Annotated in this window: 66 protein-coding genes, 1 tRNA gene and 1 pseudogene; 44 read left to right on the top strand and 24 right to left on the bottom strand. The window is 40.5% G+C overall.

The features are described from left to right. Positions 1-20: 20 nt before the first annotated feature. Both AC0L6R_RS09845 and AC0L6R_RS09840 read left to right on the top strand, forming a co-directional pair. The gene (locus AC0L6R_RS09845) at positions 21-443 is read left to right on the top strand and encodes a Gfo/Idh/MocA family protein (protein WP_473271020.1); all 423 of its coding nucleotides are present in this window, start codon (positions 21-23) and stop codon (positions 441-443) included. A gap of 53 nt (positions 444-496) precedes the next feature. After that, positions 497-1,351, top strand: coding sequence for a hypothetical protein (locus AC0L6R_RS09840; RefSeq protein ID WP_473271019.1), 855 nt, complete (start codon positions 497-499; stop codon positions 1,349-1,351). A 132-nt stretch (positions 1,352-1,483) separates the two neighbouring features. Here the strand turns inward: AC0L6R_RS09840 and AC0L6R_RS09835 are convergent, their stop codons facing one another. From AC0L6R_RS09835 to AC0L6R_RS09795, 9 genes are all read right to left on the bottom strand, one after another. Next, positions 1,484-2,779, bottom strand: a complete 1,296-nt coding sequence (locus tag AC0L6R_RS09835; RefSeq protein WP_473271018.1) for a M28 family peptidase — start codon at positions 2,777-2,779, stop codon at positions 1,484-1,486. A 176-nt stretch (positions 2,780-2,955) separates the two neighbouring features. Beyond that, on the bottom strand, positions 2,956-3,063 hold the full coding sequence (locus AC0L6R_RS09830) for a hypothetical protein (RefSeq protein WP_473271023.1): 108 nt from the start codon (positions 3,061-3,063) through the stop codon (positions 2,956-2,958). A gap of 91 nt (positions 3,064-3,154) precedes the next feature. Next, positions 3,155-3,349, bottom strand: a complete 195-nt coding sequence (locus AC0L6R_RS09825; RefSeq protein ID WP_473271017.1) for a hypothetical protein — start codon at positions 3,347-3,349, stop codon at positions 3,155-3,157. A 42-nt stretch (positions 3,350-3,391) separates the two neighbouring features. Continuing rightward, positions 3,392-3,940, bottom strand: a complete 549-nt coding sequence (locus tag AC0L6R_RS09820; protein ID WP_473271016.1) for an alpha/beta hydrolase — start codon at positions 3,938-3,940, stop codon at positions 3,392-3,394. 254 nt (positions 3,941-4,194) lie between these two features. Continuing rightward, positions 4,195-4,434 carry a hypothetical protein gene (locus AC0L6R_RS09815; RefSeq protein WP_473271015.1) on the bottom strand — a complete coding sequence of 80 codons (240 nt, stop codon included), beginning with the start codon at positions 4,432-4,434 and terminating at the stop codon, positions 4,195-4,197. Between the two features lie 202 nt (positions 4,435-4,636). Further along, positions 4,637-5,575 carry an FAD-dependent oxidoreductase gene (locus tag AC0L6R_RS09810; protein WP_473271014.1) on the bottom strand — a complete coding sequence of 313 codons (939 nt, stop codon included), beginning with the start codon at positions 5,573-5,575 and terminating at the stop codon, positions 4,637-4,639. A gap of 7 nt (positions 5,576-5,582) precedes the next feature. Beyond that, positions 5,583-7,373 carry a serine hydrolase gene (locus AC0L6R_RS09805; protein WP_473271013.1) on the bottom strand — a complete coding sequence of 597 codons (1,791 nt, stop codon included), beginning with the start codon at positions 7,371-7,373 and terminating at the stop codon, positions 5,583-5,585. A 377-nt stretch (positions 7,374-7,750) separates the two neighbouring features. After that, positions 7,751-8,431, bottom strand: a complete 681-nt coding sequence (locus AC0L6R_RS09800; RefSeq protein WP_473271012.1) for a response regulator transcription factor — start codon at positions 8,429-8,431, stop codon at positions 7,751-7,753. After that, positions 8,428-9,948: a sensor histidine kinase gene (locus tag AC0L6R_RS09795; RefSeq protein WP_473271011.1), complete on the bottom strand. Its 1,521-nt coding sequence runs from the start codon at positions 9,946-9,948 to the stop codon at positions 8,428-8,430. Before AC0L6R_RS09795 ends, AC0L6R_RS09800 begins: the two co-directional genes overlap by 4 nt. A gap of 114 nt (positions 9,949-10,062) precedes the next feature. Here AC0L6R_RS09795 and AC0L6R_RS09790 point away from each other — a divergent pair, with 114 nt between their 5' ends. Next, complete coding sequence (locus tag AC0L6R_RS09790; RefSeq protein ID WP_473271010.1) at positions 10,063-10,893, top strand: GLPGLI family protein; 831 nt, start codon at positions 10,063-10,065, stop codon at positions 10,891-10,893. Positions 10,894-10,913: 20 nt separating this feature from the next. Further along, a complete protein-coding gene (locus AC0L6R_RS09785) occupies positions 10,914-13,595 on the top strand; it encodes a carboxypeptidase-like regulatory domain-containing protein (protein ID WP_473271009.1) in 2,682 nt (893 codons plus the stop codon). A gap of 216 nt (positions 13,596-13,811) precedes the next feature. On the opposite strand, the gene AC0L6R_RS09780 is transcribed toward AC0L6R_RS09785, so the two are convergent. After that, positions 13,812-14,474 (bottom strand): YceI family protein, encoded by a 663-nt coding sequence (locus tag AC0L6R_RS09780; RefSeq protein WP_473271008.1) that lies wholly within the window; start codon positions 14,472-14,474, stop codon positions 13,812-13,814. 123 nt (positions 14,475-14,597) lie between these two features. On the opposite strand from AC0L6R_RS09780, the gene AC0L6R_RS09775 reads away from it, so the two are divergent. After that, the gene (locus AC0L6R_RS09775) at positions 14,598-15,368 is read left to right on the top strand and encodes a cupin domain-containing protein (RefSeq protein WP_473271007.1); all 771 of its coding nucleotides are present in this window, start codon (positions 14,598-14,600) and stop codon (positions 15,366-15,368) included. Between the two features lie 102 nt (positions 15,369-15,470). Here the strand turns inward: AC0L6R_RS09775 and AC0L6R_RS09770 are convergent, their stop codons facing one another. Beyond that, a complete protein-coding gene (locus tag AC0L6R_RS09770; RefSeq protein ID WP_473271006.1) occupies positions 15,471-15,815 on the bottom strand; it encodes a LytR/AlgR family response regulator transcription factor in 345 nt (114 codons plus the stop codon). A gap of 466 nt (positions 15,816-16,281) precedes the next feature. Beyond that, the gene (locus AC0L6R_RS09765; protein WP_473271005.1) at positions 16,282-17,022 is read right to left on the bottom strand and encodes a LytR/AlgR family response regulator transcription factor; all 741 of its coding nucleotides are present in this window, start codon (positions 17,020-17,022) and stop codon (positions 16,282-16,284) included. A gap of 87 nt (positions 17,023-17,109) precedes the next feature. Here AC0L6R_RS09765 and AC0L6R_RS09760 point away from each other — a divergent pair, with 87 nt between their 5' ends. From AC0L6R_RS09760 to AC0L6R_RS09695, 14 genes are all read left to right on the top strand, one after another. After that, the gene (locus tag AC0L6R_RS09760; protein WP_473271004.1) at positions 17,110-19,443 is read left to right on the top strand and encodes a sensor histidine kinase; all 2,334 of its coding nucleotides are present in this window, start codon (positions 17,110-17,112) and stop codon (positions 19,441-19,443) included. Between the two features lie 480 nt (positions 19,444-19,923). Then, positions 19,924-22,035, top strand: a complete 2,112-nt coding sequence (locus AC0L6R_RS09755) for a hypothetical protein (RefSeq protein WP_473271002.1) — start codon at positions 19,924-19,926, stop codon at positions 22,033-22,035. Between the two features lie 502 nt (positions 22,036-22,537). Next, positions 22,538-24,724, top strand: a complete 2,187-nt coding sequence (locus tag AC0L6R_RS09750; RefSeq protein WP_473271001.1) for a hypothetical protein — start codon at positions 22,538-22,540, stop codon at positions 24,722-24,724. Continuing rightward, positions 24,711-25,742: a hypothetical protein gene (locus AC0L6R_RS09745; protein ID WP_473270999.1), complete on the top strand. Its 1,032-nt coding sequence runs from the start codon at positions 24,711-24,713 to the stop codon at positions 25,740-25,742. The genes AC0L6R_RS09750 and AC0L6R_RS09745 overlap by 14 nt, the downstream gene beginning before the upstream one ends. Further along, on the top strand, positions 25,726-28,515 hold the full coding sequence (locus AC0L6R_RS09740; RefSeq protein WP_473270998.1) for a DUF7507 domain-containing protein: 2,790 nt from the start codon (positions 25,726-25,728) through the stop codon (positions 28,513-28,515). The genes AC0L6R_RS09745 and AC0L6R_RS09740 overlap by 17 nt, the downstream gene beginning before the upstream one ends. After that, entirely contained in the window at positions 28,496-28,717 is a 222-nt protein-coding gene (locus AC0L6R_RS09735; protein WP_473270997.1) for a hypothetical protein, read from the top strand. Before AC0L6R_RS09740 ends, AC0L6R_RS09735 begins: the two co-directional genes overlap by 20 nt. Continuing rightward, positions 28,707-29,603: an immunoglobulin domain-containing protein gene (locus AC0L6R_RS09730; protein WP_473270996.1), complete on the top strand. Its 897-nt coding sequence runs from the start codon at positions 28,707-28,709 to the stop codon at positions 29,601-29,603. The genes AC0L6R_RS09735 and AC0L6R_RS09730 overlap by 11 nt, the downstream gene beginning before the upstream one ends. A 113-nt stretch (positions 29,604-29,716) precedes the next feature. Next, on the top strand, positions 29,717-33,868 hold the full coding sequence (locus tag AC0L6R_RS09725; protein ID WP_473270995.1) for an Ig-like domain-containing protein: 4,152 nt from the start codon (positions 29,717-29,719) through the stop codon (positions 33,866-33,868). Further along, a complete protein-coding gene (locus AC0L6R_RS09720; protein WP_473270994.1) occupies positions 33,780-34,997 on the top strand; it encodes an Ig-like domain-containing protein in 1,218 nt (405 codons plus the stop codon). Before AC0L6R_RS09725 ends, AC0L6R_RS09720 begins: the two co-directional genes overlap by 89 nt. Continuing rightward, the gene (locus AC0L6R_RS09715) at positions 34,969-37,194 is read left to right on the top strand and encodes a COG1361 S-layer family protein (RefSeq protein WP_473270993.1); all 2,226 of its coding nucleotides are present in this window, start codon (positions 34,969-34,971) and stop codon (positions 37,192-37,194) included. Before AC0L6R_RS09720 ends, AC0L6R_RS09715 begins: the two co-directional genes overlap by 29 nt. Beyond that, entirely contained in the window at positions 37,166-40,075 is a 2,910-nt protein-coding gene (locus tag AC0L6R_RS09710; RefSeq protein ID WP_473270992.1) for a DUF7507 domain-containing protein, read from the top strand. The genes AC0L6R_RS09715 and AC0L6R_RS09710 overlap by 29 nt, the downstream gene beginning before the upstream one ends. Beyond that, positions 40,066-40,695: a T9SS type B sorting domain-containing protein gene (locus AC0L6R_RS09705; RefSeq protein WP_473270991.1), complete on the top strand. Its 630-nt coding sequence runs from the start codon at positions 40,066-40,068 to the stop codon at positions 40,693-40,695. Before AC0L6R_RS09710 ends, AC0L6R_RS09705 begins: the two co-directional genes overlap by 10 nt. Positions 40,696-40,700: 5 nt before the next feature. Continuing rightward, positions 40,701-41,672: a PorP/SprF family type IX secretion system membrane protein gene (locus AC0L6R_RS09700; protein WP_473270990.1), complete on the top strand. Its 972-nt coding sequence runs from the start codon at positions 40,701-40,703 to the stop codon at positions 41,670-41,672. A 14-nt stretch (positions 41,673-41,686) separates the two neighbouring features. Then, positions 41,687-43,642: an OmpA family protein gene (locus AC0L6R_RS09695; RefSeq protein WP_473270989.1), complete on the top strand. Its 1,956-nt coding sequence runs from the start codon at positions 41,687-41,689 to the stop codon at positions 43,640-43,642. Positions 43,643-43,808: 166 nt separating this feature from the next. Here AC0L6R_RS09695 and AC0L6R_RS09690 read toward each other — a convergent pair whose 3' ends face one another. After that, positions 43,809-44,279 carry a hypothetical protein gene (locus tag AC0L6R_RS09690; protein ID WP_473270988.1) on the bottom strand — a complete coding sequence of 157 codons (471 nt, stop codon included), beginning with the start codon at positions 44,277-44,279 and terminating at the stop codon, positions 43,809-43,811. 768 nt (positions 44,280-45,047) lie between these two features. On the opposite strand from AC0L6R_RS09690, the gene AC0L6R_RS09685 reads away from it, so the two are divergent. From AC0L6R_RS09685 to AC0L6R_RS09625, 13 genes are all read left to right on the top strand, one after another. Next, positions 45,048-45,695 carry a YHYH protein gene (locus tag AC0L6R_RS09685; RefSeq protein WP_473270987.1) on the top strand — a complete coding sequence of 216 codons (648 nt, stop codon included), beginning with the start codon at positions 45,048-45,050 and terminating at the stop codon, positions 45,693-45,695. A gap of 243 nt (positions 45,696-45,938) precedes the next feature. Beyond that, a complete protein-coding gene (locus AC0L6R_RS09680; protein WP_473270986.1) occupies positions 45,939-46,325 on the top strand; it encodes a toxin-antitoxin system YwqK family antitoxin in 387 nt (128 codons plus the stop codon). 110 nt (positions 46,326-46,435) lie between these two features. Then, positions 46,436-47,113 (top strand): SCO family protein, encoded by a 678-nt coding sequence (locus AC0L6R_RS09675; RefSeq protein WP_473270985.1) that lies wholly within the window; start codon positions 46,436-46,438, stop codon positions 47,111-47,113. Positions 47,114-47,137: 24 nt separating this feature from the next. Beyond that, on the top strand, positions 47,138-47,467 hold the full coding sequence (locus AC0L6R_RS09670; protein ID WP_473270984.1) for a hypothetical protein: 330 nt from the start codon (positions 47,138-47,140) through the stop codon (positions 47,465-47,467). A gap of 210 nt (positions 47,468-47,677) precedes the next feature. Further along, positions 47,678-48,259 carry a TetR/AcrR family transcriptional regulator gene (locus AC0L6R_RS09665; RefSeq protein ID WP_473270983.1) on the top strand — a complete coding sequence of 194 codons (582 nt, stop codon included), beginning with the start codon at positions 47,678-47,680 and terminating at the stop codon, positions 48,257-48,259. Positions 48,260-48,321: 62 nt separating this feature from the next. Further along, entirely contained in the window at positions 48,322-48,882 is a 561-nt protein-coding gene (locus AC0L6R_RS09660; protein WP_473270982.1) for a carboxymuconolactone decarboxylase family protein, read from the top strand. A 57-nt stretch (positions 48,883-48,939) separates the two neighbouring features. Next, positions 48,940-49,374, top strand: a complete 435-nt coding sequence (locus AC0L6R_RS09655; RefSeq protein ID WP_473270981.1) for a hypothetical protein — start codon at positions 48,940-48,942, stop codon at positions 49,372-49,374. Further along, positions 49,367-50,161 carry a haloacid dehalogenase type II gene (locus AC0L6R_RS09650; RefSeq protein ID WP_473270980.1) on the top strand — a complete coding sequence of 265 codons (795 nt, stop codon included), beginning with the start codon at positions 49,367-49,369 and terminating at the stop codon, positions 50,159-50,161. Before AC0L6R_RS09655 ends, AC0L6R_RS09650 begins: the two co-directional genes overlap by 8 nt. 39 nt (positions 50,162-50,200) lie before the next feature. Beyond that, entirely contained in the window at positions 50,201-50,803 is a 603-nt protein-coding gene (locus tag AC0L6R_RS09645) for an RNA polymerase sigma factor (protein ID WP_283414282.1), read from the top strand. A gap of 6 nt (positions 50,804-50,809) precedes the next feature. Then, on the top strand, positions 50,810-51,088 hold the full coding sequence (locus AC0L6R_RS09640; protein WP_283414283.1) for a hypothetical protein: 279 nt from the start codon (positions 50,810-50,812) through the stop codon (positions 51,086-51,088). After that, positions 51,081-51,551 carry a hypothetical protein gene (locus AC0L6R_RS09635; RefSeq protein WP_473270979.1) on the top strand — a complete coding sequence of 157 codons (471 nt, stop codon included), beginning with the start codon at positions 51,081-51,083 and terminating at the stop codon, positions 51,549-51,551. The genes AC0L6R_RS09640 and AC0L6R_RS09635 overlap by 8 nt, the downstream gene beginning before the upstream one ends. 710 nt (positions 51,552-52,261) lie before the next feature. Then, a complete protein-coding gene (locus tag AC0L6R_RS09630; protein WP_473270978.1) occupies positions 52,262-52,714 on the top strand; it encodes a hypothetical protein in 453 nt (150 codons plus the stop codon). A 31-nt stretch (positions 52,715-52,745) separates the two neighbouring features. Beyond that, positions 52,746-53,660: a CotH kinase family protein gene (locus AC0L6R_RS09625; RefSeq protein WP_473271022.1), complete on the top strand. Its 915-nt coding sequence runs from the start codon at positions 52,746-52,748 to the stop codon at positions 53,658-53,660. A 498-nt stretch (positions 53,661-54,158) separates the two neighbouring features. Here AC0L6R_RS09625 and AC0L6R_RS09620 read toward each other — a convergent pair. Beyond that, a tRNA-Ile gene (locus AC0L6R_RS09620) sits at positions 54,159-54,232 on the bottom strand. Between the two features lie 97 nt (positions 54,233-54,329). On the opposite strand from AC0L6R_RS09620, the gene AC0L6R_RS09615 reads away from it, so the two are divergent. Further along, the gene (locus tag AC0L6R_RS09615) at positions 54,330-54,827 is read left to right on the top strand and encodes an HAD family hydrolase (protein WP_473270977.1); all 498 of its coding nucleotides are present in this window, start codon (positions 54,330-54,332) and stop codon (positions 54,825-54,827) included. 123 nt (positions 54,828-54,950) lie between these two features. Continuing rightward, positions 54,951-56,060 carry a site-2 protease family protein gene (locus AC0L6R_RS09610; protein ID WP_473270975.1) on the top strand — a complete coding sequence of 370 codons (1,110 nt, stop codon included), beginning with the start codon at positions 54,951-54,953 and terminating at the stop codon, positions 56,058-56,060. A 25-nt stretch (positions 56,061-56,085) separates the two neighbouring features. Here AC0L6R_RS09610 and AC0L6R_RS09605 read toward each other — a convergent pair whose 3' ends face one another. The 6 genes from AC0L6R_RS09605 to AC0L6R_RS09580 form a co-directional block, all read right to left on the bottom strand. Continuing rightward, the gene (locus AC0L6R_RS09605; protein WP_283414290.1) at positions 56,086-56,382 is read right to left on the bottom strand and encodes a rhodanese-like domain-containing protein; all 297 of its coding nucleotides are present in this window, start codon (positions 56,380-56,382) and stop codon (positions 56,086-56,088) included. Positions 56,383-56,386: 4 nt separating this feature from the next. Further along, positions 56,387-58,195: a T9SS type A sorting domain-containing protein gene (locus tag AC0L6R_RS09600; RefSeq protein ID WP_473270974.1), complete on the bottom strand. Its 1,809-nt coding sequence runs from the start codon at positions 58,193-58,195 to the stop codon at positions 56,387-56,389. Between the two features lie 32 nt (positions 58,196-58,227). Further along, positions 58,228-58,968, bottom strand: coding sequence for a PASTA domain-containing protein (locus AC0L6R_RS09595; RefSeq protein ID WP_473270973.1), 741 nt, complete (start codon positions 58,966-58,968; stop codon positions 58,228-58,230). A gap of 249 nt (positions 58,969-59,217) precedes the next feature. Further along, on the bottom strand, positions 59,218-62,193 hold the full coding sequence (locus AC0L6R_RS09590) for a M43 family zinc metalloprotease (RefSeq protein ID WP_473270972.1): 2,976 nt from the start codon (positions 62,191-62,193) through the stop codon (positions 59,218-59,220). 11 nt (positions 62,194-62,204) lie between these two features. Beyond that, positions 62,205-62,453 carry a NifU family protein gene (locus tag AC0L6R_RS09585; protein WP_111613553.1) on the bottom strand — a complete coding sequence of 83 codons (249 nt, stop codon included), beginning with the start codon at positions 62,451-62,453 and terminating at the stop codon, positions 62,205-62,207. 5 nt (positions 62,454-62,458) lie between these two features. Further along, positions 62,459-63,553, bottom strand: coding sequence for an Mrp/NBP35 family ATP-binding protein (locus tag AC0L6R_RS09580; RefSeq protein ID WP_473270971.1), 1,095 nt, complete (start codon positions 63,551-63,553; stop codon positions 62,459-62,461). Positions 63,554-63,703: 150 nt separating this feature from the next. Between AC0L6R_RS09580 and dnaG the strand changes: the two genes are divergently transcribed. The 5 genes from dnaG to AC0L6R_RS09555 all read left to right on the top strand — a co-directional run bounded on the left by dnaG (position 63,704) and on the right by AC0L6R_RS09555 (position 70,517). Beyond that, entirely contained in the window at positions 63,704-65,641 is a 1,938-nt protein-coding gene (gene dnaG / locus AC0L6R_RS09575; protein ID WP_283414295.1) for a DNA primase, read from the top strand. Positions 65,642-65,726: 85 nt separating this feature from the next. Beyond that, positions 65,727-66,938, top strand: coding sequence for a bifunctional 3,4-dihydroxy-2-butanone-4-phosphate synthase/GTP cyclohydrolase II (locus AC0L6R_RS09570; protein WP_283414296.1), 1,212 nt, complete (start codon positions 65,727-65,729; stop codon positions 66,936-66,938). An 82-nt stretch (positions 66,939-67,020) separates the two neighbouring features. Further along, entirely contained in the window at positions 67,021-67,680 is a 660-nt protein-coding gene (locus AC0L6R_RS09565; protein ID WP_283414297.1) for a hypothetical protein, read from the top strand. After that, positions 67,681-68,466 carry a 5'/3'-nucleotidase SurE gene (gene surE / locus AC0L6R_RS09560; RefSeq protein ID WP_473270970.1) on the top strand — a complete coding sequence of 262 codons (786 nt, stop codon included), beginning with the start codon at positions 67,681-67,683 and terminating at the stop codon, positions 68,464-68,466. A 107-nt stretch (positions 68,467-68,573) separates the two neighbouring features. Further along, positions 68,574-70,517, top strand: a complete 1,944-nt coding sequence (locus AC0L6R_RS09555) for a tetratricopeptide repeat-containing sensor histidine kinase (protein ID WP_473270969.1) — start codon at positions 68,574-68,576, stop codon at positions 70,515-70,517. On the opposite strand, the gene AC0L6R_RS09550 is transcribed toward AC0L6R_RS09555, so the two are convergent. The 4 genes and pseudogenes from AC0L6R_RS09550 to AC0L6R_RS09535 all read right to left on the bottom strand — a co-directional run bounded on the left by AC0L6R_RS09550 (position 70,503) and on the right by AC0L6R_RS09535 (position 76,455). Beyond that, positions 70,503-71,375, bottom strand: coding sequence for a type 2 periplasmic-binding domain-containing protein (locus AC0L6R_RS09550; RefSeq protein WP_473270968.1), 873 nt, complete (start codon positions 71,373-71,375; stop codon positions 70,503-70,505). The genes AC0L6R_RS09555 and AC0L6R_RS09550 overlap by 15 nt on opposite strands. A gap of 76 nt (positions 71,376-71,451) precedes the next feature. After that, positions 71,452-72,727, bottom strand: a pseudogene (locus tag AC0L6R_RS09545) (MFS transporter). A gap of 64 nt (positions 72,728-72,791) precedes the next feature. Further along, complete coding sequence (locus tag AC0L6R_RS09540) at positions 72,792-75,239, bottom strand: glycoside hydrolase family 31 protein (RefSeq protein WP_473270967.1); 2,448 nt, start codon at positions 75,237-75,239, stop codon at positions 72,792-72,794. Between the two features lie 184 nt (positions 75,240-75,423). Continuing rightward, positions 75,424-76,455 carry a LacI family DNA-binding transcriptional regulator gene (locus AC0L6R_RS09535; protein ID WP_283414303.1) on the bottom strand — a complete coding sequence of 344 codons (1,032 nt, stop codon included), beginning with the start codon at positions 76,453-76,455 and terminating at the stop codon, positions 75,424-75,426. Positions 76,456-76,793: 338 nt separating this feature from the next. Between AC0L6R_RS09535 and AC0L6R_RS09530 the strand changes: the two genes are divergently transcribed. From AC0L6R_RS09530 to AC0L6R_RS09510, 5 genes are all read left to right on the top strand, one after another. Beyond that, positions 76,794-77,336, top strand: coding sequence for a SusE domain-containing protein (locus AC0L6R_RS09530; protein WP_473270966.1), 543 nt, complete (start codon positions 76,794-76,796; stop codon positions 77,334-77,336). Continuing rightward, positions 77,269-77,835 carry a cadherin repeat domain-containing protein gene (locus tag AC0L6R_RS09525; RefSeq protein ID WP_473270965.1) on the top strand — a complete coding sequence of 189 codons (567 nt, stop codon included), beginning with the start codon at positions 77,269-77,271 and terminating at the stop codon, positions 77,833-77,835. Before AC0L6R_RS09530 ends, AC0L6R_RS09525 begins: the two co-directional genes overlap by 68 nt. Before the next feature lie 84 nt (positions 77,836-77,919). Continuing rightward, entirely contained in the window at positions 77,920-80,721 is a 2,802-nt protein-coding gene (locus AC0L6R_RS09520) for an alpha-amylase family glycosyl hydrolase (protein ID WP_473270964.1), read from the top strand. 15 nt (positions 80,722-80,736) lie between these two features. Then, positions 80,737-81,798 carry a class II fructose-bisphosphate aldolase gene (fbaA, locus tag AC0L6R_RS09515; RefSeq protein ID WP_283414306.1) on the top strand — a complete coding sequence of 354 codons (1,062 nt, stop codon included), beginning with the start codon at positions 80,737-80,739 and terminating at the stop codon, positions 81,796-81,798. A gap of 61 nt (positions 81,799-81,859) precedes the next feature. Beyond that, positions 81,860-83,410, top strand: coding sequence for an alpha-amylase family glycosyl hydrolase (locus tag AC0L6R_RS09510; protein WP_377918556.1), 1,551 nt, complete (start codon positions 81,860-81,862; stop codon positions 83,408-83,410). The last annotated feature ends 32 nt before the right edge of the window (positions 83,411-83,442 follow it).

Raw genomic sequence — 83,442 nt, 5'->3', positions numbered from 1 at the left:
AACCTTAAAAACCGAATACAATGAGTAAAGAATCATCTAGAAGAACTTTCATCAAAAAATCTGCAATCGCGGGGACAGCAGCAATGGTATTACCTACCATTATCCCGGCATCAGCTTTTGGCGCGAATGACAGAATAAATGCTGCAGTACTGGGAATCAATGGCAGAGGCAAAAGCCACATCCAAGGCTTTATGGCTCAAAAAGATGTGGAAGTCACCACCCTGTGTGATCCAGATATGAACCTTCTGACTCCTGCTCAGAAAGCTTTCAAGGAAAAATACAGTAAGGATGTAGCGATTGAACAAGACCTGAGAAAGGTTTTTGACAACAAGGATATCGATGTAGTCAGCTTGGCCACACCTAATCACTGGCATGCTTTGGCTACTATTTGGGCCTGTCAAGCAGGCAAAGACGTTTATGTAGAGAGAACCAGGCTCGCATAATATCTCAGAAGGACGTAGAATGATAGAAGCGGCCGAAAAATACTGACCGAATCGTGCAACATGGAGTTCAGCTACGAAGCTCTCCGGCTGTGCAGGAAGCCATTCAGTTGATGCGTGATGGCTACATTGGTCGAGTGTATATGGCTCGGGGTCTAGTGTTTAGAATGCGTGGAGATATAGGAATTAAAGGACCTTCTCCTGTACCAGCTGGATTGGATTATGACTTATGGACTGGCCCGGCACCAAAGGCTCCTTTTACGCATGATCTGGTGCATTACAATTGGCACTGGCATTTTGATTATGGAAATGGAGATGTAGGCAACCAGGGTATCCACGAAACAGACCTATGCATGTGGGGCCTTGATGTAGGTTTTCCTACGAAGATCACCTCTATGGGAGGCAAATACCTGTGGAAGGACAGTAAGGAAACTCCGGAAGTTTTGACTTCTATCTATAACTATCCTGATGAGGATAAAATTATCCAGTTTGAAGTTCGCCCTTGGTACACCAATGCAGAGGACGGAGCCACCGTAGGTAATATATTCTACGGGGACAAAGGCTATTTGGTCGTAGATGGCTATGATAAGTACAAAACCTTCTTGGGCAATGATCGCACGCAGGCAAGTCTGGAGATGATGGGGGAGCTGCTGCGTTCCGGAATGGATAGAGGAGCAGGAGGAACTGATGTTCACTTTGCCAACTTCATTGAGGCTGTTCGCAAGCATGATAAATCTATCCTAAATGGACCGGTGGAAACCGCTCACTTATCTTCTGGCTTGGCACACTTAGGGAATATTTCTTACAGACTGGGAAGAGTGTTGGACTTTGATCCTAAATCCGAGAAGTTTGTCAACGATCCTGAAGCCGATGCGATGCTGACCCGTGAGTACGGGCCAGCTTGGTTTTGAGGTACCTGCTAAAGTTTAGATTTCTAATTATCAGCTAATAAAAAACCCTGTCAGAGATTGTTCTGACAGGGTTTCTTTTTGAATAGGTATTGGATTACTATTTCACTTGACTTTCGGTATTGAGGAGTAAATTTAGTCTAGCTTCTCTACCCTCGTAGGCGTGTCTTCTCCGCTGATAATGCTTTGACTGCTCAGCGCAATGGCTTTAATTACCTCGGTCATATTTTCCATATCCAGCGTCTCGAACTCATCACTTGCTTTGTGGTAATTAGGCTCATTGTTTGGTGCTTCTTCCATTTTGGAGGTGGAGATCGTATGTGCTGGAACACCTAAAGCAGCTAAGGTTCTGTTATCAGATCTGTAAAATAAGTTTTGCTTAGGGTAGGGATCTGGTTCGAAATGGAATTTAGAACCTTCCAGATTCTTTTGAAGTATCTCGCCCATAGAACTCTTTTCAAAACCAGTGATGTAAGCAGAATTTGGTCCCCACTTACTGTCGGTGCCAATCATCTCGATATTGAACATAGCGACAACTTTATCTGGATCAAGCTGCTGGCTGAAGTAAGTACTTCCAAATCCACCAGACTCTTCTGCGGTGAAGGCTACAAAAATTAAGGTTCGCTCATTGTCCTTAATTTTATTGAAGTATTTCCCTAGCATCATAACAGCTGTAGTTCCTGCCGCATCGTCATTTGCCCCGTTGTAAATACTGTCCTGATTTGCGTCCGGCCTTCCTATTCCAAGGTGATCGTAATGTGCTCCAAAGACAACGTATTCATCCTTTGAAGATTTGCCAGGTATCACACCGACGACGTTCTTAAGCTCCTGCTCAGTAATTTTATTGGTGATTTTAAGTGATACAGAACTTGGGTCAAGTGTTTCTGTCAGCACGAAAACCTGGGAATGTGCACTAGGGAATTTTGCCCTGCCTGCTATTCTTCCTAATCGAGCGTAGTTACTGGAATGCGAAGGATCTATTAGGACCAAGGCGTTCTTTTCACCTCTCAAGACAGGAAATACCAACTGATTGAAATCGGCATCTTTTGGTACTTTGACCACTTCTATGTCTGACAGAGAATTGATTTCTATAGTTGCAGACGTACTATTAACTACCAAGTTGCTAGGGCTCAAAGCTTCTTTGTCTAGCGTTCCACTCACCTCAGCTGGAGTGGCTTGAATCATAGAAAAGCGCTGCAAATAGGATTTGTTTTCACCGAAATACCCTAAGCCGCTTGCTTCAAACTCTGAGGCTATGAAATTCGCAGCCTTTTCCAATCCTGGAGAATAAATTCCTCTTCCTTCCATCTCATCCGAAGAAAGAATTTTTTCTACTCGTGCTACTTCTGATACTGAAATGATAGAGCCGATTTTCGGCGTACAGGAATTAAGGCCTATACAAATAATGAGGATAGCGAGCGTTTTTTTCATGGGGTAAAAGCTTAATTCTGAAATATAGAATAGCGTAAAGATTGTCTCTTTTTGCCAATAATAGGCATGGTTATTAAAAAAGAGCAGCCTACGTTTTGTTAAATGGTCACAACATTATGCGTTTGTGGGCAATTTGTTGGAAAGGCTTTAGAATGGGTTTTGTGATAGTAGCAGCTTCAATTCCGAAGTTGTTTTAATCGGTCTCTCGCATTTTGATTTTCAGGATATAATTCAAGGGATTTTTCAAAATTTTCAATTGCCTTTTCATTTTCCCCAACAAACAAATAGGCTTCACCTAAACTGTCAAAAAGGTTGGCAGATTCTGGATACAAATATGTCGCTAATAGGAAAATGTTTATTCCTTTTCTCGATGTCTCAGGGTTGAATAGAAGCTGTAGTCCTAGATTGAGCTGTAGGCTTTCCTTCCGGTAATTTCAACTTCAGGATAATCATTCCAGGAGTGAATTGGTACAAGTCAATCAGATTTTGATAGATGCTTGGCTGCAAGCCTAATTCGATTGAAATCCTGAAAGTAGAGAAAGCTTGGCCGCTCCGCTTGCTCGGATCCATAGCTTACGTAACTCTTCATGCATGTTGTTTACAGAAGGCGTGTTATTTATGAATTTCATAGCTCTGATCATCACCCTTTAAATAGGCGTCTAAAAACCGTAAAGTGTAATGAGAAACCCATTTGTAGGATTCCATGAGTTCGGGATCACTTTTGTCTTGCCTCTTATCTCGAGGTTGGAATAAGACCCCTAAGGTGCTAAAATAGGAATGCGAGAGGTTGTGGAATTTCAGGCTATAGGCATTGCTTTTAATCAGATCATCATAAAATTCAAACGTGTTATTTAAGCTTGGATCTATTTTTTCAGCCAGTAAAACTTCATCAGGTATGTTTTTCTGGGCCAAATGAATAAAGGGAACATCCACGTTTTCAAGATTGAGAAATGGCGATTGCTTTAAGGTTTCATATTGATACTTGATGCTTCTGCCATCTAGGCTTACTATAGCCTTGATTTGCTCATTTCTCATTTGAGCAAGTACATTGGACAAGCCTCCATAGCTAAATCCTATAGTGGCAATTTGGTCGAGATTCGCAGCGGGAACTTTTGCTACTTCAGCAAGTAGAAACTCGATATCCCGTGCTTGCGCTTCCATATCTTTCCCCGTCCCACCATCAAAATCTATTCTCTGCTCCCCGACTTGGACTAGAAATCACGATATAACCATGGCTTGCCAAATATTCGCAAAGCGCAAAATTCTCAATTGAAGATGCCTGATAGCTTGGCGCGTAGATTAGCACAGGGAAAGCTCCATTTGCTGAGGATAAGACAGAATGGGCAGTAGTAACTTCTTGGAGGTGAGCTCGATTTTCAGGAGTGTTGGGATAGTAAAACCAGTTTAGGATTTGCTCATCTGGGAGGTATTCGCCATTCCTCTTCTTCCTTTAGAACTTGCATGTAATCTAAAACTGTCAACGCTTCGGTTTCGGTAGGATGATCTGTGGAAGGATACCAAATGCTTACAGGGATCGGCCTAGGGATACTTCTGTTGTTCCAATCGTAAATTCTCTGGTAAGTTCGAGTGCTGTCAGCGGTAACATAGTGCCGGAATCCAACCGCTAAAGGCTCCATTTTCCAAATCAATTTCATCCAATGAAGTTTGCCCGAAACTGAGAGAGCCTTTAAAAATTAGTAAAAGAATGACTGTGTTCCATTTCATGGAGAAGTTATTAGAATTACATCTTAGGATTCAAAGTTGGCTATAATATACATATTTGAATTTCTATGGCATATGTGAAGGGAAGGTATAGCGATGTAGAATAGCTAGGAAAATTAATCCAGAGAAGTGAGATTATTTGCTCCCCTTAAGAATCCCGGCAAGCTCAAGTGCACATCCCCAAGCTACAGTAAAGCCAGCACCACCATGACCATAATTGTGAAATACATTAGCGCAGTGAGAGTCAAACTCAAAGCGAACAGCGCTTCTTCTTGGGCGTAAGCCTACAATAACTTCTAGTATCTCCGGACTCTGGGAAATACCTGATTCTGTTAGTCTATGTAAGATCAAATCGGTATCTGCAGGATCGATTGACTCATTCCAATCATTCTCATAATCTGTTCCGCCAATTACAGAATCCTCAGATCTATTAATGATATAGCTGAGTGCGCCTCTTTTGGTGGGATTGGCAAAGGAAGGAACATTCATCTTCTTACATCGAAGGATTTGTCCTCGCATGGGATGCAGATCTTTATCATTGCAGAGTGATTTTGCTCCCAAACCCGTGCAGTTGATCACCAAGGCATCCAGACCAGCCATTTCCTCCAACGAAGTAACTTCCCGATTTTCAAAAGAACCTCCATTGGCAATGAAACGCTCGAAAAGATGTGGCAAATAAAGTTGGGGTTCTGCCAAAGGAACTTCAGAAATAAATGCCATTTGCATTCCTTTTGGTAATTCCTCAGGTCTTGCTTTTCGGACTTTCCCGGCTGGAAGTTGTCTTGTCCAGTCAATATTACTTTCTGGTGTGTAAGCTGTGAGAAAAGGAATAAAAGCTACTCCATTTCCTTCCTGGATTTCACTTTTATAGCGCTCATAGGCTAAAGTCGCCCAATGGTTTGTCTTTTCTTTGGGATGGATTTCAAAAGGAAACCAGATTGCACCGACTTTGCTGGAAAGAGTTATATCAAATCGCTCTTTGGCGACAAGCCGAACCTGAAAACCTGCTTCCTGAAGTGAAATAGCAGAGGTTAAACCCACTATTCCAGAGCCAACCACAGTGACTGATTTCATTAATAGCTTATTTTTTGGAGGCAGGGAAAGTTCCGTTGGGTTGGATTAGCAGCATTTGTGATGTGTTATCCTTTTCTTCAAACCTAACTTTATATCCTGTCAAGCCTTTTACCATAAATTCATTTTCTCCGGTGGGAGTGAGTGTATATTCTGGTTGCCCAGGCACGAATAAGGTCAATTTATCCTCCTTCATAAATACTTTCAAATCAGTTCCTCCCAACGCATAGGTTCCCACATAAGACTCCAGCGTTTCGGTAGAAACTTTTGCTTCTGCTGGTGTACGCTTGAAAGTCAGGGGATCCAGTGTCGGCTCCAATTTCAAACTGGCAGCTTCTATATCTCCCAGATCGCTGGTTCGGAAATTGAAATTGAGGCCTCCACCTGAAGTCGTATCTACCTTATTGTCTTTGACCGTCAATGCCTCGAAAATATCGTAGTGAAGATGATTTAGATAAACTCTTTCTCGAACAAACTGAGCCCAAAGTGAATCATTTTTGTATTCAATAGTAAAAGTGCCATACCCTGGATGATTGTATTTTCCTGTGTATTCAACCAGGGTATGAGATGGAGCGGTATTGGGTACAGTGCTGGACTTTTTCTCTGCTTTTGCTTTCTCCTGTTGTTCTTTGATCTTATTTATTTTTTCTGAGTAATAGCTTACCCAGTCAGTTTTTTCCAATCCTAAAATTTCATCAGCAAGAGCATCTCGTACTAGCCCTGGCAAAGCAGATCCATTTTGATTAGTCAGGACTACGATGCCTAAGCTGTCAGTTGGGAAAAATGCCACATTGGCAGAAAAGCCATCGATGTTTCCTCCGTGTTCAAGCCTATAGTGGCCTTTGTAGGAAGAATTGAACCAGGCATAGCCGTAACTGTTCAGGTGCTGATCTGGGAATTTCTTATCGGCAATCCCACCACCGACTAGCATCAGGGGATTCACGGCTTTCGCTACATAGGCCTCTGGGAGCACTTGAGTGTCACCTAGTTTGCCTTTGTTTAGCCAAATCTTCAACCAATTCGACATCTCTTTAACACTACTATTGATACTTCCGGCTGGGCTGATAGCTGCTATATCGTAGTAAGGCATGGCTTTGTTTGTAGTGAAGTCTTCCAAACTGTAGCCTTTGGAGATATTATCTTGAGCTACCATTTCGCTTATGCTCACATTGGAGCTAGTCATGTTAAGTGGCTTGAAAAATCGCTCTCTGATATTGTCTTCCCAGCTTTTGCCAGTTAGCTTTTCCGTGATTAGACCTTGTGCCAAATACATGAAGTTGTTGTAGTACCATTGCTTGCGAATTCCAGTGAATGGTTCCTGATATTTCACTCTAGCCAAAAGACTGTCTTTGTCTGCGGTTGGAAATAAATACCATGATAGATCATGCCGAGGTAGACCAGTTCGGTGGCTGATCATGTCCAAAATAGTGACTTGGTTATTTAATTCTTCGTTGTAGAATTCCAGTTCTGGCAAATATTTCTTAGGACTGTCGGTGAATTTCAATCCTTTTTCTTCCTCCATTATTCCTAAAAGCGCAACGGTAAATGCTTTGGATGAGGAGCCAATAGCATAAAGTGTGTTTTCATCCGCTTCGATCTTGTTTTCCAGATCCCGATATCCAAAACCTTTAGAATAAATCACCTGATCACCTTGGACCACAGCTACTGAAAAGCCAACTGTTTGAGTAGCTTCCTGAAGTGCTTTTAGCTTGGTGTCAATTGTTGTGGTGTTTAGCTTTGTCTGCGCATAAGTCAGTGAACCCGTGATAAAAAAAAGTATCGCAATTAGTGTGCTTCGCATGATTACTTGAATAAAGGTGGTTTTACAACCTTAAACTCAAGATTTTTTCCCTTAAAATCTAAGTATTAATAGAGTTTTTTTAGAACTGGGCTTACCCAATTCTTACTCGCGTGGTGCAGAGGCGACTACTTGGGGCCTATTCCTTAAATCCCAAGCAGCCTTAGCCTCTGACTTTCCTCCACACAAAATCTTATTAGGGTTAAGATTCTCTTCGGGTTAATAACGAAGAATGGTGAGGGTAAATTCTCGTGGATTGTACTAATTAGCTTTAAAAGATGTTAAGCTTGAAGCGCCTATACTTCACCTAGGTTTGTGTCTCACAGACCTATATAATTCAGCTTAAATGGTCTGTGTGACACAGACCACGGTTATGGATGCTAGCAAACCAATTTATACCCAAATCCTCGCACATTTAGGATCTGGATTTGATCGTCATGCTGAAGTTTTTTCCGAAGCTTAGTGATAAAAACATCCATGCTTCGGGCGTTGAAAAAGTCGTCTGACCCCCAGATCTGAGTAAGAATCAAACTTCTGTCTGTGATCTGATTGGCGTTTTCCAGAAGAATTTTTAGGAGCTGAGATTCTCTTGCTGTGAGGTGGCATTCTTCCTCATTTAGCTTTAAAAGTTGTTTTGTTGGATGAAATTCATATTTCCCAAGACTTAGCCAATCCGATTGATTTTTTCGCAATTGCTGGCGGTCAAGCTGAGCTTTGATCCTCACAATCAGTTCTTCCATACTGAAGGGTTTGCGCACATAATCATTTGCACCTAATCCAAATCCTTTCAACACGTCTTCGGTTTGTGATTTTGAAGTCAAAAAGATAATTGGTGTATAAGGATCAGTTTTCCTGATTTGCTCGGCAAGGGTAAACCCATCTTTTTTTGGCATCATCACGTCGAGTACTAACACGTCTGGTTTGGAGTTTTGATAACTGTCCCAAGCTTGCTGTCCATCGGCACACAACGTGACTATGAAATCCCGGCTTTCCAGACTTTCTTGGATGATCATTCCTAGTGCCATCTCATCCTCCGCTAGTAGAATTCTGACTTTACTCATGGCCAAATCGTAATAAATGAGGTGCTTCTTTCAGAGGATTCCAATTCGATTTTTCCCTCATGTTTTTCAATGATTTTCTTCACATAATACAGGCCAATTCCAAATCCTTTCACGTCATGAAGATTTCCTTTAGGGATTCTGTAGAATTGTTCAAAAACTTTATCTCTTTGATCTGAACTTATATTTCCTCCATTATCCCAGATTCTAATTCTAGTGCTAGCTCCTTGATCCAATGTGATTCTCACTTCATCTCCCCCGTATTTGAGCGCATTATCCAATAGGTTTGAAAGTACATTTTCGAAGTGAAAAGGATCAACGAGAATAGGTGTGACATGCGAAGGCAATACTAACTCTATCTCTTTTTCTGGTTCCAAGGTCTGAAATTTCTGAACCAAGGACCTTAGCACAGCAAGTGGATCGATCTGCTCTTTTTGAAGTATAAATTGATCGGAATCCAAGGTGGCAGTTTCCAGTAGTTTCTCCACCATTAAGTTCAATTTGAGCATTTGGGATTTAGATATACCCAGATACTTTTTGGTCTTTTCAGGATTGTTTTCTGGGTTGAACTGCTCGATTCCTTCGATTGCTGAAAGTGTAGTCGCAATAGGGGTTTTGAATTCATGCGTGATATTTCCTATCAGGTCTTCCTTGATTTCTGCGATTTCCTTTTGGTTTTTGATGGTTTGGTAGAGGTAGTAAAATGCTGCTGAGATAATCAACAAGAAGATAATTGACATCATAATATCAACCATCCCTCGCTTAAGGACAGTTAGAGCGGTGTTTTCAAAATACATCTCCAGCTTTTGACCTCGAGGTAAGAAGGTGGATTTGGAAACTGTAGAAAAAGGCATTTCGGTCAGGGCAGGATAGTTGAAAGAACCTGCTATGGTGTCTTTTTCGTACTGAAGTAGCCCGTAATTTATGTTGATATCCCTGCGGTCTAATTCATCCTTCACCAGTGCACTTATTTTCTCAAAATCAAGAGAATCCCGAGTAATGGAGATAATGATCTGATTTGTGAGCATTTTGAGGTTTCGGATACTGTCGGCTGCATCCAGACCTCGGAATATATTTATGTTTTGGATTTTAGTAGGGTCGATGGTATTGAGTGTGTCGAAGTGTGTTTTAAAGGTTAGATTTTTGGTAGTATCAAATTCCCCGAACCAACTTACAGCAGAAGTGTCTCCAGCTTCTATTTTTTCCAGCGCCTTAATGAGGATTTTGCTTTCCCCAATTTTCTTAAAAAAGTCATTCCCTGTACTGTCAAACTCAGCATTTTCGGTGTTGCGAAGTTTGATCGTAGTGCTCTTGTTCTCGGTGAGCGTAATCACATCTGTTTTAGCCAAATCTGCAAAATATACCTCAAGTGCATTGTCCAAGCTCAGTTGAATTTCAGTAGTTAGTTGAGTTTCGTTTAACCTGAACTGAGTGACATTTCTATAGATCTGCACCCCTATGCTCACTACTAGAGTAAGGGCAATCATAATACCTATTCGCTTGAATTGTAGCTTTTTCACAGTGCTAAAGTAGAGGCTAGGAAATTTAGAAAATCGAATGTTAACACACGTTAACAGTGCTTAACTAAGTTGCAGAGGCAGTTTGTATTGGTTTGTAACAACAAATTTACAGCTATGAACATACGAATTCTATTTCTCGCATTTACCCTGATGGGCTCGATCTTTACCGCCACTGCCCAAGGTTTGACAGGAAGAGCATATTATAAAACTTCCTCCAGATTTAATATTTCCATGGATAGTACCAAAATGGCTCCCGATGTCATTGCGGATCTTCAGAAGCAATTAAAAAAGCAGATGGAACGTGAATACATCCTTACTTTTTCTCAAACTGAATCCAACTGGAAGCAGGTGGAGAGTCTAGGTGCAGGCCCAGCCACCGCATCTTCGGGAGGAGCCAGCATCGTGATCAATACGGGAAATCAGGATAGACTTCTCTATAAAAATGTGGCAGAGCAAAGCTACATTAAGGAAGAGGATTTGATGGGAAAGGGTTTCTTGGTTAAAGACAGCTTGAATACCTATGATTGGGAATTGACCGGTGAAAGCAAGCAGATTGGTGATTATACCTGCCAAAAAGCTACTTATTCGAGGATTGTAGAAAGTAAGACTTTTTCCATGGGGCAGGATGAGATGGAGCTTACAAAAGACACTGTAAATGTGACTGCCTGGTTTACCATGCAAATTCCCGTGAGTCATGGTCCAGATGATTTTTGGGGTTTGCCTGGGTTAATTCTTGAATTGCAAAATAGAGGGGTGACTTATATCGCTGAGCGAATAGTCTTGAATCCAACTGAAAAAGTGCAACTAGAAATCCCTAAAAAAGGACAACTGATCAGTAGTAAGGAATATCAGGCGCTTTCTGAAGAAAAGATGCAGGAGATGATGAAACGCTATTCCGGCAAGCCTGGAAACGGCAATGAAATGGTAATCAAAATCGGGAATTAATCGCTTACAAAAGTCTATCCATGTTATTTGCAAAGCGCTTTTTCGCAATAGGATTTTTTCTCCTGATTGCCTTACCTTCTTTTTCTCAAAATAAAAACCTGATCGGGCAAGTCCTGGACAGTATAAATCAGCCAATTGCCTACGCAAATGTGGTAGCTATCAATCAGAGTACGCAGAAGATCGGCGGATTTGCGATTACGAATGGCGAGGGTCGATTTAAGATAGGGCTGCCGCCTGGTTCGGAATATTTACTTCGAGTTTCCTTTGTAGGGTATAAGCAATTTGAACTGAAGATCAATGAATGGTCTGATCAGGAGCAGATAAAGGTTATTCTCAGTCAGGATGAAACTATGCTGGATCAAGTGGAGGTAGTGACTGAACTGCCCATCACGATGAAAGGAGACACGTTGACTTATAAGACTGATGCATTTACTACGGGGACGGAGCGGAAACTGAATGATGTATTAGAAAAGCTTCCAGGATTTGAGGTAGATGATAATGGAGAAGTGAAGGTCCAAGGGAAAAAGGTAGATAAAGTAATGGTGGATGGGAAGAATTTCTTTGATGGAGATACCAAGCTTGCCACCAAAAACCTTCCGGCAAATGCTGTTGATCGTGTTCAAGTGCTGAAGAATTTCAATGAGGTAGGCCCAGTTCGTGGGTTGGATAATGACGAGACTTTGGCGCTAAATATTCAATTAAAGGATGGGAAAAAGAACTTGGTTTTTGGGGACCTGACAGCTGGGCTCGGGCCTGAGGAGCGCTATTTGGGCCATGCGAATGCTTTTTACTATTCTCCAAAAGTGAATCTCAATCTGATTGCTGATGCAAATAACGTGGGAGAATTGGCTTTCACCCTTCAGGATTACTTTAGGTTCAGTGGAGGATTGGCTGGATTGGCGGGGAAGTCAGGTTCATCACTTAGTATGAGTTCGGACGATCTGGGAATACCAATGGCACAGCGAAATAATGCTTTGGAATTAAAAACTGACTTGGCTGCTGTGAATTTGAATTACACTCCAAATAAGAGATGGCGGCATTCGGGTTTCGTGATCGGTTCGGCTTCCAAGAATAAACTGGGGTCCTCGTCTCAGCGAACGTATTTGCGAACAGATGGAAATAATGAGGAAACACTCACTTCCGCTAACACGGTTGAGAATAAGTCAGGCCTGATGAAATATGCAGTGACATTTACTCCAAAAGAGGAAACGTATGTCAAATACAGCGTTTTTGGAAAGTTAGCGGACATAGCCAATCAGAGTTTTCAGGATTCAGACTTTGGGCAGATTCGCCAGCAAATCAATAGCTACCAAAGTCGGCAGCCTTACACAGTTCAGCAGAAAGGGGAGTGGTTTCATTCACCTTCGGATAAGAGAGTTTTCTCTATGGAGGGCAATTGGGAGAAAAAGTACACCAATCCTCTGTATGATTTGACTACGAATCAAAAGCCTTTCAATGGAATGTTGCCAGTGATGGATAGAGAAACTTACCGCTTTTTACAAAGACAGGATATCAAAACCCGCACCCTGGAAGGAGCTTTCAATTATTACCATATCCTAAATCCCACCAATCATATCAATTGGAGTTTAGGATATTCATCTATTAGACAAGAGCTAGTTGGAAGTTTGGAGCAGGCAGATACAGATGATGAATTGGATTTGGGAGAGTTTGAGAATGATTCCCGCTTTGATTTTCAGGATTTGTATTTAGGAATGACCTACAAGACTAAATGGAAGTCAGTTGTCATAAGTTCTTCACTTTATCTCCACAGATACGCATGGAATGATGTGCAAATGGATGATGAGTTGAGTAATGATAAATTCCTGCTGCTGCCAGGTATGTATGCTAAATGGAGCATCAAATCTAATCGCTCGCTGACTTACCGATTCAGTAGCCAAGCGAATTTCATGGATATAGAGAAGCTCGCGCAAGGGTTGGTGGTATCAGATTACAATTCGATTTTCCAAGGGAATAGACAGTTGGATAATGGCTTGTTTTACACCCAATCCTTGAATTATAACCACTTTGATTTCTTCTCTTCACTTAATTTATTCGGAAACCTGAGTTGGACAAGGAAACATCAAGATTTGGTGAATACCACCGATTTTGCAGGGATTAACAGGATCATGAGTATTCAAAATATTGATCCAGTGAATGAGTCCCTGACGGCTAGTCTTCAGGCTGATAAGCGTTTTCAGTCCTTCAAAATCTCTGGGGGAGGAAACTGGAATAATTATGCTACCAATAGTTTGGTTGATCAAAACTATATCCAAAATAGTCAATTTGCACACTCATATTTTATCAAGTACACCAGTACATTTATGAAAACTGTGGAGGTGGATTTGGGATATACTTGGAATCAGAACTTTTACAATTCTACCAATGCCAAGAATACTTTTAATACGCACTCACCGAAAATTGAAGTGGACTGGGACATCTGGAGTGGTCTGAAATTGAATGCGGATTACACTTACAATGCTTACATGAATAAAGCTTCTGGTACCACCAGTGACTTTGATTTCTTCAATGCTTTCCTCAGCTATCAGGGTAAGTCAAGTCCTTGGGAGTTCAGGCTGACTGTTTGGAATATACTGGATACCCGATCCATTCGTAGAGATAGTTTCACCGAGAATTTGATCAGTACCTATTCTTATTTGGTTCAGCCGAGATATGGCTTGTTTTCTGTGAAGTGGGATATTTAGACAGTTGTTGGGTGTTTGGTGTTGGATGACCGATGTTGGTTTTGAGATGATTTATAAGGGTTTCATTATGAAGCAAGTGACTTCTTGGAGTAATGGCTGAAGTACCAATTCGTTAATTCCCCCATTTTTCAAAGGGATTAGGGGGGGGCACGTACACTATTCTAAAACAGAAAAGGCCGGGAATTCCCGGCCTTTTGAATTGTGGTAGTTTTCTGATTACTCGCTTGCAACCAATTTCACATCAAGCTCTACATCGTCGTAGATCATTTTATCGGCTAGGTTTTCGAAGTAAGATCCTGAACGATATTTAATGTCGTAATGCGTTCGGTCAAAAGTCAATTTGCCAGTGGCTATGATTTTACCGCCATTTACAGCTACTGTAGCAGGAAAATTGACCGGTTTAGTCATGTTTTTGATTGTCAAATCACCAGTGAGCTGGTAGTCTTTTCCATTAGTAGTGGTTGCTTTTGTGATTACAAACTTGGATTTATTATGCTTTTCCACTGAGAAAAAATCATCAGATTTTAGGTGGTCAGTTAACCTTTTGTTGGACCCAGCATCAGTAATATCTTCAACTGTCAAGTTGGTCATATCCATTTCGAAAGTTCCACCGAGAATTTTACCATTTTGGTAATCAAGCGTGGCAGAAGAAATAGGCACTTTACCGTGGTGCTGTCCTGTTACTTTTTTGGCAGTCCAAGTGATTGTGCTTTCTGAAGTGTCAACAGTCGCTACTTCCGGGACTATTGAAAGCGCTGTAAATGCTAATGTGAATAGTAAAGTAAAGATTTTCATATATGGATTTGGTTTGAATGGGATAACACGTAGCACCTGCACGCAAGGTTCTGTGATCGGCTTGTTTAAGACTAATTTATTCAAAAGGCAGAATTTGCTGTTTTCCGGTAGTCTTAACCAAACTATCTGCGGGCTAGAGAAATAGGTTGTCTCATTTTCTTGAGTGTATTACTTATATTTAACTAGACGACTTCTAAAATTATACTTATGAAATATGTACTCTCTATACTTCTCTGCCTTATGACGTTATCAGCTTTTGCACAACTTCAGCCTATAAAATCTGGAGTATTTAAATGGGATGATTTTAAAGTTGTACCGAATGGTGACCGAGTGGGTAGGCCCATATTGGAAGGAGTTTCCACACATTTAGATTACCTGGAGATGCATGCAACTACCCAAAATGTAGGAGCCAAACCTAGTACAGCTCACGCAAACGAGGATATAGAAGAGATAATACTAGTTAAGGAAGGCACGATGAAGGTTACCATAGAAGGAAAGAGCACTATTCTTGGAGCTAATGGAGTGGTCTCGCTGATGCCAAAGCAGATGCACTCCCTTCAAAATGTAGGAACTACCCCGCTTACCTATTACATCATCCGATATAGATCAAAGAAGAAAATGGATGTAGATAGGGGAGTAGCCTCAGGGAATTCGCTGATGATCAACGCTGATTCCCTACCTTACAAATCTACAAGTGTAGGAGGTGTTCGTTCTTATTTTGATAGGGAAACTGCTATGTGCGAAAGACTTGAAATGCATGTCACTACCTTGGATAGAAAAGTAGCGAGTCATGAACCTCATGCTCATGAAGAAACTGAGATTATCCTTATGATTTCCGGTGAAACAGCCCAAATGATCGATGGAAAAGAATACACTGCCAAAGCTGGAGATTTTTATTTCATGGAATCCCAATCTTTTCATGGTATTCGAAACCTCAGCGACGAGCCTACGACTTACTTCGCGTTTAAGTGGAAGTAATTTTGCTTTGTGGAGTAAACTTGAGGGTTAAGCTTCGCTTGTATTGCAGCTTTATTTCCTTTTCATCTAATTCATCGAATCTTAACCGAAATAGTTAAATCGTCAATCTCCTAGATGTGGGAGCTTATCTAATAACTTATTGTAGAAAGTTTTTCCGATAGGAAGCACATCATTTCCGATCTTCAGGGAATACCTTTTCAGGGCATCTCTTTTGAAAATATTTACAAAATAACTTTTGTGGACCTGGAAAAATAGACTTTTCGGGAGCTTATTGAAAATGTCTCTGGAAGTACATCTAAGCGTGTGGAGTTTGCTGTTGCTATAGACATGAGTATATACTCCTTCTACTTTGATCCATTGTATATCCTTAATAAAAAGTCGCTTAAGCCAACCGCTCTCTCTGATAAAAACCTCTTTTTCATACAAATCATCGCTATCAGTTTCCATAGTTGAATTGGGTTTAGATTGATTTATTAGATGAATATCCTCCAAGGAATAGGACTTTGGTTCAAATTTTAAACGTTCTAGTTTTTTATGATTTTTGGTAAGTCTCTCTAGTTCACACTCAAGAATATCTTCATTTATCGCCGTAAAAACCAGAATTGAGATCCTATGGGGTCCGTAATCTAAGAGTGAATCTTCACTTTCAAAAAATGAAGAATGCCTGCTTGTCTTTCCGTTGAGAAAAGGTGACACCTTGTAGAGATGCGCTCTTTCTTCTCCCAAAAAACCTAGAGGGGTATTAAAAGTGGAATTGCAGTAATTCTTTAATAATGAAATTGAGTTTTCAATAGAATTATTGCCTGTAGGATACAAGTAGCTATTAACCATGGCCGATCCATTAAAATTGTAAGAACTCTTCTTTGGAAGATTTACGATCTAAGTGGATTAATCGGATTAGGCTAAGGCGAAATTAGTTTGAAAGTTTATTTATATTTTGAAGCAAGGTATGGTAGTAGTTGCGACCAATAGGGATTTCTATATTGTCAATTTTGACAGCATTGGAGCTGAGTGCTTCTATTTTTTCCATATTCGCTATATATGACTTATGAACTCTAGAAAACTGATTTTCAGGAAGTTTCTTCATTAAGTCTTTGACCGTGTTTCTCAAAGTATATTGTTTCTCCTTTACAAAAATATGAGTGTAGGTTCCTTCCGCTTTGATATAGCTTATATCCGAAATCAGAATTTTTTTTAACCAGCCATTTTCTCTGATAAATAGGTCGGTATTGGTGTTTTTCTGCTGATCGGCAGATTTTTTTAGGTTGACTTTATGTCTCTCCATTGCCAATTCAATGCTGGTTACAAGGGAATTGGATGTGAATGGTTTAGTGATAAAACCATCTGGTTGAATATGATTTACTCTTTTTACTATTTCTTTACCTGAAGCGCTGGTTAGAAAAACTATGGGAAGGTCTATCGTTTGTCTTAATTCTTCAGCTAGTTCTATGCCCGTTTTATTGCCTTTTAGTTTTATATCTACCAATACTAAATCTGGTGAGTTCTCCTCAATGATCGAAAGAGCCGTTTCTGCCTGATCTAATATTTTCACAATATCATATCCTCTAAGGGTTAATATCTCCTTGATATTTTCAGAAAGGTTGAAATTATCCTCAACTAGCAATACTTTAGGTTTTGTATAGAATTGGTCCATTTGTGCTCCCTTTGTTGTTTCATTACTAAAAAAATAAAAAGTAGGAGTATTTCAATACTTTTTATCTAAAATATAAAAATTAAAAATATGGCTTCAGACAAATCTCAACTCACTGTCTTCGAAAATGAAGATTTACTTTTTGATTTAAAGACAGGGAGTATTCTCAAAATAAGTGATCGCTTAAAATTGCATTTTGGGGAAGAGTTTGTATGTCAGGTGCTTAACTTTAAAGATTATGAACGGATAACCAAATCTGATGAAATACAGAATAGAAACTTAGAATTAGCCGGAGACCAGATATTTAATTATACAATCAAGCAGAACGGTGAAAAATTTTATGTGAATGAATTGTTCTGGGTCGATCATGAAAAGCAGAGCTTACACTTGGTTATTAATTTTCATAACAGACAGAATATTTTTGAATTGTCCTATGACTCTATCATGGAGTCTTTAGAAAAAACTGAGAAGCCTGCGATAGTTTTTGATATTGGTTTGAAACGTGTCATCGCGGTAAATTCCACCTTAAAACTTCTATTGCTCCAACCTTTTTCAGAATTAGCATCGGGATTTGTGATCAGTGATTTTTTTGTGAATAAAGAGCAGTATGAATGCGTAATTGATTGGATTAAAAATGGGACGACTTCTTCTACCGTCTTTGAGTCACATCTCTACTTGGGAAAAAAGGAAGGAACTTGGTATGAAATGACTTTATACAAGACTACTCCTGATGATGAAGTTTATATATTCTGTTCTCTCAAAAGTATTTCAGTCCAGAAAGCCACAGAGAAACAACTTCAAAGGACGAATGAACTCCTTTCTAGAGTTGTTGAGGTACAGAGTCATTTTTTATCAAAGCCGGTAGGAGCCAATCCTTATGACCTGTTGTTAAGCAATATTCTGAGTGTAATTGATGCAAAGCTTGGGTTTGTAGGTAAAGTAGACCTAGACACGAAGGGAGCACAGGTGTTAAAAATCCATGCAGCAACAGATATTTCAGGAAATGGACCAGAAGCTTATCAACTCTACCATAAATATGTAAAAGACGATTTCTTATTCAGACATTTTGATAACCTTTTTGGAGCCTGCATAGTTGAATCCAAAATTATTTTGGAAAATAATCCTCCCGCCAATCCTCATACTAAGGGGAAAAAAATTCCAGGTCACCCAACCATGGAGAATTTTTTAGGGGTTCCAATATTTAAAGGGAAGGAAGTAATTGGATTAATTGGACTTGGGAATAAAAAGGGAGGTTTTACAGATCAGGATATAACTGATTTGAAGCCATTTATTTCTACGTATTCGGTTATAATTGACGCATTTAAAACGGAGCAGGATAAAATCAAATTTGAGAAGAATTCTCAGGTGGGAGCTCAAATCTTGGCCACCGTAGCAGATCACAGTCCTGATGTGATTGTTGTATTGAACAATTTATCTGAGTTTGAATTTATTTCGCCTTCTGTGTCACAATTTTTTGATAAAGGGACCAGGGAGGAGGAGATGCACAGGAAAATCAGAGTTCTTTTGAAAAAGACTCTAACTCCAGAATTTAAAATTTCGGATGGAAGATATAGATCAAGATTGAAGTTGTACTTCAAGGACGAGGGTGAATATTGGGTAGAATCAAATTTGAATATTCTTAATGAGAATAATAATCAAAAGATTATCGCAGTGATTAGAGATGTTTCTTCTCAAATGAATTTTGAACAGAGGCTAATCGAATCGCTGAGAAAAGAGAGGCAATTCAATTCCTTTGTGTCTGATTTCATGAATATTGTTTCTCATGAATTTAAAACACCGTTAGCTACCATAATTTCAAGTATGGAGCTATCAAAAATTTACTTGGAGAATTTGGCTGATATTCCGGGTGCTGCTAAGCTTCAAACTCATCATAGGAAAATAGAGGTTGAACTTGATAATCTTCATAAATTGATCTCTAATTCTCTTGATTATGAGCGATTTGTAAATAATAGTCCCGCATTGAAAAAGGAAGAGGTGGAATTCGTTTCTTTTGTCCAAGAGGCCTTGGCAAAGCACGATTACCTGGGGAAAGTAGATTTTATCTCTGAGGTTGAAAATGGAGTGAGAATGGAATGGGATAATTTTTTGATGCATACCAGCCTTATCAATTTGGTAAATAATGCATTGAAATATGGCGGAGTGTCAAAGAAACCGATTGTACGCTTGTTTCAACAGGATAGGATGAATGGAATAGAAGTGAAGGATTTTGGGATAGGAATCCTGGAGGAAGAGCTACCCTATGTATTCACTCCCTTTTTTAGAGGGTCAAATGTAAATGGAGTAGAGGGAACAGGCTTCGGATTAGTCGCGGTTAAGAATTTCGTAGAGATGCATAAAGGTGAGATTAAAATTTACTCAAAACCTGGAAAGGGTACTACTGTAAGACTGCTTTTTGGTATTTAGAAGATTTGAATATCCCTTTTTAGAAGATTTTGGACTTTGTTGTTATCAAACGGTGGATTATTGAAATCTAAAATGCTTAATATGTTATTAAATTATTTATTTTAATTTTTATTTGTAATAAGTTCATGGATAAATGAATTTTAAATATATTTTTTTGTCCCCTGATTTTTTTATTTAACCAGAATGTGGAGGCAATAAGTTACCTTTTTTAAAAATTGCTTAAAGTATATAGATTCCTTCTTGAAGATTTTATTCTAAATGGAAGGTCGTCGGTTAAATATCTGTTTAAAAGTATTTATTGCTCTTATTATCTCTGCGGTACTTGTCTGCCGATCAACTTATGCAAGGACAGAATATGCAACCACGGCAACTTCTATAATCGGAAATAAAACTACTCCATGTGGTGGAATATTTCCGAGTTGCGTACCCACTATATTAAATCGAACTAACGCGCAAAGTGATAATGGGTTATATGCACGTATGTTATCGAGTCCAGGAGCATTATTTGGAGTGGGATCTTATAAGTCAAAAATTCAATTAAAATTTGATTCTACCGTTCCGGCAAATACAATTACCTATATCCGAATTGATGCAGATCAAAGCTTACTACAGTCTCTCCTAGGGGGTAGTCTTGGAGATTTGCTTTCAGGAGTATTAAGTATGGTTTTATTAGGGGAACAAGAGATAGTAATTGAAGCGAGATCGTCTTCAGGCTCAGTAATGGCTGAGAATTCAAGTTTGCTGGGGTTTAATAACGACCTTGTGTGGCTTGTAAATGATGAATTTGGAAATAGCTATTTGGCAATTAGGCCTGATACAGCCTACGATAGAATTTTGATCACAAATCAGTCCAGTTCACTTGTAGGAGGCAATACAGAATACACATTAGACGTCTACCATGCATTTTATTTTGATTCAGATTTATGTGATCCCCAACCCACTTTTACAAGCTTCGACGGTAGTGGAATAACCCTAGACGCAGCTGGGTTAAATCCTTTGGTAGAATCCTTAAGCCTCGCAATTGATGATGATTTGGAAACTACCTTTTCAGAGATATCATTGGGTGTTGTGGGTTTGGCGGGTACTATGGAGCAGAAAATCTACTTCAATTCCCCTGTACAACCTGGCAATGAAGTTTTGATAAGTATGGCTACCGGTCAGTCTTTACTTGATTTAGGGCTTTTGAATTACGTTGAATTAGTCGCTTATTCCAATGGGGTAGAGGTGTCTACCGTCTCTGCGGCTAGTCTCTTGGAATTGGATGTATTAGGTTTATTGGCATCAGATGAATTTTTTCAATTCCCCATTAGTGCTGGAACGAGCACAATAGATGCAGTCGGTATCCGAATGGCATCATTGGTGGATTTGGGTGCTCTTACCGGTAGCCTACAGATCAGTGGGGCAACTGTCAAAGCTATTCGACCGGTAATTGATACACTTCCTGAGGAAGGATTCTATGAAATTTGCTATGGACAAACAGTAACTGTGACCCCAGATAATGCTGCAGGAGGGGATTTGAATTGGTATAGAATAGAATCTAATAATGATGAGACCGCAATAGGAATAGCAGATGCATATACAACTCCTATTGACCTTGCTCCAGGAGACCATGAATTTTTAGTAAAGTCAAATGGACTATCCTGTGCTGGCGAGAGTGAGCCATCTCGATTCAAAATCAAGGTAAAACCTGTTCCAACCCCAGCAAACTACAGTATTGAGCCTTCAGGTAAGCTAGGAATAGATGAAGATGGAAAGTATACCTATTTGGAAGGGGTAAATCCAATGACGCTAAAACCCTCGATTAAAGATCTGCCAACTGATGGTTTTTTCGAATGGTACGTGGATGAAGATATGGCTATACAGATTACAGATGGCTTTGTGATAGATGATGTACTGTTCGAATTGGATGGTGCAGATCTAACCATGACAGGGCTTAAGTTTAGAGATGAAACTGATCCATACAAATTTTATTTGAATTGGATTCCTAATGAAGGATGCATCTCAGATGAGCCTATGGAACTGGATCTGAGTTCAATCGCAAGAATTTTGAATGTTTCTCTTGAGCGTTTCGATGCCAATTTAACATCAATAGGTGAGGTTGATTTGTCTTGGGAATTTTCAAAACAACCTGAAAATAAAAAGGTAATCATTCAAAGAGCCGGTTCAAATCTAGATTTCAGAGAAATCTGGGCGAAAAACTTGAGTGAGGAAGTTACCAATAGGTATTTGGATGAAACCCCTTTAAAAGGAGAAAGCTATTATAGACTGGTTTTGATAAATGAAAATAGTGGGATAGAATTCACTTCTGACTTGCGCCGTGTTTACAATGCCCATGGCCTTTCAAATGCCTATCAGGTGTATCCTAATCAGTTTGAAAATCAATTCACTATAGGAACTAGCTACAGCGAGAGTAAAGAGATATCCTATCAATTGTATTCCGGAAAAGGATCAATTCTTAGAGCTGGAAAAGCAAGAGTAGGTAGGCAAAATACTCTTCGGATCAGTAATTTGGAATCTCACCCGCCTGGTGAATATTTTTTGATCATTATCGACTCGAGTGATAAACACGCAATTCATTTAATTAAAAATTAATGTCGGATCTAATCCTGATTTGATAGCTGTGCCTTATAGAAGGAAAATATATGCTATATGTTTAGCTATTGAACCATGTTGTTTTTCCTTTTTCTTGGAGTTATTGTCTTTTTGATAACAGAAAATTGCAATTAAATAACAGAATGGCAGTATACCTTTTAGAGTCGATATATAATTTCTAATTTTTGTAAAGTTGAAATTATTACTGCTTAAATATTCTCTATGAAGTACAGCTACTGTTATTTTATTATCCTAGTTTTTAAAAGTGCTTTATCCCTGATGTTAGATGTAATGACATCTAATATTAAGGGGTTAATAAAGAGTTACATACACTTTTTATGCTGTTCATTTTTTAATTGTTTGGATCGTTTATTATGCTCTTTTAGTGCAATTGATAATTTTTTTCAACCAGCTTTTTCAATTTCGGGTATTGTGCTCAATAATGTCCTTTATAATCAACCCAATCTATTATTTCAATCGAAAAATTTTAAAACTACAACATATGAAAACTCTCTTTAAATATAATAGTCTGAAATTGAGAGGTATAAGCGCCATACTTAGGTATGGTGTTGCTTTTTTTATATACTCATTAATTGCTGTATGTTTTTTGACAGAGGCCTACGGTCAAACAAAGCAATTTCCCACCCTAGCCACTGAAATCAGTGATGATGATCGGAGCTGTGGTTTGTTTTGTCTTGAGTCTACAGTTCAGGATAAAAATAATGCGTTAAGTGATGATAATCAGTTCGCTAGATTGTATGGCAGCCCAGGGTTCTTAGCGGGTTTAGGTGCATATGAAGGAAGTTTGGAGTTACAATTCCCTTCCACTCTCCCAGCCGAAACTTGGTCTTACGTGAGAATAGGAGCAGATGAAAGTTTGTTACAGGCGCTTCTGGGAGGTAGTCTGGGCGAATTGCTAAGTGATGTACTGGGTTCGGTATTATTGGGTAATCAAGAAATAGAAATCCAAGCAAGGACATCAGGTGGAGCCGTGTTATCCAGAACCAGCACGCAGGGCTTTGATACAGACAGAGTAAGGCTAGTTCAAGATGAGACCGGTGATTATTTTTTGGCGATAAAGCCAGGTGCAGCATATGATAGAATTAGATTGACCAATAGGTCAACGGCTCTGGCAGGTCTAGGCTCTGAATACACCCTTGACGTTTATAATGCATTTTATCTGGATGGGGCAGATGCCTGTGGCGAGTTCAGATTTACTTCTTTCGATGGAGAAGGAATCTCTCTTGATTTGTTGGGTGCTGGAGTCGATAATGCAGAAAATGCGATTGATTCAGACCTGAACTCGTATTCCGAAATCAGCATAGGCACCTTAGGTGTGGGAGCATCCATGTTCCAGTCAGTTTATTACGAAACTCCATCTGCGCCGGAAGACTATTTCAAGGTGAAATTGGGTGTTGCCAATGCAGGTGTTTTGACAGCTGATTTAATTGGTGGAATAGAAGTACGTGCTTATAACGGATCTAATTTAGTCTTTATCCAAAAGCTATCCGGAGGATTGATCAATGGATTGGATGTGCTTGGTCTGCTTCAAAGTGGAAGTACAGTTACCCTTCCTTTTGGTCCAGGAGTAGCTTTTGACAGAGTTACGGTAGGATACACCTCCGTTGTTTCCTTAAATGCCCTTTCCAATTCTCCAATCAGATTATATGATGTGCAGCGTTTCGGGGCTGCCTGTCCAGATCCTGATCCGATTCCTTTGCCTACCGCAACAGAGCCAATGCTCAGCAATAGCAGCTGTGATGCTACGGTATTGGCTTTTGAAAATGCCAATTTCCCACTCAATACTGTTGATGGAAATAACGATACCTATACTACCCTCAGCGCCAGTTCCGGTATTGCATTGGGAGTGGGAGATTATGAGGGATTTGTAGAGTTGGGATTTGATTCCCGGGCTGCAGGTACCTCTTCGTATGTGAGAATAGATTTTGACGAGGAAGTATTGTTAGGCTTACTTGATGGAACTGCCGGAGAGCTTCTGGGCGGAGTAGTAGACAATGTTCTTTTTGGCAGTCACTACTTCACGGTAGAGGTTAAGAATAACGGATCGCAGGTTTTTGAAAGCTCAAGTAACAATGGTTTTTTCAATCAACCAGTCAAAATAGTTCAGGATAAGAACAATCATTACTATGTAGAAGTAACTCCTGAGAGTGCTTATACCAGTATAAGAATTACAGAATCACTTGGTGCAATTGCAGGGCTGGGTGAAGTGCGGAGCATGAATGTTTATCATGTGTGTACTTCAACAGGTTTTGAGCCATGTGAGCAGGCATTTGCTACGTATTCGGAATCGGAAGGTATCAGCCTGGATCTTCTTGGATTAGGAGCAGCAGGGGTAGTTAATGCAGGATTTGCTATTGACGGTGATCCGGCAACTGCTTCAGAGGTAAGTATTGGAGCAGCGGGACTTGGATCCAGCGTTTACCAGTTTGTGAATTTCCATTCTTCATCAGCTCCTGAAGATCACTTCAGAGTCAAACTGGCGATGGAAGGTGGAAATCTGTTGACCGCAGAAATTTTAGGAAGCATAGTTATCAAAGCTTTTGATGGAGATACAGAAGTGTACTCTCAGGGTCTTCGGGATGGCTTGATATCAGGATTGGACTTATTGGGATTACTCCAAAGCGGAGGAACAATTAATCTTCCTTTTGGCCCAGATGTTGTCTTTTGATAGAGTTGCTGTAGGGATCGAATCTGTGGTGAGTGCCAATGTGATTCAGAATCCAGTGAAAATTTTCAGCATAGAAAGATTCAGTGCAGCATGTCCAGATCCAGAGCTGACTGCGCCACCTGAGACTATTCCTCCATTTAACACTTCAGATTGTGCTGCCGAAGTAGTGGACTGGGCAAATACCAATTTCCCACTCAATGCAGTGGATGGGAACAATGATTCCTATGCGGTATTATCTGCAAGTACAGGTACGGCATTGGGACTAGGGGCCTATAGTAGCCATATCGAGTTGAGGTATGCTGCTCCAGTAGCCGCGGGCGAAACATCCTATGTTCGGATAGAATTTGAAAATGACGAGTTGAATGCCTTGTTAGGTGGAAGTTTAGGTTCAGATTTGGCGGATCTATTGGGGTCAGTGGCACTTGGTGATCACTACTTCACCGTCACACCAAAAACTGCCGGTGGAACGGATATTTATACAGCTAGTAGCGCCACAGGTTTTGGTAATCAGGATGTTCGCGTAGTTCAGGATGAATCAGGCAGATTCTACATCGCCTTTACTGCAGATCAAGCCTATCAATCAGTAAGAATTGACCACTACTTAGCTGCACTAATTGGATTGGATAACACGGCTACCATGCACGTCTTCAGCATGTGTAGAGAGACTGAATTTGATCTATGTGAACAAGCTACTTTTACTGATTTTGACGGTTCTGGTATTGCTGTTGATCTATTGGATATCACAAAAGGAGGCGTGTTTAACCCTCAAAATGCCATTGACGGAAACAGTTCAAATTATTCCACAATCAATCTTGGAATTGCTGGAATAGGGGCAACTGTCTATCAAAACATTTATTTCAAAACAAAATCTCAGAACACGGACGCGCTACGAATCAGAGTGCAACTTGACGAACCGGGAATTTTGAATTTGGATCTTGCAGGTTCATACCGTTTGATTCTTTACAATGGCAACGATGAAGTTTACAATGAATCACTTCAGGATGCCTCTGATAAATAACCTGGATCTATTGGGGCTTCTTAATTCAGGCGGAATTCAGGAGCTTTTGATCGAACCGGGAGTGGTGTATGATCGGGTGAGTTTTGGGCTTCAGTCCATTGCCGCAATAAATACCAGTGCACCGATCAGATTGTATGGAATCAGCCGGATTTCCGACGGATGTCCAGATCCTGATGTGGCTGATCCTCCATATTTAAGCCCAGTCTGTGCAGAGGAATTGATTGATGCGTCTTTTGCAGATAATCTTGCCAATCTTTTTGACGGAAACTTTAACAGTTTCGCTACCATCAATTCCAGCGGAGGCGCATTATTAACCGGAATTGGAGCATACTCCGGGCATGTAACTCTTGGATACGGAGACGGTGTAGTAGTACCTGCAGGTACTACATCATACATGAGAATAGATACTGATGCAAGCTTACTGGATGCGCTACTTGGTGGTAGTGTAGGTGGAATATTGAGCGATTTGTTGAATACCGTTGTCCTTGGAGATCATTACTTCACAGTTTCTGCAAATGACACGGGCGGGACGCCACTTTTCACTGCAAGCAGTGATAATAGTTTTGCCGGATTTAATGATCAGGTGAAAATCGTTCAGGATGCACTTGGAAGATACTATTTGGCTATTACGCCAAATGCAGCTTACAATAGCATAACTGTGGAAGATCATACTGCCGGAGGATTGTTCGGTGAAGACAACAGCATCAATATCTATGGTTTTTGCTACGATACAGGTGCGGAAGCTTGTGCAACAGGGTTTACTACATCTTTTGATGGTTCTGGGATTACGGTTGATGCAGGTTCAATTGGTAGCTATGGAGTTACCAATGCGGAACGCGCTCTTGATAATAATAACAATGACGATTATTCCGAAATCAGCTTAGGCACCCTAGGAGTAGCCGGTTCTATCCAGCAGAACATACAGTTTAGACAGACGATTCCTGCAGGAGGGGCATTTAAAATCAAACTTGGAGTTGGGGCTGGTGTATTGGATGCAGATGTCTTTGGAAGAATCGATGTAGTTGGATACTTAGATGGGGTAGAGGTTTATGATGAGACTCTGGAAAATGCAGTTCTAGGGAATGTGAATCTGGTTGATTTATTCAACAACGGAGCCAATGAAGAAATCCGTATTTCCCCAGGTGTGGCTGTTGATGAAGTAGCAATTCGCTTAAGATCATTGGTTTCAGTCACTGCTGTACCGAACGTTCGCTTGTATTATATTCTTCAGGATTGTGAAACTCCTGATTTCCAGGCTTGGGAAAGCTATGTCATAGATGGAAATCCTTCATTGACTTCAGTTTCAGGTGGTGAAACAATAGTGTATACTATCCATGTGAGAAATACAGGGACTGTTCCTATGACAGATTACCTGATTACTGATGCTATTCCTGCTAATACTACTTATGTAAGTGGTGGTGTTGAAAATGGGGGCGTTGTCACTTTTGAAAATCTGAATATTGCTCCAGGAGAAACAGTCACAGTAAGTTTCACTGTATTGGTGGATGAAAATCTGACCGATGTAGAATTTGTTTCCAATGTAGCCCTGGTTAAATCCCTTCCGGAAGATCCAGGAGTTGAAACATATCCGGCATTGGACAATGAAAACCCAACCGATCCGGATGAGAGTGGAGATACTGGAACAGAAATTCCGGTTGACGCTATTTTCTCAGCAGAACTCTGGAAAGCAGTTACAGTAGATGGCGATGCCAATGTCACAGCCGTAAGCGGTGGCGAGACCTTGAACTATACCATATTTATTAGAAATACCGGAAATCAAGACTTGACAGATGTGTCTATTTCAGATGCACTACCAACTGGAATTACGTACGTTTCCGGAGGTGCTTTAGTGGGAAATGAGGTTAACTTCTCATTGCCTGGATTGGCAGTAGGAGCTACTTCCACTGTAGGTTCATTCACTGCAACAGTAGATGCTGACCTTACTGGAATAGATGAAATCATCAATATTGCAGTTGCCAATTCCGCAGATTTACCAGCTCCAATTGAATCCTATCCTCCGCTGGACAACAGCAATCCTACCGAACCGGATACGGCAGCTGATCCTGGGACAGTGTTGGATGTTACGCCTGTTCATGCGATTGAATTTGATAAAATTGGTTTGAGTAATAATGCTGATTCTGATGGGAAGGCTATTGTTGGGGATATCATTACTTATACTTTGACAGTCACAAATACTGGCAATAAGTTACTTGCTGATATCTCAGTTGTAGATCAGATCCCGGCAAATACAACAGTTGTTGATAACGGTGGGGGAACTGCAGGTACTGGAACTCTGACTTTTGATATTGCTTCCTTGGCGGTTGGCGCCATGCAGGAGTTTACTTTTACCGTTCAAGTAGATGCTGTAACAGGTTCAGATCCAATCGTAAATAATGCAGAGGCATTTTATACAGATGAAGTTGGCGGAAATGCATCAGAGACAGCTCAGCATTCCATGCCAACTGATTGTATGGTGATAGATGCCGGTGATATTACCCTGACAGCTGATCAAAGTGCAATCTGTGTTGGAGAATCCACCATTTTGCATGCGAGTCTAAACGGAATCAGTATTCCAAATCCTGAATTCAGATGGTATCTGGATGCAAGTTTGACAGGAGCGTATTTCGCAGGAGCTGATTATGAAGTGAGTCCTACAGCCTCGACCACTTATTATGTGACGGTGGTAGCAGAAGGTTATTGTTTCAGCACACCTGTCTGCAACTACCTCAATCACCGTAAACGAGCTTCCAGATGTGCCATCTACAAGTTCTGATATTACAATTTCAGAAGGATTTGGAACTGTGCTTACCGCTTCCATTGATCCTATGCCAGCAGATGTGGAAATTGTTTGGTATGCAGAAGATGGAGCAGAATTAGCAACAGGAGATTCGTACAATACTGGAATACTTTCAGCTGGAGTCTATACTTATTATGCCGGAGACCAGGAATACAGTTACAGGTTGTTTGTCAATTGACACTACGGCTGTAACAGTTACTGTTGATCCAGTGACGACAGATGGAGAGTGTACGGTAGCGAATGCGCAGAATAACGGTACATATGCCATTTGTGTACTATGTAGTGTTGAAAACCCTGCGAATGCGGTTGATGGTAACATTAATACATATTCAAGATTTGTAGCACCGGTTGCAGTTACGGGAGGAGTTTGGCAGGAACTGATTTTCAACCAGACCGGCGCAGCTGGGGATACAATTGTGATTACTTTGGGAACAGGTGGTTCTTTGCTTGACCTTGGTGTATTAAGTGGACTTTCTTTTGAATCCTATAATGGTGCTGCTGCCAATGGGGATGGTGGAGTAGTTGATAATAATTTGGTTAGTTTGTCTCTGCTTGGAGGTAATAGCAAAGGAGAAGTGAGATTTGTAGCAAGTGGATCATTTGATCGGGTCAGAATTGACTATAGACCATTGCTTGGAGCCTTAGAAAGTGGATGGAGGATTTATCAGGCAGAAATCAATTACCCTGCTCCATCAGCAATCACCGAAGGTGCCGAGGTATGTGTTGGAGAAACTGCCACACTTTCAGCAACACCTGCAGCAGGCACGAGCCTAAGATGGTATGACGCAGAGACAGCAGGAAGCCTGTTGGCTTCCGGAAATAGTTATACCACTCCGGCATTGACCCCGGCCGGCATCAAGACTTACTTCATTGCTGTTGTACGCGGTGGATGTGAGGATCCTATAAGAATTCCTGTAGAGGTAAAGGTCAATCCAGGCGCAAGCGCAGCTGACATTCAGACATCAGGCGACACGATCTGTGAAGGAGATAGCTTCACGCTATCTGCTACCAGCAACACGGTAACCAATCCGGTATTCAGATTCTATCACCAGATGAGGACCTGACCGCTGAGATCACGGACCTGACTGTCAGCCCTGCAACAACGACTACTTACTATGTAACAGTAAGCGGAGATGGAGTATGTGAGAATGCTCCGGGCGACGCAGCGGAAGTTACGGTGACTGTTAATCCAAGTGCAACAGCTACGGATATTCAGGCAATGGGCGACACGATCTGTGAAGGAGATAGCTTCACGCTTTCTGCTACCAGCAGCACGGTGACCAATCCAATATTCAGATTCTACACCAGTCAGGATCTGACCACTGAGATCACGGATCTGACTGTCAGCCCTGCGACAACGACGACTTATTATGTAACCGTTTCAGGTGATGGGGTTTGCGAGAATGCTCCAGGTGATGCAGCGGAAGTTACGGTGACTGTTAATCCAAGTGCAACAGCTACGGATATTCAGGCAATGGGCGACACGATCTGTGAAGGAGATAGCTTCACGCTTTCTGCTACCAGCAGCACGGTGACCAATCCAATATTCAGATTCTACACCAGTCAGGATCTGACCACTGAGATCACGGATCTGACTGTCAGCCCTGCGACCACGACGACTTACTATGTAACTGTATCTGGAGATGGAGTTTGTGAAAACGCTCCTGGTGATGCTGCTGAAGTAACTGTGACGGTCAATCCAAGTGCAACAGCCACGGATATTCAGGCAATGGGCGACACGATCTGTGAAGGAGATAGCTTCACGTTATCTGCTAGCAGCAGCACGGTGACCAATCCTGTATTCAGATTCTACACCAGTCAGGATCTGACCACTGAGATCACGGATCTGACTGTCAGCCCTGCGACAACAACGACTTATTATTTAACCGTTTCAGGTGATGGAGTCTGTGAAAATGCTCCTGGCGATGCAGCGGAAGTTACTGTGACGGTCAATCCAAGTGCAACAGCTACGGATATTCAGGCAATGGGTGACACGATCTGTGAAGGAGATAGCTTCACGCTTTCTGCTACCAGCAGCACGGTGACCAATCCAATATTCAGATTCTACACCAGTCAGGATCTGACCACTGAGATCACGGATCTGACTGTCAGCCCTGCGACCACGACGACTTACTATGTAACTGTATCTGGAGATGGAGTTTGTGTAAACGCTCCTGGTGATGCTGCTGAAGTAACTGTGACGGTCAATCCAAGTGCAACAGCCACGGATATTCAGGCAATGGGCGACACGATCTGTGAAGGAGATAGCTTCACGTTATCTGCTAGCAGCAGCACGGTGACCAATCCTGTATTCAGATTCTACACCAGTCAGGATCTGACCACTGAGATCACGGATCTGACTGTCAGCCCTGCGACAACGACGACTTATTATGTAACCGTTTCAGGTGATGGGGTTTGCGAGAATGCTCCAGGTGATGCAGCGGAAGTTACGGTGACTGTAAATCCAAGTGCAACAGCCACGGATATTCAGGCAATGGGCGACACGATCTGCGAAGGAGATAGCTTCGCGCTATCTGCTACCAGCAGCACGGTGACGAATCCTGTATTCAGATTCTACACCAGTCAGGATCTGACCACTGAGATCACGGATCTGACTGTCAGCCCTGCGGCAACGACGACTTATTATGTAACCGTTTCAGGTGATGGAGTCTGTGAAAACGCTCCTGGCGATGCAGCGGAAGTTACGGTGACTGTCAATCCAAGTGCAACAGCTACGGATATTCAGGCAATGGGTGACACGATCTGTGAAGGAGATAGCTTCACGCTTTCTGCTACCAGTAGCGCGGTGACCAATCCAATATTCAGATTCTACACCAGTCAGGATCTGACCACTGAGATCACGGATCTGAGTGTCAGCCCTGCGACAACAACGACTTATTATGTAACCGTTTCAGGTGATGGCGTTTGTGAGAATGCTCCAGGCGATGCAGCGGAAGTTACGGTGACTGTCAATCCAAGTGCAACAGCTACGGATATTCAGGCAATGGGCGACACGATCTGCGAAGGAGATAGCTTCACGCTTTCTGCTACCAGTAGCGCGGTGACCAATCCTGTATTCAGATTCTACACCAGTCAGGATCTGACCACTGAGATCACGGATCTGACTGTCAGCCCTGCGACAACGACGACTTATTATGTAACCGTTTCAGGTGATGGGGTTTGTGAAAACGCTCCAGGTGATGCAGCGGAAGTTACGGTGACTGTAAATCCAAGTGCAACAGCCACGGATATTCAGGCAATGGGCGACACGATCTGCGAAGGAGATAGCTTCACGCTATCTGCTACCAGCAGCACGGTGACCAATCCTGTATTCAGATTCTACACCAGTCAGGATCTGACCACTGAGATCACGGATCTGACTGTCAGCCCTGCGGCAACGACGACTTACTATGTAACTGTATCTGGAGATGGAGTTTGTGAAAACGCTCCTGGTGATGCTGCTGAAGTAACTGTGACGGTCAATCCAAGTGCAACAGCCACGGATATTCAGGCAATGGGCGACACGATCTGTGAAGGAGATAGCTTCACGTTATCTGCTAGCAGCAGCACGGTGACCAATCCTGTATTCAGATTCTACACCAGTCAGGATCTGACCACTGAGATCACGGATCTGACTGTCAGCCCTGCGACAACGACGACTTATTATGTAACCGTTTCAGGTGATGGGGTTTGCGAGAATGCTCCAGGTGATGCAGCGGAAGTTACGGTGACTGTCAATCCAAGTGCAACAGCTACGGATATTCAGGCAATGGGCGACACGATCTGCGAAGGAGATAGCTTCACGCTTTCTGCTACCAGTAGCGCGGTGACCAATCCTGTATTCAGATTCTACACCAGTCAGGATCTGACCACTGAGATCACGGATCTGACTGTCAGCCCTGCGACAACGACGACTTATTATGTAACCGTTTCAGGTGATGGGGTTTGTGAAAACGCTCCAGGTGATGCAGCGGAAGTTACGGTGACTGTTAATCCAAGTGCAACAGCTACGGATATTCAGGCAATGGGCGACACGATCTGTGAAGGAGATAGCTTCACGCTTTCTGCTACCAGCAGCACGGTGACCAATCCAATATTCAGATTCTACACCAGTCAGGATCTGACCACTGAGATCACGGATCTGACTGTCAGCCCTGCGACCACGACGACTTACTATGTAACTGTATCTGGAGATGGAGTTTGTGAAAACGCTCCTGGTGATGCTGCTGAAGTAACTGTGACGGTCAATCCAAGTGCAACAGCCACGGATATTCAGGCAATGGGCGACACGATCTGTGAAGGAGATAGCTTCACGTTATCTGCTAGCAGCAGCACGGTGACCAATCCTGTATTCAGATTCTACACCAGTCAGGATCTGACCACTGAGATCACGGATCTGACTGTCAGCCCTGCGACAACGACGACTTATTATGTAACCGTTTCAGGTGATGGGGTTTGCGAGAATGCTCCAGGTGATGCAGCGGAAGTTACGGTGACTGTCAATCCAAGTGCAACAGCTACGGATATTCAGGCAATGGGCGACACGATCTGCGAAGGAGATAGCTTCACGCTTTCTGCTACCAGTAGCGCGGTGACCAATCCTGTATTCAGATTCTACACCAGTCAGGATCTGACCACTGAGATCACGGATCTGACTGTCAGCCCTGCGACAACGACGACTTATTATGTAACCGTTTCAGGTGATGGGGTTTGTGAAAACGCTCCAGGTGATGCAGCGGAAGTTACGGTGACTGTTAATCCAAGTGCAACAGCTACGGATATTCAGGCAATGGGCGACACGATCTGTGAAGGAGATAGCTTCACGCTTTCTGCTACCAGCAGCACGGTGACCAATCCAATATTCAGATTCTACACCAGTCAGGATCTGACCACTGAGATCACGGATCTGACTGTCAGCCCTGCGACCACGACGACTTACTATGTAACTGTATCTGGAGATGGAGTTTGTGAAAACGCTCCTGGTGATGCTGCTGAAGTAACTGTGACGGTCAATCCAAGTGCAACAGCCACGGATATTCAGGCAATGGGCGACACGATCTGTGAAGGAGATAGCTTCACGTTATCTGCTAGCAGCAGCACGGTGACCAATCCTGTATTCAGATTCTACACCAGTCAGGATCTGACCACTGAGATCACGGATCTGACTGTCAGCCCTGCGACAACGACGACTTATTATGTAACCGTTTCAGGTGATGGGGTTTGCGAGAATGCTCCAGGTGATGCACGCGGAAGTTACGGTGACTGTCAATCCAAGTGCAACAGCTACGGATATTCAGGCAATGGGCGACACGATCTGCGAAGGAGATAGCTTCACGCTTTCTGCTACCAGTAGCGCGGTGACCAATCCTGTATTCAGATTCTACACCAGTCAGGATCTGACCACTGAGATCACGGATCTGACTGTCAGCCCTGCGACAACGACGACTTATTATGTAACCGTTTCAGGTGATGGGGTTTGTGAAAACGCTCCAGGTGATGCAGCGGAAGTTACGGTGACGGTCAATCCAAGTGCAACAGCTACGGATATTCAGGCAATGGGCGACACGATCTGTGAAGGAGATAGCTTCACGTTATCTGCTAGCAGCAGCACGGTGACCAATCCTGTATTCAGATTCTACACCAGTCAGGATCTGACCACTGAGATCACGGATCTGACTGTCAGCCCTGCGACAACGACGACTTATTATGTAACCGTTTCAGGTGATGGGGTTTGCGAGAATGCTCCAGGTGATGCAGCGGAAGTTACGGTGACTGTGAATATCACAGAGGCACCTATTACCAACAATCCAAATCAAAGCTTCTGTACTACTGATAATGCTACATTGAGCTCGATTGAAATTGAAGGTGAAGGAATACTTTGGTACGCCACGGAAAACAGTATTTCTCCATTGGATCCAACCATTCCTTTGGCAGATGGGGCAACTTATTTTGCTTCCCAAACTGATCCAACTACCAATTGTGAAAGTGTATTGAGAACTCCGGTAATGGTCTTCTTAACAGATTGTAATACTGGTGATGGATTAACTATACAGAAATTTGCAGAGAATGAGATAGTTTATGCAGGAGATACATTCACCTACACCATCTCAATTACTAACACTAATAATACTGAAATAACTGATGTAACGATAACAGATGAATTGGATGCGAGATTAATGTATGTTGCTTCCAGTAATTCTGGTCAATTTGAAGCAGGGGTAGTTATTTGGACCATTCCTACGATTGCTGCAAATTCGATAGTTGATATTACTTTGTGGGTATCCACTGCATCAAATCTTGCTTCCGGAACTCAAATCTCCAACGTAGCGATAGTTTCCAGTCCAGACGATCCGGATTCACCTAAAGAATCTGATCCTGAAGTAGTGACGATAGAGAAAGACGTGGACTTGATGATCACCAAGACTGCAAGTGCTTGCAACAGTTCTTGCGGGAGGTGAATTCAGCTACACGATTTCTGTAACGAATTCCGGTCAAAGTGATGCGACTGATCTGACGATCACCGATGCATTGGCAACTGGCCTGAGCTTTATCTCAGCTGATAACAGCGGAGTGAACAATGCAGGAACAATCAGTTGGACAATTCCAACGTTGGCAGCAGGAGCAAGCATCGACTTGAAACTTACTGTGATGGTGAATGCTGATGTTGACGCAGGAACTCAAATCTCCAACGTGGCGATAGTATCGAGCCCTGATGATCCGGATTCACCTAAAGAATCTGATCCTGAGGTAGTGACTGTAGAAAAAGACGTGGACTTGATCATCACCAAGACTGCAAGTGCTGCAACAGTTCTTGCGGGAGGTGAATTCAGCTACACGATTGCTGTAACGAATTCCGGTCAAAGTGATGCTACTGATCTTACGATCATTGATGCATTGGCAACTGGCTTGAGCTTTATCTCAGCTGATAACAGCGGAGTGAACAATGCAGGAACAATCACTTGGACAGTTCCAACTTTGGGAGCAGGAGCGAGCATCGACTTGACACTGACTGTGATGGTTGATGCTGATGTTGACGCGGGAACTCAAATCTCCAACGTAGCGATAGTTTCCAGTCCAGACGATCCGGATTCACCGAAAGAATCTGATCCTGAGGTAGTGACGGTAGAGAAAGACGTGGACTTGATGATCACCAAGACTGCAAGTGCTTCCACAGTTCTTGCGGGAGGTGAATTCAGCTACACGATTTCTGTAATGAATTCCGGTCAAAGTGATGCGACTGATCTTACGATCACTGATGCCTTGGCAACTGGCTTGAGCTTTATCTCTGCGGACAACAGCGGAGTGAATAATGCAGGAACAATCACTTGGACAATTCCAACGTTGGCAGCAGGAGCAAGCATTGAGCTGACGCTGTCTGTGATGGTTGATGCTGATGTTGACGCGGGAACTAAAATCTCCAACGTGGCGATAGTATCGAGTCCTGATGATCCGGATTCACCTAAAGAATCTGATCCTGAGGTAGTGACTGTAGAAAAAGACGTGGACTTGATGATCACCAAGACTGCAAGTGCTGCAACAGTTCTTGCGGGAGGTGAATTCAGCTACACGATTTCTGTAATGAATTCCGGTCAAAGTGATGCTACTGATCTGACGATCACTGATGCATTGGCAACTGGCCTGAGCTTTATCTCTGCGGACAACAGCGGAGTGAATAATGCAGGAACAATCACTTGGACAATTCCAACTTTGGCAGCAGGAGCAAGCATTGAGCTGATGCTGACTGTAATGGTGGATGCTGATGTCTCAAATGGTACTCAAATCTCCAACGTAGCGATAGTTTCCAGTCCAGACGATCCGGATTCACCTAAAGAATCTGATCCTGAGGTAGTGACGGTAGAGAAAGACGTGGACTTGATGATCACCAAGACTGCAAGTGCTTCCACAGTTCTTGCGGGAGGTGAATTAAGCTACACGATTTCTGTAATGAATTCCGGTCAAAGTGATGCGACTGATCTGACGATCACCGATGCCTCGGCAACTGGCCTGAGCTTTATCTCTGCGGACAACGGCGGAGTGAACAATGCAGGAACAATCAGTTGGACAGTTCCAACTTTGGCAGCAGGTGCGAGCATCGACTTGACACTGACTGTGATGGTTGATGCTGATGTTGACGCGGGAACTCAAATCTCCAACGTGGCGATAGTATCGAGCCCTGATGATCCGGATTCACCGAAGGAATCTGATCCTGAGGTAGTGACTGTAGAAAAAGACGTGGACTTGATGATCACCAAGACTGCAAGTGCTTCCACAGTTCTTGCGGGAGGTGAATTCAGCTACACGATTTCTGTAATGAATTCCGGTCAAAGTGATGCTACTGATCTTACGATCACCGATGCCTTGGCAACTGGCCTGAGCTTTATCTCAGCTGGTAACAGCGGAGTGAACAATGCAGGAACAATCACTTGGACAATTCCAACTTTGGCAGCAGGAGCGAGCATTCAGCTGATGCTGACTGTAATGGTGGATGCGGATGTCTCAAATGGTACTCAAATCTCCAACGTAGCGATAGTATCCAGTCCAGACGATCCGGATTCACCTAAAGAATCTGATCCTGAAGTAGTGACTGTGGAGAAAGACGTGGACTTGATGATCACCAAGACTGCAAGTGCTTGCAACAGTTCTTGCGGGAGGTGAATTCAGCTACACGATTTCTGTAACGAATTCCGGTCAAAGTGATGCTACTGATCTTACGATCACCGATGCCTTGGCAACTGGCCTGAGCTTTATCTCAGCTGGTAACAGCGGAGTGAACAATGCAGGAACAATCACTTGGACAATTCCAACTTTGGCAGCAGGAGCGAGCATTGAGCTGATGCTGACTGTAATGGTGGATGCGGATGTCTCAAATGGTACTCAAATCTCCAACGTAGCGATAGTATCCAGTCCAGACGATCCGGATTCACCTAAAGAATCTGATCCTGAAGTAGTGACTGTGGAGAAAGACGTGGACTTGATGATCACCAAGACTGCAAGTGCTGCAACAGTTCTTGCGGGAGGTGAATTCAGCTACACGATTTCTGTAACGAATTCCGGTCAAAGTGATGCGACTGATCTTACGATCACTGATGCCTTGGCAAATGGCCTGAGCTTTATTTCTGCGGACAACAGCGGAGTGAACAATGCAGGAACAATCAGTTGGACGGTTCCAACTTTGGCAGCTGGAGCAAGCATTGAGCTGACGCTGTCTGTGATGGTGGATGCTGATGTTGACGCGGGAACTCAAATCTCCAACGTGGCAATAGTATCGAGCCCTGATGATCCGGATTCACCTAAAGAATCTGATCCTGAAGTAGTGACTGTAGAGAAAGACGTGGACTTGATGATCACCAAGACTGCAAGTGCTGCAACAGTTCTTGCGGGAGGTGAATTCAGCTACACGATTTCTGTAACGAATTCCGGTCAAAGTGATGCGACTGATCTGACGATCACCGATGCATTGGCAACTGGCCTGAGCTTTATCTCAGCTGATAACAGCGGAGTAAACAATGCAGGAACAATCAGTTGGACAATTCCAACTTTGGCAGCAGGAGCAAGCATTGAGCTGACACTGACTGTGAAGGTGGATGCTGATGTTGACGCAGGAACTCAAATCTCCAACGTGGCGATAGTATCGAGCCCTGATGATCCGGATTCACCTAAAGAATCTGATCCTGAAGTAGTGACTGTAGAGAATAATGGAAGTTTAGTGATTATTAAAAATGCAGACGTTGAATCTGTTCTTCCAGGAGGTGATATTGTCTATACCATAGCTATCTCCAATACCGGTAACGCCCAGGTCACCTCTGTTCTGGTGACTGATGAATTACCAGAAGGTGTAAGCTTTATTTCTGCATCAAATGGTGGTTCAGTCGAAAATGGAGTAGTCACATGGACCATTCCTACACTAGCTAGCGGAGAAACAATTGAGGTTGAGATAGTCGTGATGGCCGCTGGAAACCTTTCTCCAGGAACCTTAATTTCTAACACAGCAAAAGTTAATAGTCCGGATGTGCCTGAATCTCCTATAGAGTCAGATCCTGAAGTGGTAAGAGTGAGAAGTGATTTCAATTTGGTAATCAATAAAGTAGCAAATCAGAATACAGCACTAGCGGGATCTGATCTGACTTACACAATCACTGTAACAAATACTGGAGAAAGTATTTCGCCTATGTACATGGTAACAGATATGCTACATGAAGGACTAAATTTCAATAGTGCAAGTAATGGTGGCTTTGTGGAGAATGGTGAAGTAATATGGATGATGCCACCTTTGGAAGCTGGTGCACTGATGGAGCTAACTCTCACCGTGGAAATCGATGAAAGCCTGCCTGCTGGCACTGATATCGAAAACGTAGCAATATTCTGGCTTAGAAATGTTAGAGAAAATTCAGGACCTTCTCAGCCAGCAGTAGTGAGAGTAACTAGGGATGAAAATGTATCAATTTCGAAAGTATCCTCCAAAGACAAAGTAGTTCCTGGTGAGGAGTTTACTTACACTATTACGGTTTCGAATTCTGGTCAAAACAGCTTGTCTGGTTTGGTCATCAGGGATACTTTGGAAAATGACCTAAGTTTTGTTAGTGCCTCTCAAGGTGGTACAGCGAATGGTCAATTGGTAACATGGAGCATACCTGAATTGGCTGGTGGGTCATCGATTTCTTTGGAACTCAAAGTGACACTAAGTGAAGATGCCACAATAGGCAGTGAAATAGCGAACACAGCCTATGCAGTTCCGGAAGGCGATCCTGATAATCCAATCCCATCTGATCCTGAAGTTATAGAAGTAGGGGATCCTCAATCCTTTACGATTGTGAAAACTCCAAATGTGACTGAAGCTTATATTGGTGATGAAGTAAATTATACCATTACGGTAACCAACACTTCAGACATTACCCAAGAGCAGGTAACTGTCATAGATGAATTACCACAAGGCTTGACTTTCAGTAGTTCTAACATGGAAAGTGAAGTTGAAAATGGTACTGTGACATGGATGATCCCATCCTTGGCTTCCGGGGAAAGTATAGACCTTCTATTAACCACCACTGTGAATGATGGAGCAATCCCGAATGAGGTGATATTTAACATCGCTGTGGTAGACTCTGAAACATCTGTTGGTGATCCTGTTGAATCTGATCCAGGGGATGGTGTCTTAGTAATTGAAGATGAGGAAAAACAGACATCGATATCGGTTATTAAGTGGACCGATGTACAGACTGTTATAGTAGGGCAAATGATCGATTATACAATTCTAATTGAGAATACAGGAGATGTAATGGCTTATGATCTATTGGTTGTGGATTCTCTACCTGCAGGTACCATGGCAATGGAAGTTAGTCCAGAGGGTGAGATTTCTGATAATGCAGTGGTTTGGATGATGGACTCACTTGAAGCTGGAGCATCTATTGAAGTGAAAATAAAGTTGATGACGATGGAAGATAAAGGGCCAATTAGTAATTGGGTGTTTATACTGGCAGAAACTTCCCTGATGTATCATTTGGAACTGACCCTATGGTTATTACTAACCAAGTGGACCTAATCTTAGATAAAGAAGTTTCAGGAAGTCTGATTCAGCTAAACTCAATCTTTGAATACAAAATCACGCTGACAAATAATTCTGACAATGTAGGAAATGAGGTAGTTGTAACTGACGTTTTAGCGCCTTCTGTAGAATACATAGGTGCTGACGTTTCATCTGGTACCGTTTCCTTCAACTTGGAAAATAGGACCCTGACATGGAGCATATTGTCTATAGATCCTCAGGCTGTGGAAACAATAACCATACGTGTAAAAGCGATAGCTGAAGGAACGGTTTCAAATACAGCAACAGCTGTTTCGACAGATGATGAATTGGAGCCAACTGATAACTCGGACACTGTATCTCATGAGCAGATAGAATTTGAGATTCCAAATGTCTTTACGCCTAACGGTGATGGAATCAATGACGCTTGGGTGATCAAAGGTCTGCAAGAGTTCTTCCAGCAAAATGAACTTCTGATAGTCAACCGATGGGGTGTAGAAGTTTACAGAATGGACAACTATCAAAATGACTGGGACGGAGATAACCTGAATGGTGGTACCTACTTCTACCAATTCCAATTAACAGACAGTCAGGGTGTAAGTCATACAATGACAGGTTACGTAACTATAATTAAGTAAGCAAGATGAAACTATTTAAGGTAATTACTCTGATCGCTGGATGCATTCTTCTGTCCCTTAGCCATAGCTTTGGGCAGCAGGTGCCTCAGTACAGCCAATACATTTTTAATCCTGTTTTTATTAATCCTGCTTATGCAGGTTACAAACAGCAATTGTATCTGCAATCTTATTATAGAAAGCAATGGACAGGTGTCACGGGAAGTCCCGAAACCTTCGCCGTTGCTGGGGATACTTACTTAGCAGATTCTCAATTAGGGGTTGGCGGGCAATTCCTCACTGATAAGTTGGGCGCTCAAAGGACAGTATCAGCCTATGGTAATTTGGCTTACCATCTGAGGCTGAGTGATACTAAGTTTTTGAGTTTTGGCGTAGGAGCTGGTGTAGTCAATTCCCAGCTGGATGGATCCATGTTGAACCCTGATATGGATAATGATCCTTCCATTCCATTGAGTAGGGAAAGAATTACGTATCCAGACCTAAAACTTGGCTTATTTCTCTATGATGAGTCATATTATATAGGTGTTGCAGCTGACCAGATGCTTTCCTCAGTTGTGGATTTTGACAAAGGTGATGTGATGGTTCAGCCAACACCCCACCTTTATCTGACAGGAGGATATCACTTTGATATAAATTACAATTTATCCTTTGTGCCTTCTGTGATGTACATGGATGATTTCAAGGCTCCTGCTCGATTGGATGCCAATGCTGCCTTGATTATAAATGATGCGGTATGGCTGGGGGCTGGCTATAGGTTCGGGATTGATATGCCTGGAAGAGAAATTCAGGAAGGTCTGCAAAAGTCCACTGCTTTGATTGGTATGGTACAGGTGCAGATCCGGGAAAGTTTACGCTTGGGGTATGCTTATGACCATACGATTTCTGGATTTTCTGTAGGTAGTTTTTCTACCCACGATATTTCAATTGCTTTCTTATTCCCTCCTAAGCGTGTACGCTTGGTTTCTCCAAGATTCTTTTAATTAACCCTATTCTGATGAACAAAGTCATTTACATATTCTGTTTCCTGATTTTATGTTTTGTGAGTTGTAAACCAGCTGCTTATAAAAGTTATCTGGAGGGGAAAAAGCAGGCGGAAAATCTAAACTATTCCGTGGGAATTGATAAGTATTTGGAAAGTTGGAATAGATCACCCTTGCCTGAGACAGCCCGGGGGTTGGCTCAGGCTTATTTTAAAACTAGGGATTTCGAACAAGCTGAAGAGTGGTACACTAGACTAGACAGGGATGATGAACTTGAAACAGAGGATTTAAAGCCTTATGCCGAGACATTAATTGCAAATTCCAAGTATACTGAGGCTGCAGATGTGTTGGCGAAACTTGACCCATCTAAAAGTAGGTCAGACTTGGAGTTGATTTGGAAAACTGCACTAGGAGGTAAATCCTTCCTAAATAAGTCCTCAGAGGCTGCAGTTGTGCCAATTTCTAATGCAAATTCACCCTTTTCAGAGTTTGGCCCTATGATTACTGAAAACTCAGTACTTCATTTTACTTCTGATAGATTGATTTCAAAGAAAGCCAGAGTTGATCCAAATAATGCGTTGAAAAGCGATGTGTATGGTTGGACTGGAAATGGCTTTTTGAAAATGTATGAGTTGGACTGGGATGATGAGGAGAATTCAGCTCTAGGAGATCCAAAGCAGACCGAGAACCTTGAAAGTGATTTGCATGTGGGGCCTATGTATGAGGTAGGAGAAAATTTATTTCTGACGTTAACCCAAGCACAAAAATTCAAAAAATCTGATTCCGGAACTGCTAGGAACTACACCTTATTTCCTGAGTTATATTTCGCCCTGGATACGGGAGATGTGACTTTGGATTCCTTTACTCCGTTTTCATTTAATGATCCTTTCTCGTATTCTGTCTCTGATCCTTTTTATGATCCGTCTCAGTCCAGATTGTATTTTTCCTCTGATATGCCTGGGGGCAGAGGAAAAGCTGATTTGTATTACACTGAGTGGGATAATGGAGTATGGCTCAGACCAGTGAACCTTGGTTCTGTAATCAATACCAATGGAGATGAGAGAACCCCTTTTGTTGATCAGAATGGGGTGTTATACTTTTCTAGCTCTGGACATGCAGGGCTCGGTGGATTAGATGTTTTTAAAGCTGCCTTTGTAAATGGTGATTACGCTGAGCCCGAGAATCTAGGAAGTCCTATCAATTCAAACCGGGATGATTTTGGATTATCGCTGGTGCTAGGGAATGATAATAAGGCTGTTTTTTCATCTGATAGGGTAGGAGGAAGAGGCTTGGATGATCTTTATTTCGCTGATTTGATTGTGAAAAAGGATTTAGTAATCAAAGGACAGGTGATCGATAAAGAGAGCGGGATGAATCTCCCCGATGCTGTGGTCTCACTTTATAATGAGCAAGATCATTTAGAGAATACGTATGTTTCTGAGGAAGATGGGTCCTTTAGGTTTAAAGTCAAGTTCGATCAGACAGTTCATTTGGAAGGGAAAAAGACAGGCTATCTTACTGGAAGCACAGGAGATGTGATGATTCCGGAGGCTACTGAAATCCAAGATTCCGTCCTCGTAAGAAATATCTATCTAGAGCAAATCCAAGTTGGGAAGACATATACACTTGAAAATATTTATTATGATTTTGACAAATGGGATATCCGTGAGGACGCGAAGCCAGAGCTGAACAAGCTGATAAAAATTCTCAAAGAAAACCCAACTATAAAGATTGAATTGTATTCGCACACAGATTCTCGAGGAACAAACGCTTATAATCTTAAGCTATCAGACAATAGAGCTAAGGCTGCTATAGCGTACTTGATAGAATCAGGAATTGATTCGAGCAGGCTTACAGCTATTGGATTTGGCGAGGAAAAACTCCTTAATTCTTGTAGTGACAATGTAACATGTACAGATGAGCAGCATCAAGAAAACAGAAGGACTGAGTTTAAAATAATTGAATATTGATGAGGAAGAATTATAGGCTGGTTTAGTAAAAGTACTTATTGGGTAGTTGTAAATAGAATGATTTTATTACCAAAAAAAGTCAGTTAGTATTAGCTGACCTTTTTTTTGTTTTCGAAAATGCTGTGATCCATTTCGCTGGAAAAGCATTCAGATAAGAACCTGGACCCTAGTTTAAAAGATTCTTTCTAGAATCATTTTCAAACCATCCTTCCTTTTGAGTCTGAAGGGAAACAGTTTTTATGCTCTCATTGTCCATAAGTGGTTCTTTACAGATAGCATAATGAAATTTGGTGATCGTATCAACGAGATTAGATTCCACATTTCCATTGTCACCAAAGAATTTGTTTTCTACTAGATAGGAGATAAATGAGGAATCACAATCCTTCTTAAAAACTACGAAAGCCGTACCTCGTTTACTTTTGAATTGGGAAATTGTTTCAGAAATAAATTTTTTTAAAACTTTCAGAACATTGTTCAAATCTCCTTCAATCAAAGGCAATGAATTGTCGAGCGAAAATTCTAATTCGTATTTTTCTAAATCGCGTAAAATGGAGATTAACTGTTCGTAACTGTCAATAAAGTCCACTCCAGATCCCAATTTGGGATAGGATAGTTGAAAATCTTGAGGGTATTTCATTAGTTAAAATTTGCGAGCAATTGCAAAATTTGGGTGATTAAGCTTTTACTCTTCATAATGAGATGTTGAAAAGTCCAACACCCCTTTTTAGGTTAGGTTTAAATTGTCTTTTAGTATGAATTTGCTGTCAATGCTTGTGACGTATTTTTAAGAATTAATAGGCCAATATGCTAACGACTTTGTTTATTCGATCTACAGTGTGTTCTACGCTCAAACTTCAGGCCTGTGTTCTAGGGAATTTGAAATTAATATAAGTATCTGTAAATCAGTGGTTAAAATATTAATCGGATTTAGTCGGATTGAATAATCAGTATTTTGTTCTTGTAAATGTCTCAATTCGGGGAATTTATTTACGATTTCTTTTGGGCATAGATAGCTGATTCCCTCTTTCTGCTAAAGGGAATTTGCTTGGGATAACTCAAGTATTTACGAGTTGAAACATGAGTTTAGATTTTAGAAATAGATAAATAATTTGAAAAAACTGGTTGGGATAGCAAATGTGGATGTTACTGATCAATTGCTGGATTTTATGCGTTCTAAAGCGCTATTTTTTTACCCATGAGGAGAGCCTCAAAAAAGAATTGCTGCTGTATAGTTGACGGGTAAGTGATAGGTCATTATAGATTTTTGTATTGAGAATCAACTAATTGATTTAGTGCGAGCTGCTGAAAATGAGTGGGGGGACTTTTGTCATAAAAAAAATCTATGAGGACAACGAGGGATCGATAAGGAATCCGCGTCTATAGTGATAACAAAACAACTATAGCAATGCGACTATTCAAACTTAGCTTTTTCCCTTTATTGCTTGTGGCGGTCACTTGGATCTCCTGTGCCAACGATGGTGACAATGATTTAGAGCCAGAGGCGACACTGACTGAATTACCCCTAGCTTTCTCCGCATTTGATTCAAGTAATACTACAATCATGCTGGATGGAAATGAGGTAATCATAGAAACCAATGGATTGCCAAATCACACTTCTCCTTATTGGTCAAGTACAAATGAAAGGAACAATAACGGTCACATTACCCCAGCAGCGGCTACTGATCATCCACTTTTTGTCGAGCCTACAGTGACTTCTTTTTTCTTTATGGCTCCAGGCAACATAGATGACTTTAATGGAAGCTATACTTTAAGAGTGCCAGCAATACCTACCAAATCGTTCTCTAGTACATCCACTGGATTAGGAGCGATAGGTATTGCAGTGAGTGGGTCTGTGATTTATAATGATAAAGAAGGTCCAAATGTCCCATTAGACGGAGCTGCCGGTTCCCTTGATTTCAATGGTGCTCACACAGGACCTCAGAGTTACCATTATCATTTAGAACCAGTTTCATTCTCAGATGATGATGATAATTTGATAGGAATTATCTCAGATGGCTTTTCTTTATGGGAGGAAATGTACGTCTACGGATAGCTACCCAGCCGATCTAGATGCGTCAGGTGGACATACTTCTATCACTAAGTATAACACCCAGGAAGAATATCACTACCATGTTCAAAATGAATTGTACCTAAATAAGTATTATATCTTATTCCCAGGCGATTATCAAGGTTCTCCCAATGCAATTAATTAATCTATTCTTATTCTTGACGATGCTACTTACCTACCAGCAATTTATGAGCAAAGACGGTAGTTTGGATCAAGATTTTGCTGAAGTTGAAGCGCTGGAAGTTCACGAGAAAGCTAATTCTTCACCCTAATGAAGGTTTGATGTATCTAGGTAAGATACCTTTCTCTGGAGCTGGAATGAGCTATTATGCTAATGGGGTATTGGCTAAGCGTACAGAATATGTCAATGGAAAGAGAAATGGATTACTTCAGAAATGGTTTGAAGACGGCAGTATAGCATTTGAAGCTCATTACAATGACAATAAATTAAATGGTTCTGTAAAATCATGGTGGAGCAATAAAAACCTGCGCTCCTCAGGTAACTTTCTCGCAGGAAAATCTCATGGACTTCAACAGCAGTGGTATAGTTCGGGGGTCAAGTTTAAAGAAATGAATTTAGTGGATGGAAAAGAGGTGGGGATGCAACGAGCCTGAGAGAGAAAATGGTAAAATCTACGTGAATTATCAGGCGAAGAATGGACGTATTTATGGTCTAAAACGTGCCAATCTTTGCTTCGAATTAGACGATGAAACGGTGGTTTACAATGACTAGATATCTTAACCTATTTCTGGTTATACTCCTAGCTGCCTGTGCAGAAAAGACCAGTGAAAATCAAGCAGGAATCACAGCGTTTGCTGAAACGACTAGTGTGGAGCAACTCCCATATTATCAGGATGCCACGTTCACACCAGTGTGGTACGAAAGTGAAGATGATTTACCAAGTGATTTTCATCAGATACCAGCATTTAATTTTCAGAACCAGCTTGGGGATACTATCTCAGATCAAGATTTGAAAGGAAAGATATTCGTGGTGGATTTCTTTTTCACGACTTGTCCGGGAATCTGCCCTAAAATGACTGCAAATATGGCTTTGGTACAGGAAGCTTTTAAACATGACGATCAGGTGACTTTACTGTCACATTCCGTTACACCTGAGTTTGATCAGGTGCCTATTTTGAAAGAATATGCTGATGAGCATGGAGTAGAATCAGGAAAATGGCATTTGCTTACGGGAGCAAGAGAGCAGATCTACGAACTCGCCAGAAATCAATATTTCGTGGAGGAGGATCTCGGTTTGTTAAAGGATCCAGATGAATTTCTTCATACGGAAAATTTTCTCCTAATCGATAGGGATCGTCATATCCGAGGGATTTATAATGGGCTAAATAAAACATCTGTACTTCAGCTCATATCAGATATTAAAACACTTAAAAACACGTAGAATTTCAAATTAAACCAAAAAAAAATGAAAAAGTTAGTATTAGGAATTTGTATGATGGGATTCACCATTTTTGGCTTTGCCCAAGGTCAACCTCGTCAAGGTCAGGAGCGTCAGGGCCCACCTTCTCAGGAGGAAATGCTTAAAAAAGCTACAACTGAACTTAAGTTGAGTGAGGAGCAAGTGAAAGAGTGGGAGACCATAATGAAGAAATACAGTTCCGTAGAGAAGGATAGAAAGAAAGCAGGAGAGACTCGCAAAGAGATGAATGATGCCCTCCTTAAGACGCTCACTGAAGATCAAGCTGCAAAGTTTAAGAAAATGCAGGAAAGACAAGGCCCTCCAAGAAAGGAATAATAATTGGCTGTGGGTTTATTGAAAAAGCTGCCTCATTTAAGAGGCAGCTTTTTTCTTACCATTACTGTAGGAGTATGATATCATCGATGACTACGCTAGTTTTCATAAAGGTGAGACTCAATTTTTCAATACAGCGTTCTTGGTAGATTGAGCAATACCATTTAAATATTCCGGGATTAATTGTTTTAATCTAAACGATTGGTTAGGTTTGTGTACTTATTCATTAAAATGGCAAGAAGTAAGAATTATAGCGAAGAGGAAGTAATTGAAAAAGCGATGAGCCTTTTCTGGAGAAATGGCTATGAGACTACGTCTATGCAGATGCTTGAAAAGGAAATGGGGATCAATAAGTTTTCCATTTACTCGAGTTTTGGAAGTAAAAATGGCCTGTTTCTGGAAAGTATTAAATGCTATAAAAAGAAGCTTTCGGTCATTACTACCGTGCTTCAATCTTCCAATAATGGGATACAGGGTATCAAGGAATATTTCTATGCTTTTCTCGAGTTTTCCAAAGAAAATGAGTCTTGCAAAGGTTGCCTAGTCACCAATACTTCCAATGAACTGGGAAAGGATGCAGATCCGGAGATCTTAATGCAGCTTCAACATTTTATTGTAGAGATCAAAGAGTTGTTTGTGAACAACCTTGGTCAGGAAGCAGGCTTGAATAGGAGTAAAATTGAGGAGTATGCTGATTATCTAATTATCTCTCTATATGGGCTAGGGTCAGCTTCAAGGGTCTTTAGGAAAGATCAATTGTCAGTTTTTATTGAAAACATATTTAAAATTCTATAGCAATAATTTATTTGCCTAATATCTAAACATTCGTTTAGATATTTTAACTAAACCAACTTACTATGAGTAAATTAACGATTCATGATTTAGTTTCAGCACCTCAAGAGAGCAAGGTGTTTTTAGAAAATTCCCAAAAAAAGAATGGATACATTCCAGGTCTTCACGGGGTACTAGCAGGAGCTCCGGGCCTATTGGAAGCCTATCAAAAAATTCATGAACTTTTCGTCAATTCCTCATTTAATAACGAGGAATTAACCGTAGTGTGGCAAACGATTAATGTGGAGCATGAGTGTCATTATTGTGTTCCGGCACATACGGGAATAGCGAAAATGATGAAAGTGGATGACGCAATTACCGAAGCTCTAAGAGAAGGGACGGCTTTGCCAAACTCGAAGCTTCAGGTGCTGCACGAAACAACTTTGGCGATGGTTCGCAAGCGAGGTAATCTATTAGATGAGGAGGTTGCAGCATTCTACGCTGCAGGTTATGACGAGCGCCACTTGCTTGAGATTATACTTGGCTTATCTCAGAAAATAATCAGTAATTATACAAATCACCTTGCTGAAACACCTGTGGATAAACCATTTGAAAAGTACGCTTGGAACCCTGAAACAGCTAATTAATCACATTAGGACAAGAGCAAATTTTCGGATTTGTTCTTGTTTCATTAAGACTTATCAATGAAGAAATCAGTTAGAATTTTAAGTGGTATTTTAGGGGTAATTGTGCTATTGCCAGGAGTGGGTAAGTTTATGGAGCCTTTCAAAACTTTGGTCAATCAGCAATTGGTTTTAAGTGCTATCCCTTTTCCAGATCAGATGCAGTTTTTGGTCAAATTTAGCCAACTTACAGTAGGATTGGTTTTAATTTATCTGGCATTTTATGGCAATAAATTAAAATTAAGGATGAGAGAAACTACCTTTTACCTGGCAAATATGACAGTCATTCTCATGATGTTGGTGGCTAGTTATGTGCATCTTCATCCAAATGTTCCTGCTGCAGTTTTGCCTTTGGGGATTAAGCCACCCTTAATTCCAATTGCTTACTTAATTCTAGTTTTCTTTAACCTATACTTATACAAATCATCACCAACAAAAAATTCAACACATGTTTGACACAAGAAGGGCTTTTATTAAAAATATAGGAATAGTAGGGGCTGGAGGAATGATTTTACCAAATTTTGCTATGACAAACTCAACCGAAAATACCATATTAACCAATGCCACTCGACCAAAGGTTTTGTTTTTTGATGTAAACGAAACACTCCTTGATCTTACTGCGATGAAAAAGCAGGTGAGTGCAGCACTTGGTGGGAGAGAGGATTTGATGCCGCTTTGGTTTACTACCATGCTTCAGTATTCTCTTGTAGTTTCTGCAGGCGGGCAATACGAGCATTTTGGTTATGTGGGAGCTGCTGCCTTGCAGATGGTTGCCGCAAACAACGGAATAGCTATTTCTGAAGCTGATGCAAGAGAGACCATTGGCAAATCTATCAGTTCTTTGCCTGCACATCCAGAGGTCAAAGCTGCTTTGGGTCAATTAAAAGCCGCTGGATACAAGTTGGTGTCCTTTACTAATTCTTCCAATGAAGGCGTAAAAAAGCAATTTGAATATGCCGGTTTGTTGGAATTCTTCGACGAAAGACTGAGTGTGGAAGATGTAGGGAAATTCAAGCCCTTTTCAGAGACCTACACTTGGGCTGCTGAAAAAGTGGGTGTAAAACCTGAAGAATGTATGCTCATAGCCGCACATGGTTGGGATGTTGCCGGTGCGATGTGGGCGAATTGGAGAGCTGCATTTATCTCCCGTCCTGGTCAACAAATTTTCCCGTTGGCTCCGGTTACAGAGATCTCAGAGCCAGATCTTCAAAAAATTGCTGATATATTGGTCAATTATAAGTGATCAGATTTTGAACACTTTGTTTTCAAGTAAATCAAAAGAATGACACGAGAGGATAGTTTGTGGATCCGGCAACTAATTGAAGGCAATGATTTGGCTTTCAAAATGCTTTATGACCACTATTCTCCCAAAGTTTATAATACGCTTCTCAGCTATACGAAAAATGCAGAGGATGCTGAAGAATTGCTTCAGGATGTTTTTATGACAGTTTATAATACAGCAAAGACATTTCGAGCTGACTCTTCTGTGAGTACTTGGATTTATAGGATTTCTGTAAACAAGGCCTTGGATTTTCTTAGGAAAAAGAACAGCACAAAGCGATTCGGTATATTTTCTTCCCTCTATAAGAAAGACTCTGCTGAGATCAAGTACGAGTCTGTTGACTTTATACATCCTGGCGTCAAATTGGAAAACCAAGAGAACGCCAGGATACTTTTTCGCGTCATAGACGAATTGTCGGAGAAGCAGAAAACGGTATTTATCCTTACCCAAATTGAAGATCTTTCACAGCAGGAAGTAGCCGATATTTTGCAGACTACACGCAAAGCCGTGGAGTCTCTGTTGCAGCGGGCAAAGGCTAATTTAAAAGTTGCTTTAGAAAAACATTTTCCCGAGCGAGGGAATTCACCAAAAAATCCGTCTTAATACTAAATGGAAAACTGGAAAGATGAAATATTGTCAAGCATGAAGGGAGCAGAGCGCTCTGAAGTTCCTGCTGGTGCATTTCGTAAAATCGAGCAACAGATTAAGTTACAAAAGCAAAAGCAGGTAACTCCTCTGAGGTGGCTTGCTGTGGCGGCTTGCGTCACTGCGATTGTAGGAGGTAATCTGTTTTTTATCTTGAACTATGATCAAACTACTGCAACTTCAATTTCTAACGATTCTTATTCGGTTTTAATTTCTGATTTTAATATTTACAGCAATGAATAATACAAACCTTTATAAGATAGGATTGATCCTGATGCTGGTGATTAATGGAGTATTGATCTTCATGATGTTGCGAGGACCGAAAATGCCTCCTCCAAATGAGGGCGGATTGATGGAGAAAATCTCAGAAAAGCTAGACCTGAATGAGGAACAAAAGAAGAAATATTTTGAATTAGCACTAGATCATAGCAAGAAGGTGGCAAAGCTGGAAGCTGAGCAAAGGAAGATGGTGAAGGAATATTTCGATAATCTGAAAACAAATGATTCAGCTGGTGAGAAGGAGGTTTTAGCACAAATAGAAAGCCTTGAAGGAGACAAAATCACGGTTACATACCAACATTTTAAAGATTTGAAATTGCTTTGTAATGAAAGTCAGCTTGCACACTTTGATGAGATTATAGCAGATGTGTTGAGGGTTTTGGTCTCAGATCAAAAACAACCTAATATGCCGCCTAGGAATAGATAAGTAATCGGTATTTTTAGATACTATAAAGTGATAGGAGGCTGTTTCATAGAGAGACAGCCTCTTTTCTATTACAGACGATATGAGAGTCCATTCACTGATGAGGCGGCATCAGTTTTTTGTGGCAATCCTTTCATTCCGATCAGATCTAAGATAAATAGGTATATACGCTTTCTACTAGTAAGGAGGCAAAAGCAATGTGAGATTTGTCAAACTTAAGAATTGAGGACATTTCGATCGCCGGTCACTCGTACTAAGTGTAGCCTAAGTGTCTGTTTTTCATTTAGATAGGAAATTAGTCTAAGGTTTCTGGCCTCATTGCGGATAATCTTACAATAAATTCCTTCCCCTCAATTTTTTAACTTAAACAAGAAAAAAAGTAACCAACCCGAGGGATTCACTCAGAAGCCGCGTCTATATCTCTAAACCCCGAGATATCGAAAAAGTTTAAGTTACTAGTTGTCCCTTTTTTGGTCGCAATGGTAATAATCACCGCCGTGATGGGAGGGTTTATTTACCATAAGAATATAGGTAAACCTAATTTTCAAAAGGCATCTATCCTGTCTCAATCCTAATTTCCACATTCATAGAAACTCCAAAAGGTGAATAGTCAAGCCTGAGTTTTAAGTAAGGTCATACATCCTAGGACGTTTTCAAAAAATCACAGATATATAATTGAACCAACTTCAAATCACCATTAAAAACTATCACTTATGAAAAAATTACTCTTATCCATCATTTTACTTTCCCTCTTCATAGCCTGCAGTGAAGTAGATAGCATTACCCCGGAGGAAATTATTGAAGAAGATTATTCAGATGGAGATTTTGAGCCGACAGACTGGGGAGTGGCAACCCACAGCAACGATGCGGATCCAAATTTTGCAGAGGTCTTTGAGGATAAGGTCGTAAAGCGAATAGACATTGTAGTCACTTCCGCCCGCTGGCAAGCAATGCTGGACGATATGACTAGTCTATATGGGAACTTTGGAGTAGGAGGAGGATCTGGCGGAGGTGCTTCATTTGCAGAGGAGAATCCTGTTTTTGTTCCAGCAGAGGTTTTTTACGAAGGGCAGGAATGGTATCGAGTAGGCCTTCGATTTAAAGGCAATTCCAGTCTATCCTCAACTTGGAAGTCTGGGAATATGAAACTGCTCTTTCAAACTTGATTTTGATGAATTTGAAGACAACTACCCTCAGATTAAAAATCAGCGCTTTTTCGGATTCAAAAAACTAAGTCTTAAAAATAACTTCAATGATAAATCCATGCTTCGTGAAAAGGTGGCTGCGGATATTTTTAGAAATGCAGGATTAGCTAGTTCGCATACTGCATTTTATAGAGTTTATGTAGATAATGGTAGTGGTCCAGTTTATTTTGGATTATACACCATGGTCGAAGAAGTGGATGATACGCTGATTGACACGCAGTTTTCGGATAATGATGGGAATCTGTATCAGCCGGATGGTATTGGGGCAAGTTTTGCTGAAGGCTCATTTACTGAATCTGTTTTTGTGAAAGAAACCAATGAGGATGATGCCGATTGGTCCGATATTCAGAATCTATTCTCTGCTTTGCATGCCAGCAACCGGACTAGTGACCCTGCTGCGTGGAGAGCCAATTTGGAGACTGTTTTGGATACAGATGTATTCTTAAAGTACTTAGCAGCGAATACGGTCATCCAAAACTGGGATACCTATGGAAGGATGACTCACAATTACTTCTTGTATAATAATCCAGACACAAAACTTCTGAACTGGATTCCTTGGGACAATAACGAGGCCTTACAAACTGGAAACATGGGAGGATCTTTACCTTTGAATTTTTCAGGTCTTTCTTCCACTCAGTGGCCACTTATAGGGTATTTGTATGCCGATCCTGTCTATAAAGGGAAGTATGATACCTATGTGGAAGAGGTAATCAATGGCGTGTTTAGCACGAGTGAAATACAGGCTGTTTACACAGAATATGCTACGCTGATTGAACCCTATGCGACCACGGAAACACGCGGATATACTTTCTTAAATAGCAGTGCTGATTTTCAATCAGCAGTAAGCACACTAAAATCACATGCTGCTCAACGTGCAGCGGCAGTAAAAGCCTATTTAGGGAATTAATCTTGTTGGAAGTAAACTAACTTAAAAATTTATAAGTACAGACTTGGGATTGTAATCACCTGAAAAGGACTTCAGGATTTATGGTTCCAAGTCTGTAGTTGTTTTGAACACTTGTAAATTCAAAATCGATTGGTCCAAGATCCTTTATAGAAATGAAATTATCGATTGATTGGATCATTCGAAAAGAACATTGTCTCATTCATGTTTTCCTTTAGCTCTTTAATAAACTTCGTGCTTTAGATTTTTTTTGGTACTCAAAAACATTCTGCTTGCATGAGCAGATAAACCAGCGCCTAGTAATAGAAATAGCTCCAAATCTGAAATTTTAGCTGTAAAACGATGGCTGGCACCGAAGAGTTGATTATGAGTAAGAATCCCTGATCCAGGTATATCTTGAGTAATCCCAGTATAGAAATTATGAAGTGTAGTGCTAAAAGTATCTAGCAGCAACTTATGGCTATAGATAAAAAAAAGCCATCCGAATTAACGAATGGCTTGTGGGCCCACCTGGGATCGAACCAGGCACCTACTGATTATGAGTCAGTTGCTCTAACCGAATGAGCTATAGGCCCGAAATTAACTTCAGTTTTGGCTCGTATTCGCCTTAAACCTTGGTTTTGGGTGTGCAATGTTACATATTTGAATGCAAATACACAACCCATATTTCGAATGAAAAATGCACCTGATGCAGACTTTTTGATTTTTGATTTAGGAAATGTCATCATAGATATAGATTATCAGAAGGCAATAAATCGTATCAAAGAGGAAGTTTCTTCTGAGTTCCATCACAAAGTAGAGGGCTTTTATCTAACTGATTTTCACAAGGATTATGAGGTAGGTAGAATCAATTCGGCTGAGTTTCGGCAAGCTGTAAAAGCGTATTTTAATCAGGAGTGGAAGGATGAAAAAGTAGATGAATTGTGGAACAGTTTACTGCTAAAAATTCCTTCAGAAAGGCTTGAATTAATTTCAAAATTGAGAGAAAAATTTCAGGTTGGTGTATTAAGCAATACAAATTTGATCCATATTAATGCTGTAAATAGAATTTTACAGAATGATCATAGCCTACAAAATTTTGATCCAATTTTTGATTGGGTGTTTTTAAGTCATGAAATGGGACTAGCTAAACCTTCTGCAGAAATCTATGAAAAGATGCTGGTGGACTAGGAACATCGGGAGACCGTGTGGTCTTTTTTGATGATTTAATTGCCAACGTGGAAGGTGCTAAAAAAGTAGGTATTCAGGCTGTACATGTGACAGGACCTGAAGTGATTTTCGATTATTTTAAGAATGTATAGCAAAAAAGAATACCTCCGTCACGGAATTCTATTTCTAGTTACTCTGATTGCTACTACACTCGCAGGAGCAGAATGGGTTTATGGTAAATCGGTGCTTGGTTTGGATGATAGCTTCCTGACCTGGGAGTATTTTTGGAAATCCATGGCTTTCTCCATTCCCTTTATTGGAATTTTACTAATTCACGAGTTAGGACATTTTTTTATTGCTATATACCACAAAGTGAAATGCACCCTGCCTTATTTTATACCTGGATGGTTAGGATTTATTGGAATACCCACTATTGGTACCTTTGGAGCAGTAATCCAGATGAAGGGCTTTGTAAACAGTCGAAAAAAGTTTTTCGATATAGGCGTTGCTGGACCTCTTGCAGGTTTTTTGATTGCGCTTATCGTGCTTATTTATGGTTTTGCTACACTTCCTGAACCTGATTTTATTTATTCCATACATCCAGAATATTCTGATCCTAATTTTCAAGGTTATGAAGAAGGAGTATTAGATTTTGAGTTGGGTAATAACCTGCTTTTCTGGGGATTGGGAGAGGTATTTGCAGATCCAGATCGTATGCCACCTATGGCGGAGGTGATACATTACCCTTATTTATTTGCTGGATTTCTTGCTTTGTTTTTCACAGCTTTAAATTTACTACCGATAGGGCAGTTGGATGGTGGGCATGTGATATTTGGTCTTTTTCCGAGACGCCACAAAGAGATTTCTTTAGTTGCCTATATTTTATTTATAGGATACGCAGGAATCGGCATTATTAGTCCTTATTCTCCTATTGAGGATTTGATGCTATGGATTCCTCTTTACTTGGGATTCCTCTTTATTTGTTTCACCAAGTCAGGCTTAAGTTTAAAGAATAGGGTCACACTTGCTTTGGGGATAGCTGCGTTTCAGTATGCATTGGCCTTCATCAATCCTGAGCTTCATGGATATCAGGGATGGTTATTTTATGGCTTTTTACTAGGGAGAATTATGGGTTTGCGTCATCCAGAAGTATCGGGTTTCCGCGAGTTAGATACCAACAGAAAAATAGTAGGTGTGGTAGCCATAGTGGTATTCATCCTATGTTTTTCTCCCGAGCCATTTATTTTCAAATAAAAAAACTCCCCGAAGGGAGTTGGTTTTAAAGATTTCTGTAAGCTAAAATTCCTCCGGTGGTGTTTCGAACTTTTGAAAAACCTTTGGACTCCAAAAATTTCTTAGCATTCATACTTCTGGCTCCTGATCTACAGTGAACTACTATTTCAGAGTCTTTGTATGCTTCCAATTCGTCAAGTCTAGAGGGTAAATCCGCTAATGGGATATTTTTTGCGCCCAAATTATCATCCTCGTATTCCCATTCTTCGCGAACATCAAGAAACATGAATTTTTCGTTGTTATCCAATCTGGATTTGAGGTCTTCTACTGTTATATCTTCCATATTATTATTTGACTAAAATTCTATATGATTGCATTCCAGCTCCGGTTACCAAGTTTAGTACATAAATTCCCGGACGCTGTCCGTTAAAATTAACGATTTCTCCTTTGGGTGAAAATTGACGCTCAAGAAAAATTTCTCTCCCATAGGAATCAAAGACTCTAGCTTCACTAAATTCCCCTTCCAAATTGAGTAGGGTCTCTACCGGATTAGGATAAATCCTAATATTACCCTCAGGTGCGACTACCTCTTCAAATGGTGCTTCCAGACTAATATGCGGCCTGATCATCAGCGAACCCTGCACTTCCTCATTTTGAACCCAAGCCCCCACAACGTTGTAATAAAGCTTATCGCCGTTGTCATTAACCTTATCTAGACCTACATGGATAAAGTCGTTGGTGAATTGCGTAAAGCCAATGTAAAAGTCTCCATCAACCTTGATATTCGTGTCAAGAGAATAATATAAAAACTCTTGACCAGCTTCCTTTACCGCAATTAAATCCTCCTTTGTGAGGATTGGGTCTTTATCGAGATCCGTCCATACATTTATATCTACGGCTTGATTTGCTTGTTTTGGGTTACTGAAATTTATAGAAATTCCTTTCAGATATACCTCTTGAGGCGTAAAGTATTTCACAGCTAATTGACCGGATCTCTGATTAATTCCAGCTGCGTAATCAGCAGAACCATTGTCATAGGCAAAGTAGTCTAAGAGTGGGAAAAATGTCTTTACAGTATCGTTTAGCTCATAATTTACAGTGGGGAAATAGGTGGTATCTCCTGCCGAAACTTCATAAAGTAATTCATCGCCAGAGGTAATGGCAGAGATAATTTCCAAAGTCGTTTTATTCTCTGGAATTGGAATTTCATCAAAGTTCCTACTTTCAAAATCTCTTCTCTCTAGAGCATTCGGTACCGGGTTGAAAGGAGTATTTAGATTTATGGGCGTACTACTCTTAGTGGAAGAATCTCTGATCACGATAGAATACTCCATGGCACGAAAGCGATTTTCCAGATTGTAGAATGTGTTTTTCACTGTACTCCAAAGATCGTTTTGATTGCTTTCTAAGAGCACAAATGGGTAGGCGCCGAATTCATCAATTCTAAGTTCATTTGTCTTGGTTAAGCTTCTGTCCTTATAGTCGAGATCAGAACTTGTTCTCCCATCATTGAGGTAGATGTAATCTATTATCCAACTATCAAAGGGGCCTGATTGCCTGCCCTCTGAGAAAAATCTAAACTGAAAATTGGCGTGTTGCCAAGAAGGTAGAATTTTGACTATCTCTTGTGTGAAGACTTCAGTATCCAGTGACACTCCACCAAGTTGACTCCAGATGGTGATCCAGCTTCCTGCTGGGTCAAGAATTTGCAAGATTAGCTGATCACTTTCATCTGGAAGTTCTGCTCTGCCTGCTGCTTGCCAAAAAAAACTTAAATACAGACTTTCACTATCTGGTGCACTTAGCGTACTAAGGTCAAATGATTTTGAGGTTAGGTAGTCCGTTTCTCCCTGATCACGTTGTGCTAATGAGTATGGATTGCCGTTTGCATCTACCCCATCAAAAAGAATCATCCCAATAGATGGTGGATTTAAGCCTATAGTTTCAGTATATGATGCGCCTGAAACTGTCCATTTCAGTGTGTCTATCCCTTGGGAAAAATCATCCCAAAAAGGGAGGGTATTCCCTGCAGTGGTTCTCCAGTTAAGGTCAGAAAATTCCTGGGATTTTATTTTAGAATGCTGGATAGGTGCAATCTCCACCAATTGGCCAAAAGCCAAAGTCGATATGAAAAAGCCTACAAGAAGCCCTGTCATCCGAAAAATGTGGTGGATTTTTAGCATGTAGCCTACAAGTTATCTTTCGCAATCCAAAGATCAATCAATTCTCCAGTTTTCACCTGCCTAGTTGCTTCAGGATTTTGCCGCAATACTTTGCCTGCCCCCACGGAGTCGGTATCAAGATAATACTTATTACCTACCCTTAAGCTAGAACCCAATATTAAGAACTCAGCATCTACCTCGTCCATTCCTTTTAGATCAGGAACAGCCAGGATTTGATTACCCATTCCATCTCCAACAACCAAGTCAATTTTTGCGCCTTTAGGGATTTCGAATCCTTCAGGCACATTTACTCCACGGTATTTTTGCTCCAAAACCACATTGATACCGATATCTGGTACATACCTGATATCTCCTCTTTCCAATCCCATGTTTGCCAATATCTCCTGTACGTTTTTTAGCTGAGTATTTACTAAGTTTGGCATTTTTAGCATAGGAGCATTTCGGGCGTTCAGCGTCAGGTAAACGGTTTTACCACTTTTTACCTGAGCGTTTGGCTCTGGGATTTGCTTCAAAATTGCAAAAGTCTTGAGATCTGTGTTGAATCCTGAGTCTAGCGACACTTCATATTGAAGACCAGCTCTATCGAGAATATCTACGCCTTCATCGAATGTATAGCCGGACAAATCCGGAACAGAGACTGATTCACCATGGTTGGTGTACATGGGTAGATAAACTTTCAAAAAAAGGAAACCCAGTAATACTGAAATCCCTATGATCACTAGGAGGTTAATTAATATCTTTTTCAAAAGGAAAGTGGAATGTAATACTTGAGAAATTTTAATAGTTAAAGATAAGCGGGAAATTCAATCCTCACAACGAAGAATTATTCTAAAACTGTTTTATCCCTCAGGCAAAAAATAAGCCGAAGAGGATTTCTTCAGCTTATTTTTGCTTAATTAATGATTAATCTTCGTGTTTCTCTAATCGTATTACTCGATATATTGACAATAAACACACCCTTAGAAAAAAGTTGAGTGCTAAAAGAATAAGTCTGATTAAGTGTGCCCTGGGTAGACAATTTCTTGAACCAATGCACCTGTACTTGAGATGACTTGAATGGTTACATCTTCCAAATCATTCAAATTAAACGAAATATTGAATACATCTCGTGCTGGATTTGGGTACAGAACGGACATTCCTATCGCAGGCACTACCGGCTCAGGATTAGCATTCAAGAATAATTCTATATTATCTAAGTAGATAGGTGGATCAGTCTCCAATCCATTTTCTAATACAAACGCAAGCCTTGTTTGGGTTTTTCCTGACCCCGCAAAATCACTCAAATTGACAAATTTACGAACGTAATCGCCTGGACTGTTAGGATTTGCTTCTCCAGATGAAACTGTAGAAAGTGAAGATCCACTGGCAGACCAGACTTCCGAATAGGTATTTCCACCATTGGAACTAGCCAATAGTTTCAGCCTTGTATTGGCACCATTTACACCCGCCGCAAGGTCAAAGAATATACTTGCTTGTCTACTAGCCGATAAGTCAAAAATTGGTGTTCCTAGCCAGTAGGAGTCGTCCTGTTTTTTGGTAGTAGCGCGTACTACATTATTTGGCCCTTCGGTAGATGAAGCCGAAGCAATAATCCACCCTTCATCATTTGATTCAGGGTTAATTGTCTGCCACGGAGTTAATGCTGCTGAGCTATTGAAATTTTGTCTCCAGGGCACTGGTATGGTGGAATCATCTTCTATCACGTACAACTCCGTGCTGTCAGAGTTATTTCCATTTTGATCAAAGTTTGGTTGTGATACTACAAACTTAACTTTACTTTTTCCCACAGTAGTCCTATTTGGAATAGAAATATCGATGGACTCAGATGGTGAAAATGTGCTGCCACTGGCCAAATAAGTTTGTGCAGGAGCATCGTTTACTGAACTTGAAAATAAGAAGGTAGATACAGGAACAGTCCCGCTGTTAATTAAAGTAACAGTATCAGATTCACTAGTACCATCTGAAATAGGCGTAGGGGATTTAATATCTGAGATATTTAATTTATACTTAAATTCTTCGCTAGGAAGTATCCTGATGTTTTTAATGTAGATGTTGTTTCCGTACGCATTCTCTGAGATAAAAGCTAGCCTGATTGAGCCTAGATCTGCATAGCCTGATAGATTGACTATTTCAGTTCTGAATTGCGTGTTATTGTTCGGGATAAATTCATCTAGAGTGGCTGGAGCGGTTTGTAATTGCGCATCATTTTTATCGTAAGGGGCATTTGCAATATCAAATGTATTACCACAATCTTGGGATACCGCTACTATTAATCCATCGGTAAATCCAGCCTGGTCGTAAGGTGCATAAGCTAGTTCAAATACAAGTTGTGCATTTGGAAATTGAGTTAGATTAATAATCGGAGAGATATAGTAATCTAATTGCCCTGGAGCTTCATATTCGTAATGCCTAATGTAAACCAAATCTTGTGTCTCACCCGAAATTGTTAAGGTTCTTTTTTCCCAAGTCGTGAGTTCATCAGGATTGGAAACAGACCAAGGGGAAGGAAAGGTACTTAAATTATTAGTGTAAGGGAGATTGACAGGTTGCTCCAGTTCAGGGGTAATAATTCTGCTGTTATTTTCAGTGATGATATCAGGGACATCATTGGTCTGGGTAATTCTAAATTCAATCGTGTTTGAATTTGGGAGAAGTGTGAATTGATTAAAATTCACTAAAAATTTCTCTCCGGTAGCTAGATTGAAAGTAACTCTTTTGGATTCCAGAATCGTCCCATTTCTTCGAAGCTCAATTCTTCCTGAAGTCAAGATGTTTTTCCCTGCATTTAGAACCTCTATAGAAGGATTGATAAGTGGGTCACACTCAAATTCGCCTGGTTCCAAAACACTTGCTATTGCTAAATCATTTTCAGCGAGTTGTGGATCCTGAGTGGCTCGGTTATTCAGTAGCGTTACTCTTCTAGGGCTATTTGCAAGTACAACTTCAAATCTTTCCACTTGGCCTTGAGTGAATAGATTCATGCAAGCATCTGGGGTATAATCCATGTAATTTTGGATCATGTCCTGTGTATCGCAGCTGAATCGCGAAGCGTTGGCACTGCAGGCGGAATTGGAATTGTCCTGAGGAGGCGTATCATCCACGAAATCATCTACTCCACATCCACCATCACCCCAGATATGACGCAGGCCAAAAAAATGACCTACTTCGTGAGTGGCAGTTCGGCCTCTTGACGAGGATACTGCACTTCCACCAATACCAAAATATCTATAATCTATGACTACGCCGTCAGTAATCGCAGAATTTGGTGTGCCATTGAGACCAGGTAGATCAGAAATTGGAAATGAAGAATAACCGATGTATGGACTAACCAAGGGAATCACATACATATTCATGTATTCAGCTGGATTCCATTGGATCAACTGGCCTATGGTGGTGGCGTCAGTATTCGGATCATAGGAAGATTTTGAGCCTACCGTACGGGTGATTCCACTTGTAGGTAATCCTGATGGGTCTTGCTTGGCTAATATGAATTCAATATTGATTTGGCCAGCGACAGGGGCGAAAATAGCTGGTGTATTTACTGCATCAGCATTTAATCTTTGAAAATCCTCATTCAATATCCTTATTTGCTCCTCAATCTGAGAAAGAGGAACATTGGTCCCTTGTCCCATACTCTCACCATTGTGGATTACATGAACTACCACTGGGATAAGAATAGGATCATCGCTTATTCTGGATAGGGTTTGAGGTCTACTTTTATAGTCTTCTATCCTGTCATTTATCCAGCTTTCAAAAAATGGTTTTGAGCCGAAATAGCCCAATTCCTTTTCCATTTTTTGTTCTAAAATCGTATGACCGCACTTTTCTCTATGGGTATGAGAATTAGACTGGTTTAGTTGATCAGTGATGTCAAAGGTTTTGAATTGCTGCGCAAAGCCTGATGAAAACACAAAAAACGCTCCGAGTAGGAGCATACTGGCTTTGTCAATAACCCGAAAACCTTTTTTCATTACTATAATAATTAAGCAACTGTTAGGTTTACGGCTTCTACTCGAATGATTTCTGGGATTGCACGTTTGATAGCTTCTTCTACTCCGGCCTTAAGGGTCATAGTAGACATGGGGCATGAGCCACATGAACCTAACAACTCTAATTTTAAAACCATGTCGTCGGTCAGTTCTACTATCCTCACATTTCCGCCATCTGCCTCCAGATATGGTCGAATTGTATCTAATGCAAATTCTATTTGTTCTTTAAGTTCTGGTTGCATGTTCATTAAGCTTTAATTTCTACCACTGCAGTTTTATCCTGAGATGCATTTCTTATGGCAATTTGTCTAGCTATTTCTTCAGCTAATGTCATATATGATTCTTGGGTGATTCCTTTTTTCAAAACAGCTGGATATCCTGAATCACCACTTTCCCTAATACTTTGTACGATTGGTATTTCTCCCAAAAACGGCACATCGTATTTCTCAGCTAATCTTTTTCCTCCCTCTTTACCAAATAAGTAATACTTATTTTCAGGTAATTCTTCGGGTGTAAAATAAGCCATATTTTCAATAACACCTAAGATGGGTACGTTAATTTGTGGCTGTCTAAACATCGACAATCCCTTGTTAGCATCTGCCAAAGCGACCTTTTGGGGCGTTGTTACTATAACCGCACCGGTAACCGGTACTGTTTGTACCATGGTGAGGTGAATATCCGAAGTTCCTGGAGGTAGGTCAATCAATAAATAATCCAATTCTCCCCATTCTACGTCTGAAATAAATTGCTTTAACGCAGAACTCGCCATAGGGCCTCTCCATACCACGGCACTGTCCACAGGTGTCAGAAAACCAATAGACATCAATTTGACTCCATATTGCTCTATAGGAACGATAATATTCTTTTCACCTACTTTTTTTACTGCTGGTTGCTCCGCTTCCACATTAAACATAGTAGGAATCGAAGGACCCGATATATCTGCATCTATCAATCCAACTTTTGCTCCGGTTTTAGCTAGGGATACCGCTAAATTTACAGCTGTGGTGGATTTACCTACTCCTCCTTTACCAGAGGCAATGGCTATGATGTTTTTAACTTGAGGTAAAACGGGTGCAGCATCTCTGATGGTAGTTACCTGAGAAGTCATAAATAAGTCCCACTTAGGCTCAGAACCAAAGTCCTCTTTCAGTACTTCCAAGCAATTATTTTTGATTACTTCTTTGAGAGGGCAGGCTGGCGTAGTGAGAACTACATTAAAGCTGACGTTTTTACCGTTGATTTCTATCTTTTGTATCATCCCCAACGTGACCAAATCCTTCTTCAGATCTGGATCTTGTACCCGGGAAAGCGTTTTCAGGATATTATCCTTAGTTAACTCCATGAATTGAATATTGTAATTTTGCGCAATTTAGAGCTTAATGGCTTCTAAATAAAGTATGAATTAAATCTATATTACTTCTGAACTAGATGAAACCTTAGAAAGTTCTCATTTTTTAGATTCAGCAATTAACTTTGCTTCATTCATTTTCCTATGGGCATAAGTAAACTTACAACGGACAAGGTCAAAGAACGCATGGACATCGAAGAGGTGATCGGTGACTATTTACCTATGAAAAAGAAAGGTCAGAATCTCTGGGCCAACTGTCCGTTCCATGGAGAAAAGACACCTTCATTTTCTATTTCTCCTGCAAAGCAAATCTATAAGTGCTTTGGGTGTGGCAAAGCCGGCGATCCAATCCAATTCATAATGGATATTGAAGGCATTGGTTTTCAAGAGGCAATTAAACACATAGCCGGGCGGTATGGAATCGAGGTAGAGGAAGATGAAACCCGTACTCCTGAGCAGAATGAAGCTCAAAATGAGCGGGAAAGCTTACTCATTGCTTTAGGTTTTGCTAGAGATTTTTTTGTGGAAAACTTACAAACAGCAGAAGGGAAATCCATTGGCTTAAGTTATTTCAAGGAGAGGGGGTTTACTCCAGCTATCATAGAGAAGTTTGACCTAGGTTATGCACTTGACGGTTGGGATAATTTGCTTAATGCTGCCAAGTCAGCTGGTTTTAAGGAGGAAATTCTGCTAAAAGCAGGTTTGATTCTGCAGAAAGAAGGAGATGCATCCCGAGTTTACGATCGCTTTAGGAATCGTGTGATTTTCGCAATTCACAACATTAGCGGTAAACCCCTTGGCTTCGGTGCACGAATCCTTACCAAAGACAAAAATCAACCCAAATACATCAACTCTCCAGAGACACCAGTTTATCATAAGAGCGATGTGCTCTATGGGATGTTTCAGGCGAAAAAAGCAATACGAGAAAAAGACAATTGCTATCTGGTGGAAGGCTATACGGATGTAGTGAGCCTCCATCTTTCGGGGATAGAGAATGTAGTGGCTTCTTCGGGAACTTCACTGACCGATGGTCAGATCAAATTGATCAAGAGATTTACCGATCAGGTGACTGTGCTCTACGATGGTGATGCTGCCGGGATCAAAGCTTCACTTCGAGGTATAGATCTATTGCTGGAAGGTGGGTTGAATGTGAAAGCAGTAGTTTTTCCTGATGGAGAAGATCCAGACAGTTATTCCAGAAAAGTCGGTTCCCAGGCGTTTCAAGATTATCTCGAGAACAATAGCCGTGATTTTATTGGGTTTAAAATAGGTCTATACAAGGAAGAATTTACCAAAAATCCTATCCGTAAAGCTGAGGTAATCCGGGAAGTTGTATTAAGTATCGGGAAAATTCCTGATCCGATTATTCGCTCCGTTTATGCTAAGGAAGCTTCCGGGCTATTGGGAATAGAGGAAGATATTATTCATGCGGAGCTAAACAAAACACTGTTAAAGAGCCAGAAGGATAATTATTACAGTCAGAAGGACGAGGCTTTTGCCGAGCAGGCAGTTAATGAATTAATTCCTGACGAAACTGCCACGACTTTCTCAGAAATTCTAAGAATTCAGGAACGTGAGATGATTCGCATTCTAGTGAATTATGGTTGGCAGAAATTAGGAGATGAAGAAATGCACTTGTGTCAATACCTACTTTCTGAGACTGAAGATCTCGATTTTACTACTCCTATTTATAATCGGATTCTAGACCTGTATAGAAATAGCCTACTTCAGGGAGAAATTCCCACCTCAGAATATTTTATAGGCTTGGGTGATAAGGAAATACAACTAGAGGTAATAGATTTAATTACAGTTCGCCATGAAGTTTCGCATCATTGGGCAGATACGCATCAGATTATAATCAATACTGAATCCGATGATCTGACAATCACTGGGTTTAAATCCATCCTGAGGTTGAAGCGCAAGATGGTGCAAAAGCTAATGGAAGAGGCTAAGGAGAAAATAAAAAATGCGGAATCTGAGCAGCTAGATGACGATAAAGTTCATGAGTTTCAGGTGATTTATTTTGAGCTCAAAAAAGTACAGCTTGAAATTGACAAAGAGCTGGGAATAGTAATTGGGTAAACCAAACTTTATTTGGCTTCTTCCTGTTTAAGATTTGAAAGCGTGTAAATTTGCTTTTCTTAATACTAATTCAAACACAAATTTCGTGGAAAAATATATTCTGGACCCGATTGAAGATGCTATAGTAGCTATCAAAAACGGAGAAGTAATTGTCGTAGTAGATGATGAGGATAGAGAAAATGAGGGTGATTTCGTGTGTGCTGCGGACACAGTAACTCCAGAAATCATCAATTTCATGGCGACTCATGGGCGTGGGCTTATATGTGCTCCTCTTATAGAAGATCGTTGTGAAAAGCTTGGTCTCGAGTTAATGGTAGGGAATAATACCGCTGCTTATGAAACTCCTTTTACGGTCTCCGTTGACCTGATCGGTCATGGGTGTACTACAGGTATTTCTGCGGCGGATAGAGCCAATACAATCAAAGCACTCGTAGATGATTCTATAGACCCGAGCGAATTAGGAAAGCCTGGTCATATTTTTCCCCTCAAAGCTAAAAGAGGTGGGGTATTAAGAAGGGCAGGACATACTGAAGCAGCAATTGATTTAGCGCGTTTGGCTGGATTTTCCCCAGCAGGTGTTTTGGTGGAAATAATGAATGAGGACGGGACTATGGCCCGACTCCCAGATTTGGTAGAGGTAGCTAAGAAATTTAATCTAAAGCTAATTTCTATCAAGGATTTAATTGCCTATAGATTGAAGCATGAGTCTCTCATCAAGCGTGAGATTGGGGTAGAGCTTCCTACAGATTTTGGAGATTTTGAATTAATTGCATTTCGTCAAACCAATACTCAAGAGCTACATCTAGCGTTGGTAAAGGGCAAATGGGATAAGGATGAGCCGGTATTGGTTCGAGTGCATTCTTCTTGTATGACGGGTGATATTTTCGGTTCCTGCAGATGTGATTGTGGTCCCCAATTACATGCTGCCATGCAGATGGTTCAGAAAGAAGGAAAAGGTGTTATTCTTTATATGAATCAGGAAGGAAGAGGGATTGGTTTAATTAATAAGTTGAAAGCATATAAATTACAGGAAGAAGGCATGGACACCGTTCAGGCGAATCTAGCGCTTGGTCTTCCTTCAGATAGCAGAGACTATGGGGTAGGAGCTCAGATATTACGTGATCTGGATGTGAGTAAATTACGTCTGATATCCAACAACCCTCAAAAGAGAGTGGGTCTCCTAGGCTATGGTCTGCAAATCGTAGAGCAAGTTCCTATAGAAATAAGTCCAAATGTGCATAATGAAAAATATCTTCAGACTAAGCGGGATAAAATGGGGCACAATATTTTAAAGTAAATTGATTTTCTTGTATTGATATTTGTCAATATCTGGTATTGAGAATTAACCTGCCACGTAATATTCCGTAAACTCAGACATGATGGAAACCGCGAAAAAAGTAATATTCTCCCTTAGCATACTATTTTTGAGTATAGCTGCTGCTTTTGCACAGAACCAATTCCCTTCACAATTATGGCACAAAGGGAATATCTATACCACAGATGGACAGGTATATGGAGGAAAAATCAAGTATGATTTGGATAACAACGTAGTTCAGTTGCAAGACCAAACTATTGAGACATTTACATCGACGAATGTCACCTATTTTGAGTTTTTTGATGAAGTGTATGGTGGTGTACGTAAATTCTACAGCTTGCCTTATGCTTTTGAGAACGATTATGCCACTCCTATATTCTTTGAAGTGCTGACACAAGGGGAAGAACTTGCCTTACTATGCAGAGAGTACGTAGCTACTGATTCTAGAGGAATGGGGAACTATGGAATGATGGGGGGATATGGCATGAACCCTTATTATGGTCCCCCGTCAATGATGGTGGGTCAAAAGTTAGCTTTTAATTACTATTTTTTGAAAAATGGTAAGATTGAACAGTACAGCTTGAAAAAGAAAGATCTGTTTGAAATGCTGCCAGGTCATGATGACCAAATATCTCTTTTTATGCGCAAAAATCGCTTAGACTATGATAAAAGAGGAGATTTACTGCGTATCACAGCCTATTACAACGAATTGAATCAAAATTAAATGTCCAAACCATTAATTCTCGTCTCGAATGATGATGGAATCACCTCGAAAGGGATTCGTGTTCTCGTATCTGTAATGAAGAAATTGGGAGATGTGGTGGTAGTAGCACCAGATAGTCCCCAATCAGGTATGGGGCACGCCATTACCATAGGAGAAACTTTACGATTAGAAGAGGTAGATATTTTCGATGGAGTAAAAGCTTACAAGTCAAGTGGTACTCCTGCAGATTGCGTGAAATTGGCGAAGCATTATGTGATGAAGGATAGAAGTCCAGATTTAATCGTGAGTGGGATAAATCATGGCTCAAACACCTCGATATCTGTTCTTTACTCTGGCACTATGTCTGCGGCAATTGAAGGGGCAATGGAAGGTTATCCTTCGATTGGTTTTAGTTTATGTGATTTTTCCTCAAAGGCTGAATTCTCTCATATAGAAGAATGGGTGGAGAAAATAACCCGTCAGGTACTTAAAAAAGGAATGACAAATGGGATTGCACTTAATGTAAACTTTCCGCCGAAGCAAAATGAAGCTATCAAAGGGGTGAAAATTTGTCGTCAAGCTGATGCTAAATGGCAGGAGGAGTTTGACGAACGTTTTGATCCGAATGGTAGAAAGTATTTATGGTTAGCTGGAAATTTTGTGAATTTTGATAAAGGCGAGGATAATGACGAATGGGCCATTGCCAATAATTTCGTTTCCATAGTTCCATGCCAATATGATTTGACAGCCCATCATGCAATTACACAACTAAATAAAGATTGGGATTGGGATGATTTAAAAAAGTAATCCAAGGATGATTTTTTAAATTCCTGTCTCTTTGTTTTTTAACTGGTTATTTTTGTTTTTTAACTAGTTGTTTTTGTTTTTTTAATTTTTAAAATAGAACTGACTTCTTGAAGCGAATTTTATTCTTTCTTTTTCTACTCAGCATATCCTTTAATGCTGCGGCCCAAAGTCAGGCTATTGACAGCCTGAAGCAGATACTTCCTACCACAAAAGGAGAGGAAAGGTTGACTATTTTGAATGAATTGTCATTTTACCTGCGAGAAATAAAGCAAGAAGAAGCTTTTACCTATGCTACCGAAGCTGAGAAACTAGCAAAATCCTTCAATAACCCATCTGAAGAAGCTAAAGCCAAAGAGAATTTAGGCTGGATATTTTACCGTAGAGGACAGTGGCAGAAATCATTCAATTACTCCAAGGAAGCTTATAAATTAGCTGTAGATGCAAATAATTTGGCAGAAGCAGCTAGAGTATTGAATAGTATGGGAGCGCTTTATTATGAACAGCAAAACTATTCTATGGCTATAGTTCAATTTAAGAAGGCCTATGAAATCAGTGATACAGTAGGAGATCTCTATACTATGATTCGAAGTCTTAATAATGTTGCTCTCAACTTTTTAAGAATCAATGAACTGGACTCAGCTTTAGCTTATACAAATATCGCAATTGAGGCAAATAGAAGTGCAGGGTCGCCATATTTGCTTTCTTTTTCAAATCGTGTCTTAGGGGATATTTACTTTTCTAGAAATCAGTTGGATTCAGCTGAGAAGATATACGAGAAGGCGCTACAAAATGGAATATCCCAAGGCATCTTCACTTTACAAGCAAGCTTGTTTTACAGGCTTGGAGACACGTATCTTTTGAATGGTAAGTATGAAAAGGCCAGAGAAGTATTGCTTAGAGGAATTGAGGTGTCTGGGCAGAATGGCCTAATTGACGAGTTATCAAAAAGTCATAAATCATTAGCAAACTACTATCGGCAAATTGGGGATTATAAAAATGCCTATGAGCAACAATCCAAGTTTATCACCTTGAATGATTCCATAGTAAATAAGTCAAGCAGGGATAGGCTGGCCTTAATGCAGGGGATGTTTCAGGATGACTTGGAGCAATCTGAACTAGAACTATTAGTAGCGCAGAATGAGAATCAAGCCACTAGATTGGCTTTAAACCGAAAAATAATCTTCTTAGTTAGTGGAGGTTCTGTACTGATTTTAGCACTGATGGTTTGGCTATTTTATCTAAACAGAAATATCAAGAAATACAATACAAGCTTGCTTCTTCAAAAGCAGCAAATACGAAAGCAGAATGAAGATTTGGAAACTAAATCTATTCAACTCCAAGAAATCAATCAGACTAAAAACAAGCTCTTTTCTATAATTGGGCATGACCTAAGAGGGCCGGTTGGTCAAGTGAAGTCTATTGTTGACTCATTGATATTGGGCCATTTGAGTCAAGAGGAATTTGATGAACTTATTCAACATTTAAAAGTGGATGTGGATACGGTGTATTTTACCCTTAATAATACCCTAAAATGGTCTCTAGCTCAAATGGAAGGTTTTAAACTTCAAAAGGTGGATTTTGACTTGTATCAGCTTGTTTGTGATAACATTAAACTAATCAGCCCCAAACTAAGGGAGAAGTCTCTGGAGGTGGAATTCACCTCTTCATTCAAAGATATACTGGTTTATGCGGATCGGGATTTGATCGAAATTGTGATCAGGAATATCCTAAATAATGCAGTAAAGTATTCTAAGCCAGGGGATACTATTCAGCTTTCAGGGGAAGCAAATAATGGCTTGATTACTTGGTATGTAAAAGATCAAGGAATAGGTATGGACGAAGCTCAGATAAATGAATTGCTCTCTACCGATTATGTGATTTCGGATTCTAAATTAGGTACCAAAATGGAAAAAGGATCTGGTTTAGGGTTGCAGATTTGCAAGGAATTTACTCGTATGAATGATGGTGAATTATTTATTATTAGCCAACCTGGTGAAGGAACACAGGTAGGTGTGAAACTACCTGCCAGTAACCTTTTAATCAACAATTAAAAGGTGTTCACTAGTAAGAAAATCCTCAAGTCGGAGTTCTTCGGTAATAATCCCTAATTCTTTCATTATTTTCATCGCATCGATTAGCTTACTTTTTGAGATTTCAGGATTAGTAGCCCAGGATGTTTGAGCAAACCATTCCTTCACATCATTAGGATTTAGTTCATAGTTTTTTGCGATATCCGCAATGGCAGAGGAACTGGTCTGGAGGCTTTTGGATTCCGCATAAACAATGTCTCTTAAGTTAACTATTAACTCCCCAAATTCTGCTAAGGCTTTATTAGTTGCAATGATTGCGAAACAAGGCCAAGGGCTAGGTACTTCTCCAATTCGCTTCATTTGTTTTGATTCGACCCAAGGTTTAGTCGTGTATTTTTCCCAGAGAAACATTTCTGGTTTCTCTGGAGTCATCTCTTCCAGCGCTCCAGGTAGATTGTTAACTATTTTGAAATTTAGCTGATTAGGATCCCAAGCTTCACGTTTTGCCAATACATAGCTCATCAATTGCGATCCCGAACCGATTCGGCTGATGAGAAAATCGTGTTCTTTGATCTCTTCCAAAGAAGTTACAGAAGAACCACCTGAAATGTGAATGCCCCAATTCAATGGTGATTGGACATGGAAGCCTATCATTTTAGATGGGTTTCTTGCTTCGAAATCTTTGAGAAAGCTCTCTGTCAACACGATGGCAATATCACACTTATCCTCTCTTAGATCTTTATTCATCTGTCCGGAACCTCTTGATTCGTCGTTCCACTCAAGCCTAACACCTTCCTTCTCAAAAGGCTGTTTGGCAACTACTTTTTTCCAAGGGAAATTAAAATGCTCTGGAACTCCGGTGATTCTAAGGGTTTTCATAAATCAGGTAAAGTAATTTGACAAAAATAGAAAACCAATTTTTTACTCAACAACTGCTTGTCATATATTAAGAAAATTAATCATGTGTAGCCTGCTTATCAGTAATAAATAAGTTGCTTAGTCCGGCCAGAATTAATAAAGTTCCAGCTAATAGCATGGTGTTAATTACGGCTTCCCCAAAGATCAATTTGTAAAGGAAATTAACTCCTCCTAGGGCTGCAACAATTTGGGGAATGACTATAAACATGTTAAAAATCCCCATGAAAACCCCCATTTTTTTAGGGTCAACAGAGCTAGAGAGCATCGCATAAGGCATAGATAAAATACTTGCCCAAGCTATCCCGACCAAAGAAAAGCAAATATGAAGCATCCAGGACTCTTGAATGAAGTATATCAAAATGAATCCTAAACCTCCTGCAATCAAACTTCCCAAATGAAGAAGTTTCCTGTTGATTTTATACTTACTAGTAAAAAAGGCGAGTACCAAAGCATAAATCATGGAGACTAACCCATATGTACCTAAGTAATTTCCTACTTTATCTGCGGCATTATTGTAGGCCACACTGGTAGTATCTGTAGCTCCAAAGATATGCTCGGTGATGGCTGGAGTAGCAAAACTCCACATTGTAAAAAAAGCAGAACCAGGAGAAAAACTGTACCAATCCGAGCTGCTTCATTACCGTGGGCATGGACGATATATTTTTAATGATTTCTGACAAGCCTTTAAAGAACCCTTGGTTTTTCTCAGCTTCGAATTCATCCATGTCCTCAGGCGGATATTCTTCTGTTTTTAATATGGTATATAGGATTGAAGAAAATAACACCAATGCACCCACAGCAAAAGCGTATTTTACTGAATCAGGAACTACCCCAGATGCTGCAGTATTAGGAACTCCCAATTGAGTCATAAACCAGGGCAGGTTGGATGCAATCCATGTTCCAATGCCTATAATCAAAGTTTGCACTACAAATCCATAGGATCGCTGAGATTCGGGAAGTTTATCAGCTACCAAGGCTCTGAATGGCTCCATGCTAATATTGATAGAGGCATCTAAAATCCAAAGTGCGCCAGCAGCCATCCAGAGTGCAGATGAATAAGGAGCGAAGAATAGTGCCACTGTGCTGAGTACAGCACCTACAAAGAAAAACGGTTTCCGTCTGCCAAACTTAGGATGCCACGTGTGATCACTTAAGTATCCTACGATGGGCTGAACCAATAGACCAGTCAGTGGTGCTGCTATCCATAGAAATGGAATGGCATCTTTGTCGGCTCCTAAGGTTTGAAAAATACGTGACATGAAACCGCCCTGCAGGGCAAAACCAAATTGTATTCCCAGAAATCCAAAACTCATGTTCCAGATTTGCCAGAAGCTTAATTTCTTTTTTGTTAGGGTCATTTTGGGTTAATGTAAAACCTTACTTTTTAATTTTTAATCCTTTGATTATCAATTCATTTTCAGGATATGGAATTGTCAGGTGGGCAAGGTTCTTTATTTCGAAAAATCTATTTTCATGATCTGGAAGAGGATCAAATTCAGATAATTTTCCCACAAAGGAAAAATCTTCAAAATTTAACTTTTCAGAGCAACCATTTATTTCCACTTCCTCATTATGGAAGCCATGGAAATAGATTTTCATCATAGTATAGGCAGTTTGGAATTCTCCACTAGTTTCCCCCATAGCCAATGAGCCTTGGGAAGAATTATAAGCAAAACTCCTGGAATGATATCTTCCATCCTCAAAATCCCAACTTTCTCCATCGTCCTCATAATGAAGAAATGTCCCATTTTCTTTTCCAGCATAAACATGAACATAAAGAATTCCATTGTGACTTTCACCAGTGTACTGCAAATCGGATTGACAGGTGAAAATACTTCCTCCTTTGACGTAAACTGGTAAATATGCTAAAGGACAATCCTGGTAAATTGTAGTGTTTCCTTTATGCAAATCATCAGAAAATAAATAATACCACTCTGATTCTGGAAGGTAAACCTTTGTGATTGCTTTGGTGCTTTCTACTGGAGCTACCAGAAAAGTATCGCAGAATAGGTATTGATTTTGGAATGCCGACTCGTATATTTTTGGGTCTTGTACGTTTGAAATTGCCAAACTTGATGAAATTGGTAGCCCATTTCGTGTGGACTCGTACATTTTACTATAAATCGTAGGAATCAAGTTATACCTCAGCTTCATGTAATTCCTGGAAATCTCTTCTACTTCTTCTCCAAAGGACCAAGGTTCAGCATCTTTTGTATTGATCATGGAGTGAGCCCTGTATAAAGGAGTAAATGCTCCGATGCTCATCCATCTGGCAAAAAGAGACTTGCTCGCTTCTCCAGCAAAGCCACCAATATCAAAGCCGGAAAATGAAACCCCACTTAATCCTAGACTATTGATCAGCCGTACACCTGCAAGCATATGTTCTTCACTGGACTGATTGTCGCCAGTCCACGCAGCCGCAAATCTTTGTACTCCAGCAAAGCCTGATCGAGTTAATACAAAAGGCCTTTTATTAGGATTTTGCAAAAGAGCACCTTCTTGGACAGCTCTTGCCATTTGCATTCCATAGACATTTCTTGCTTTGCGATGAGAAGCAGGGTTTCCATCTAAATCAAATTCGATGAGGTTGGGAGTAAATTGTCCCCAGGATGCAGGTTCGTTCATGTCTGCCCAAAATCCATCCACACCCGCATCGGTGTAAAACTCCATTTTTTCTCCCCACCATTTTCTGGTTTCCTCCTTAGTGAAATCTGGGAATGCACACGACCCAGGCCATACTTGAGCTATGTAATCTTTATTATCAGGATATTTGACGAATAATCCTTTGGATTTTCCCTCATCAAATGGGAGGTATCCTTTTTCTGTTTTGATACCTGGATCCATAATGACAACAACTCTAAACCCTCGCTCTTTCAATTTAGCAATCATACTTTTTGGGTCGGGGAATTTTTCTCCATCAAAGGTAAATACCTTGTATTTCTCCATGTGGTGAATGTCTAGGTAGATTACATCAGCTGGCATGTTTTTGTCCCGAAAAGTATTTGCGACAGCGTAAACTTCCTTATCCGGATAATAGGAATAGCGGCATTGTTGGAAACCTAAAGCCCATTTGGGAGGCATTTTCATTCGCCCAGTCAAAGAAGTGTAATTTGATATTATTTCCGCTACTGAAGGAGCATGAATGAAATAATAATCCATATCCCCATCCTCTGCATTGAAGTAGGCGAAACGGTCCGAAGAAGCACCGAAGTTAAAAACTGATTTGTGCGTATTGTCAAAGTATATCCCATACGATCCCTTTTCATGCGTTCCTATATAAAATGGGATACTCATGTATAATGGATCATCGCTTATGCCGTATGCAAAATAATCAGTGTTCCAGTTGACGTAGGCATTTCCAAATCTGTTTAGGTTGCCTGTTTTTTCCCCAAGTCCTATGAATTTTTCGTTTGGCTGAACTTCCTTATAGCAAGTTACTTCGGTGCCAATCCAGGAGATTCCCAAGGAATCATCCTTGTTTAATAAAGTGCCGTTTGAATCAAAAAATGAACAAATCCCATTGTTGAGTTCAATCTGAAAATGTATCAAGGCTGATTTCAGATGGATTTTATCATCTTTTTCTTCAATTGAGAATTCCACAGAATTTTCATCAGATAGCACCGTATAGGGATTGGAATCGAAGGACTTGTTTTGTGTAGACTGAACTCTTATTATTCCATCTTTTACCAGACTGATTTTGATACGGGCATTAGCACTTTCTGCAGTAATACCATTATCATTTTGCTGCCATTTTTCTATTTGACCGATAGGTCTATACCTGGAATTAGAAGAAGTCGCGGGGGATGATTGGAAATTTTGGGACATAAATTTTTTTCACTTTAGCTTTAAAAGCGGATCTAAATTAGAACCAAAACTCAATCATAAAAAAATCGAAAGTCCTTGAAAATGAACAATTCAAACAAGGAGTAAAAAACTATTGTGCCCTAGGATGAAAATTAGACCTATTCAAACGTTTGCACTTTTTTACTAAAAAATCTGATCTTTTTTCTTAAAATCTTTTCGAAGAATCCCTTGCCATCAACTTTGTTTTCAAAATCAATGAATTTTCCATGGATTCCGGGTCAATTTTTTTCTCAATAATGTCTATTAGAATCTCCGTGGCTTTGGCTCCCATCAATGCTCCTGGTTGTGCAACTGAAGATAGTTTTGGCTCCAGCATGGAACAAAATTGCCAATCACTGAAACCAACAACACCCACATCAACAGGAATCTTTAAACCGATTTCTCTACAGGCCATCATCGCTCCCACAGCACCTACATCATTGCAGGCAAAAAATGCGTCAGGACGGACAGTCATATTCGAAAATAGCTCTGCTACTATTTGCTGACTTTCCTCAACAGTGCCAATTGGACATGGGATAACATACTCAGACTTAAAATCTAATCCATTATGTGTAAGTGCATCTTTATAACCTCTTTCCCTTTCTGTGCTGATTTTCAAAAGTTTAGGACCTCCTAAATGGATTATGTTTTTATATCCCTGACTGATTAAATGAGTTGTAGCATCGAAGGCTCCTTGGTAATCATCTACAGTGACATTGATGGCACCCGGTATTTCTGGTGCTCGGTCAAAAAACACAATGGGAAACCCCTGATCCAAAACTTTAGTGAAGTGGTTGAAGGTTTTAGTCTCTTTAGAAAAACTCACTAATACGCCATCAATTTGATTTGATAGCATAGTCTCAATACTAGAAATCTCACGGTCCAATTTTTCATTGGATTGAACTAGAATAACATTATAGCCTCGAGAATGCGCGACTTCCTCGATACCACTGACCACTGAAGAAAAGAAAAAATGAACTACCTCAGGAATAATCACCCCGATTGTAAATGATCTGCTTTTTCTCAACGAAAGTGCAATTGCATTCGGGCGGTAATTCATTTCCTCAGCAACTTCTTTAACCTTCCGTTTTGTCTCATCGCTAATCCCTGGATAATCTTTTAGTGCCCGAGAGATGGTAGAAGCAGAAAGGTTAAGTGCCTTTGCTATGTCCTTTATGGTTGCTCGACCTAATTTCATATAATTAAACTATTCCAAGATTATATTGTATTCAATAATATTTGATTTCTGGAAGAAGCAATCTATTGAATTTTGAAGTTAAAACTTCCGATTTAGGCCTTTATCTATTTAGTTTTTAAAATTATTTTTTTATGCAAACGTAACCGCAAACGTTTGCTCAAAAAAGTTTTAGTTAATGAGCAATGGCCTTCTTGTGTCTTAATTTTCTTTCATTTAAAATTTCTAAACAGTACAGAATAATTCTCAGGACTACTTTAAAAACCTGAATATTAAAAATAGATTATTTCTGCATGTGTTTTAATTAATTCAAGAATACTGTCAATTAACAAACCTAAAAAATGAAAAAAATTAAGCAAATCACATGGGCTTTAGCTTTGTTGCCGGTACTATGGTCCTGCGAAAAGTATGAAATGCCTCCTATTATTGAGCAGACAGGATCTCAAGTAGCAGATCCTGCAAATGGATCTGCCCTCGTGCTAAGTGCGGATAACTCGGAGGAATTGATCGTATTCTCAGTTACTATGGCTGAGTTTGCTAAGGTCGGAGAAGTAACCTATTCCTTGGAAATGGATCTGGCTGGGGCAAATTTCGAGGATGCGGTAGAACTTGGAACTTCAAAAACTAATCTGATTGAGGTTCAAACAGAGGCTTTGAATGATGAATTAATCGCCAAAGGACTCACTGTAAATCAAGTCGCTGAGGTAGAATTTAGAGTGAAATCATCCATCAACCAGCCTTTATCACCGATTTATGGAGAAACGGTTGTTTTGTCTGTCACTCCGTATGATACTTTTGTTGCCTTTCCGCTACTATATGTCCCTGGAGACTGCAGGGGTGGATCCAGGGAATTTAAACACCACGTTAAAGTCCGTAGCATTTAATAAGACGTTTACTGGATTTATCCATATTCTAGGTGGAAGTGGGGAGTTCAAGTTTAACGAGGAACCTGACTGGGTAGATGGTAAAAACTATGGTGATACAGGTGCTGACGGTAAATTAGATGCAGAAGCTGATGCAGCAAATATTAAAGTAACCAAATTTGGTACAATTGAAGTTACAGTGGATCTGGCTACTAAAACGTACACTCTTTCCGATCCAAAACTTTGGGGAATCATAGGCGATGCTACCGTAGGTGGATGGGATGTGGAGACCCCAATGAATTTCAACAAAGATCTAAATATCCTAACTATCACTACTGATTTAAAGAAAGGTGCATTCAAATTCAGAGCAAACCAATCTTGGGATTTTAACTTAGGACCAAAAGATGGAGCTATGGTAAAAGACGGCGACAATATCATTGTTGCTGAAGCTGGAAACTATACTGTTACGTTGAACTTCAATGTTACAGGAGAAGTATCATATACCATGACTAAGAATTAACTAGGATTTCAGCAAAAGCTAAAACCTTAATTAGACCGACTTTGGTGTATCTATGCCAAAGTCGGTTTTCAGTAACAAAAACCCATGAAAACTGCCCTTTTATCATCTATCTTCTTCATTCTATTATTTTCCTATTCTGGAGCTTTTGCTCAGGTTACTACTGAGCCTATTTTCCCAAATGCTGATAAAAAGGTGACTATCATCTATGATGCCAGCAAAGGTACAGCTGGGCTTAAGGATTGTGGGTGTGATGTTTATATTCATATTGGAGCAGTTACTGAAAGTGGAGAATCCACAACTTGGTCAATCGTTCCTTTTGAATGGGGTACTACCGATGCAAATGCGAAAATGACTAAAGTTGAAGGGCAGTCAAACCTTTATACTTTTGACCTGACGCCTAATACATTTTTTGATAATCCAAATGGATTAACTATTTACCGTTTGGGATTGGTTTTTAGAAATGGAGATGGCAGTAGAGAAGGGAAAAGCAGTAGCGGTGGAGATATTTTCGTTGACCTTTCTCAAGGATTTCAGGTAGTTTTCACATCACCAGTTAGTTCTGCTATAGCATTAGAGGAGGGAGATACCTATACATTCAAAGTAGCAACCACTGAGGGCTTAGCTGATATATCACTTCAGCTCGATGGCGTGCAGGTAGCAAATGCAACTGGGGTTCAATCACTATCCTATAATTATGCAGCTACTCAGGCAGGTTTATACAAATTAGTAGCAGAAGCAAGCAATGGGTCAAATCAAGATTCCGAAACGGTGGATATTGAGGTTTTCGCAGCTACACCTATTGCTCCATTACCTCCTGGAAACAGATTAGGCATTAATTACCTATCGGATACAGAAGTTCTTTTGGCTTTGAACGCGCCGGGAAAGAAGATGGTCAATGTGATTGGAGATTTTAATGACTGGGCAAGGTCTTCAGATTACCAAATGAATCGAACTCCAGATGGTGAGATCTTTTGGTTAATTATTACTGGTCTTACGCCAAAGAAGGAATATATTTTTCAATACTTGGTAGATGATGAAATACGAATTGGTGATCCCTATGCAGATAAAATTTCAGACCCAGATCATGATCAGGAAATAATAAGTCAGGGAAGGTATCCAGGTTTGAAAGCATACCCTACAGGGAAAACCCAATATCAAGCGACTTACTTTCAAACTGGGCAAGACAAGTACAATTGGAAAAATTTAACCTATGAAAAACCTGATCCTGAAGAGCTAGTAATCTATGAGCTATTGGTGAGGGATTTTGACGATAGGAGGTCCTATGCTGCGGTAGAGGAAGGGCTGGATTATCTACAAGAACTTGGTGTAAATGCAATCGAGTTAATGCCAATAGGGGAGTTTGAAGGTAACCTCTCATGGGGTTACAACCCTTCTTTTTTCTTTGCTCCGGATAAATATTACGGTACTAAAAATGACCTGAAAAGCCTTATTGATGCGGCCCATGGAAAAGGTATGGTGATCATCATGGATATGGTTTTGAATCATGCTTTTGGGCAAAACCCATTGGTCAGACTATATAATGACGGAGAATTTGGATCACCGACTCCTGAAAATCCATGGTTTAATAGGAACGCAACACATCCCTTCAATGTGGGATATGATTTCAACCATGAAAGCAGCTATACCCGAGCATTTGTCGATTCTGTAAATAATTATTGGCTGAGTGAATATAAAATTGATGGTTTTCGGTTCGATTTAAGTAAGGGGTTTACACAGGTAGTTTCTGGTGCGGATGTGGGTAAATGGTCTCAATACGACGCTTCGCGCATCATGATTTGGAAGCATATTTATGACAAAATCAAAGCAAATCATCCTGATGCTTATGTGATTTTGGAACATTTGGCTGATAATACTGAGGAAAAGGAATTGGCTGACTATGGAATGATGTTTTGGGGAAATATGAATTTTGATTTCCGTGAAATGGCCAAAGGTCAGGAGAAAGATTTCAATTGGGCATACTATAAATCTCGAGGTTGGAATGAACCCAATTTGGTCGCCTATCAAGAAAGTCACGATGAAGAAAGAGTAATGTGGGAAAGCTTAAATTATGGAGCCACTTCTCCTATAAATCTTAAACAATTGGAAAATGCCGTTAATAGAAACCAATTATTAACTGCTTTTTACTTTAGTATTCCCGGGCCCAAGATGATCTGGCAATTTGGGGAATTTGGATATGATCAGGAACTTAATGACGATCGTCTAGGCATTAAACCTACCAAATGGCAATACCTGACTAATCCTCAGCGGGAGCGATTATTTCAGCTTTATCAGGCAATGATCAAACTCAAATCGGAACATCAAGTCTTTAATAACCCTGACAAAACCACCCTTAATTTAAACGGCAGTCTCAAATCTATCATCTTAGAAAGCGAAGCCATGGATGTGGTACTGTTTGGTAATTTTGGATTGAGTAGTGCTGGAAACGTGAATCTAAGTTTCCCTAAAACAGGAACTTGGTATAATTACTTTACAGGAGAGGAGTTAACTGTGAGTAGCACAACTATGAAATTCACGTTAAGACCTAGTGAATTTTATCTATTCACAGATAAAAAACTTGAAAAGCCTACTGCAGGAATTTTACAGGAAGATTTTGTGACGGCTATCCCTGAAAAATCTATTCCTGATTCTGCATTCAAAATCTATCCTGTCCCTACTAATGGGCGATTAATGATTCAGCTCCCTATAGACATGACCGGATCAAATTATCGTGTTATTGATATGACTGGAAGGGTTTTGTTTGATGGTATGACACCTGCAGGTGATGAAATTTTAGAAATAGATGTTACGAATATTCAGGCAGGGATTTATATCTTTGAAGCATTCGACACGAAAAGAGTGCTGTTTAAGCGCTTTATTAAGAATTAATCAAATCTAATACCTATGAAATTCAAACCTGGAGTAAAATACGGTGAAGAGCTTAGAGATCTTTATGCATATGCTAAAGAGAATGAGTTTGCTATGCCTGCAGTGAACGTAATCAATACCAACTCGGTAAACGCTGTTCTAGAGACTGCAAAGAAATTGAACTCGCCAGTAATCATTCAATTTTCAAATGGGGGAGCCCAATTTTTTGCTGGAAAATCCTTGGCGAATGATAAGCAACAAGCTAGTATCGCTGGTGGTATCTCCGGAGCACATCACGTACACTTGATGGCAGAGGCATACGGTGTTCCTGTTATTTTGCATACAGATCATGCTGCTAAGAAATTATTGCCATGGATAGACGGACTCTTGGATGCTGGTAAAGCTTACTACGCAACACATAAAAGACCTTTGTATAGCTCACATATGCTAGATCTTTCTGAAGAGCCTTTAGAAGAAAATGTTGAGATTTCCTGTAACTATTTCAAGGAGTTTGAAAAGCTTGAAATGGCAATTGAAATCGAATTGGGAGTTACTGGTGGAGAAGAAGATGGTGTAGATAACACGGATATTGATTCATCTAAGCTTTACACCCAGCCTGAAGAAGTAGCTTATGCTTATGAGCACCTAAAAGAAATAGGAGATCTTTTCACAATCGCTGCGGCTTTCGGTAACGTACATGGTGTGTACAAGCCAGGAAACGTAAGTTTGAAGCCAATCATCTTGAAGAATTCTCAGGATTTCATCAAAGAGAAGCACGGTTTGACAGGTAAGCCATTGAACTTCGTATTCCACGGTGGATCTGGATCTACAGTTGAAGAAATTAGGGAAGCAAATAGCTATGGCTCTATCAAAATGAATATCGATACAGATATGCAATGGGCATTCTGGGAAGGTATATTGAATAATTACAAAAAGAATGAGGCATATCTTCAGACTCAATTAGGTAATCCTGATGGAGCTGATAGTCCTAACAAGAAATATTACGATCCAAGAAATTGGTTGCGTAAAGGCGAAGAGAACTTCGTAAAAAGACTTGAATTGGCTTTCGATATGCTGAATGCAGTAAATAGAAATTAATACAAACAATCAACGAAAAAGTCACTTTTAAATAAAGTGACTTTTTTTTTCTCCAATTCCTATGAAAAAATCCAAAATAGCATCAGTTCTTATGGGATTAGCCTTAATGTCTGCCTGTAATCCAAAGACCTCCACTTCTGTCGAAAATTACTGGCCGAAAGCGGGTGTGACCTACGAGATATTTGTACAGTCTTTCAATGATTCTGATGGAGATGGGATAGGGGATATAAATGGAGTGACTGAAAAACTTGACTATGTATCGGAATTGGGTGCCAATGCTATTTGGTTTATGCCGATAATGCCTTCTCCGAGCTATCACAAATATGATGTAACAGATTATAAAGCAATACATCCAGACTATGGAACTATGGATGATTTTAAAAAGCTTTTGGATGAGGCACATCAAAGGGATATTAAAATTGTAATTGATTTAATCATAAACCATAGCAGTAGCGATCATCCTTGGTTTCAGGAATCCAAGAAGGGTAGGGATAATCCTTACAGAGATTATTACGTATGGGCTCAAAAGGACACAATTGCGGATTTTATTGAGAAAAAAGTCATCACCCTAGATTCAGATAATATCACTCAATGGCATGACCCAGGTATTGGGGAGGATTATTATTACGGTTTTTTTATTGGAGGGATGCCAGATTTGAATTTTGACAACTCAAAGGTTAGGCAGGAAATTTTTGATATAGGGAAATTTTGGCTTGAAGAAATAGGAGTCGATGGCTTTAGGTTGGATGCTGCAAAGCATATTTACCCTGATGACAGGGCGGGCGATAACCATGAATTTTGGAAAGAATTTAGAGCTGAAATGACCAAAATCAACCCGGATGTCTATTTAGTGGGCGAAGTTTATGATAAGAAGGAAGTTGTAGCACCATTTTTACCAGGATTACCAGCTTTATTCAATTTTGATTTTCATTACACCTTGATTGAATCATTGAATAAAATGGATGGGATGTTATTGGTCAATAAAGAAAAGGAGGTGCTGGATTTCTATCAGAGCATTACTTCAGATTTTATTGATGCGACAATATCTTCAAATCATGACCAACCAAGATTACTCAATGAACTTGGTTCTGATCCGGAAAAATATAAACAAGCAATAGCTATTCTTATGACCATGCCGGGAGCCCCTTACTTATATTATGGAGAAGAAATTGGCATGTTAGGGTTAAAGCCCGATGAGCAAATTCGTGAACCTTTCCTTTGGGATGTAACAGACAAAGATACAGGACGTGCTACCTGGATAGAGCCAATGTATTCAACAGACAAAACGGTTACTCCATTGGCTTTGCAAAAAGATGATCCAACTAGCTACTTCAATCATTACAAAGAGTTGATTTACCTTAGAAATACCAATCCCGCGTTGGCAGTTGGATCACTTGAGTTGCCAATAAATACTTACCCGAAATCAGTAATGGCTTACTTGAGAAATCTTGGTGAGCAAGAAGTTTTTGTTTTGCATAATCTTGGTAAAAAAGAAATCTCCATTAATTCTCCTGAAGGTTTTGAGCAAGAAATTTTTTCTCTGGGAGTTGTTGAAAAAGCAGGAGACCAAATTAAATTGGGTAAAAACTCCAGTGTCTTTTTGATGAAGTAGGCTATTCAACTAGCAAGAAAGCCTTTTCTATT

This window comes from Algoriphagus sp. 10J20-15 (assembly GCF_055809615.1).
The sequence above is the reverse complement of the archived record's forward strand: the minus strand, read 5'-3'. Positions and strand labels throughout refer to the sequence as shown.

Excerpts from the sequence above, each read along its gene's own strand:
- AC0L6R_RS09660 (WP_473270982.1), top strand. The coding sequence starts at position 48,322 with ATGAGTAAATTAACGATTCATGATTTAGTTTCAGCACCTCAAGAGAGC.
- AC0L6R_RS09700 (WP_473270990.1), top strand. The coding sequence starts at position 40,701 with ATGAAACTATTTAAGGTAATTACTCTGATCGCTGGATGCATTCTTCTG.
- AC0L6R_RS09825 (WP_473271017.1), bottom strand. The coding sequence starts at position 3,349 with ATGGATCCGAGCAAGCGGAGCGGCCAAGCTTTCTCTACTTTCAGGATT.
- AC0L6R_RS09655 (WP_473270981.1), top strand. The coding sequence starts at position 48,940 with ATGAAGAAATCAGTTAGAATTTTAAGTGGTATTTTAGGGGTAATTGTG.
- AC0L6R_RS09530 (WP_473270966.1), top strand. The coding sequence starts at position 76,794 with ATGAAAAAAATTAAGCAAATCACATGGGCTTTAGCTTTGTTGCCGGTA.
- AC0L6R_RS09765 (WP_473271005.1), bottom strand. The coding sequence starts at position 17,022 with ATGGACCAATTCTATACAAAACCTAAAGTATTGCTAGTTGAGGATAAT.
- AC0L6R_RS09685 (WP_473270987.1), top strand. The coding sequence starts at position 45,048 with ATGCGACTATTCAAACTTAGCTTTTTCCCTTTATTGCTTGTGGCGGTC.
- AC0L6R_RS09585 (WP_111613553.1), bottom strand. The coding sequence starts at position 62,453 with ATGCAACCAGAACTTAAAGAACAAATAGAATTTGCATTAGATACAATT.
- AC0L6R_RS09770 (WP_473271006.1), bottom strand. The coding sequence starts at position 15,815 with ATGGAAACTGATAGCGATGATTTGTATGAAAAAGAGGTTTTTATCAGA.
- AC0L6R_RS09820 (WP_473271016.1), bottom strand. The coding sequence starts at position 3,940 with ATGGAAGCGCAAGCACGGGATATCGAGTTTCTACTTGCTGAAGTAGCA.
- AC0L6R_RS09590 (WP_473270972.1), bottom strand. The coding sequence starts at position 62,193 with ATGAAAAAAGGTTTTCGGGTTATTGACAAAGCCAGTATGCTCCTACTC.
- AC0L6R_RS09695 (WP_473270989.1), top strand. The coding sequence starts at position 41,687 with ATGAACAAAGTCATTTACATATTCTGTTTCCTGATTTTATGTTTTGTG.
- AC0L6R_RS09610 (WP_473270975.1), top strand. The coding sequence starts at position 54,951 with ATGTATAGCAAAAAAGAATACCTCCGTCACGGAATTCTATTTCTAGTT.
- AC0L6R_RS09740 (WP_473270998.1), top strand. The coding sequence starts at position 25,726 with ATGCCTCTGATAAATAACCTGGATCTATTGGGGCTTCTTAATTCAGGC.
- surE (WP_473270970.1), top strand. The coding sequence starts at position 67,681 with ATGTCCAAACCATTAATTCTCGTCTCGAATGATGATGGAATCACCTCG.
- AC0L6R_RS09565 (WP_283414297.1), top strand. The coding sequence starts at position 67,021 with ATGGAAACCGCGAAAAAAGTAATATTCTCCCTTAGCATACTATTTTTG.
- AC0L6R_RS09790 (WP_473271010.1), top strand. The coding sequence starts at position 10,063 with ATGAACATACGAATTCTATTTCTCGCATTTACCCTGATGGGCTCGATC.
- AC0L6R_RS09835 (WP_473271018.1), bottom strand. The coding sequence starts at position 2,779 with ATGAAAAAAACGCTCGCTATCCTCATTATTTGTATAGGCCTTAATTCC.
- AC0L6R_RS09745 (WP_473270999.1), top strand. The coding sequence starts at position 24,711 with ATGTTGTCTTTTGATAGAGTTGCTGTAGGGATCGAATCTGTGGTGAGT.
- AC0L6R_RS09845 (WP_473271020.1), top strand. The coding sequence starts at position 21 with ATGAGTAAAGAATCATCTAGAAGAACTTTCATCAAAAAATCTGCAATC.
- AC0L6R_RS09615 (WP_473270977.1), top strand. The coding sequence starts at position 54,330 with ATGAAAAATGCACCTGATGCAGACTTTTTGATTTTTGATTTAGGAAAT.
- AC0L6R_RS09535 (WP_283414303.1), bottom strand. The coding sequence starts at position 76,455 with ATGAAATTAGGTCGAGCAACCATAAAGGACATAGCAAAGGCACTTAAC.
- AC0L6R_RS09720 (WP_473270994.1), top strand. The coding sequence starts at position 33,780 with ATGCACGCGGAAGTTACGGTGACTGTCAATCCAAGTGCAACAGCTACG.
- dnaG (WP_283414295.1), top strand. The coding sequence starts at position 63,704 with ATGGGCATAAGTAAACTTACAACGGACAAGGTCAAAGAACGCATGGAC.
- AC0L6R_RS09635 (WP_473270979.1), top strand. The coding sequence starts at position 51,081 with ATGAATAATACAAACCTTTATAAGATAGGATTGATCCTGATGCTGGTG.
- AC0L6R_RS09650 (WP_473270980.1), top strand. The coding sequence starts at position 49,367 with ATGTTTGACACAAGAAGGGCTTTTATTAAAAATATAGGAATAGTAGGG.
- AC0L6R_RS09605 (WP_283414290.1), bottom strand. The coding sequence starts at position 56,382 with ATGGAAGATATAACAGTAGAAGACCTCAAATCCAGATTGGATAACAAC.
- AC0L6R_RS09810 (WP_473271014.1), bottom strand. The coding sequence starts at position 5,575 with ATGAAATCAGTCACTGTGGTTGGCTCTGGAATAGTGGGTTTAACCTCT.
- AC0L6R_RS09785 (WP_473271009.1), top strand. The coding sequence starts at position 10,914 with ATGTTATTTGCAAAGCGCTTTTTCGCAATAGGATTTTTTCTCCTGATT.
- AC0L6R_RS09750 (WP_473271001.1), top strand. The coding sequence starts at position 22,538 with ATGAAAACTCTCTTTAAATATAATAGTCTGAAATTGAGAGGTATAAGC.
- AC0L6R_RS09640 (WP_283414283.1), top strand. The coding sequence starts at position 50,810 with ATGGAAAACTGGAAAGATGAAATATTGTCAAGCATGAAGGGAGCAGAG.
- AC0L6R_RS09815 (WP_473271015.1), bottom strand. The coding sequence starts at position 4,434 with ATGAAATTGATTTGGAAAATGGAGCCTTTAGCGGTTGGATTCCGGCAC.
- AC0L6R_RS09600 (WP_473270974.1), bottom strand. The coding sequence starts at position 58,195 with ATGACAGGGCTTCTTGTAGGCTTTTTCATATCGACTTTGGCTTTTGGC.
- AC0L6R_RS09580 (WP_473270971.1), bottom strand. The coding sequence starts at position 63,553 with ATGGAGTTAACTAAGGATAATATCCTGAAAACGCTTTCCCGGGTACAA.
- AC0L6R_RS09775 (WP_473271007.1), top strand. The coding sequence starts at position 14,598 with ATGAAATATGTACTCTCTATACTTCTCTGCCTTATGACGTTATCAGCT.
- AC0L6R_RS09525 (WP_473270965.1), top strand. The coding sequence starts at position 77,269 with ATGTCCCTGGAGACTGCAGGGGTGGATCCAGGGAATTTAAACACCACG.
- AC0L6R_RS09805 (WP_473271013.1), bottom strand. The coding sequence starts at position 7,373 with ATGCGAAGCACACTAATTGCGATACTTTTTTTTATCACGGGTTCACTG.
- AC0L6R_RS09550 (WP_473270968.1), bottom strand. The coding sequence starts at position 71,375 with ATGAAAACCCTTAGAATCACCGGAGTTCCAGAGCATTTTAATTTCCCT.
- AC0L6R_RS09690 (WP_473270988.1), bottom strand. The coding sequence starts at position 44,279 with ATGAAATACCCTCAAGATTTTCAACTATCCTATCCCAAATTGGGATCT.
- AC0L6R_RS09645 (WP_283414282.1), top strand. The coding sequence starts at position 50,201 with ATGACACGAGAGGATAGTTTGTGGATCCGGCAACTAATTGAAGGCAAT.
- AC0L6R_RS09540 (WP_473270967.1), bottom strand. The coding sequence starts at position 75,239 with ATGTCCCAAAATTTCCAATCATCCCCCGCGACTTCTTCTAATTCCAGG.
- AC0L6R_RS09800 (WP_473271012.1), bottom strand. The coding sequence starts at position 8,431 with ATGAGTAAAGTCAGAATTCTACTAGCGGAGGATGAGATGGCACTAGGA.
- AC0L6R_RS09630 (WP_473270978.1), top strand. The coding sequence starts at position 52,262 with ATGAAAAAATTACTCTTATCCATCATTTTACTTTCCCTCTTCATAGCC.
- AC0L6R_RS09670 (WP_473270984.1), top strand. The coding sequence starts at position 47,138 with ATGAAAAAGTTAGTATTAGGAATTTGTATGATGGGATTCACCATTTTT.
- AC0L6R_RS09760 (WP_473271004.1), top strand. The coding sequence starts at position 17,110 with ATGGCTTCAGACAAATCTCAACTCACTGTCTTCGAAAATGAAGATTTA.
- AC0L6R_RS09675 (WP_473270985.1), top strand. The coding sequence starts at position 46,436 with ATGACTAGATATCTTAACCTATTTCTGGTTATACTCCTAGCTGCCTGT.
- AC0L6R_RS09510 (WP_377918556.1), top strand. The coding sequence starts at position 81,860 with ATGAAAAAATCCAAAATAGCATCAGTTCTTATGGGATTAGCCTTAATG.
- AC0L6R_RS09755 (WP_473271002.1), top strand. The coding sequence starts at position 19,924 with ATGTTATCGAGTCCAGGAGCATTATTTGGAGTGGGATCTTATAAGTCA.
- AC0L6R_RS09520 (WP_473270964.1), top strand. The coding sequence starts at position 77,920 with ATGAAAACTGCCCTTTTATCATCTATCTTCTTCATTCTATTATTTTCC.
- fbaA (WP_283414306.1), top strand. The coding sequence starts at position 80,737 with ATGAAATTCAAACCTGGAGTAAAATACGGTGAAGAGCTTAGAGATCTT.